The sequence below is a fragment of the Streptomyces sp. NPDC043854 genome (genome assembly GCF_056436005.1).
Map to the genome: position 1 here is coordinate 181,837 of NZ_JBWKDK010000004.1, position 107,002 is coordinate 288,838.

General features: G+C 73.9%; 102 protein-coding genes and 7 tRNA genes (1 of these 109 cut by a window edge). 74 read left to right on the forward strand and 35 right to left on the reverse strand.

The window, feature by feature from the left end:
* Positions 1-290, forward strand: the end of a protein-coding gene (locus tag AC068A_RS05865) for a helix-turn-helix domain-containing protein (RefSeq protein WP_478581235.1). 322 nt of this gene lie to the left of the window's left edge; the window shows 290 of its 612 coding nt (coding positions 323-612); its start codon lies beyond the left edge, outside the window; its stop codon occupies positions 288-290.
* Between the two features lie 6 nt (positions 291-296).
* Positions 297-1,019: a helical backbone metal receptor gene (locus tag AC068A_RS05870; protein WP_478581238.1), complete on the forward strand. Its 723-nt coding sequence runs from the start codon at positions 297-299 to the stop codon at positions 1,017-1,019.
* 22 nt (positions 1,020-1,041) lie between these two features.
* On the opposite strand, the gene AC068A_RS05875 is transcribed toward AC068A_RS05870, so the two are convergent.
* Entirely contained in the window at positions 1,042-2,214 is a 1,173-nt protein-coding gene (locus tag AC068A_RS05875) for a TDT family transporter (protein WP_478581240.1), read from the reverse strand.
* Between the two features lie 70 nt (positions 2,215-2,284).
* On the opposite strand from AC068A_RS05875, the gene AC068A_RS05880 reads away from it, so the two are divergent.
* A complete protein-coding gene (locus AC068A_RS05880) occupies positions 2,285-3,208 on the forward strand; it encodes a LysR family transcriptional regulator (RefSeq protein ID WP_478581243.1) in 924 nt (307 codons plus the stop codon).
* Positions 3,209-3,334: 126 nt separating this feature from the next.
* On the opposite strand, the gene AC068A_RS05885 is transcribed toward AC068A_RS05880, so the two are convergent.
* The 5 genes from AC068A_RS05885 to AC068A_RS05905 all read right to left on the reverse strand — a co-directional run bounded on the left by AC068A_RS05885 (position 3,335) and on the right by AC068A_RS05905 (position 7,082).
* Positions 3,335-3,649: a DUF1876 domain-containing protein gene (locus tag AC068A_RS05885; protein ID WP_385684463.1), complete on the reverse strand. Its 315-nt coding sequence runs from the start codon at positions 3,647-3,649 to the stop codon at positions 3,335-3,337.
* Between the two features lie 11 nt (positions 3,650-3,660).
* Positions 3,661-3,861, reverse strand: a complete 201-nt coding sequence (locus tag AC068A_RS05890; protein WP_478581247.1) for a DUF5988 family protein — start codon at positions 3,859-3,861, stop codon at positions 3,661-3,663.
* Positions 3,862-3,929: 68 nt separating this feature from the next.
* Positions 3,930-4,637, reverse strand: a complete 708-nt coding sequence (locus AC068A_RS05895) for a gamma-glutamyl-gamma-aminobutyrate hydrolase family protein (protein WP_478581249.1) — start codon at positions 4,635-4,637, stop codon at positions 3,930-3,932.
* 60 nt (positions 4,638-4,697) lie between these two features.
* The gene (gene eat / locus AC068A_RS05900; RefSeq protein ID WP_478581251.1) at positions 4,698-6,167 is read right to left on the reverse strand and encodes an ethanolamine permease; all 1,470 of its coding nucleotides are present in this window, start codon (positions 6,165-6,167) and stop codon (positions 4,698-4,700) included.
* 168 nt (positions 6,168-6,335) lie between these two features.
* A complete protein-coding gene (locus AC068A_RS05905; protein WP_478581254.1) occupies positions 6,336-7,082 on the reverse strand; it encodes a FadR/GntR family transcriptional regulator in 747 nt (248 codons plus the stop codon).
* Between the two features lie 77 nt (positions 7,083-7,159).
* Between AC068A_RS05905 and AC068A_RS05910 the strand changes: the two genes are divergently transcribed.
* The 3 genes from AC068A_RS05910 to AC068A_RS05920 all read left to right on the forward strand — a co-directional run bounded on the left by AC068A_RS05910 (position 7,160) and on the right by AC068A_RS05920 (position 10,795).
* Entirely contained in the window at positions 7,160-8,533 is a 1,374-nt protein-coding gene (locus AC068A_RS05910; RefSeq protein ID WP_478581256.1) for a glutamine synthetase family protein, read from the forward strand.
* Between the two features lie 73 nt (positions 8,534-8,606).
* Positions 8,607-9,986, forward strand: coding sequence for an aldehyde dehydrogenase family protein (locus AC068A_RS05915; RefSeq protein ID WP_478581257.1), 1,380 nt, complete (start codon positions 8,607-8,609; stop codon positions 9,984-9,986).
* 5 nt (positions 9,987-9,991) lie between these two features.
* The gene (locus AC068A_RS05920) at positions 9,992-10,795 is read left to right on the forward strand and encodes a 3-oxoacyl-ACP reductase (RefSeq protein WP_478581260.1); all 804 of its coding nucleotides are present in this window, start codon (positions 9,992-9,994) and stop codon (positions 10,793-10,795) included.
* Positions 10,796-10,886: 91 nt separating this feature from the next.
* On the opposite strand, the gene AC068A_RS05925 is transcribed toward AC068A_RS05920, so the two are convergent.
* The gene (locus AC068A_RS05925) at positions 10,887-12,092 is read right to left on the reverse strand and encodes an amino acid deaminase/aldolase (protein WP_478581263.1); all 1,206 of its coding nucleotides are present in this window, start codon (positions 12,090-12,092) and stop codon (positions 10,887-10,889) included.
* 281 nt (positions 12,093-12,373) lie between these two features.
* On the opposite strand from AC068A_RS05925, the gene AC068A_RS05930 reads away from it, so the two are divergent.
* The 3 genes from AC068A_RS05930 (at position 12,374) to AC068A_RS05940 (ending at position 15,201) form a co-directional block, all read left to right on the forward strand.
* The gene (locus AC068A_RS05930) at positions 12,374-13,207 is read left to right on the forward strand and encodes a hypothetical protein (protein WP_478581266.1); all 834 of its coding nucleotides are present in this window, start codon (positions 12,374-12,376) and stop codon (positions 13,205-13,207) included.
* Complete coding sequence (gene mycP / locus AC068A_RS05935) at positions 13,204-14,382, forward strand: type VII secretion-associated serine protease mycosin (RefSeq protein ID WP_478581268.1); 1,179 nt, start codon at positions 13,204-13,206, stop codon at positions 14,380-14,382. The genes AC068A_RS05930 and mycP overlap by 4 nt, the downstream gene beginning before the upstream one ends.
* Positions 14,383-14,460: 78 nt before the next feature.
* Positions 14,461-15,201: an SseB family protein gene (locus AC068A_RS05940; protein WP_478581271.1), complete on the forward strand. Its 741-nt coding sequence runs from the start codon at positions 14,461-14,463 to the stop codon at positions 15,199-15,201.
* 161 nt (positions 15,202-15,362) lie between these two features.
* Here the strand turns inward: AC068A_RS05940 and AC068A_RS05945 are convergent, their stop codons facing one another.
* A complete protein-coding gene (locus tag AC068A_RS05945) occupies positions 15,363-15,740 on the reverse strand; it encodes a DUF1844 domain-containing protein (RefSeq protein WP_478581273.1) in 378 nt (125 codons plus the stop codon).
* Positions 15,741-16,093: 353 nt separating this feature from the next.
* Here AC068A_RS05945 and infC point away from each other — a divergent pair, with 353 nt between their 5' ends.
* The 10 genes from infC to AC068A_RS05995 all read left to right on the forward strand — a co-directional run bounded on the left by infC (position 16,094) and on the right by AC068A_RS05995 (position 27,299).
* Positions 16,094-16,786 (forward strand): translation initiation factor IF-3, encoded by a 693-nt coding sequence (gene infC, locus AC068A_RS05950; protein ID WP_478581496.1) that lies wholly within the window; start codon positions 16,094-16,096, stop codon positions 16,784-16,786.
* A 104-nt stretch (positions 16,787-16,890) separates the two neighbouring features.
* Entirely contained in the window at positions 16,891-17,085 is a 195-nt protein-coding gene (rpmI, locus tag AC068A_RS05955; protein ID WP_114056849.1) for a 50S ribosomal protein L35, read from the forward strand.
* A 99-nt stretch (positions 17,086-17,184) separates the two neighbouring features.
* On the forward strand, positions 17,185-17,577 hold the full coding sequence (rplT, locus tag AC068A_RS05960) for a 50S ribosomal protein L20 (RefSeq protein WP_478581275.1): 393 nt from the start codon (positions 17,185-17,187) through the stop codon (positions 17,575-17,577).
* A 146-nt stretch (positions 17,578-17,723) separates the two neighbouring features.
* Entirely contained in the window at positions 17,724-18,587 is an 864-nt protein-coding gene (locus AC068A_RS05965) for a TrmH family RNA methyltransferase (protein WP_478581278.1), read from the forward strand.
* Between the two features lie 55 nt (positions 18,588-18,642).
* A complete protein-coding gene (locus tag AC068A_RS05970) occupies positions 18,643-19,848 on the forward strand; it encodes a sensor histidine kinase (protein ID WP_478581281.1) in 1,206 nt (401 codons plus the stop codon).
* Between the two features lie 154 nt (positions 19,849-20,002).
* A complete protein-coding gene (gene pheS / locus AC068A_RS05975) occupies positions 20,003-21,133 on the forward strand; it encodes a phenylalanine--tRNA ligase subunit alpha (protein WP_478581284.1) in 1,131 nt (376 codons plus the stop codon).
* Positions 21,133-23,661 carry a phenylalanine--tRNA ligase subunit beta gene (gene pheT / locus AC068A_RS05980; protein ID WP_478581287.1) on the forward strand — a complete coding sequence of 843 codons (2,529 nt, stop codon included), beginning with the start codon at positions 21,133-21,135 and terminating at the stop codon, positions 23,659-23,661. Before pheS ends, pheT begins: the two co-directional genes overlap by 1 nt.
* A gap of 163 nt (positions 23,662-23,824) precedes the next feature.
* A complete protein-coding gene (locus AC068A_RS05985) occupies positions 23,825-24,997 on the forward strand; it encodes a PP2C family protein-serine/threonine phosphatase (RefSeq protein WP_478581290.1) in 1,173 nt (390 codons plus the stop codon).
* Between the two features lie 378 nt (positions 24,998-25,375).
* Positions 25,376-26,716 (forward strand): transcriptional regulator, encoded by a 1,341-nt coding sequence (locus AC068A_RS05990; RefSeq protein WP_478581292.1) that lies wholly within the window; start codon positions 25,376-25,378, stop codon positions 26,714-26,716.
* Positions 26,717-26,768: 52 nt separating this feature from the next.
* Positions 26,769-27,299: an NUDIX hydrolase gene (locus AC068A_RS05995; RefSeq protein ID WP_478581294.1), complete on the forward strand. Its 531-nt coding sequence runs from the start codon at positions 26,769-26,771 to the stop codon at positions 27,297-27,299.
* Here the strand turns inward: AC068A_RS05995 and AC068A_RS06000 are convergent.
* The gene (locus AC068A_RS06000; protein WP_478581498.1) at positions 27,296-28,735 is read right to left on the reverse strand and encodes an acyltransferase family protein; all 1,440 of its coding nucleotides are present in this window, start codon (positions 28,733-28,735) and stop codon (positions 27,296-27,298) included. The two genes, AC068A_RS05995 and AC068A_RS06000, sit on opposite strands and share 4 nt — an antisense overlap.
* Positions 28,736-28,825: 90 nt before the next feature.
* Complete coding sequence (locus AC068A_RS06005) at positions 28,826-29,698, reverse strand: 3-hydroxybutyryl-CoA dehydrogenase (RefSeq protein WP_478581297.1); 873 nt, start codon at positions 29,696-29,698, stop codon at positions 28,826-28,828.
* Positions 29,699-29,873: 175 nt separating this feature from the next.
* Between AC068A_RS06005 and AC068A_RS06010 the strand changes: the two genes are divergently transcribed.
* On the forward strand, positions 29,874-31,196 hold the full coding sequence (locus AC068A_RS06010) for a glycoside hydrolase family 10-like protein (RefSeq protein ID WP_478581300.1): 1,323 nt from the start codon (positions 29,874-29,876) through the stop codon (positions 31,194-31,196).
* 24 nt (positions 31,197-31,220) lie between these two features.
* Here the strand turns inward: AC068A_RS06010 and AC068A_RS06015 are convergent, their stop codons facing one another.
* Together AC068A_RS06015 and AC068A_RS06020 are read right to left on the reverse strand one after the other, a co-directional pair.
* Complete coding sequence (locus tag AC068A_RS06015; RefSeq protein ID WP_385424709.1) at positions 31,221-31,418, reverse strand: DUF1918 domain-containing protein; 198 nt, start codon at positions 31,416-31,418, stop codon at positions 31,221-31,223.
* 62 nt (positions 31,419-31,480) lie between these two features.
* Entirely contained in the window at positions 31,481-32,497 is a 1,017-nt protein-coding gene (locus tag AC068A_RS06020; RefSeq protein WP_478581303.1) for a DMT family transporter, read from the reverse strand.
* Here AC068A_RS06020 and AC068A_RS06025 point away from each other — a divergent pair.
* The 9 genes from AC068A_RS06025 to AC068A_RS06065 all read left to right on the forward strand — a co-directional run bounded on the left by AC068A_RS06025 (position 32,496) and on the right by AC068A_RS06065 (position 41,905).
* The gene (locus AC068A_RS06025) at positions 32,496-33,953 is read left to right on the forward strand and encodes an aminotransferase-like domain-containing protein (protein WP_478581306.1); all 1,458 of its coding nucleotides are present in this window, start codon (positions 32,496-32,498) and stop codon (positions 33,951-33,953) included. The two genes, AC068A_RS06020 and AC068A_RS06025, sit on opposite strands and share 2 nt — an antisense overlap.
* Positions 33,954-33,984: 31 nt before the next feature.
* Positions 33,985-34,560, forward strand: coding sequence for a histidine phosphatase family protein (locus AC068A_RS06030; protein ID WP_478581309.1), 576 nt, complete (start codon positions 33,985-33,987; stop codon positions 34,558-34,560).
* A 40-nt stretch (positions 34,561-34,600) separates the two neighbouring features.
* Positions 34,601-35,350, forward strand: coding sequence for an N-acetyltransferase (locus AC068A_RS06035; RefSeq protein WP_478581312.1), 750 nt, complete (start codon positions 34,601-34,603; stop codon positions 35,348-35,350).
* Positions 35,351-35,421: 71 nt separating this feature from the next.
* Positions 35,422-36,789, forward strand: coding sequence for a pyridoxal phosphate-dependent decarboxylase family protein (locus tag AC068A_RS06040; RefSeq protein ID WP_478581314.1), 1,368 nt, complete (start codon positions 35,422-35,424; stop codon positions 36,787-36,789).
* Positions 36,790-36,916: 127 nt separating this feature from the next.
* Complete coding sequence (gene argC / locus AC068A_RS06045) at positions 36,917-37,945, forward strand: N-acetyl-gamma-glutamyl-phosphate reductase (protein ID WP_478581317.1); 1,029 nt, start codon at positions 36,917-36,919, stop codon at positions 37,943-37,945.
* Between the two features lie 73 nt (positions 37,946-38,018).
* Positions 38,019-39,176: a bifunctional glutamate N-acetyltransferase/amino-acid acetyltransferase ArgJ gene (gene argJ / locus AC068A_RS06050; protein ID WP_478581320.1), complete on the forward strand. Its 1,158-nt coding sequence runs from the start codon at positions 38,019-38,021 to the stop codon at positions 39,174-39,176.
* Complete coding sequence (argB, locus tag AC068A_RS06055; RefSeq protein ID WP_478581322.1) at positions 39,173-40,099, forward strand: acetylglutamate kinase; 927 nt, start codon at positions 39,173-39,175, stop codon at positions 40,097-40,099. Before argJ ends, argB begins: the two co-directional genes overlap by 4 nt.
* Positions 40,096-41,307 carry an acetylornithine transaminase gene (locus tag AC068A_RS06060; protein WP_478581324.1) on the forward strand — a complete coding sequence of 404 codons (1,212 nt, stop codon included), beginning with the start codon at positions 40,096-40,098 and terminating at the stop codon, positions 41,305-41,307. Before argB ends, AC068A_RS06060 begins: the two co-directional genes overlap by 4 nt.
* Positions 41,308-41,314: 7 nt before the next feature.
* On the forward strand, positions 41,315-41,905 hold the full coding sequence (locus AC068A_RS06065) for an arginine repressor (protein ID WP_478581326.1): 591 nt from the start codon (positions 41,315-41,317) through the stop codon (positions 41,903-41,905).
* Between the two features lie 49 nt (positions 41,906-41,954).
* Here AC068A_RS06065 and AC068A_RS06070 read toward each other — a convergent pair whose 3' ends face one another.
* The 3 genes from AC068A_RS06070 to AC068A_RS06080 are packed head-to-tail and all read right to left on the reverse strand — an operon-like array spanning position 41,955 to position 44,820.
* Positions 41,955-42,641, reverse strand: a complete 687-nt coding sequence (locus AC068A_RS06070; RefSeq protein WP_478581501.1) for a L,D-transpeptidase family protein — start codon at positions 42,639-42,641, stop codon at positions 41,955-41,957.
* 6 nt (positions 42,642-42,647) lie between these two features.
* Entirely contained in the window at positions 42,648-43,229 is a 582-nt protein-coding gene (locus AC068A_RS06075) for a pyridoxamine 5'-phosphate oxidase family protein (RefSeq protein ID WP_478581328.1), read from the reverse strand.
* A 43-nt stretch (positions 43,230-43,272) separates the two neighbouring features.
* Complete coding sequence (locus AC068A_RS06080; RefSeq protein ID WP_478581330.1) at positions 43,273-44,820, reverse strand: HEAT repeat domain-containing protein; 1,548 nt, start codon at positions 44,818-44,820, stop codon at positions 43,273-43,275.
* Positions 44,821-44,992: 172 nt separating this feature from the next.
* Here AC068A_RS06080 and AC068A_RS06085 point away from each other — a divergent pair, with 172 nt between their 5' ends.
* Positions 44,993-46,186 (forward strand): argininosuccinate synthase, encoded by a 1,194-nt coding sequence (locus AC068A_RS06085; protein WP_478581332.1) that lies wholly within the window; start codon positions 44,993-44,995, stop codon positions 46,184-46,186.
* Between the two features lie 80 nt (positions 46,187-46,266).
* Entirely contained in the window at positions 46,267-47,694 is a 1,428-nt protein-coding gene (gene argH / locus AC068A_RS06090; protein WP_478581334.1) for an argininosuccinate lyase, read from the forward strand.
* A gap of 173 nt (positions 47,695-47,867) precedes the next feature.
* Here argH and AC068A_RS06095 read toward each other — a convergent pair whose 3' ends face one another.
* Both AC068A_RS06095 and AC068A_RS06100 read right to left on the reverse strand, forming a co-directional pair.
* Positions 47,868-49,043 carry a hypothetical protein gene (locus tag AC068A_RS06095; RefSeq protein WP_478581337.1) on the reverse strand — a complete coding sequence of 392 codons (1,176 nt, stop codon included), beginning with the start codon at positions 49,041-49,043 and terminating at the stop codon, positions 47,868-47,870.
* Positions 49,044-49,132: 89 nt separating this feature from the next.
* On the reverse strand, positions 49,133-49,648 hold the full coding sequence (locus AC068A_RS06100) for an HAD domain-containing protein (protein ID WP_478581339.1): 516 nt from the start codon (positions 49,646-49,648) through the stop codon (positions 49,133-49,135).
* Between the two features lie 82 nt (positions 49,649-49,730).
* Between AC068A_RS06100 and AC068A_RS06105 the strand changes: the two genes are divergently transcribed.
* From AC068A_RS06105 to AC068A_RS06115, 3 genes are all read left to right on the forward strand, one after another.
* Positions 49,731-50,282 carry a TetR/AcrR family transcriptional regulator gene (locus tag AC068A_RS06105; RefSeq protein WP_478581340.1) on the forward strand — a complete coding sequence of 184 codons (552 nt, stop codon included), beginning with the start codon at positions 49,731-49,733 and terminating at the stop codon, positions 50,280-50,282.
* A complete protein-coding gene (locus AC068A_RS06110; protein ID WP_478581343.1) occupies positions 50,279-51,838 on the forward strand; it encodes an MFS transporter in 1,560 nt (519 codons plus the stop codon). The genes AC068A_RS06105 and AC068A_RS06110 overlap by 4 nt, the downstream gene beginning before the upstream one ends.
* A gap of 88 nt (positions 51,839-51,926) precedes the next feature.
* Positions 51,927-53,402, forward strand: coding sequence for a membrane-associated oxidoreductase (locus AC068A_RS06115; protein ID WP_478581346.1), 1,476 nt, complete (start codon positions 51,927-51,929; stop codon positions 53,400-53,402).
* Positions 53,403-53,411: 9 nt separating this feature from the next.
* Here AC068A_RS06115 and AC068A_RS06120 read toward each other — a convergent pair whose 3' ends face one another.
* Positions 53,412-54,041: a lysophospholipid acyltransferase family protein gene (locus tag AC068A_RS06120; protein ID WP_478581503.1), complete on the reverse strand. Its 630-nt coding sequence runs from the start codon at positions 54,039-54,041 to the stop codon at positions 53,412-53,414.
* Between the two features lie 298 nt (positions 54,042-54,339).
* Here AC068A_RS06120 and AC068A_RS06125 point away from each other — a divergent pair, with 298 nt between their 5' ends.
* The 3 genes from AC068A_RS06125 to AC068A_RS06135 all read left to right on the forward strand — a co-directional run bounded on the left by AC068A_RS06125 (position 54,340) and on the right by AC068A_RS06135 (position 56,731).
* On the forward strand, positions 54,340-55,536 hold the full coding sequence (locus AC068A_RS06125) for a glycerophosphodiester phosphodiesterase (RefSeq protein WP_478581349.1): 1,197 nt from the start codon (positions 54,340-54,342) through the stop codon (positions 55,534-55,536).
* Positions 55,537-55,647: 111 nt separating this feature from the next.
* Complete coding sequence (locus AC068A_RS06130; RefSeq protein ID WP_478581352.1) at positions 55,648-56,187, forward strand: sigma-70 family RNA polymerase sigma factor; 540 nt, start codon at positions 55,648-55,650, stop codon at positions 56,185-56,187.
* A 37-nt stretch (positions 56,188-56,224) separates the two neighbouring features.
* Positions 56,225-56,731, forward strand: coding sequence for a GNAT family N-acetyltransferase (locus AC068A_RS06135; protein ID WP_478581355.1), 507 nt, complete (start codon positions 56,225-56,227; stop codon positions 56,729-56,731).
* Here AC068A_RS06135 and AC068A_RS06140 read toward each other — a convergent pair.
* Entirely contained in the window at positions 56,721-57,143 is a 423-nt protein-coding gene (locus AC068A_RS06140; protein ID WP_478581506.1) for a hypothetical protein, read from the reverse strand. The genes AC068A_RS06135 and AC068A_RS06140 overlap by 11 nt on opposite strands.
* Before the next feature lie 7 nt (positions 57,144-57,150).
* Complete coding sequence (locus tag AC068A_RS06145) at positions 57,151-57,519, reverse strand: hypothetical protein (RefSeq protein WP_478581358.1); 369 nt, start codon at positions 57,517-57,519, stop codon at positions 57,151-57,153.
* Positions 57,520-58,119: 600 nt separating this feature from the next.
* Here AC068A_RS06145 and AC068A_RS06150 point away from each other — a divergent pair.
* From AC068A_RS06150 to AC068A_RS06185, 8 genes are all read left to right on the forward strand, one after another.
* Positions 58,120-59,208 (forward strand): methionine ABC transporter ATP-binding protein, encoded by a 1,089-nt coding sequence (locus AC068A_RS06150; RefSeq protein ID WP_478581361.1) that lies wholly within the window; start codon positions 58,120-58,122, stop codon positions 59,206-59,208.
* A complete protein-coding gene (locus AC068A_RS06155) occupies positions 59,205-59,873 on the forward strand; it encodes a methionine ABC transporter permease (protein ID WP_478581364.1) in 669 nt (222 codons plus the stop codon). The genes AC068A_RS06150 and AC068A_RS06155 overlap by 4 nt, the downstream gene beginning before the upstream one ends.
* Positions 59,874-60,023: 150 nt before the next feature.
* A complete protein-coding gene (locus tag AC068A_RS06160) occupies positions 60,024-60,884 on the forward strand; it encodes a MetQ/NlpA family ABC transporter substrate-binding protein (RefSeq protein WP_478581367.1) in 861 nt (286 codons plus the stop codon).
* A gap of 234 nt (positions 60,885-61,118) precedes the next feature.
* A complete protein-coding gene (locus tag AC068A_RS06165; protein WP_478581370.1) occupies positions 61,119-61,793 on the forward strand; it encodes a GNAT family N-acetyltransferase in 675 nt (224 codons plus the stop codon).
* An 81-nt stretch (positions 61,794-61,874) separates the two neighbouring features.
* Positions 61,875-63,077, forward strand: coding sequence for a precorrin-6y C5,15-methyltransferase (decarboxylating) subunit CbiE (gene cbiE, locus AC068A_RS06170; protein WP_478581372.1), 1,203 nt, complete (start codon positions 61,875-61,877; stop codon positions 63,075-63,077).
* Positions 63,078-63,332: 255 nt separating this feature from the next.
* The gene (gene cobT / locus AC068A_RS06175; RefSeq protein ID WP_478581375.1) at positions 63,333-66,947 is read left to right on the forward strand and encodes a nicotinate-nucleotide--dimethylbenzimidazole phosphoribosyltransferase; all 3,615 of its coding nucleotides are present in this window, start codon (positions 63,333-63,335) and stop codon (positions 66,945-66,947) included.
* Between the two features lie 396 nt (positions 66,948-67,343).
* A complete protein-coding gene (cobA, locus tag AC068A_RS06180) occupies positions 67,344-68,591 on the forward strand; it encodes a uroporphyrinogen-III C-methyltransferase (RefSeq protein ID WP_478581378.1) in 1,248 nt (415 codons plus the stop codon).
* 58 nt (positions 68,592-68,649) lie between these two features.
* On the forward strand, positions 68,650-69,468 hold the full coding sequence (locus tag AC068A_RS06185) for a TrmH family RNA methyltransferase (protein ID WP_478581381.1): 819 nt from the start codon (positions 68,650-68,652) through the stop codon (positions 69,466-69,468).
* A 30-nt stretch (positions 69,469-69,498) separates the two neighbouring features.
* Here the strand turns inward: AC068A_RS06185 and AC068A_RS06190 are convergent, their stop codons facing one another.
* Positions 69,499-70,728 (reverse strand): serine/threonine-protein kinase, encoded by a 1,230-nt coding sequence (locus tag AC068A_RS06190; RefSeq protein ID WP_478581383.1) that lies wholly within the window; start codon positions 70,726-70,728, stop codon positions 69,499-69,501.
* A gap of 601 nt (positions 70,729-71,329) precedes the next feature.
* Here AC068A_RS06190 and AC068A_RS06195 point away from each other — a divergent pair.
* Together AC068A_RS06195 and AC068A_RS06200 are read left to right on the forward strand one after the other, a co-directional pair.
* Positions 71,330-71,515, forward strand: a complete 186-nt coding sequence (locus AC068A_RS06195; protein WP_179176631.1) for a hypothetical protein — start codon at positions 71,330-71,332, stop codon at positions 71,513-71,515.
* A 242-nt stretch (positions 71,516-71,757) separates the two neighbouring features.
* Entirely contained in the window at positions 71,758-72,768 is a 1,011-nt protein-coding gene (locus AC068A_RS06200; protein WP_478581388.1) for a phosphotransferase family protein, read from the forward strand.
* Between the two features lie 68 nt (positions 72,769-72,836).
* Here the strand turns inward: AC068A_RS06200 and AC068A_RS06205 are convergent.
* The 5 genes from AC068A_RS06205 to AC068A_RS06225 all read right to left on the reverse strand — a co-directional run bounded on the left by AC068A_RS06205 (position 72,837) and on the right by AC068A_RS06225 (position 73,309).
* Positions 72,837-72,908: transfer RNA gene (locus AC068A_RS06205), tRNA-Val, on the reverse strand.
* A gap of 51 nt (positions 72,909-72,959) precedes the next feature.
* Positions 72,960-73,031 (reverse strand) — tRNA-Val (locus AC068A_RS06210).
* Positions 73,032-73,050: 19 nt separating this feature from the next.
* Positions 73,051-73,122, reverse strand: a tRNA-Val gene (locus AC068A_RS06215).
* A 1-nt stretch (position 73,123) separates the two neighbouring features.
* Positions 73,124-73,197, reverse strand: a tRNA-Cys gene (locus AC068A_RS06220).
* 39 nt (positions 73,198-73,236) lie between these two features.
* A tRNA-Gly gene (locus AC068A_RS06225) sits at positions 73,237-73,309 on the reverse strand.
* A gap of 181 nt (positions 73,310-73,490) precedes the next feature.
* On the opposite strand from AC068A_RS06225, the gene AC068A_RS06230 reads away from it, so the two are divergent.
* From AC068A_RS06230 to AC068A_RS06240, 3 genes are read left to right on the forward strand one after another with little or no spacing between them, the layout of a single operon-like run.
* Positions 73,491-74,546 (forward strand): chorismate-binding protein, encoded by a 1,056-nt coding sequence (locus AC068A_RS06230; RefSeq protein WP_478581391.1) that lies wholly within the window; start codon positions 73,491-73,493, stop codon positions 74,544-74,546.
* Positions 74,547-74,562: 16 nt separating this feature from the next.
* Positions 74,563-75,387, forward strand: coding sequence for an aminotransferase class IV (locus AC068A_RS06235; protein ID WP_478581394.1), 825 nt, complete (start codon positions 74,563-74,565; stop codon positions 75,385-75,387).
* 59 nt (positions 75,388-75,446) lie between these two features.
* Complete coding sequence (locus tag AC068A_RS06240; RefSeq protein WP_478581397.1) at positions 75,447-76,271, forward strand: GNAT family N-acetyltransferase; 825 nt, start codon at positions 75,447-75,449, stop codon at positions 76,269-76,271.
* 64 nt (positions 76,272-76,335) lie between these two features.
* Here the strand turns inward: AC068A_RS06240 and AC068A_RS06245 are convergent, their stop codons facing one another.
* Positions 76,336-76,842: a DsbA family protein gene (locus AC068A_RS06245; protein ID WP_478581400.1), complete on the reverse strand. Its 507-nt coding sequence runs from the start codon at positions 76,840-76,842 to the stop codon at positions 76,336-76,338.
* A 181-nt stretch (positions 76,843-77,023) separates the two neighbouring features.
* Between AC068A_RS06245 and AC068A_RS06250 the strand changes: the two genes are divergently transcribed.
* Complete coding sequence (locus AC068A_RS06250) at positions 77,024-77,488, forward strand: hypothetical protein (RefSeq protein WP_478581403.1); 465 nt, start codon at positions 77,024-77,026, stop codon at positions 77,486-77,488.
* 129 nt (positions 77,489-77,617) lie between these two features.
* On the forward strand, positions 77,618-77,797 hold the full coding sequence (locus AC068A_RS06255; RefSeq protein ID WP_256987697.1) for a hypothetical protein: 180 nt from the start codon (positions 77,618-77,620) through the stop codon (positions 77,795-77,797).
* On the opposite strand, the gene AC068A_RS06260 is transcribed toward AC068A_RS06255, so the two are convergent.
* Both AC068A_RS06260 and AC068A_RS06265 read right to left on the reverse strand, forming a co-directional pair.
* Positions 77,738-78,358 carry a CGNR zinc finger domain-containing protein gene (locus AC068A_RS06260; protein WP_478581406.1) on the reverse strand — a complete coding sequence of 207 codons (621 nt, stop codon included), beginning with the start codon at positions 78,356-78,358 and terminating at the stop codon, positions 77,738-77,740. The genes AC068A_RS06255 and AC068A_RS06260 overlap by 60 nt on opposite strands.
* A gap of 272 nt (positions 78,359-78,630) precedes the next feature.
* Positions 78,631-79,044, reverse strand: a complete 414-nt coding sequence (locus AC068A_RS06265) for an SsgA family sporulation/cell division regulator (RefSeq protein ID WP_030011909.1) — start codon at positions 79,042-79,044, stop codon at positions 78,631-78,633.
* A gap of 177 nt (positions 79,045-79,221) precedes the next feature.
* On the opposite strand from AC068A_RS06265, the gene AC068A_RS06270 reads away from it, so the two are divergent.
* Positions 79,222-79,692: a TIGR02611 family protein gene (locus tag AC068A_RS06270; protein WP_478581410.1), complete on the forward strand. Its 471-nt coding sequence runs from the start codon at positions 79,222-79,224 to the stop codon at positions 79,690-79,692.
* A gap of 46 nt (positions 79,693-79,738) precedes the next feature.
* Positions 79,739-79,810, forward strand: a tRNA-Val gene (locus AC068A_RS06275).
* 53 nt (positions 79,811-79,863) lie between these two features.
* Here AC068A_RS06275 and AC068A_RS06280 read toward each other — a convergent pair.
* On the reverse strand, positions 79,864-82,572 hold the full coding sequence (locus tag AC068A_RS06280) for an SCO7613 C-terminal domain-containing membrane protein (protein WP_478581413.1): 2,709 nt from the start codon (positions 82,570-82,572) through the stop codon (positions 79,864-79,866).
* A 178-nt stretch (positions 82,573-82,750) separates the two neighbouring features.
* Between AC068A_RS06280 and AC068A_RS06285 the strand changes: the two genes are divergently transcribed.
* Together AC068A_RS06285 and AC068A_RS06290 are read left to right on the forward strand one after the other, a co-directional pair.
* Complete coding sequence (locus AC068A_RS06285; protein WP_478581416.1) at positions 82,751-82,882, forward strand: hypothetical protein; 132 nt, start codon at positions 82,751-82,753, stop codon at positions 82,880-82,882.
* A gap of 39 nt (positions 82,883-82,921) precedes the next feature.
* Positions 82,922-82,993: transfer RNA gene (locus AC068A_RS06290), tRNA-Val, on the forward strand.
* A gap of 61 nt (positions 82,994-83,054) precedes the next feature.
* Here AC068A_RS06290 and AC068A_RS06295 read toward each other — a convergent pair.
* Positions 83,055-83,780 carry an exonuclease domain-containing protein gene (locus AC068A_RS06295; protein WP_478581418.1) on the reverse strand — a complete coding sequence of 242 codons (726 nt, stop codon included), beginning with the start codon at positions 83,778-83,780 and terminating at the stop codon, positions 83,055-83,057.
* A gap of 213 nt (positions 83,781-83,993) precedes the next feature.
* Here AC068A_RS06295 and AC068A_RS06300 point away from each other — a divergent pair, with 213 nt between their 5' ends.
* Together AC068A_RS06300 and AC068A_RS06305 are read left to right on the forward strand one after the other, a co-directional pair.
* A complete protein-coding gene (locus AC068A_RS06300; protein WP_478581421.1) occupies positions 83,994-84,584 on the forward strand; it encodes a DUF4365 domain-containing protein in 591 nt (196 codons plus the stop codon).
* Entirely contained in the window at positions 84,584-85,822 is a 1,239-nt protein-coding gene (locus AC068A_RS06305; RefSeq protein WP_478581423.1) for a hypothetical protein, read from the forward strand. The genes AC068A_RS06300 and AC068A_RS06305 overlap by 1 nt, the downstream gene beginning before the upstream one ends.
* On the opposite strand, the gene AC068A_RS06310 is transcribed toward AC068A_RS06305, so the two are convergent.
* Positions 85,819-86,385 carry a GNAT family N-acetyltransferase gene (locus tag AC068A_RS06310; RefSeq protein ID WP_478581426.1) on the reverse strand — a complete coding sequence of 189 codons (567 nt, stop codon included), beginning with the start codon at positions 86,383-86,385 and terminating at the stop codon, positions 85,819-85,821. The genes AC068A_RS06305 and AC068A_RS06310 overlap by 4 nt on opposite strands.
* Positions 86,386-86,557: 172 nt before the next feature.
* Between AC068A_RS06310 and thrS the strand changes: the two genes are divergently transcribed.
* Positions 86,558-88,534, forward strand: coding sequence for a threonine--tRNA ligase (thrS, locus tag AC068A_RS06315; RefSeq protein WP_478581428.1), 1,977 nt, complete (start codon positions 86,558-86,560; stop codon positions 88,532-88,534).
* Between the two features lie 13 nt (positions 88,535-88,547).
* On the opposite strand, the gene AC068A_RS06320 is transcribed toward thrS, so the two are convergent.
* On the reverse strand, positions 88,548-89,234 hold the full coding sequence (locus AC068A_RS06320) for a potassium channel family protein (RefSeq protein ID WP_478581430.1): 687 nt from the start codon (positions 89,232-89,234) through the stop codon (positions 88,548-88,550).
* A 67-nt stretch (positions 89,235-89,301) separates the two neighbouring features.
* Here AC068A_RS06320 and AC068A_RS06325 point away from each other — a divergent pair, with 67 nt between their 5' ends.
* Positions 89,302-89,862: an HIT family protein gene (locus AC068A_RS06325; RefSeq protein WP_478581433.1), complete on the forward strand. Its 561-nt coding sequence runs from the start codon at positions 89,302-89,304 to the stop codon at positions 89,860-89,862.
* 91 nt (positions 89,863-89,953) lie between these two features.
* Here AC068A_RS06325 and AC068A_RS06330 read toward each other — a convergent pair whose 3' ends face one another.
* Positions 89,954-91,618 (reverse strand): hypothetical protein, encoded by a 1,665-nt coding sequence (locus AC068A_RS06330; protein WP_478581434.1) that lies wholly within the window; start codon positions 91,616-91,618, stop codon positions 89,954-89,956.
* Positions 91,619-91,748: 130 nt separating this feature from the next.
* The gene (locus tag AC068A_RS06335; RefSeq protein ID WP_478581436.1) at positions 91,749-93,953 is read right to left on the reverse strand and encodes an elongation factor G-like protein EF-G2; all 2,205 of its coding nucleotides are present in this window, start codon (positions 93,951-93,953) and stop codon (positions 91,749-91,751) included.
* 225 nt (positions 93,954-94,178) lie between these two features.
* Here AC068A_RS06335 and pgsA point away from each other — a divergent pair, with 225 nt between their 5' ends.
* From pgsA to AC068A_RS06405, 14 genes are all read left to right on the forward strand, one after another.
* The gene (gene pgsA / locus AC068A_RS06340; RefSeq protein ID WP_478581438.1) at positions 94,179-94,925 is read left to right on the forward strand and encodes a phosphatidylinositol phosphate synthase; all 747 of its coding nucleotides are present in this window, start codon (positions 94,179-94,181) and stop codon (positions 94,923-94,925) included.
* On the forward strand, positions 94,925-95,830 hold the full coding sequence (locus AC068A_RS06345) for a phosphatidylinositol mannoside acyltransferase (RefSeq protein ID WP_478581439.1): 906 nt from the start codon (positions 94,925-94,927) through the stop codon (positions 95,828-95,830). The genes pgsA and AC068A_RS06345 overlap by 1 nt, the downstream gene beginning before the upstream one ends.
* Positions 95,827-96,996, forward strand: coding sequence for a glycosyltransferase family 4 protein (locus AC068A_RS06350; protein ID WP_478581442.1), 1,170 nt, complete (start codon positions 95,827-95,829; stop codon positions 96,994-96,996). The genes AC068A_RS06345 and AC068A_RS06350 overlap by 4 nt, the downstream gene beginning before the upstream one ends.
* A 132-nt stretch (positions 96,997-97,128) precedes the next feature.
* Positions 97,129-97,668 carry a LemA family protein gene (locus AC068A_RS06355; RefSeq protein ID WP_478581444.1) on the forward strand — a complete coding sequence of 180 codons (540 nt, stop codon included), beginning with the start codon at positions 97,129-97,131 and terminating at the stop codon, positions 97,666-97,668.
* A gap of 130 nt (positions 97,669-97,798) precedes the next feature.
* The gene (pdxS, locus tag AC068A_RS06360) at positions 97,799-98,710 is read left to right on the forward strand and encodes a pyridoxal 5'-phosphate synthase lyase subunit PdxS (protein ID WP_478581447.1); all 912 of its coding nucleotides are present in this window, start codon (positions 97,799-97,801) and stop codon (positions 98,708-98,710) included.
* 13 nt (positions 98,711-98,723) lie between these two features.
* Positions 98,724-99,317 carry a pyridoxal 5'-phosphate synthase glutaminase subunit PdxT gene (gene pdxT, locus AC068A_RS06365; protein WP_478581449.1) on the forward strand — a complete coding sequence of 198 codons (594 nt, stop codon included), beginning with the start codon at positions 98,724-98,726 and terminating at the stop codon, positions 99,315-99,317.
* A 59-nt stretch (positions 99,318-99,376) separates the two neighbouring features.
* Positions 99,377-100,129 (forward strand): YebC/PmpR family DNA-binding transcriptional regulator, encoded by a 753-nt coding sequence (locus AC068A_RS06370; protein ID WP_478581451.1) that lies wholly within the window; start codon positions 99,377-99,379, stop codon positions 100,127-100,129.
* 122 nt (positions 100,130-100,251) lie between these two features.
* Complete coding sequence (gene ruvC, locus AC068A_RS06375) at positions 100,252-100,857, forward strand: crossover junction endodeoxyribonuclease RuvC (RefSeq protein WP_478581454.1); 606 nt, start codon at positions 100,252-100,254, stop codon at positions 100,855-100,857.
* On the forward strand, positions 100,854-101,489 hold the full coding sequence (gene ruvA / locus AC068A_RS06380) for a Holliday junction branch migration protein RuvA (RefSeq protein WP_478581456.1): 636 nt from the start codon (positions 100,854-100,856) through the stop codon (positions 101,487-101,489). Before ruvC ends, ruvA begins: the two co-directional genes overlap by 4 nt.
* A gap of 120 nt (positions 101,490-101,609) precedes the next feature.
* A complete protein-coding gene (gene ruvB / locus AC068A_RS06385; RefSeq protein ID WP_478581457.1) occupies positions 101,610-102,695 on the forward strand; it encodes a Holliday junction branch migration DNA helicase RuvB in 1,086 nt (361 codons plus the stop codon).
* Between the two features lie 166 nt (positions 102,696-102,861).
* Positions 102,862-103,305, forward strand: a complete 444-nt coding sequence (yajC, locus tag AC068A_RS06390; protein ID WP_478581460.1) for a preprotein translocase subunit YajC — start codon at positions 102,862-102,864, stop codon at positions 103,303-103,305.
* A 161-nt stretch (positions 103,306-103,466) separates the two neighbouring features.
* Positions 103,467-105,275 (forward strand): protein translocase subunit SecD, encoded by a 1,809-nt coding sequence (secD, locus tag AC068A_RS06395; protein ID WP_478581462.1) that lies wholly within the window; start codon positions 103,467-103,469, stop codon positions 105,273-105,275.
* 1 nt (position 105,276) lies between these two features.
* Positions 105,277-106,338 (forward strand): protein translocase subunit SecF, encoded by a 1,062-nt coding sequence (secF, locus tag AC068A_RS06400; protein ID WP_478581463.1) that lies wholly within the window; start codon positions 105,277-105,279, stop codon positions 106,336-106,338.
* Positions 106,335-106,886 carry an adenine phosphoribosyltransferase gene (locus AC068A_RS06405; protein ID WP_478581465.1) on the forward strand — a complete coding sequence of 184 codons (552 nt, stop codon included), beginning with the start codon at positions 106,335-106,337 and terminating at the stop codon, positions 106,884-106,886. The genes secF and AC068A_RS06405 overlap by 4 nt, the downstream gene beginning before the upstream one ends.
* Positions 106,887-107,002 lie beyond the last annotated feature (116 nt).

The window sequence follows — 107,002 nt, forward strand, 5'->3', positions numbered from 1 at the left end:
GCCCCCTCGTCCGCGGGCACCACCAGCTGCACGCGCTGGAGTTCACCGGCGACCAGGACGCCGGCCGCGAGTACCAGCACCGCAACGACGAGTTGATGTACGTCGTCTCGGGCGCCTGCCAGGTGGAGGCCGAGGGGCGGGCGTACCGGCTGGAGAGCGGCGACGCCCTGTTCCTCTCCGGCGGGGTGCGCCACCGCTGGCGGGCCGTCACCGAGGACACCCGGCTCCTGGTCGTTGCGGTCGGCGACCACATCCACGCGACCTTCGAGCCGCCCGAGCCGGGGCGCTGACCGGCGGTGCGGGTCGTCTCCCTGGTGCCCTCGCTGACCGAGGCGGTGGCCGTCACCGCCCCCGGCCTGCTGGTCGGCGTCACCGACTGGTGCACCCACCCCGCCGGCCTCGGCCGGCAGGGCGCCGTCCGCGTCGGGGGCACCAAGAACCCCGACGTCGCCGCCGTCACCGCGCTCCGCCCCGACCTGGTCGTCGCCAACGAGGAGGAGAACCGGGCCCCCGACCTGGCGGCGCTGCGCGCGGCCGGGCTGGAGGTGCTGGTCACCGAGGTCCGCGGGCTGCCGCAGGCCTTCGCCGAGCTGGACCGGCTGCTCGTGGGCGCCCTGGGGCTGCCCCGGCCGCGCTGGCTGGACGAGGCCGAGGCCGCCTGGGCCCGCGTGGAACCGGGGGACGGGCTGCGGGCCGTCGTCCCGGTGTGGCGGCGGCCCTGGATGGTGCTCGGCCGGGACACCTTCGCGGGGGACCTGCTGGCGCGGCTCGGCGTGCACAACGTCTACGCCGGGCACCCCGAGCGCTACCCGAAGGTGCCGGTGGCGGAGCTGGCCGCGGCCGACTGCGACCTGGTGGTGCTGCCGGACGAGCCGTACGCCTTCACGCGCGAGGACGGCCCGGAGGCGTTCCCGGGCCGTCCGGCCGCCCTGGTCAGCGGCCGCCACCTGACCTGGTACGGGCCCTCGCTCGCCGAGGCCCCGCAGGTGCTGGCGGCGGCGCTGGCCGCGGCCCGCTAGCCGACCGCTGGCTAAGCGAGGCTTAGCCGGCCGCCGGACGGCGGGGCAGCAGCCGCCCCGCGGCCAGGCCGCGCAGGGTGTGCCAGGCGGCGAGCAGCCAGGCGGCGAGCAGGGCCGCGTACAGGGCGGCGGCGAGCCAGGCGAACGCCGTCAGCCCGGTGTGCCGGGCCAGGCCGGCGGCGCCGGTGACACAGGTGCCGACGGGGAAGGTCAGCGCCCACCAGGTCATCGCGAAGCCCATCCCGGCGCGGGCCGCGCGGACCAGCATCGCGGCGGCCAGCGCCAGCCACAGCAGCGCGAAGCCCATAACCGGGACCCCGTAGACGACCGCGAACGCGCCGAGCGCACCGGCGTACGGGGCTCCCGCGGCGAGCGGGGCCGCGTCGGCGAGCTGGTTGACCGCGGTGGTGGACTGCCCGAGCGGGCCCAGGACCAGGAACAGGGTCGGGGTCAGCGGCAGGGGCAGCGGGCCGGCGGTGAGCAGCCGGCCGAAGACCATCGGGAGCAGCAGCAGGGTCGCCAGCAGGCTCAGCCCGAACATCGCGTAGCAGGCCAGCAGCAGTGCCTCGCGGGCCTGGCCGGCCGGCAGGTGGGGGACCAGCAGGGGGCCGGTGGCCGCGGAGACCATGGGGGCGACCACGGGCAGCAGCCAGACGGGACCGGCCTGGGCGGCGTCGATCTCGTGCCGGACCACCATCAGGTAGGGCACCACCACGGCCGTGAGCAGGCCGACCGCGGTGCCGGCGGCGAACAGCACGGCGTCGGCGGCGACCGCGGCCGGCTCCCCGATCAGGTCCCTGCCGACGACGAGGGTGCCGGCGCCGACGGCCAGCAGGGCCATGGACAGGCAGCCGTAGAAGGGGGCCACCGCCGGGTCGAGGAGGTGGGCACGGGCCTGGCCACGGTGGTGCAGCCAGTGGCCGGCGCGGGCGGCGAGGAGAACGGCGAGGGCGGCGGCGGACAGCGCCCAGACGATCTGGCAGGCCACGCGCTGGCCCGGCAGCTGGTACGGCAGTGCGGCGCCGGCGTTGGCGACGATGGCCGTGCCCATGACGGACGCGTACCAGTTGGGGCCGAGGTGGCGCAGGGCCGGGAAGCGGGCGGGGGTGCGGGTCGGGAGCGCCGTGCCGGCCTTGTGGGCCGCCCGGGCGCTCCGGGAGGGGTCTTCGTGGGGTCGCACGAGGGTGGTGGCCATGGGCCCAGCGTGGTGCCCGGGCGGTCGGGACGGCAGGGGCCGCGCTTCTATAAGGCCATAAACTGACTTTATGGGTAATGAGGAGTGGATTCCGCTGGTGCACCGGGTGCCGGATCTGGGCGCGCTGGAACTGCTGCTCGAGGTCGCCCGGGTCGGCAGCCTCAGCGGGGCGGCCAAGCGGATGGGCATCACCCAGCCCGCGGCGAGCAGTCGCATCCGGGCCATGGAGACCCGGCTCGGCGTCGCGCTCGTCGACCGCTCGCCACGGGGGTCGACCCTCACCGCGCAAGGGGCGCTCGTCACGGACTGGGCGCGGCGGGTCGTCGAGGCCGCCGAGGCCTTCGACGCGGGAGCGCAGGCGCTGCGCGGACAGCGGGACTCCCGGCTGCGGGTCGCCGCCAGCATGACCATCGCCGAGTACCTGCTGCCGGGCTGGCTGATCGCCCTGCGCGGCCAGCGGCCCGGCACGGCCGTGTCCCTGCACGCCGGGAACTCGGCGGTGGTGGCGCAGCGGGTGCTCGCGCACGAGGCGGACCTGGGCTTCGTGGAGGGGCTGACCGTTCCGGACGGGCTGGACTCGGCGGTGATCGCCGAGGACCGGCTGGTGGTGGCCGTGGCCCCCGGGCACCCGTGGGCGCGCCGCGCGGGTGCGGTGGCCGCGGCCGAGCTGGCCTCGACCCCGCTGATCCTGCGGGAGCGGGGGTCGGGGACCCGGCAGGTGCTGGACGGGGCGCTCGCCGGGTGCGGGGGGCTGGCGGCGCCGCTGCTGGAGCTGGCGTCGACCACGGCTGTGAAGGCGGCGGCGGTGAGCGGGGCGGGGCCGTGCGTGCTGTCGGAGCTGGCGGTGGGGGATGAGCTTGCCGCGCGGCGGCTGGTGGAGGTTCCCGTGTCCGGGGCGGCGTTGGGGCGGGCGCTGCGGGCCGTGTGGCCGGCGGGGGCACGGCCGGCCGGGCCGGCCAGGGACCTGCTGTCGCTGACCCGCGTCAGGGCGTAGGCCCCGCCGGGTCTCCGGCTGCCGGTCCGTTGTGCTGTGGCGCGCAGTTCCCCGCGCCCTGGGTGGCGTCCGCCGGTTTTCGCGCAGTTCCCCGCGCCCCTGGTCGGTTTCCCGCGCCCCTGGGGGTCAGCGGCCGCGGCGGGTGGGGTCTTCGGCGTCTTGGGGCCAGCCGTAGGAGGTGCGCGGGGGTTCGGGGAGGGCGCCCATCGCGGCCAGGTCCCGGTCGGCGGCGCGCATCAGCTGGCCGGCGAGGTCGCGCATGGCCCGGCTCGCGGCGAGCTCGTCGCCGATGGCCGGCACTTCCACGTCCTCGGGGTTGCAGCGGGCCGAGCCCCGGCCGACGAGCTGAGTGGTTCCGGTGTCCAGGACGGCCCGGGCGCGGGTGGTGCCGCCTTCCTCGGTCAGCGAGACACCGACCTTCCATTCCGCGGTGTGTGTCATGGCGTGCCTCGTCATTCGGCGATCTCGGTCCGTTCCCACCATTCGAATACGGGCAGCCGGCCCTGCGGACCGTCCTGCTGCCGCGTCGTGGCCCGGAAGTGCTCGTACCCTCCGCGGTGCTGGATCTTCACGTCCTCGCCGGGGGCGGGAGCGTCGACGACCCGCTCGGGCAGGTCGGCCGGTCCGCCCTCCAGGACTGCCTTGTTCGTCATGACTCCAGTCTTCCGACCCGCCGGACGGCCCGCACGTCGGCGTCGCCGTCCGGCGGGCCGGGACGGGGTCAGCGGGCGGGGGCCGGGGTGTACGCGGCCGCCGCGGCGACCAGGGCCTCCAGGACGCGGGTGTCCTTGTCCCGCTCCGGGTGCCACTGGACGCCCACCACCCAGCGGTCGGGGTCGGGCAGCTCGATCGCCTCGACCGTGCCGTCCACCGCGTGGGCGGAGGCGATCAGGCCGCGGCCCAGCCGGTCCACCGCCTGGTGGTGGTACGTCGGCACCTCCGCCTCCTCCGGGACCAGTTCCGCGTACCGGGTGCCGGCGACCGGGCGGACCGGGTGCCAGGACATGACGCCCGGGGTCTCCACGTGGCCGTCGATGTGCTGGACCAGCGTGCCGCCCAGCGCCGTGTTGAGCGCCTGCATGCCCCGGCAGATGCCGAGGAGCGGGCGGCCCGCCGCCAGGGCGGCCTCGATCAGGGCGAGCTCCCACTCGTCCCGCTGGGTGGCCGGCGGGCCCGTACGCGGGTCGCGGGCGGCCCCGTAGCGGACCGGGTCCAGGTCGGGGCCGCCGGCGACGACCAGGCCGTCCACCCGGCTCAGCACCTCCGCCGCGGTTCCGGGTTCGTCCGGCGGGAGCAGCACGGCCGCGCCGCCCGCCGCCTGGACGAGTTCGTAGTACCCGGCGGGCACGAGGGACGCCGGGACGTCCCATACCCGGAAGCGGGTGGATTCCTCCACGTAGGTGGTGATGCCGATGAGCGGCCTGGGCACGAGTGCCACCTCCAGGGGCGGTTCGGGGACGGGGTCGAAGGGTCGGGTCGGCGGGGTCGGTCAGTCCCGGGTCAGCTCCGCCTCGGCTTGGGCCAGCGCGGCGAACTCCTCCTCCGGCGCCGAGGCCACCAGGTGGTGCCGACTGTAGAACGCGAAGTAGCCGAGGGCGACGGCGTACACACCCAGGGCGATGAACGCCGCGTCCTTGTCCACCAGGAAGGTGGCGACCAGCGCCGACAGGGCGAGGAGGAAGGCCGCCGAGGAGGTCGCGATGCCGCCGGGCGTGCGGTACGGGCGCTCCAGCCCCGGTTCGCGGCGGCGCAGCACGATGTGCGACAGGGCCATCAGCGCGTAGGAGATGGTCGCGCCGAACACCGCGATGTTGAGCATGCGCGGGCCGTTCCCGGTGGCCGCGGCGAGGGCGAAGCCGATCGCGCCGGGGATGAGCAGGCCCAGGTACGGGGCCTTGCGGCGCGAGGTCAGGGACAGGAAGCGCGGCAGGTAGCCGGCGCGGGACAGGGCGAACAGCTGGCGCGAGCCGGCGTAGATCAGGGAGAAGAACGAGGCCACGAGTCCGGCGAGGCCCGCATAGTTGACGAAGGTCTTCAGCCAGCCCAGGTCCGGGTCGCCCTCCAGGGCGACGACCAGCGGGTTGCCGGCGTCCTTGATGGCGTCGGCGCCGCGCGCGCCGGTCGAGGCGAGGAAGGTGACGAGGGCCAGCAGCACCAGGACGGCCATGGAGGTCGACAGCGCCCGCGGCATCGACCGGACCGGGTCCTTGGCCTCCTCGGCCGCCAGCGGCACGCCCTCGACGCCGAGGAAGAACCACATGCCGAAGGGGAACGCCGCCCAGATGCCCAGCAGGCCCATCGGCAGCCAGGAGTTGGCGCCGAGGGCGGTGGTGTCGACGGCGATGTCGTCGAGGCGCGCCGGGTCGAACTCGGTGAACGCGCCGATGGCGAAGACGGCCAGCGCGACGACGGCGACGGCGGTGACGACGAGGGAGAAGCGCAGGGCCTCGCCGACGCCCCACAGGTGGATGCCGATGAAGACGGCGAAGCAGGCGAGGTAGACGGGCCAGCCGGAGGTGAGGCCGAAGAGGTTCAGGGACTCGACGTAGTCGCCGATGAAGATGGCGATCGCGGCCGGCGCCAGGATGTACTCGATGAGGATGGCGGTGCCGGTGAGGAAGCCGCCCCAGGGGCCGAGCGCCCGGCGGGCGAAGCCGTAGCCGCCGCCCGCCGTCGGCAGGATCGCCGACAGCTCCGCGAGGGAGAAGACGAGGCAGGCGTACATCGCGCCCATCAGGACGGTGGCCACGGCGAGCCCGCCGAAGCCGCCCTGGGCCAGGCCGACGTTCCAGCCGGAGAAGTCGCCGGAGACGACGTAGGCGACGCCGAGGCCGGTCAGCAGCAGCCAGCCGGCGCTGCCGCGGCGCAACGTGCGGCGCCGGAGGTAGTCGTCGCCGCCCTCGGGGGATCTGGTGGTTTCGGGCACGGCTGTCAGCCGTGCCCCGGTGTCGTCGGCCATGTGCGTCGCTCCTGCCCGGGACAATGGTTGTGCCGCGTACCTTTGCGCCAGTCGAGCGGAGTGCGCAAGTCCCCTGCGTAAATCGAGGGTTACGAAAACCTCTCCGGGTGGCGGGTGCGGCGGCCCGGCGGTGGCCCCGGGCGGCCCGGCAGCGGCGGCTCCCCGGCTTCAGGCCAGGAACCCGCGCAGCAGCGCCGCCGTGCCGCAGCAGTGCTCGCGCATGACCTCGCGGGCCGCGTCGGCGTTGCGCTCCAGCACCGCGTCCACGAGCGCGGTGTGCTGCGCCTGGGAGTGCTCCAGGTTGCGCACCAGCAGCGGAATGCAGTCCAGCAGGTCGTTGACGGTGGCCCGGACGGCGGCGTACTGGGCGGTGAGCGTGGCCGATCCGGCGAGCTCGCACAGGGTGAGGTGGAAGAGGGTGTCCCGGCGCCGGTAGTCGGCCAGGGGGGCGTCGTGGGTGGCGGCCAGCGCGCCGAGCAGCCGCTCGGAGTCCTCCCCGGACAGCCCCTGGGCGGCGCACAGCCCGGCTGCGCCCACCTCCAGGACCTCGCGGAACCGCAGGACGTCCTCCAGGTCGACGCCCGCCACGCGCCGGCGCAGCTCGTCCTCGGTGCCGCCGACCGGGGTGTCGGGGCGGGGCAGCACGAACGTTCCGCCGTACCGACCGCGGCGCGCCTCCACCAGGCCCTGCTCCTGGAGCACCTTGAGCACCTCGCGCAGGGTGACCCGGCTGATGCCCATCGCCTCCGCCAACTCCCGCTCGGGCGGCAGGCGTTCCCCGCCCGGCACCAGGCCCAGCCGGACCACCTGGAGGATCTGCTCGAGCGCCTCCTCGAAACCGTTGCCCGCCCGCACCTGGCGCAGCACGGGATTCAGCCGCGCCATCGCGCCGCCTTCGCCCGCCGTGTCGGTCATCTCCGCTCCTCCCCTTCCCAAGCAATGGTTCTGTTCAATACCTTAGGCCCCCTCGGCTCACCGAAGGAGAGATCCCCGTGGTAGACCGCATGCCGCCGCTCGCGCCCGAGGAGCTCCGCGCCCTCGTTGCCGCCGGCGAGATCGACACAGTCGTCCTGGCCTTCCCCGACATGCAGGGGCGGCTCCAGGGCAAGCGGTTCGCCGCACAGTTCTTCCTCGACGAGGTCATGGAGCACGGCACCGAGGGCTGCAACTACCTCCTCGCCGTCGACACCGACATGAACACCGTCGACGGCTACGAGATGTCCTCCTGGGAGCGGGGCTACGGCGACTTCGCCATGCACCCCGACCTCGGCACCCTGCGCCGGATCCCCTGGCACCCCGGCAGCGCCCTGCTCCTCGCCGACCTCGCCTGGAACGACGGGACGCCCGTCACCGCCGCCCCCCGGCAGATCCTGCGCCGCCAGCTGGAGCGCCTCGCCGGACACGGCTACACGGCCATGGTCGGCACCGAGCTGGAGTTCATGGTCTTCAAGGACACCTACGAGCAGGCCTGGGACACCGGCTACCGCGGACTGACCCCCGCGAACCAGTACAACATCGACTACTCCGTCCTCGGCACCGGCCGCATCGAACCCCTGCTGCGCCGGATCCGCAACGAGATGCAGGGCGCGGGCCTGGTCGTGGAGTCCGCGAAGGGGGAGTGCAACCTCGGCCAGCACGAGATCGCCTTCCGCTACGACGAGGCCCTGACCACCTGCGACCAGCACTCCGTCTACAAGACCGGGGCCAAGGAGATCGCCGCCCAGGAGGGCGTCTCGCTCACCTTCATGGCCAAGTTCGACGAGCGCGAAGGCAACTCCTGCCACATCCACCTCTCGCTCACCGACACCGACGGACGCAACGCGATGGCCGGCGACGGGAACGGCCAGGAACACGGCATGTCACCCGTCATGCGGCACTTCCTGGCGGGCCAGCTCGCCGCGCTGCGCGACTTCTCCCTTCTCTACGCCCCGAACATCAACTCGTACAAGCGTTTCCGGCCGGGATCCTTCGCCCCGACCGCCGTCGCCTGGGGCATGGACAACCGGACCTGCGCCCTCCGTGTGGTCGGCCACGGGCGCTCCATGCGCTTCGAGAACCGGCTTCCCGGCGGCGACGTCAACCCCTACCTGGCCGTCGCGGGCCTGGTCGCGGCCGGCCTCCACGGCATCGAGAACCGCCTCGAACTGCCCGAGGCCTGCCCCGGCAACGCCTACACCGGCGACTACGCCCACGTCCCCGCCACCCTGCGCGAGGCCGCGGAGCTCTGGGAGAACAGCGAGATCGCCAAGGCCGCCTTCGGCCCCGAGGTCGTCGCCCACTACCTGAACATGGCCCGCGTCGAACTGGACGCCTACGACTCCGCCGTCACCGACTGGGAGCGCCGCCGCTCCTTCGAACGCCTCTAGCCCCGCCCTGCCCCGCCGACCCCGTGCAGGGCACCGCACCGCACCCCTGATCCGACCGTCTGAGAGGCACCACGTGTCCGACGCGCTGGCCCCCGACCAACTGCGGGTTCTGAATCCGGCCACCGAGGAAACCGTCGCCATCGTCCCGGCCGCCACACGGGACGATGTCGACGCCGCCGTCGCCCGGGCCGCCGCGGCCCAGCGCGCCTGGGCGGCCGCCGCCCCAGCCGACCGGGCCCGGCTGCTGCGCCGCTTCGCCGCGGTAGTCGACGGGCACATCGAGGAGCTGGCCCTGCTCGAGGTCCGCGAAGCAGGCCACACCATCGGCAACGCCCGCTGGGAGGCCGGCAACGTACGCGACCTGCTCGACTTCGCCGCCGGCGGGGTCGAGCGGCTCTCCGGCCGCCAGATCCCCGTCCCCGGCGGCATCGACGTCACCTTCCTCGAACCCCTCGGCGTCATCGGCGTCATCGCCCCGTGGAACTTCCCCATGCCGATCGCTGCCTGGGGCCTGGCCCCGGCGCTCGCCGCGGGCAACGCCGTCATCCTCAAGCCCGCCGAGACCACCCCGCTCACCGCGCTGCGCCTCGCCGAACTCGCCCTCGAGGCCGGGATCCCCGAGCACCTGTTCCAGGTGCTCCCCGGCCGCGGGGACACCGCCGGCGACGCACTCGTCGAACACCCCGGAGTCGCGAAGATCGTCTTCACCGGCTCCACCCGCGTCGGCAAGCAGATCATGGCCAAGTGCGCCGACCGGGTGAAGCGCGTCACCCTCGAACTCGGCGGCAAGAGCCCCAACATCGTCTTCGCCGACGCGGACCTGGAGGCGGCCGCCGCGTCCGCCCCCATGTCCTTCCTCGACAACACCGGCCAGGACTGCTGCGCCCGCACCCGGATCCTCGTCCAGCGGACCGTGTACGACCGCTTCCTCGACCTGCTCGCACCCGGCATCGAAGGGGTCGTCGTCGGCGACCCCGGCGACGAGAAGACCCAGATGGGCCCGCTGATCTCACGCGCCCAACGGGACCGCGTCCGCTCGTACGTCACCGACGACCTCACGGCGATCCGCGGCACCGCCCCCGACGGCCCCGGCTTCTGGTACCCCCCGACGCTCGTCACGGACGTCGCCCCCACCGCGCCCGTGGCCGCCGAGGAGGTTTTCGGACCCGTCGCCGTCCTCCTGCCCTTCGAGGACGAGGAGGACGCCGTACGCCTGGCCAACGCGACCGAGTACGGCCTCTCCGGCTCCCTCTGGACCCGCGACGTCGGCCGCGCACTGCGCGTGTCCCGCGCCGTCGCCGCGGGCAACCTGTCCGTCAACTCCCACAGCAGCGTCCGCTACTGGACGCCCTTCGGCGGCTACAAGCAGTCCGGACTCGGCCGCGAGCTCGGACCCGACGCCCTCACCGCATTCACCGAGACCAAGAACGTCTTCATCAGCACGGAGGCCTGAACCCCATGACCGCCCAGTCCACCGAAGAGACCGAAGAGATCGTCTGCCGCCGCCTGGTCGGCCGCACCGCCGTCATCACCGGGGCCGGCAGCGGCATCGGCCTCGCCACCGCCCGCCGCCTCGCCTCCGAGGGCGCCAACGTCGTCTGCGCCGACATCGACGAGACCGCCGGCAAGGCCGCCGCCGAGGAGGTCGGCGGCACCTTCGTCAAGGTCGACGTCACCAGCCCCGAGGACGTCGAGGCCCTCTTCAAGACCGCCTTCGACACCTACGGCTCCGTCGACATCGCCTTCAACAACGCCGGCATCTCGCCCCCGGACGACGACTCCATCCTCACCACCGGCCTGGAGGCCTGGAAGCGCGTCCAGGACGTCAACCTCACCTCCGTCTACCTCTGCTGCAAGGCCGCCCTGCCGTACATGCAGCGCCAAGGCCGCGGCTCCATCATCAACACCGCCTCCTTCGTGGCGATCATGGGCGCCGCCACCTCCCAGATTTCCTACACCGCCTCCAAGGGCGGCGTACTCGCCATGTCCCGCGAACTCGGCGTCCAGTTCGCCCGCGAGGGCATCCGCGTCAACGCCCTGTGCCCGGGGCCCGTGAACACCCCGCTGCTCCAGGAGCTGTTCGCCAAGGACCCGGAGCGGGCCGCGCGCCGCCTCGTGCACATCCCGCTCGGCCGGTTCGCCGAGGCGACGGAGATCGCCGCCGCCGTGGCCTTCCTCGCCAGCGACGACTCCTCCTTCATCAACGCCACCGACTTCCTCGTCGACGGCGGCATCTCCGGCGCGTACGTCACCCCCCTGTAGCCCCACCGGACCACCACGGTCCGCCCCGCACCCCCCACCCGGCAGCCGGGCGTCGCACGGCGCCCGGCTGTCCCTCGCTCCCCGAGGCCGCTCAGAGGAAGGTGCGGCCCTCGCCGCGGTACGTGGGCACGACCGCCGTCACGCGGTCGCCCTCGACGAGGTGGAGGGCGTCGAAGCGCTCGCACAGCTCGCCCGCCTTCGCGTGCCGGAACCACACCCGGTCGCCGATCAGCAGGTCGTCGGCCGGGGCGCCGAGCAGCGGCGTCTGCACCTCCCCGGCGCCCTCCTGCGGGTCGTAGCGCAGCCCCGGCGGCAGGTACGGCTCGGGGAGCCGGTCGGCGCCGGCCGCGCCCGAGGCCGGGTACCCGCCGCCGAGCACCGTGACCACGCCCACGCCCGGCCGCCGGACCACCGGCTGCGCGAACAGCGCCGCCGGGCGGCCGCGGAAGGAGGTGTAGTCGTCGAACAGCCGCGGCACGTACAGCCCGGACCCGGCCGCGATCTCCGTGACCGCGTCCTCGGCGGCCGTCTGCTGCACGCTCCCGGTGCCGCCGCCGTTGACGAACTCCAGGTCCGGGACCACCGCCCGAACGGCCCGCACCGCCGCCGCCCGGCGGGCGGCCAGCTCCCGGCGGGCCGCCGCCTGCATCAGCCGGATGGCCCGGGACCTCAGCGGGCGCCCGGCCGGCGCATCGCCGACCCCGGCGACATGGCCCTCGTACCCCATCAGCCCGACCACCCGGAACCCCGGCCGGGCGGCGACCGTACGCGCGAGCGCCGCCAGCTGCGCCGGCTCGCGCAGCGGCGAGCGGCGGGCGCCGATCCGGACCCGGCCGCCGAGCAGGTGCAGCGCGGTGTCCAGCTCCAGGCAGACCCGGATCTCCTGGGTGCCCCCGCCGCGGGACCGGTCGATCAGCTCCAGCTGCGCCGGGTCGTCGAGCATGACGGTGACCGCCGCGGCCAGCTTCGGATCGCCGGCGAGCTCGGCGAAGCCGGCGCGGTCGGCGGACGGGTAGGCCAGCAGCACGTCCTCGAACCCCGACCGGGCCAGCCAGACCGACTCCGCGAGGGTGTACGACATGATCCCGGCGAAGCCCGGCCGGGCCAGGACCCGTTCGAGCAGCGCCCGGCAGCGCACCGACTTGCTCGCGACCCGGACCGGCTTCCCGGCGGCCCGCCGCACCAGATCGTCGGCATTGGCGTCGAACGCGTCGAGGTCCACGATGGCCAAGGGTGCGTCGAGATGCGCGGTGGCCCGGTCGTACCGGGCCCGGTCCCCACCGGCGGCAGCAGTCATGGGCCGCAGCTTGCCACGCAGCCGTACCCTCGGGTAACCCCCGCGTCACAGCCGCCCCGGCGGTCCCGCCCTGCCGTCGCGAGGGGCGGGCCGGGCCCGCGGCTCCCGGAGCCGACCGGCTGGGCGGCGACGGGACGCGGCACGGACGGGGTGCGCCGGCCGGGGCCGCAGGGCCGGGGTGGTCGGGGTGTGCCGGCCGGGGCCGCAGGACGGGGGCGGTCGGGGCGGCCGCGTAAAGTACCCCGGAGGCAGCCGTACGAAACGGGGGGCGGAGCCGCCGGATGAGCACGTCGACACCGCAGACCGCGGCCCACGCCGACCCGGACCCCGACCGCGACGCCGACCCGCGGCCCTCCCGCAGCGCGGCCCGGACCGCGGCCGCCGCCCTCTGCGCCGTGCTCGGGACCGGTCTGCTGGCCACCGCCGCCCTCGCCGGCTGGGCCGAACGGCATGCCGCCGGCCGGCCGCCGACCCCCGAGGCCGCCTACCGCACCGCCGCCTCGCTCTGGCGCGCGACCCCCGCGGACACCCTCTTCCCGCCCGTCCTGGCCGGCCCCGACAGCGGCCCCGGCGGCGCCGACCGCACCTGGACGCGGGTCGCGCTCGCGCCCGACTCCGACTGCGGGCCCGCCCTCGCCCCCGACTGGCAGGCCGCGCTCGCCCCCACCGGCTGCACCCGGGTCCTGCGCGCCACCTACGCCGACGCCACCCGGAGCTCCCTGATCACCGTCGGCATGGTGTTCACCCCCGGCGACGCCACCGCGATGGCCGGTCTGCGGGGCCGGCTCACCGCGCCGCCCGCGTACGGCTTCCCGGACGCCCGCCGCGCCGCCTGGACCGCGTCCGTGCTGCCCGACGCCCCGGTCGTCGTCTACGCCGTCTCCGCGTTCGCCGACGGCCGCACTCTGGAGGCGCCCGTCCCGGCCGAGGAGGCGATGGGGAAGAACGCCACCGGCGCCGTCGCCCAGGCCGGCCTCGGCCACGAGGCCAAGGCGGTCGCGGACCGGATGGAGGGCACCGTCCGCTCCCTCGCCTCCCCGACGGCCCCGCAGGCGCCGCAGGCCCCGAAGACGGCGACGGCCGCGGCCCCCGGCTCCGCGGGGACCGCCCGATGAGCCGCACCCGCTCCGCGGCGGCCCTCGCCCTCGGCGCCGTCCTCGTCGGCGCCACCGCACCCCCGGCCGCCGCCGATGCCGTACGCGACCGCCAGTGGGCCCTGACCGCCCTGCGCGCCGAGGAGGCCTGGGGCACCACCCAGGGCGACGGCGTCACCGTCGCCGTCCTCGACACCGGCGTCGACTCCACCCACCCCGACCTCGCCGGACAGGTCCTCGACGGCACCGACCTGGTCGGCATGGGCGCCGGGCCCGGCGACCGCGTCTGGGCCCGCCACGGCACGGCGATGGCCGGGATCATCGCCGGGCACGGCCACGGCCGCAACCGCCGCCAGGGCGTCCTCGGCGTCGCCCCGCAGGCACGGATCCTGCCGGTCCGGGTGATCCTCGAAGAGGGCGACCCGGGCCGGTCCAAGGCCCGCCAGAACAAGGGCGGCGCCCTCGCCGAGGGCATCCGGTGGGCCGCCGACCACGGCGCGGACGTGATCAACCTGTCGCTCGGCGACGACAGCGACTCCGCCCACCACGAGGCCGCCGAGGACGAGGCCGTGCAGTACGCCCTCGCCAAGGGCGTCGTCGTGGTCGCCTCCGCGGGCAACGGCGGCCGCGAGGGCGACCACGCCTCCTACCCGGCCGCCTACCCCGGGGTCATCGCCGTCACCGCCGTCGACCGCAGCGGCCGCAAGGCCGCCTTCTCCACCCGCAACTGGTACGCCAGCGTCAGCGCCCCCGGCGTCGACGTCGTCATCGCCGACCCCGACCGCGCCTACTACGAGGGCTGGGGCACCAGCGCGGCCGCCGCCTTCGTCTCCGGCACCGTCGCCCTCCTCAAGGCCGCGCACCCGGACCTGTCCCCGGCCCAGATCAAGAAGCTGCTCCAGGACACCGCCGCCGACGCCCCGGCCGGCGGCCGCGACGACTCCCGCGGCCACGGCCTCGTGGACCCCGTCGCCGCCCTCCAGGCCGCGGAGGCCCTGCGCCCCGAGCCGGCGCTCCCCGCGCCCGTCGCGGCCGGGCAGCGGTACTTCGGCCCGGGCCCCGAGCCGGCCCGCCCCGCCGACCGGGAGGAACGGCTCCGCGTCCCGGCGGCCGCGGGGACGGGGCTGGCGCTGCTCGCCCTGGCCGCCGTACTGGCCCGGCGGCCCAGGGCCGCCCGGCACGCTGCCGAGGCCTGACCGCGCCGGAGCCCGACCGGGCCCCGAGGCCCGACCGGGCGTCGGCGCCGGTCCGCTGGGGGATAGGGTCGGGGAACTGTGGCGAACAAAACCATCCCCGATCCCGGTTTCTCCGACGACGACGGCTCCGCCGACCCCCGGCTGAGCGCGGCCCTGGCCGCCTGGTCCGAGGACCGGGCGAAGGAGCCGGAGCTGCTGGCAGCGCTCAAAGAGGCCCGGCTGCTGGTCCCGGTCGTCGCCGTCCTCGGCGAGGTGGAGACCGACCCGGAGACGGGCCTGAAGCGCGAGAAGACCAGCGACATGGCCGTCCCCACCCTTCAGGCGGGGAACCGGCGCGCACTGCCCGCGTTCACCTCGACCGCCTCGCTCGCGCTGTGGGACCCGGCCGCCCGGCCGGTGGCCGTACCGCTGCGCCAGGCGCTGGCCGCCGTCGCGCACGAGAAGGCCGACACCCTGGTCCTCGACATGGCCGGCCCCGTCACCTACCAGCTCACCGGCTCCGCGCTGCTCGCGCTGGCCGAGGGCCGCACCGACGCCGACCCGCTGGCCGACCCGGCCGTGCGGGAGGCCGTACGGGCCGCCGTGGCCGCCGAGCCCGCCGTGCTCCGCGCCCACCTGGTCCCGGCCGGGGCGGACGCCGACGGCATCCTCGCGGTCGTGCCGGCCGCCGGCCCCGAGGCCGGCGCCGCGGTCCGCCGGATCGCCGAGGCGCTGGCCGCCGACGAGACCCTGCGGGCCCGCCTGGTGCGCGGACTGGACCTGGTGCTGCTCCCGGGGACGGCCCCGGCCCCGCCCGGGGAGGCGCTCTTCACCCGCTGACCGGTCAGCAGCCGATCACGAGGCGAGCGCGCTCCCGGCCGCCGGGCCGGTGACCGGAGTGAGAAGAAGCACGAAAACGGGAAGGGCCGGGGCGCACCGCCCCGGCCCTTCCCGGATGCCGTTCCCGGCCCGCCCCGGCCTGCCGCCGGGGTGCCCGTCCGTCAGGCGTAGACGGGTCCGGTGAACTTCTCGCCCGGCCCCTGGCCCGGCTCGTCCTGGACGATCGACGCCTCGCGGAACGCGAGCTGGAGCGACTTCAGGCCGTCGCGCAGCGGGGCCGCGTGGAAGGAGCTGATCTCGGTGGCGCTGGCCGTGACCAGGCCGGCCAGGGCCGTGATCAGCTTGCGGGCCTCGTCGAGGTCCTTGTGCTCGGAGTCCGGCTTGTCCAGGCCCAGGTTGACCGCCGCGGCGCTCAGCAGGTGCACGGCCACCGTGGTGATCACCTCGACGGCGGGCACGTCCGCGATGTCACGCGTCAGGGCGTCGTAGTCGGGGGCCTGGTCGGCCTCGGCGGCGGGGGAGGGGGTCGCGTCAGTCATGCCCCACACGATAAGCCGGGCCGTGCGGGCCCCTGACCTGGCTCCTGGTGAGCGGCTCTGGCGCGGAATGCTATATTGGGCTAACGACCGGCCGGAGACGCATGTACCCGGCCCACAAGTGGAGGCTCCGTTCTCCCACCTGACCGCCCTCCGGGGCGGCGGGTCACCGGTCAGGCGGCATCCATCGTTCCGTACGGACGATGGAAAGCCGCCCGAGTCTGCGCCCCGCGGTTCGCACGCGGCGGTGCTCCGGTTGTCTTGGAGCCCCTGCCTGTGCCCGGCGGGGCATTTTTGTTGCTCCGCCGCGGTTGGTCATGACGACACAGACGTCAGCGGCTGTCTGCCTGACAGCCGTGTGGTGCTACCGAGGAGGATCCATCAGCACCGAGCCCCGCATCAACGATCGGATTCGTGTCCCTGAGGTGCGACTCGTCGGTCCCAGCGGCGAACAGGTGGGCATCGTCCCGCTTGCGAAGGCGCTTGAACTCGCGCAGGAGTACGACCTGGACCTGGTCGAGGTCGCAGCGTCTGCCCGTCCGCCGGTCTGCAAGCTCATGGACTACGGCAAGTTCAAGTACGAGTCGGCGATGAAGGCCCGTGAGGCGCGCAAGAACCAGGCGCACACGGTCATCAAGGAGATGAAGCTCCGGCCGAAGATCGACCCGCACGACTATGACACCAAGAAGGGTCACGTCGTTCGGTTCCTCAAGCAGGGCGACAAGGTCAAGATCACGATCATGTTCCGTGGTCGCGAGCAGTCCCGGCCGGAGCTCGGCTACCGACTGCTGCAGCGTCTGGCGGAGGACGTCCAGGAGCTCGGTTTCGTCGAGTCGAACCCGAAGCAGGACGGCCGCAACATGATCATGGTTCTCGGTCCCCACAAGAAGAAGACCGAGGCGATGGCCGAAGCCCGCGAGGCCCAGGCCGCTCGCAAGGCCGAGCGCCAGGGTGCGGCCGCCGCCAAGGAAGCGGACGCCGCGGAGGGCGACGCGGTCGCCTCTGCCGAGGCTGCCGACGCCTCTGACGAGGCACAGGCCGAGGCCTGATCCCGGGGCATCCGGTCCCGGATCACCGACACACCATGACGTTCCCGCAAGCCGGTCCGGTACCGGACCGGTGGGAACGCCACTGACGAGGAGATAACGGCGCCATGCCGAAGAACAAGACGCACAGCGGTACCAAGAAGCGCTTCAAGGTCACCGGCTCCGGCAAGGTGCTCCGTGAGCGCGCCGGCAAGCGCCACCTGCTCGAGCACAAGTCGTCCAAGCTGACGCGTCGCCTCACCGGCAACGCCGAGATGGCCCCGGGCGACGCCGCGAAGATCAAGAAGCTTCTCGGCATCTGACATCCCGGCCCCTGCCGGGGCGGGATGCCAAGACCGGTACCCCATCGAACTTTCGGGCCGTGTGACCACACCCGCGGCCCCGCTACAAGGAGTTAAAAAGTGGCACGCGTCAAGCGGGCAGTAAACGCCCACAAGAAGCGCCGGGCGATCCTCGAGGCGGCCTCCGGCTACCGCGGTCAGCGTTCGCGCCTGTACCGCAAGGCCAAGGAGCAGGTCACCCACTCGCTGGTCTACAACTACAACGACCGCAAGAAGCGCAAGGGCGACTTCCGTCAGCTGTGGATCCAGCGCATCAACGCCGCTGCCCGCCAGAACGGCATGACGTACAACCGCCTCATCCAGGGTCTGAAGGCCGCCAGCATCGAGGTGGACCGCAAGATCCTCGCGGAGCTGGCCGTCAACGACGCCAACGCGTTCGCCGCGCTGGTCGAGGTCGCCCAGAAGGCGCTCCCGGCCGACGTGAACGCGCCGAAGGCCCCCGCCGCCGCCTAAGCACCGCGCTTACGCAGCCGGCCTTCACTGGCTTCAGCCCGGACCCGCAGGCCCTGTGCCTGCGGGTCCGGTGCGTGTGGGGCCCCGCCCCGCTTTGTCATCACCGCAGTGCACCCGCAGTACGTACGGAAGCGAGCCGACCGACCATGGGTACCCCCGCCCCCGCCGAGCTGATCTCCCCCCGATCCCCGCGGGTGGCCGCCGCCAGGCGGCTGGCACGGCGCAACTTCCGCACCAAGGAGCGCCGCTTCCTCGCCGAGGGCCCGCAGGCCGTCCGCGAGGCCGTCGAGCACCGCGGGGCCGCCGGCCCCACCCTGATCGAGCTGTTCGCCACCGTCGAGGCCGCCGAGCGCTACAGCGGGATCATCACTGCCGCCCGCGCCGCCGGCGTCCGCGTCCACCACGCCTCCGACGAGGTGCTCGCCGAGGTCTCCCAGACCGTCACCCCCCAGGGGATCGTCGGCGTCTGCCACTTCCTCGACTCGCCGTTCGAGGAGATCCTCGCCGCCCGGCCCCGGCTCGTCGCCGTCCTCGCCCACGTCCGCGACCCCGGCAACGCCGGCACCGTGCTCCGCTGCGCCGACGCCGCCGGCGCCGACGCGGTCGTGCTGACCGACGCCTCCGTCGACCTGTACAACCCCAAGTCCGTACGCGCCTCCGTGGGCTCCCTCTTCCACCTGCCCGTCGCCGTCGGCGTGCCCGTCGAACGGGCCGTCGAAGGGCTGCGGGCGGCCGGCGTGCGGATCCTCGCCGCCGACGGGGCCGGCGAGGACGACCTGGACGCCGAGCTCGACGCGGGCACCATGGGCGGCCCCTCCGCCTGGGTCTTCGGCAACGAGGCCTGGGGCCTGCCCGAGGAGACCCGGGCGCTCGCCGACGCCGTCGTACGCGTCCCGATCCACGGCAAGGCCGAAAGCCTGAACCTCGCCACGGCCGCCGCCGTGTGCCTCTATGCTTCCGCGCGTGCACAGCGGGCGCCCGGAGGGTGCCGCTCCGTGACCCCCAGCTAGTAATGTGGCCGCCCGGGGGCCCACTGCGCTACTCGGAGATGTGGGGTACGGGGACATGACCGTCGGTACGAACAGCTCGCCAGCGGCCACGAACACGGCCGGGCCGCCCTCCCCCCCGGGAGCCGTGCCCCCGCAGCACCCGGGCGGCCGCACCGGCCCGGACACCGCCGACCCCGCCGGCCTCGGCATCGACCCCGACGACCTGCCCGACGGGCTCGTCATCGCCGACGACACCGGCCGGGTCATCTGCTTCAACTCCGCCGCCGCCCGCATCACCGCCCTCACCCCCGCCGAAGCCCTCGGCGCCCGCATCGACCGGGCGCTGCCGCTCGAGGACCTCGAAGGCCGCCGCTGGTGGGCCCTCACCGACCCGTACGGCGGCCTCGCCACCCGCCGCGGCCAGCCCGAGCGGAACCTCCTGCTCCCCGGCGGCCGCGAGGTCCTCGTCTCCGCCCGGTACGTGCGGGCCCACCCCACCGGGCCGCTGCGCCGCCTCGTCGTCACCCTGCGCGGAACCGAGGCCCGCCGACGCACCGAGCGCAGCCACGCCGAGCTGATCGCCACCGTCGCCCACGAGCTGCGCTCCCCCCTGACCTCCGTCAAGGGGTTCACGGCGACCCTCCTCGCCAAATGGGAGCGGTTCACCGACGACCAGAAGCGCCTCATGCTGGAGACCGTCGACGCCGACGCCGGCCGCATCACCCGCCTGATCGCCGAACTCCTCGACATCTCCCGCATCGACTCCGGGCGGCTGGAAGTCCGCCGCCAGCCCGTCGACATCGCCACCGCCGTCGGCCGGCACGTCCAGGCCCTCACCGCGAACGGACAGGCCCCCGACCGGTTCCTCGTCCGTGTGAGCCGCTCCCTGCCCGCCCTGTGGGCCGACCCGGACAAGATCGACCAGATCCTCGGCAACCTCCTGGAAAATGCGGTGCGCCACGGCGAGGGAACCGTCACCATCGACGTATCGCCGACCAGTCTGGCGGGCTCCGCGGGAGCCAGTGGCACAGACAAGCCCGAGAAGGGAACCGCCGTCACCGTGACCGATGAGGGCCCCGGAATCCCCGAGGAGTCGATGGGCCGCGTCTTCACCCGCTTCTGGCGGGGCAGCAAGCGCGGCGGCACCGGCCTGGGCCTGTACATCGTCAAGGGCATCGTGGAAGCCCACGGCGGCACCATCACGGTCGGCCGCGGCCCCGGCGGCGGCGCAGAGTTCCGATTTATCCTGCCCGTCGGCGCGCCCGCGTACCTCGCGCAGTAGCAACAGCACTGCGGAGCGTCTCGCCAGGCGGCCCTCGGGCTCCTCACCTCCCCCGCGGCCCGTAGACTCGTCCTTTGGCACCTTTGCGTCCTTGTGTCGAGCTCCTTGTGTCGAGCGGGGACCTCCAGCCACCCCATCGGAAGTACGGGAAGAGATGTCGGCACCCAACAAGTCGTACGACCCTGTCGAGGTCGAGGCACTGAAACCGGAAGAGATCGAGCGCATGCGGGACGAGGCGCTCGCCGCCTTCGCGGCCGCCGGCGACCTCGACGCCCTGGCGCACGCGAAGACCGCCCACGCCGGCGGAACCTCGCCGCTCGCCCTCGCCAACCGCGAGATCGGCGCGCTGCCCCCGCAGGCCAAGGCCGAGGCGGGCAAGCGCGTGGGCCAGGCCCGCGGCGCCGTGAACAAGGCGTACGCGGAGCGCCTCGCCCAGCTGGAGGCCGAGCGCGACGAGCGCGTACTGGTCGAGGAGGCCGTGGACGTCACGCTGCCGTACGACCGCGTCCCCGCCGGCGCCCGCCACCCCCTGACCACGCTGATGGACCGCATCGCGGACGTCTTCGTCGGCATGGGCTACGAGGTTGCCGAGGGCCCCGAGGCCGAGGCGGAGTGGTTCAACTTCGACGCCCTCAACTTCACGCCGGACCACCCGGCACGCCAGATGCAGGACACGTTCTTCGTCCAGGGCCCCGAGGGCGTCCAGGGCGACGAGTCCGGCGTCGTGCTGCGCACCCACACCTCGCCGGTGCAGGCGCGCTCGCTGCTGGAGCGCCGCGAGCCGCCCGTCTACATCGTCTGCCCGGGCCGCGTGTACCGCACCGACGAGCTCGACGCCACGCACACCCCGGTCTTCCACCAGGTCGAGCTGCTGGCCGTGGACAAGGGCCTGACCATGGCCGACCTCAGGGGCACCATCGACCACATGGTCAAGGAGCTCTTCGGCGAGGAGACCACGACCCGCCTGCGCCCGCACTTCTTCCCGTTCACCGAGCCGTCCGCCGAGATGGACATGCAGTGCTACGTGTGCCGCGGCGCCTCGGTGGGCAACCCCGACCGCCCGTGCCGTACCTGCTCCAGCGAGGGCTGGATCGAGCTGGGCGGCTGCGGCATGGTCAACCCGAAGGTGCTCATCGCCTGCGGTGTGGACCCCGAGGAGTACAGCGGGTTCGCCTTCGGCTTCGGCATCGAGCGGATGCTGATGTTCCGGCACAACGTGGAAGACATGCGAGACATGGTCGAGGGTGACGTCCGGTTCACCCGGCCGTTCGGGATGGAGATCTGATGCGGGTCCCGCTTTCTTGGCTGCGGGAGTACGTCGACCTGCCCGCGGGCACCACCGGTCGAGACGTCGCTGCCAAGCTCATCGACGCCGGCCTGGAGGTCGAGACCGTCGAGCAGCTCGGCGCGGACCTGACCGGTCCCCTCGCCGTCGGCCAGGTGCTGACCATCGAGGAGCTGACGGAGTTCAAGAAGCCCATCCGCTTCTGCACCGTCGACGTCGGCCGGGCCAACGGCACCGGCGAGCCCCAGGAGATCGTCTGCGGCGCCCGGAACTTCTCCGTGGGCGACAAGGTCGTCGTGGCGCTGCCCGGCGCGGTCCTGCCCGGCGACTTCGCGATCGCCGCGCGCAAGACGTACGGCAGGAACTCGCACGGCATGATCTGCTCCGGCGACGAGCTGGGCATGGGCGACGACGGCACGCACGGCATCATCGTGCTGCCGCCGGAGCACGAGGCCGGCACCGACGCCATCGAGCTGCTGGAGCTCGTCGACGAGGTCCTGGACATCGACGTCACCCCCGACCGCGGCTACTGCATGTCGATGCGCGGCATCGCCCGCGAGACCGCCACCGCGTTCGGCCTGCCGCTGCGCGACCCGGCGCTGATCGACGTGCCCGCGCCGAACTCGTACGGCTACCTCGTCAAGATCGAGGACCCGGCCGGCTGCGACCGCTTCACCGCGCGCACCGTCACCGGCCTGGACCCCGAGGCCCGCTCCCCGATCTGGCTCAAGCGCCGCCTGCAGAAGGCCGGCATGCGCCCGATCTCCCTCGCCGTGGACGTCACGAACTACGTGATGCTGGAGCTGGGCCAGCCGCTGCACGCCTACGACCGCTCCCGCCTGGACGGCGCCATCGGCGTCCGCCGGGCCGAGCAGGGCGAGAAGTTCACCACCCTCGACGGGGTCAAGCGCACCCTCGACGCCGAGGACCTGGTGATCACCGACAACAGCGGGCCGATCGGCCTCGCCGGCGTCATGGGCGGAGCCAACACGGAGATCGCGGACTCCGTGGCCGACCCGGAGACGGGCGCCGTCACCGGCACCACGGACGTCGTGATCGAGGCCGCGCACTTCGACCCGGTCTCCATCTCGCGCACCGCCCGCCGCCTGAAGCTCTCCTCGGAGTCATCCAAGCGCTTCGAGCGCGGCGTCGACCCGCAGGCCGCCTCCGCGGCCGCGCAGCGGACCGTCGACCTGCTCGTGCTGCTCGCCGGCGGCACCGCCGAGGCCGGCGTGACCGAGCTCGTCGCCCCGGGCGCCCCGCGCACCGTCGCGATGCGCGCGGACCACCCGGACAAGGTCGCGGGCGTGGACTACGGCCGCGAGACCGTCGTCCGCCGCCTCCAGGAGGTCGGCTGCGACGTCTACGGCCAGGACGAGCTCGTCGTCACCGTCCCGTCGTGGCGGTCCGACCTCGCCGAGCCGAACGACCTCGCCGAAGAGGTCATCCGGCTGGAGGGCTACGCCAACCTCCCGTCGACCCTGCCCCAGGTCCCGTCCGGCCGCGGCCTGACCGCCCGCCAGCAGCTGCACCGCCGGGTCGGCCGGGCGCTGGCCGGCGCCGGCTACGTCGAGGCGCTGAACTACCCGTTCATCGGCGAGCAGGTCTTCGACCAGCTCCAGCTGCCCGCGCACGACGCCGCCCGCCGGGTCGTGAAGCTGGTCAACCCGCTCTCCGACGAGGAGCCGGCGCTGCGCACCACGCTGCTGCCGGGCCTGCTCCAGGCACTGCGCCGCAACGACAGCCGCGGCAGCCACGACCTCGCCCTGTTCGAGACCGGTTCGGTCTTCCGGCCCGGCGACCGGCCGGGCCTCGCGGTGCGGCTGCCCGTCGACCGCCGTCCCACGGACGAGGAGATCGCCGCGCTCGACGCCGCCCTGCCGGCCCAGCCGCGGTACGCCGCGGTCGTGCTGGCCGGAGCGCGCGAGCAGGCCGGCTGGTGGGGCAAGGGCCGCCCGGCCGACTGGGCGGACGCGGTCCAGGCCGCCCGCACGCTGGCCGTCGAGGCCGGTGCGCAGCTGGTGGTCCGCCAGGGCCAGTACGGTCCCTGGCACCCGGGCCGCTGCGCCGAGCTCGTCGTCACCCTCGACGGGGTCGAGCACGTCATCGGCCACGCCGGCGAGCTGCACCCGCGCGTCGTGAAGGCGCTGGGCCTGCCGGCCCGCACCAGCGCGATGGAGCTCGACCTCGACCGCCTCGCGGCGGCCGGCGGCAAGGCCGTGGCGGCGCCCCGGATCTCCTCCTTCCCGGTGGCGACCCAGGACGTCGCGCTGATCGTCGACGCGTCCGTCCCGGCGTCCGCCGTCGAGGCGGCGCTGCGCAACGGCGCGGGCGAACTGCTCGAGTCGCTGCGGCTGTTCGACGTCTTCACCGGCGAGCAGGTCGGCGAGGGCAAGAAGTCCCTGGCGTACGCGCTGCGCTTCCGCGCGGCCGACCGCACGCTGACGGTCGAGGAGTCCACGGCCGCCCGCGACGCGGCGGTGGCGCTGGCCGCCGAGCGCACCGGGGCGGTGCTGCGCGGCGCGTAGCGGCTTCCCGCAGGCGTAGGGCCAGGTGAGGGGCGTATCCGGAGCACCGGATGCGCCCCTCACTCATTCGGGTGAGAACACTCCTCGGCCGAATCCCGGGGCGGGCCGGGTCGCCAGAATCGAGGCGGCCGGGTGCCCAGGGCCGGACACGGGAGTCCCAGGGATGATCACGCGTGGGGAGATGCCCCAGCTGCGCCGGGCGGGTGTCCTTGCATGGGGCGGCGCCGCGGTGTCCTGGGAGCTGTCCACGCCCGGGCGGCCGCTGTGGGCCGGCCTCGCCAGCTGCGCCGCCTTCCTGCTCCTCGCCGCCGGGTGCGCCCTGCACGTGCGGCGCGGCCTGAAGGCCCGGCTCAGACGCTCCCAGGAGATCGCGGGCGCCGCCCAGCGGGCGCTGCTGCGGCCCCTGCCGGGCCGGATCGAAGGCCTCGCGGTGGCGGCGGCGCAACTGTCGGCCAGCCGGGGCGCGGCCGTCGGCGGCGACCTGTACGAGGCCGTGCCGACCGCGTACGGGGTGCGGGCCGTCATCGGGGACGTACGCGGACACGGCCTGCCGGCGCTGGCGGCCGCGGCGGCGGTGCTGGGCGCGTTCCGGGAGGCGGCCTACGACGAGGCCTCGCTGGCCGGGGTGCTGCGGCGCATGGAGCGGGCGCTCGGGCGGCACGTACGCGAACGGGCCCGGGCGGAACACCCGTCCGCCTGCCCGGCCGAGCCGGAATCCCCCTCCGCCGAGGAGTTCGTGACGGTGCTGCTGCTGGAGATCGGGCGGGACGGCGCCGTGACCGCCCTCAACTGCGGCCACCCGTGGCCCGTTCTGCTGCGCCGGCCGGACGAGCCGCTGGAGGCCTGCGCAGCCGCCCCGTACGCCGCCGCACCGCCCCGGAAACGGGTGGCACTGCCCGGACCCGCCCCGCACCCGCCGGCGGGGCCGGGCGGGGCCGCACCCCGGACGGGGAGAGGGCGGGCGCCCCGGCCGGCGGTGGGAGGGGAAGCGGCCGGGGCACCCGCCGCGGAGGGGGTGCGGGTGCTCGACGGGGGCGAGCCCCTGCCGCCGCTCGGGGTGGTGCCCGTGCCCGACGGGCTGGTGGCGGGGGACTGCGGCCAACTGCGGCCCGGCGACCTCCTGTTCCTGCACACCGACGGCGCCGAGGACGCCCGCGACGCCGCCGGCCGGTTCTTCCCGCTGCCCCGCGTCCTGGCCGGGATCCTGGCCCGGCATCCGGCGCCCACCCCCGCGCGGCTGGTCGCGGGCGTGCACACCGCACTGCTGCGCCACACCGGCGGGCGGCTCACCGACGATGTCGCCCTGCTGGTCCTCCGCAGCGACCGCTGCGCCTGAACGACCGCTGCACCCGAACCCCGTACCGGGACGGCAACCGGAACCGCACACCGGGCCCCGGTGGGAGGGCCCGGCGCGCGTTCCTCCCGGCCCCTGCCGCGACCCGGTGACCAACCGGGCGCCGGCGGAGCCGAGGCGCGCCGCCCGCCTGCCGTGGAGTGTCGGGCAGACAGCACGACGGGCGGCGCGGTGCGGGTCGTCGCACTGTACGAGGGGGAGCCGACGACCCGGACTGCCTCTTTGGCGAGGCTCTTCAGTGAACCGCTCCCGGGGCCTCCGGCGGCAGAGTGCGTATCGCATTTATGCGCGTACTCGTTTCACACCCCGTGTGAACCCCGCACCCACTAGCCTGAAACCGACGAGCCCTTGGAGGGGCCCATGCAGCCCAACGCCCTGCTCGACGCCCTCCTCGCCGAGGCGGGCATGTCCCACGCCGGACTCGCCGCGCACGTGAACCAGGCGGGCCGGTCCCGCGGGCTGGCCCTGCGCTACGAACACACCGCCGTCACCCGCTGGTTGAAGGGACAGCGGCCCCGCGGCCAGGTCCCCGACCTGATCTGCGAGGTGCTCGGCGGCCGGCTCCGCCGCCCGGTCTCCCTGGACGACGTCGGGTTCGGGGTGCCCGGCCAGCCCGCCGCCCCCCACTCCTCCCCGCTCCAGGGCTTCGTCGACCGGGCCGCCGCCCTGTGGCGCTCCGACCAGCAGGGGCGCTTCCCGCTGCTCACCACCGAGGCGGTCACCGGCACACCCGCGGTGATCCCCGTCTGGGAGTGGGAGAACCCGCCCGAGGACGCCGACGTCTCCCGCGACGGCCCCCTGCGGATCGGGCCGGAGCACATCGAGATCCTGCGGGCCGCCCGCGCCCACTACGAGCTCATGTACCGCCGGGCGGGCGGGGTCGCCACCCGGGCCCGCATCGTCCGCTTCCTCGGCAGCGAGACCGCGCCCATGCTGCGCGGCGGTTACCCCGACGCGCTGGGCCGCGGGCTGCACCGGGCCGCCGGATCCCTGGTCGCCGTCGCGGGGATCTGCGCGTACGACTCGGACGCCCACGGACTCGCCCAGCGCTATTTCCACCAGGCGCTGCGGCTGGCCAAGGCCAGCGGAGACCGGGGCCTCGGCGCGTACGTCATCGCGCTGCTCGTCAACCAGTCCCTGCACCTGCGCGAGCACCGCCAGGCCGTCGCCTTCGCCGAGGCCGCCCTGCGCTCCGCGAGCCGCGACACGACCCCGGCCCTGACCGCCGACCTGTACGCGATGCAGGCCAAGGCGTACGCCCAACTCGGCGACCCGGCCTCCGCGTTGGCCTGCATCCGGCACGCCGAGGCGGCCGCCGAGCGGATCCGGCCCGGCTCGGAGCCGGACGAGACCGGGTACGTCCAGCCCGGGCTGGTCAACGTACAGGTGGCCGAGGCCCTGCTGAGCCTCGGGGACCTCGACGCCGCGCACGAGCAGGCGGCCGCCGCGGTCGGCACCCCCGCCCACGACCGCGGCCGGGTCCACCGGCTGGCGATGCTGTGCGAGATCCAGCTGCGCCAGGGGGAGGCGGACGGGGCGGTGGCGACGGCCGCGGAAATGGCCGAGCGGGCCAAGGGGATGGAGTCGCTGCGGCTGCGGGACCGGCTGCGGGCCGTCCGCGAGCAGCTGCTGAGCAGCGGCTGCCCGGGCGCCGAGGAGACGGCCCGGCTCATCGACGGGGCGCTGCGCGTTCCGCTGTGACCGGTGCGGCTGCTGCCATGTTGCCACCGACGATCCGGAAGGTGGCAGAACCGTGCAGTGGACGAACCTGAGTGAGCAGACCGTGTACAAGAACCGCTGGTTCGACGTGAACCTCGCCGATGTGGAACTTCCCGACGGCCGGCACCTGGACCACTTCGTGATCCGGCAGCGGCCGGTCGCCGCCGCCACCGCCGTCAACGGGGCCGACGAGGTACTGCTGTTGTGGCGGCACCGCTTCATCACCGACAGCTGGGGCTGGGAACTGCCCGCGGGCGTGGTCGAGGACGGCGAGGACCTCGCGGGCGCGGCGGCCCGGGAGATGGAGGAGGAGTCGGGCTGGCGGCCCGGCCCGCTGCGCCACCTGATGACCGTGGAGCCCTCCAATGGGCTGACCGACGCCCGCCACCACCTCTTCTGGGCGGAGGGGGCCACGTACGTCGGCCATCCCGAGGACGACTTCGAATCCTCGCGGCGGGACTGGGTGCCGTTGAAGCTCGTGCCGGAGATGATCGCCCGAGGCGAGGTCCCGGCCGCGAACACGGCGGCCGGGCTGCTCCTCCTGCACCACCTGCGCCTCGGCTAGCCGCCGTCCCGCCCGGCGGCGGCCATCCGGGCCGGCGCGGCCGACTCCTCCCCGGCGGCGGCCACCCGGGCCGGTTCCTCCCCGGCGGCCCGCTGGGGAGGAACCAGTCCGCCCGGCGTGCCGGCCGGGGTGCGCGGCCACCGCCGGTCGGCCGCCCGCTGGACGCGCCGGCCGAGGTTCTGCATCGGCAGCTCGACCAGGCGGTACAGCAGATGGCTCGCAGCCAGCACCACCGCGAGGAAGACCGCGGTCCAGGCGAGGCGGCCGAGCGCCGACGAGGGCTGCGGCGGCACCCCGACCAGGGGGCCGATCGTGCGCAGCAGCGGGAAGTGCAGCAGGTACACCGAGAAGCTGATCGCGCCCAGCCAGGTCAGCACCCGCGGGAAGCGGCGCCCCCGCAGCAGGAACCCGAGCCCGAACACGGCCCACGCCGCCAGGCAGGAGAAGGACCAGGCCCTCCAGCCCGAGGTCCAGGTGTGGTGCTCGTAGCCTCCCCGGTTGTACAGCCATCCGACGAGCACGCCCGCGACGACCACGAATCCGCAGGAGAGCAGCGACAGGGTGCGGGTGCGGCCGGGGCGGCCGTGCTGCGCCCGGTACACCGCCGTGCCGGCGAACATCGTCGCGAAGATCATCCAGGTCTCGAACCACGGGGCCCGGCTGTTCAGCGTGCTCAGCACCAGGCCGGTCCCGGCGAGCAGCGCGGCGCCCGCGCCGGTCGGCCACCGCCTGCCGCTGAGCACCCCGGCGAGGCCGACGAGCGCGATCGGCGTGACGATGAGCAGGAGCAGCCGGGTGGAGACGGGGCCGTCCGTCAGGAGCCGGGAGCCGACGGCCGTGCCGACCGCCAGGGCCGCGGTGGCGCAGGCCACCGCGATCGTGCCGCTGTGCCGGTGCAGCCCGCGGGTGAACAGGGCGGTCACGAAGAAGTAGAAGATCATCTCGTAGCAGAGCGTCCAGGTGACGTTCATGCTGTTGACGACCCCGAGCATGTCCTGGAGCATCAGGCCGTTCGCGACCAGCGAGGCCGGGTCGTCGCCGGTGCGCAGCAGCGCCACCGAGCCGTCGCCCTCCGGCAGCATCATGATCGAGACGGCCAGGGCGGCCACCAGGGCCGGGTAGATCCGGAAGATCCGCCCGATCCAGAAGGCCCGGACGTCGCCGCGGCGCTCCAGCGAGGCCGGAATGATGTAGCCGCTGACGATGAAGAAGAGCATGACGCCGAACAGGCCCAGGTCGACGTTCTGCGTGACGGCCTTCCCGAAGGGGAGCATGCGCAGGACGTCGAAGTGGTGGAGGGCCACGATCAGGGCGGCGACGCCGCGCAGCGCGTCCAGCCAGCCGAGCCGGGGGCCTGGTGCGGCGGCCGGGGCCGGAGCCGCGTCCGCGGGGCGGGCAGCGGCGGACGACCGCCCGGCGCGGTGGGGGAGGGACATCTTCACCGCAGGACCCTAGCGGTACCTCGGCCGCCGCGAGGACGACCGAGGTGCTTCTCACACTGCCGCCGGACCCGGCGGCCGGGCGGCTCAGGCGTAGGCGTAGAAGCCCGAGCCGGTCTTTCGGCCGAGGCGGCCCGCGTCGACCATGCGCTGGAGCAGCGGGGGAGCGGCGTACAGGGGCTCCTTGAACTCCGAGTACATCGAGTCGGCGATCGAGGCGATGGTGTCCAGGCCGATCAGATCGGAGAGCTTGAGCGGGCCCATCGGGTGGGCGCAGCCGAACTCCATGCCGTTGTCGATGTCCTCGCGGCTCGCGATGCCGGACTCGAACATCCGGATCGCGGACAGCAGGTACGGGACCAGCAGGGCGTTGACCACGAAGCCGGACCGGTCCTGGGCGCGGATCGCGTGCTTGCCGAGGACGCTCTGCACCAGGCCCTCGGCCCGCTTGATGGTCTCCTCGCCCGTGGTCAGCGCCGGGATCAGTTCGACGAGCTTCTGCACCGGGGCCGGGTTGAAGAAGTGGATCCCGATGACCTGGTCGGGCCGGGAGGTCGCCACGGCCAGCTTGACCAGCGGGATCGACGAGGTGTTCGAGGCGAGGATGGCGTCCGGGCGGGTGATCACCTGGTCCAGGACCTGGAAGATCTCCGTCTTGACCTGCTCGTTCTCGACGACCGCCTCGATGACGAGGTCGCGGTCGGCGAACTCGCCGAGATCGGTGGTGAAGCTGAGGCGGGCCAGGGTGGCGTCCCGCTCCTCCTCGCTGATCTTGCCGCGGGCGGCGGCCTTGGTCAGGGAGTTCTGCAGCCGGGTCCGCCCGAGTTCCAGGGCCTCGCCCGTGGTCTCGGCGACCTTCACCTCGAGACCGCTGCGGGCGCACACCTCGGCGATGCCGGCACCCATCTGGCCACAGCCCACTACGCCGACCCGTGTGATGTCGGAAGGGAGGTCAGTCACTTCGTGCCTTTCGCTGCTCCGTCGTCGGCGGGTCCCCCGTTGTCGTCAGTTGTCACTGCAATCCGGCGCCCGCCACGCCCCCCGACGTTACCCCCGATCTTGCCGGTGATGACGGGCCGGGGCGGGCATGCTGGGCGCAGACAGGCGATGTCACGCAACGGAACGGAGTCGTCACATGACGTACATCGGACGGCGGGGGCTGCTGGCGGGGGCTGCGGGGGCGTTCGCCGCCGCAGCGGCGGGCCCGGCGCAGGCGGCGGAAGCGGCGGAGCCGGTGCGGGGCCGGCCGCCGGCGGCACGTGCGGCCGCCCGGTCGGAGGGGGCCGGGGCGGCTCCCGGACCGGCGGACCGGCGGGACTCCCGGCGGAAGGGCGCCGCGGAGTTCCGCGGTATGTGGATCGCCTCTGTGGAGAACATCGACTGGCCCTCCGCGGCCGGGCTGGACGCGGGGGAACAGCGCGACGAGCTGACCGCCCTCTTCGACGCCGCCGTCGAGCACCGCCTGAACGCGGTGTTCCTCCAGGTCCGGCCCACCGCCGATGCGATGTGGCCCGCCGCCCGGGAGCCCTGGTCGCAGTGGCTGACGGGCCGGCAGGGCGCCGACCCCGGCTGGGACCCGCTCGGCACCGCCGTCGTCGACGCCCATGCCCGGGGGCTCGAACTGCACGCCTGGTTCAACCCGTACCGGGTCGCCAACAACCACACCGACCCCACGCGTCTCGCGTCCTCGCACCCGGCGCGCCGCAATCCCGGCTGGACGGTCCCGTACGGCGGCAAGCTGTACTACAACCCCGGCCTCCCCGAGGTGCGCGCCTTCGTGCAGCAGGCCATGCTCGACGCCGTCTCCCGCTACGCGCTGGACGGGGTGCACTGGGACGACTACTTCTACCCGTACCCCGTCGCGGGGGAGTACTTCGACGACGACGACGCCTACGCGCGCCACGGCTCGGGCTTCGCCACGCGCGCCGACTGGCGCCGCTACAACATCGACACCCTGGTCCGGGAGATGTCGGAGCGGGTGCGGTCGGTGCGTCCCTCGGCCCGGTTCGGCATCAGCCCGTTCGCGGTCTGGCGCAACCGGGACCGGGATCCGCTCGGCTCGGACACCCGGTCCCTCGCCGCGTACGACGACCTGTACGCCGACACCCGCAAGTGGGTGCGGGAGGGCTGGATCGACTACGTCGTGCCGCAGGTGTACTGGCACATCGGCCATCCGACGGCCGACTACGCGAAGCTCGTCCCGTGGTGGGCGCAGACCGTCGCGGGGACGGACGTCGACCTGTACATCGGGGAGGCGCTGTACCGCTGCGCCGCCGACAGCGCGACCGCCGCCTGGCGCGACCCGGCCGAGCTGTCCCGGCACCTGGCCTTCGCGCGCCGGTACGCCGAGGTCCGCGGCCATGCCTACTTCTCGGCGAAGCAGGTGGCCGCGGACCCCAATGGAGCGATGGCCAGGGTCGTCGCCGACCACTACCCGACGGCGGTGCCGCCCCGCTGAGGCGCCGGGCCGCCGGGTGCCGCGTCAGTGCCGGGGCTCCTCCGGGTGCTTCACCACGCAGTCGGGGCCCGGGGACATCAGGGCTTCGTGGCCGTCGGGGAAACGGACCCGGTAGGGCGGGCTGCCGTTTTCGCCCAGTACCTGAGTGATCTCGCCGACCTTGTCGTGCTGCCCCACGACTCTGCCGTGCTGCACCAGCTGGTCGCCTTCGGTTGCGCGCATAAGCTGACCTCCTCGGAGGCGGTCTGGATCCGGTGACGCCAGTTTACGGCGAATAGTCCGGATTAAGCCCGCTGGGTGAGGGCAATGCAGACCAGCACCGCGCAGGCGGCCGCCGGAGCGGCGGGCGACAGCCGCTCGCCCAGCAGGGCCACCGACCACACCAGCGTCAGCAGCGGCTGGGCCAACTGGAGCTGGCTGGCCCGCGGGGCACCGATCTCCGCCATGCCCCGGTACCAGACGTACAGGCCCAGGAAGGTGGAGCCCGCGGCCGCCCACGCCAGCCCGGCGAGCCCGTGGGCGGTCAGCCGCACCGGCTCGTACGCCAGCCCCAGCGCGGAACCGGCGAGGGTGAGCGGGAGGGCCAGCACCAGCGCCCAGCCGATGACCTGCCACCCCGGCATGGCGCGGGCCAGCCGCCCGCCCTCGGTGTATCCGGCCGCGCAGGCCAGCAGTGCCCCGAACAGGAACCCGTCGCCGGCCGAGAGCGAGCCGCCGCTCTCGGCCAGGGTGAAGGCGAGGACGACGGCGGCCCCGGCGACGGCCGCGGCCCAGAACCGGCGCGAGGGGCGCACGCCGGTGCGCAGGGCCGACAGGACCGCCGTGGTGAGCGGCAGCAGCCCGACCACGACGGCGGCGTGCGAGGTGGTGGAGGTGGTCAGCGCCAGGGTGGTGAGCAGCGGAAAGCCGACGACCACGCCCGCCACGACCACCGCCAGCCCGGCCCAGTGCTCGCGGGCGGGCAGCGGGACCCGCCCGGCCAGCAGGAAGACCCCCGCGATCAGCGCGGCGAGCACGCTGCGCACCGAGACGAAGCTCCAGGGGCCGAAGCCCTCAAGGCCCCAGGCCGTGGCGGGGAAGGTCAGGGAGAAGGCGACGACGCCGAGGGAGGCGAGCGCGGTGCCGACCGCGGTGCCGCCCCTGGGGCTGCCTGCGGTCCCGGTCGTCGGGCGGGCCTGGGTGCCGGTCGTCGGGCGGGCCCGGACGCCCGCCGGAGCGTCGGCCGGAGTCCCTGCCGTGGTGCTGTCCGGCGCTCCGGCCGCTATCGAGTGGGGGGCGGTAGCGCTATTCTGTGCTCTCATGTACGAGCGTAGCAGTGTGGCGGAACTGGCGGACATGCTGCGTTCCGAGCTGGACCGCTACTCGGTGGGTGGAAAGCTGCCGTCGAGCCGGGCCCTGGTGGAGCGCTTCCGGGTCAGCCCTGTCACCGTCTCCCGCGCCCTCGCCCGGCTCGCCGCCGAGGGCCTCGTGGTCACCCGGCCCGGCGCCGGCGCCTACCGGGCCGGCCCCCGTACGGCCGAACCCGTGCCCGGTGACACCTCCTGGCAGGAGGTGGCCCTCAGCGCGGAGGGCGCCGGGGAGGTGGTCCCCCGCTCGGTGGACGCCTCCGGGGTGCTCGCCTCCCTCGCGGCCCCGCCGACCGGGGTCATCGAGCTCAACGGCGGCTACCTGCATCCCTCGCTCCAGCCCGAGCGGGCCATGGCCGCCGCCCTGGCCCGCGCCGGCCGCCGCCCCGGCGCCTGGGGGAGGCCCCCCGTGGAGGGGCTGCCCGAGCTGCGCGACTGGTTCGCCCGCGAGATCGGCGGCTCCGTCGCCGCCGCCGACGTACTGGTCACCGCGGGCGGGCAGAGCGCGCTGACCACCGCCGTGCGGGCGCTGGCCCCGCCGGGTGCGCCGATCCTCGTCGAGTCGCCGACCTACCCCGGGCTGCTGTCCATCGCCCGCGCCTCCGGGTGCAGGCCCGTGCCCGTCCCCGTCGACACCGACGGGGTCCGGACGGAACTGCTGGCCGCCGCCTTCGAAGCCACCGGGGCCCGGGTGTTCGTATGCCAGCCGCTCTTCCAGAACCCCACCGGCGCGGTGCTGGCCCCCGAACGGCGCGCCGAGGTGCTGCGGATCGCGCGGGAGGCCGGGGCGTTCGTCGTGGAGGACGACTACGCCCGCGCCCTCGGCCACGAGGACGCCCCGCCCCTGCCCCCGACCCTGGCCGCCGAGGACCGCGACGGGGCCGTGGTGCACGTCCGGTCGCTGACCAAGATCACCTCGCCGAGCCTGCGGGTGGGCGCGCTCGCCGCCCGCGGCCCCGTCCTGGACCGATTGCGGGCCATCCAGGTCGTGGACAGCTTCTTCGTGCCCCGCCCGCTCCAGGAGGCCGCCCTCGAACTCGTCGGCGCCCCCGCCTGGCCGCGCCACCTGCGCACGGTCGCCGCCGAGCTGCGGCACCGGCGCGACGTGCTGGCCGGCGCGCTGCGCCGCGGACTGCCCGGGCTGAGGCTGGACCGTCTCCCCTCCGGCGGCTTCCAGCTGTGGGCCCGGCCAGGCGGGGAGGGCGACGACTCCGCCTTCACGGCCGCCGCCCTGCGCGCCGGCGTCGCGGTCACGCCCGGACGCCCGTACTTCTGCGCGGAACCGCCGGGTCCGTACGTGCGGTTGAGCTTCGCCGGGGTCTCGGGCGCGGCGGAACTCGGCGAAGCCGTCCAGCGGCTGCGCAGCGGGCTCGGGGAGGAGCGGGCAGCAGCCGTCGGTCCGGACGCTTGACCCCGTGCCGCCCGCGGCCCACCATCGCCGCATGAACGTTCGGGTCTCGCTCGTCGCCGCAGCCCGTGGCTCCTCGCTGCTCGCCGAGCGCTTCGACGACGACCGCCCGCTGGACGACGAGGGCTGGCGCGCCCTGACCGACGCCGCGCACGGGCTGGTGCCCCTGGGCGCCGCCGGACTGCGCTACTGCTCGCCCGGCCCGCGCAGCCGGGCCACCGGCCGGGCCCTCGGGTACGCGCCGCTCGCCCAACCCGCGCTGCGCGAGTGCGACATGGGCCGCTGGCGGGGCCTGACCCTGGCCGAGGTCGCCGCCCGCGAACCCGGCGCCGTGGAACTCTGGCTCACCGACCCGCTCGCCACCCCGCACGGCGGCGAATCCCTCCTCGCCTTCATCTCCCGCATCGGCGGCTGGCTCGACACCCGGCCCGCCGACGACGGGGGTGCGATCGTCGCGGTCGCGGAGCCCTCGGTGGTCCGGGCGGCCCTGGTCTACGCGCTGCGGGCCGCCCCGCAGACGTACTGGAACGTGGACGTCCGCCCGCTGTCCACCGTCACCCTGACCGGCTGGTCGGGGCACTGGCACCTGTCGCTCCAGGCCCCCGCGTAATCCGGTGGAGGCACCGCCGCAACGCCTCTAGCCTGCGCGCATGAACGGAATAGAGATCACCGCGATCGCCGAGCGCCCCGAACTCGCCGAGCGGCTGTACGACATGGAGGACTCGTGGCCCGAGTTCTCGGGCAACGACTCGCTCGCCTGGCTGCTGTACCCCCGGATCGTGTCGGAGCTGCCCGAGTACGTGCTGGTCGCCACGGACGGCGACGCAGTGGTCGCCCGCGGGTTCAGCGTGCCGTTCGCGCTGCACGCGCCGGGCCGGGACGGGGTGCTGCCGGCCCGCGGCTGGGACCAGGTCCTCATGTGGGCCTTCTCCGACCTGCGGCGCGGGATCGCGCCCGACACGGTGAGCGCCATCGAGATCAGCGTCGACACCGGCCGGCAGGGCGAGGGCCTGTCCGGGCGGATGCTGGCCGCGATGCGGGACAACGCCCGGGCGCGCGGCTTCGCCGAGGTGGTGGCCCCGGTCCGGCCCAGCGGCAAGCCGGCCGAGCCCGATACCCCGATCCAGGAGTACGCGTACCGCACCCGCGAGGACGGCCTGCCCCACGACCCGTGGCTGCGCGTCCACGTCCGCGCCGGCGCGGTGATCGACTCGATCGCGCCGCTGTCGATGACCGTCACCGGCTCCCTGGACGAGTGGCGCGCCTGGACGGGCCTGCCCTTCGACACGGCCGGCCCGGTCCACGTGCCCGGGGCCCTCACCCCGGTCCACTGCGACCCGGTCCAGGGCTACGCGGCGTACGTCGAACCGAACGTCTGGGTCCGCCACCCCCTGACCTGACGGCCGGCCCGACCGGCGGCCGGCCCCGGGCGCGGCTTGCAGGCCGGCGGCGGCCGTTCCATAGTCCGACTATGGACGCGCGCGAGGCCGCGCTCCGGCGGGCACACGGCCATGCCGTGCACTGGCTGGCGAGCCTGTCCGAGCGGCGGGTGCCCGCCCGTGCCTCGGTCGACCAGATCGTGCGGGCGCTCGGTGCCGAGCTGCCCGAAGGCCCCGGCGTGCCCGCCGACGTCGTCGACCTGATGGCCGCCGCCTGTGAGCCGGGCCTGACCGCGTTCCCCAGCGGCCGCTTCCACGGCTTCGTGGTGGGCGGCACCGAACCGGCCGCGCTGGCCGCGGACTGGCTGGTCAGCGCCTGGGACCAGAACTGCGTGATGCGTGCCGCCTCGCCCGCCTACGCGGCGGCCGAGGACATCGCGAGCGCGTGGCTGCTCGACCTGCTCGGCCTGCCCGGGCGCAGCGCCGTCGGCTTCACCACCGGCGCCACCACCGCGAACTTCACCTGCCTCGCCGCCGGCCGGGACACGGTGCTGCGGAGCGCCGGCTGGAACGCCGCCCGCGACGGGCTCGCCGGGGGCCCGCCCGTCCGCGTCCTCGCCGGCGCCGACCGCCACATCGCCGTCGACCTGGCGCTGCGCTACCTGGGACTCGGTGAACCCGAAACCGTGCGGGCGGACGACCAGGGGCGCATCGTGCCCGACGCACTGCGCCGCACCCTGGCCGCGGGCGGGCCGGGCCCGACGATCGTGGTCCTCCAGGCCGGGGACATCCACTCCGGCGCCTTCGACCCCTTCCCCGCCGCGATCCGCGCCGCACGCGAGGCGGACGCCTGGGTGCACGTCGACGGCGCCTTCGGGCTGTGGGCGGCGGCTTCACCGGCGCACGCGCACCTGACGGCCGGCTGCGCGTCCGCCGACTCCTGGGCGACGGACGCCCACAAGACCCTGAACGTCCCCTACGACTGCGGGCTCGCCATCGTGCGCGACCCGTCCGCGCTCCGGGCGGCGATGGGCCAGCGCGGCGACTACCTCATCCACGACGAGCAGGGCGACCCCGTCGACAAGGTCCCCGAGCTCTCCCGGCGCGGCCGGGCCTTCCCCGTGTGGGCCGTCCTCAGGTCCCTCGGCCGGTCGGGGGTCGCCGATCTCGTCGACCGGCTGTGCCGGCACGCCCGCGCCTTCGCCGACGGCATCGCCGGGATCGACGGCGCGACCGTCCTCAACGAGGTGGTGTTCACCCAGGTCTGCGCCGGGTTCGGCAGCGACGCCCGCACCGACCGGGTCCTCACCCGGCTGCTCGACGAGGGCGACACCTGGATCAGCGGCTCCACCTGGCACGGCCGGCGGGTCATGCGGATCTCCGTGAGCAACTGGTCGACCACCGAGGAGGACGTGGCGCGCTCGCTCGACGCGATTCGCCGTGCCGTCACCTGCGCCTGACATGCTCCCCGGGCCGCCGCCCCGGGCAGCCGCAGGTCAGCGGGGTGCGGCCAGCGCAGGCGGAACGCGCAGCATTGCATAAAAGTGCGGCGCTACGTATAGTCATGCCATCCAAGAGGAGGGTCCGATGGTGGTACGTGCAGCAGTGGCCGGAGCGAGCGGATACGCGGGCGGTGAGCTCCTGCGCCTGCTCCTGGCCCACCCCGAGGTGGAGATCGGCGCGCTCACCGGCAACTCCAACGCCGGCCAGCGGTTCGGCTCCCTTCAGCCGCACCTGCTCCCGCTCGCCGGACGCACCCTGGAGCCGACCACCCCCGAGGTCCTCGCCGGCCACGACGTCGTTTTCCTGGCCCTGCCCCACGGGCAGTCCGCCGCCGTCGCCGCCGAGCTCGGCCCCGACGTGCTCGTCGTCGACATGGGCGCCGACCACCGGCTGAAGGACTCCGCCGACTGGGACAGGTTCTACGGAGCCCCCCACGCCGGCAGCTGGCCCTACGGGCTGCCCGAGCTGCCCGGCGGCCGCGCCGCGCTGGAGGGCTCCCAGCGCATCGCGGTCCCCGGGTGCTTCCCCACCGCCGTCTCCCTCGCCCTCTACCCGGCCTACGCCGACCGGCTCGCCGAGCCGGAAGCGGTGATCGTCGCCGCCACCGGCACCTCCGGCGCCGGCAAGGCCCTCAAGCCGCACCTGCTCGGCTCCGAGGTCATGGGGTCGGTGAGCCCGTACGGTGTGGGCGGCGTCCACCGGCACACCCCCGAGATGGTGCAGAACCTGTCCCAGGTCGCCGGGCAGCGCGTCTCCGTCTCCTTCACGCCCACCCTCGCGCCCATGTCCCGGGGCATCCTCGCCACCTGCTCGGCGAAGGCCCTTCCCGGCACCACCGCCGAGGCGGTGCGCGCCGCGTACGAGAAGGCGTACGCGGACGAGCCCTTCGTCCACCTGCTGCCCGAGGGCCAGTGGCCGGCCACGGCATCCGTCTACGGTTCCAACGCCGTTCAGATCCAGGTCGCCCACGACGCGGCCGCGCAGCGGATCATCGCGATCAGCGCCATCGACAACCTCACCAAGGGCACCGCCGGCGGCGCCGTCCAGAGCATGAACATCGCCCTCGGGCTCCACGAGAGCCTCGGCCTGTCCACGATCGGAGTCGCACCGTGAGCGCCGTACCGAGCGCCCCATGCGCAGCCCCCGGGCTGCGGACGACGACGGAAGAAGCGAACGAGGAGACGCAGTGACGGTCACGGCAGCACAGGGATTCACCGCGGCGGGCATCGCCGCGGGAATCAAGGAGAACGGCAACCCGGACCTGGCCCTCGTGGTCAACAACGGGCCCCGCCTGGCCGCGGCTGGCGTCTTCACCTCGAACCGCGTCAAGGCCGCCCCCGTCCGGTGGTCCGAGCAGGTCCTGCGCGGCGGCGCCGTCAGCGCGGTCGTCCTCAACTCCGGCGGCGCCAACGCCTGCACCGGCCCCAAGGGCTTCCAGGACACCCACGCCACGGCCGAGAAGGTCGCCCAGGCCCTCGGCGGCGAGCACAACGCCGGCGAGGTGGCCGTCGCCTCCACCGGCCTGATCGGCGTCCTGCTCCCCATGGACCGGCTGCTGCCCGGCGTGGACACCGCCGTCGCGGCCCTCTCCGCGGACGGCGGCGAGGCCGCCGCCATCGCCATCAAGACCACCGACACCGTCCACAAGACCGCCGCCGTGACGCGGGACGGCTGGACCGTCGGCGGCATGGCCAAGGGCGCCGGCATGCTCGCCCCCGGCCTCGCCACCATGCTCGTCGTCCTCACCACCGACGCCGACCTGGACAGCGCCACCCTGGACCGGGCCCTGCGCTCCGCCACCCGCACCACCTTCGACCGGGTCGACTCCGACGGCTGCATGTCCACCAACGACACCGTGCTGCTGCTGGCCTCCGGCGCGTCCGGCGAAGTGCCGGCCTACGAGGACTTCGCGGAGGCCGTGCGGACCGTCTGCGACGACCTCGCCCGCCGGCTCATCGGCGACGCCGAGGGCGCGAGCAAGGACATCCGGATCGAGGTCGTCGGCGCGGCCAGCGAGGCCGACGCCGTCGAGGTCGGCCGGTCCATCGCCCGCAACAACCTCCTCAAGTGCGCCATCCACGGCGAGGACCCCAACTGGGGCCGGGTCCTCTCCGCCATCGGCACCACCGGGGCCGCCTTCGACCCGGACCGCCTGGGCGTTGCCATCAACGGCGTGTGGGTCTGCAGGAACGGCTCCGTCGGCGAGGACCGCGACCTGGTCAGCATGAAGGACCGCGAGGTGCGCATCACCGCGGACCTGTGCAGCGGCAGCGAGTCCGCCGTGATCTGGACCAACGACCTGACCGCCGAGTACGTCCACGAGAACAGCGCGTACAGCTCATGACCGGCACCGCGCGGAAGCACACCGCCCTCCCGAAGGCGCAGATCCTCATCGAAGCGCTGCCCTGGCTGACCCGCCACCACGGCAAGACCGTCGTCATCAAGTTCGGCGGCAACGCCATGGTGAACGACGAGCTCAAAGCCGCCTTCGCGCAGGACGTGGTCTTCCTCCGGCACGCCGGGCTCCGCCCGGTCGTCGTGCACGGCGGCGGCCCCCAGATCAACGCCCAGCTCGACAAGGAAGGCCTGGTCAGCGAGTTCAAGGCCGGCCTGCGCGTGACCACCCCGGAGGCCATGGACGTCGTCCGGATGGTGCTCGCCGGCCGGGTCCAGCGCGAGCTGGTGGGCCTGCTCAACCAGCACGGCCCGTTCGCCGTCGGCATGACCGGCGAGGACGCCCAGACCATCTCCGCGGTCCGGCACATGCCCGAGATCGACGGGGAGCAGGTGGACATCGGCCGGGTCGGCGAGATCACCGCCATCGACACCGGCGCCATCGAGGCCCTGCTCGCCGACGGACGGATCCCCGTGATCTCGTCCATCGCGCGCAGCGCCGACGACGGGCACGTCTACAACATCAACGCCGACACCGCCGCCGCCGCGCTCGCCGCCGCACTCGGAGCCGAGACGCTGATGGTCCTCACCGACGTCGAGGGCCTGTACGCCGACTGGCCCCACAGCGACGAGGTGATCAGCCGGCTCACCGTCAGCCAGCTGGAGAAGCTGCTGCCCGAGCTCTCCAGCGGCATGGTCCCCAAGATGGAGGGCTGCCTGCACGCCGTACGCAACGGGGTGCGCACCGCCAGGGTCATCGACGGGCGCGTCCAGCACTCGATCCTGCTGGAGATCTTCACCGACGAGGGGATCGGCACGATGGTCGTGCCGGACCCGCAGGAGTCCACCACCCGGGGAGGGAAGCAGTCGTGACCGCCAATCAGGAGTACGCGGCCCGCTGGCAGCGCACGCTGACGAACAACTACGGCACGCCCGCCCTGGCCCTCGTACGCGGCGAAGGCGCCCAGGTCTGGGACGCCGAGGGCAAGCAGTACACCGACCTCGTCGGCGGCATCGCCGTCAACGCCCTCGGCCACGCCCACCCCGCGGTCGTCGCCGCCGTGACCGCCCAGGTCTCCACCCTCGGCCACGTCTCCAACCTCTACGCCTCCGAGCCCGTCCTCGCCCTCGGCGAGCGGCTGCTCCAGCTCTTCGGCCGCCCCGGCCGGATTTTCTTCTGCAACTCCGGAGCCGAGGCCATCGAGGCCGCCTTCAAGATCGGCCGGCTGACCGGGCGGACCCACATGGTCGCCACCGGGGGCGGCTTCCACGGCCGGACCATGGGAGCCCTCGCGCTCACCGGGCAGCCCGCGAAGCAGGGCCCGTTCCTGCCGCTGCCCGGCGACGTCACGCACGTCCCGTACGGCGACGCCGAGGCCCTGCGGGCCGCCGTCACCGAGGAGACCGCGCTCGTCGTCATCGAGCCGATCCAGGGCGAGAACGGCGTCGTCGTACCGCCCGCCGGCTACCTCAGGGCCGCCCGGGAGATCACCCGCGCCACCGGCACCCTCCTCGTCCTCGACGAGGTGCAGACCGGCGTCGGTCGGTGCGGCCACTGGTTCGAACACCAGGCCCACGAGGGCGTCGACCCCGACCTCGTCACACTCGCGAAGGGGCTGGGCGGCGGCCTGCCGATCGGTGCCGTGGCCGCCTTCGGGCCGGCCGCGGACCTCCTGCAACCCGGCCAGCACGGCACCACCTTCGGCGGGAACCCCGTCGCCTGCGCCGCCGGCCTCGCCGTCCTCGACACCATCGCCGCCGACGGACTCCTCGACCGGGTCAAGGCCCGGGGCGAGCGGCTGCGCTCCGGAATCGAGGGCCTCGGCGGCGGCGAGGGCCACCCGCTGGTCTGCCATGTCCGTGGCGAGGGCCTTCTCCTGGGTATCGTGCTGACCGGGCCGTACGCACCGCAGGTACAGCAGGCGGCCCAGGACGCCGGCTTCCTGGTCAACGCGCCCGCCCCCGACGTCGTACGGCTCATGCCCCCGTACGTGCTGACCGAGGCCGAGGCGGACGCGTTCGTCGAGGCCCTGCCCGGCATCCTCGATGCAGCGAACGGGGACGGACGAACCGGGGAATGAGACGACGATGAGCCAGGCGCAGGACAACGAGCAGTGGGGGTCCCCCCGGGCGGGGGCACCCCCGTCGGTGGCCGGGGGAGACAGCGGGGGCGGTCCTTCCGTTCCCCAGACCCGCACCGCCCGCCACCGCCGGATCGTGGACATCCTGAACCGGCAGCCGGTCCGCTCCCAGAGCCAGCTGGCCAAACTGCTCGCGGACGACGGGCTGAGCGTCACCCAGGCGACGCTCTCCCGCGACCTCGACGAGCTGGGCGCGGTGAAGATCCGCAACACCGGCGGCGAGCTGATCTACGCGGTGCCCAGCGAGGGCGGCTTCCGCACCCCGCAGGCCCCGCTCGGCGAGTCGGCGAAGGAGGAGCGCATGCGGCGCCTCTCCGGTGAACTGCTGATCTCGGCGGAGGCCTCCGCGAACCTCGTCGTCCTGCGCACCCCGCCGGGTGCCGCGCAGTTCCTCGCCTCGGCGATCGACCAGGCCGAACTGCACGCCGTCCTCGGCACGATCGCCGGCGACGACACGCTGATGCTCATCAGCCGCGACCCGGCGGGCGGCCAGGCCCTCGCCGACCACATGCTCCGCCTGGCCCAGAAGGAGGGCTGACGGGCTCCGGCCCGCGGCAGCGGCCCGGTCCCGCAGGCCGGAACGGCCGTCAGTAGCGGGTGATCGACAGGTCGCCCGCCTGGGTGCCGATCGCGATGTGCGGGTGGCGGCCGGGGTCGGCCCAGCGGAGGATCGCGCGCATCGCCTCCTCCGGGACCGACACGCAACCCGCCGTCGGGCCCTTGCCGTTGACGTGCAGGAAGATGCCCGCTCCCCGGCCGCGGACCGGTCGGTCGTAGTTGAAGGCGATGACCATCCCGTGCGCGTACTGCTGCGCGTACGTCACGAGGTGCTCGGCCTCGCCGGGCGCGCAGTCCGCGGGCAGCGGCTCCACCCAGCGGTTGTAGCCGGCCGACGCGTTGTCCTGGCACCACCAGGAGTGGGCCGTCACCTGCCGGTAGGGGTACTCCGTCCCGGCCGGGGCCCGGCGGATCCCGAAGGCGTACGGGAGTGCGTACAGGCCGGTCGGGGTGGTGTTCGTGCCCTGGACGCGGGTCGCGCCGTCCGTCAGGCCGTTCGCTCCGAACCGGGCCTGGGCGCTGCCCTTCTTGAACCAGCGCCCCGCCACCCGCTCCCACCAGACCACCTGCCCCGTCGTGGAACCGGGTGCGGGCGCGACGGCGGTGATGAGCTGTCTGCCGCCCCCGGTGTCGGCGAGCCGGTCCGGCAGCGGCAGACGGCTCGGGGGGAGGAGGGCGGTGACGATCAGTGAGCCGGTGACGAGAGCGATACTCAGCACACGTCAGACGGTACGCGGAGGGAGGGGCAGGGGCAGCGCAGGCAGGCCGTCGACACTCACCCCGACGTGCTCCTTCCGCTCGCAGTACGCGGCGAACTCTTCGTCCGTCTTGCGGCCGAAGTACTCCGAGTGGAGGGTGCGCTCACCCTGGTACTCCATGAAGGGGACGGCGTATCCGCACACGTCCGCGATCCGCTTGGCGTGCACGACGATGACGGCGCGGGCCCCCGGCCCGTCCGCCCCTTCGAACAGCCCGATCAGCTCGGCCCAGCGGGGGTCGTCGCGGAAGACGGCCTCGGCCTCGCCGTGGATGCGGACGATCTTCGGCGGTCCGCTGAACGCGCACCACATGAGGGTGATCCGGCCGTTCTCGCGGACATGGGCGATCGTTTCCGCGCCGCTGCCGCCGAAGTCGAGGTAGGCGAGGGTCTGCTCGTCGATGACGACGAGCGTCCCCGCGCGGCCCTTGGGGGAGAGGTTCACGTGGCCGTCCGCCGCGAGAGGGGCGGTCGCCGTGAAGAACACCGGCTGCTCCTCGATGAACGTGCGCAGCCTGCCGTCTATGCGTTCGTAGAGATTTCCCATGGTCCGATTATCGGCCCTGAACGGCCTTTTCCGGCCGGTGATTTCAGTCGTCGACGGCCAGGTCGCGCAACCTTCGGCCCAGCTCGTGGTCGTTGAAGTGGTGCGCCGATCGCCGCAGCAGGGTGGCCAGTTCCGCGGTGTCCGCCTCCCCGGTGAGCCGGGCGAGCCGCCAGTCCCAGCCCCGTGCCGACGCCCGCGCCGCCGCGCGCACCTTCGGGTCCCAGTCCTTCGACAGCGCGACGGCGGCCCGCAGCTCGGCGATCCCGCCCCGCTCGCGCAGCAGCCGGAAGGCGGCCCGGCGGGTGTGCAGGCTCTGGCGGGGGGTGGAGCGCGCGGCCAGGAACTCGACGTCCAGGCGGCCCGCCACCGGGAGCAGGCTGAGGCAGGCCTCTCGGGCCACGGAGGGGGCGGGGTCGTCGAGCAGCGCGAGCAGCTCGGCGTCCCCGGTGGTCGAGTCGAGCTGCCGCAGCCCGGCGAGCGCGGCGGCCCTGACCCGGCCGACGGAGTGCTCCAGCAGGCCCCTCAGCAGCGGTATGTCCTCGCGCCTGCCGAATTCGGCGAGTGCGGCCACCGCGTAGGGGGACGGCCCCGCCGGGTCGGCGACGAGCCAGCGGCAGTGCTCGTGCGCGTCGCCGCCGTCCTGACGGACGAGCCACCGGGCGCAGGCCCGGACCAGGCCGGACGGGTCGGCGAGGTACCGCGCGCCCTCGTGTGGGCGCCCGGCCCGGTGCAGGGCGGTCACTCCGGCGGCGCGCACCTGGCCGAGGCGGCCGCCGAGCAGGGCGTCGACGGCCTCGTCGTCCGTGCCCTTGACGGCCAGCTCCCGCATCGCGGCGTCGGTCCACATGCGGCACGTCACCGGGTCGTGCTCGGCAGCGGCCTCCCGGGCGAGGTCCCGTACGGACATGCGGCCCCGGGCGAGGGTGATGCGGGCGGCGAAGCGCCGGGTCGGCAGGTGGGTGCTCCGGCGCAGCCCGGCCAGGATCCCGTCGGCCTGCTTGCGGGTCGGCGGGCCCGCAAGCAGGCCGACGCGCCACCACTGCGCGAGGCGCGGCTCCCGGGCGTGCAGGGCGGCTTCGAACAGCTCCACCGCCCAGGCGCCCTGCTCCCGCCCGCCCAGCCGGAGGACGAGCGGGACGGCGTGGGACAGGGTGTACGAGGGATCCGCGGCCAGGAACCGGACCAGCACCGCCCGGGCCCGGTCGCGTACCGCCGGAACCCAGTCCGCGCAGCGGATCACCACGAGCGGCAGCGGCAGCAGCGGCGGCACCAGCGCGAACGGCGAGCCGAGCGCCGCCTCCCGTACGCGCCCGTCCGGGTGGCACAGGAGCAGCGCCGGGTGAGTGGCGGCGGGCCGGCTGCCGCGGCGCGGCAGTCCGAGCCGGCGGCCGGCCGGACCGCTGCCGTCGTGCACCGCCCGGCCCGGGCCGCCCTGGGCCCGAAGACCGCTCCGTACGTGCTCGTCGAAGGCGATCCAGGCCTCGGGCCGGGCGTCGGGCAGCAGTCCGCCGGCGGGGACCGCCCCTCTCTGCAGCAGTACCCGTGCGGCCGCGCGCCCCGCGTCCGCATCCCACCGGTGTGTGGCCCCCATGCGCCCTCCCGAGCCCTCCCGCGCTGTTCCGGATCCGAGCGTAGCGGCCGGGGCGGTCCGGGCGCCGTCGAGATTCCTGCTGGTCAGGGGAGCGTCGGAGGGGTCGATTGACGAAACATACGGAGCAGTGCATAGTTATGCCCATCGCTGATTGCACCGTAAGGAGAAACCCGTGACCGAGCGCGTCGTACTCGCCTACTCGGGCGGCCTGGACACCTCCGTCGCCATCGGCTGGATCGCCGAGGAGACGGGCGCCGAGGTCATCGCCGTTGCCGTGGACGTCGGCCAGGGCGGCGAGGACCTGGACGTCATCCGCAAGCGCGCGCTCGCCTGCGGTGCCGTCGAGGCCGAGGTCGCGGACGCCAAGGACGAGTTCGCCAACGAGTACTGCCTCCCGGCCATCAAGGCGAACGCCCTCTACATGGACCGCTACCCGCTGGTCTCGGCGCTCTCCCGCCCCACCATCGTCAAGCACCTGGTCGCCGCCGCGAAGAAGCACAACGCCGGCATCGTCGCCCACGGCTGCACCGGCAAGGGCAACGACCAGGTCCGGTTCGAGGCCGGCATCCAGGCGCTCGGCCCCGACCTGAAGTGCATCGCCCCGGTCCGCGACTACGCGATGACCCGGGACAAGGCCATCGCCTTCTGCGAGGCGAAGAACCTGCCGATCGCGACCACCAAGAAGTCCCCGTACTCCATCGACCAGAACGTCTTCGGCCGCGCCGTCGAGACGGGCTTCCTGGAGGACATCTGGAACGCGCCGATCGAGGACATCTACGAGTACACCTCGAACCCGGCCACCCCGCGTGAGCCCGACGAGGTCGTCATCTCCTTCAAGGAGGGTGTCCCGGTCGCCATCGACGGCAAGCCCGTCACCGTGCTCCAGGCCATCCAGCAGCTCAACGAGCGGGCCGGCGCCCAGGGCATCGGCCGGATCGACATGGTCGAGGACCGCCTCGTCGGCATCAAGTCCCGCGAGGTGTACGAGGCCCCGGGCGCGATCGCGCTGATCACCGCCCACCAGGAGCTGGAGAACGTCACCGTCGAGCGCGAGCTGGCCCGCTACAAGCGGCAGGTCGAGCAGCGCTGGGGCGAGCTCGTCTACGACGGCCTGTGGTTCTCCCCCCTCAAGCGGGCCCTGGACGGCTTCATCAACGAGGCCAACCAGCACGTCACCGGTGACATCCGGATGACCCTGCACGGCGGCCGTGCCGTCGTCACCGGCCGGAAGTCGGACGAGTCGCTGTACGACTTCAACCTCGCCACCTACGACACAGGCGACACCTTCGACCAGTCCAAGGCGCAGGGCTTCATCGACATCTTCGCCCTCTCCGCGAAGATCGCCGCCAAGCGCGACCTGGCGTAACAGCCGTACGTTGGAAGCAGCCGCCTCCCGGTTCCTCCGTGGCTGGGAGGCGGTGGCACATCACTTCGAGGAGCACAGCAGTGAGCAGCAACAACGGTGACGTCCGGCTCTGGGGCGGCCGGTTCGCCGACGGCCCCGCCGAGGCCCTGGCGAAGCTGTCCGCGTCGGTCCACTTCGACTGGCGCCTGGCGCCGTACGACATCGCCGGCTCCCGTGCCCACGCCCGCGTGCTCCACAAGGCCGGACTGCTGACCGCCGACGAACTGGACCGCATGATCGCGGGCCTGGACCGGCTGGAGGCGGACGTCGCCGACGGATCCTTCACCGGCACCATCGCCGACGAGGACGTGCACACCGCCCTGGAGCGCGGCCTGCTGGAGCGGCTCGGCGCCGAGCTCGGCGGCAAGCTGCGCGCCGGCCGGTCCCGCAACGACCAGGTGGCCACCCTCTTCCGGATGTACCTGCGCGACCACGCCCGGATCATCGGCGGTCTCATCGCCGACCTCCAGGACGCCCTGGTCGGCCTCGCCGAGACGCACCCGGACGTGGCCATGCCCGGCCGCACCCACCTCCAGCACGCCCAGCCGGTGCTCTTCGCGCACCACGTGCTCGCCCACGTCCAGTCGCTGTCCCGGGACGCCGAGCGGCTGCGCCAGTGGGACACCCGGACCGCGGTCTCCCCGTACGGCTCGGGCGCCCTGGCCGGCTCCTCGCTGGGCCTGGACCCGGAGGCGGTCGCCGCCGACCTCGGCTTCGAGCGCGGCTCGGTCGGCAACTCGATCGACGGCACGGCCTCCCGCGACTTCGTCGCCGAGTTCGCCTTCATCACCGCCATGATCGGGATCAACCTGTCCCGGATCGCGGAGGAGGTCATCATCTGGAACACGAAGGAGTTCTCCTTCGTGACCCTGCACGACGCCTTCTCCACCGGCTCGTCGATCATGCCGCAGAAGAAGAACCCGGACATCGCGGAGCTGGCCCGCGGCAAGTCCGGCCGCCTCATCGGCAACCTGACGGGCCTGCTCGCCACCCTCAAGGCCCTCCCGCTCGCCTACAACCGGGACCTCCAGGAGGACAAGGAGCCGGTCTTCGACTCCTGCGACACCCTCGAGGTCCTGCTCCCGGCCTTCACCGGCATGATGGCCACCCTCACCGTCAACCGGGAGCGCATGGAGGAGCTGGCGCCGGCCGGTTTCTCCCTCGCCACGGACATCGCGGAGTGGCTGGTCAAGCAGGGCGTGCCGTTCCGGGTGGCGCACGAGGTCGCCGGGGAGTGCGTCAAGGAGTGCGAGGCACTCGGCATCGAGCTCGACGAGCTCACCGACGACCAGTTCGCGAAAATCTCCGCGCACCTGACCCCGGAGGTCCGCACCGTGCTGAACGTCCCCGGCGCACTGGCCTCGCGCAGCGGCCGCGGCGGTACGGCCCCCTCGGCGGTGGCGCTCCAGCTCACCGAGCTGAAGGCGGACCTGGTGATCCAGCACGCCTGGGCCGCGCACAAGCAGTAGCCCGCCCGCGGCAGCCGTACGCTGCCGCCCCCGTACACCCGCGGCCCTGCGGCCCCGCACCCCCGTACGCCTCACGGCCCCGGGGCATGTACGTCCGCACGCCCCGGGAAGCCCGGAGGGGCGGCCGGAGCCCCGTGCTCCGTCCGCCCCTCCGCCGCATGTGCGCCGCCCGCTCAGCGCAGCGGGCGGTCCGGCTCGTAGTTGGTCAGGACGCAGCCCTCGACCTGGGACTTCTCCAGCCGGTACCCGGACGGGGCGGAGAAGCCGGGCACGCAGTTCAGGTACAGGAACTGAAGCTGGTACAGGCCGTGCCGGGAGGACGGGCTGTTGGTCTCGACCGCGATGTTCTCGCCGACGAGCAGCAGGCTCCCGGTGGCCTTCAGCCTGCCGTCGTCCTTCAGGTCGGCCTGCTGGGCGGCCTTGGCCTTGGTCTGGAGCTTCTTCATGTCCCCGACGGTGTCGAGCCAGCTCAGGTCGTGGGCGCGCCGCTCGCCGGCCGGCTGCCCGCACAGGGCGCGGCCCGTCACGCCCCACTCGAGCGCGTTGCCCTTGACCACGGGCTGGTAGTCGATCGACTCCACGGCCACCGCCTCGGGATCGGTGGAGAAGTTCTTCTGGCAGTCCAGGCTGTTGCCGACGAGCTTGCGCAGCTCGGCGATGCTGCCCGCGCGCGGGAGGCCGAGGCTGCCGTTCTTCGGCTGGCCGGCCTTCGAGCCGTCGCCGGACGGGTCCTGCGGGGTCTCGAAGTTCGGACTGCCCGAGCCGTCCTCGGCGGAGACGAAGTCCGTGAGGCCGCAGCCCTCCACGAGGGGCTTCTCGCGCTTGTACCCCTCGGGGACCCGGCCGCCCGGGTTGCAGACCAGGACGCGCAGGTCGGAGCGGACCAGCTTCATGGCCGTCTTGGTCGCGGTGGGGAAGGCGACGAAGCCCTTGCCGATCAGCACCCGGCTCTCGTGGCCGTAGCCGCCGTCGCCCCCCTTGATCCGGTCCATGACGTACTGCTTGTAGCCCTCCTGGAACGCCTTCATGTCCTGGGGGACGGCGATGACGATGTCGCCCTTCTCGGCCTTGTCGCTGCACACGCCGACCTCCGTCACCGACCACTGGCCGGTCTTGGGGAAGTCGCCGCCCGGCATCCTCGGGTCGTCCGCCTTCGTGCTCAGGTCGTCGCACGAGGTGAACTGCCGCATGTGGCGCTGCGCCCCGGCGAGGGGCCCTTCCGCGGCGGCTGCGGAGGCGGAGGCGGAGGCCCCGGCCGGTGGGGACGTCTGGCCGCCCCCCTTGCACGCGGCGAGGGTGGCCAGGCAGCTCAGGGCGGCGGTGGTGGCGAGGATCCGCTGGATGCGCATGGGTCGCTTTCGTCGGAGGCAGATCACCAGGGGGTGGCATGTGCATGCTAAGCGTGCCCCGCGCGCGTGATCAAAACCCGGGGTCCGCCTTACGCTGCCCACTCCGCCAGCGCGTCGAAGTCCGGCCAGGTCAGCCCGATCCGCTCGTCGATCCGCATCAACAGGGCCCGGAAGGGGTGGCGTTGGCCGACGTACTCGCGGTCCATGTCCGTGATGTCGTCGTCGATCCAGGCGAACTCGCGCCCGCCCGCGTACTCCAGGACGTACTGCGTCTTCCAGAAGGTTCCGCGCGGCGCCCGGCCGTGCATCTGCGGCCAGTCGATGTACGGCAGCCGCGGCAGGCCGAGGTGCGGGCCTATCCAGTCGTTCGCCTCGTCCTTCCAGGTCGTCGCCCAGACCAGCTCGTACGCGTCCGCCAGCGCGAGCAGCTCCGCGCCGTGGGCCGGATTCAGCCACACGCGCAGGGGCCGCCGGCTCTCGGAGGGCGACCAGCCGGTGGGCCGCATCCGGTGGGTGGTGTACCCCTCGGGGCGGCGCTCGGCCTGCGCGGCGTACGGGTTCAGCGGGCCGTCCACGTCGATCAGGAGCAGGGGCTTCGTCGTCATCTGCGCAGTCTTCCGTTCCCGGTGCCGGGGGGCACCGCAATAAAATGAGACATAGATGTCTCATTTGGTGTATCGTTGTCTCATGGCCATGGATCGTGACCAGGTGCTCCGCGACGCCGCAGCCCTGCTCTCCCGCAAGTCGACCGCCACGATGGACGAGGTCGCCCGCGCCGCCGGCATCGGCCGCGCCACCCTCCATCGGCACTTCGCCGGGCGCGACGCCCTCGTACGGGCCCTGGAGGAACTCGGCATCCGCGAGTTCGAAGACGCCTTCGACCGGGCGCGCCTCGACGAGGGCACCGCCGTGGAGGCGCTGCGCCGGCTCGTCGCCGAAAGCGAGTCCAACGCCCAGCTGCTGGCCTTCCTCGTTACCGAGAACCAGCTGTTCGAAGGCGACCAGGTCAACGAGGGATGGGCCCGGCTCGACGCCCGCGTCGGCGCGCTGTTCCGGCGCGGCCAGGCGGAGGGCGACATCCGGATCGACCTGAGCCCCGCCTGGCTCACCGAGGCCCTCTACGGCCTCATCGGCACCTGCGCCTGGGCCGTCATGGACGGCCGGGTGGCCGCCAAGGACTTCCAACACATGATCATCGAGCTCTTGCTCGGTGGCGCGCAACGGAGTGATAGGACATGACCGCAACCGAGCAGCTGAAGCCCCGGACGGGGGCGGAGACCGGCGGGGGCGGCAGCCGCGGGCGCTGGCTCGCGCTGGCCGTGCTGGTGCTGGCCGTCCTCCTCGTCGCCGTCGACGCCACCGTCCTCGGCCTCGCCACCCCGTCCCTCTCCGAGGACCTCGAGCCGTCCGGCACCCAGCTGCTCTGGATCGGCGACATCTACTCCTTCGTCATCGCCGGCCTGCTCGTCTCCATGGGCTCCCTCGGCGACCGGATCGGCCGCAAGAAGCTCCTGCTGACCGGCGCCACCGCCTTCGGCGCCGTGTCCGTGCTCACCGCCTGCGCCACCAGCCCCGAGCTGATGATCGTGGCCCGGGCCCTGCTCGGCGTGGCCGGCGCGACCCTCATGCCCTCCACCCTCGCGCTGATCCGGAACATCTTCACCGACCCGCGGGAGCGCAGCCTCGCCATCGGCATCTGGGGCGCCACCGCCTCCGCGGGCGCGGCCGTCGGCCCCGTCGTCGGCGGAGCACTGCTCCAGCACTTCTACTGGGGCTCGGTCTTCCTCATCAACCTGCCCGTGATGATCGCCCTGGTCCTCGTCGGCGCCAGGCTGCTGCCCGAGTCCAGGAACCCGGTCGCCGGGCCCTGGGACCTGATCAGCGTCGCCCTCTCCCTCGTCGGTGTCATCGGTGTCGTCTACGCCGTCAAGGAAGCCGCCACCCACGGCCCGACCTGGGACGCTGGCCTCGCCGCCGCGGTCGGCGCCGCCGCCCTGTACGCCTTCGTGCGCCGCCAGTTCGCGCTCCCCGCGCCGCTGCTCGACATGCGGCTCTTCAAGGACCGCGGGTTCTCCGGCGCGGTGGTCGCCGACCTCCTCACCGTCTTCGGCCTCTCCGGCCTGCTGTTCTTCCTCTCCCAGTTCCTCCAGCTCGTCCAGGACCGCGAGCCGCTGGAGGCCGGCCTCGCCGAACTGCCCGCCGCCGTCGGCGCGGTGGTCACCGGCCTGGTCGCGGGCCAGTGGGCCCGCCGGTTCTCCGTCCGGTCCGTCGTGGCCGGCGGCCTCGGCGCCATAGGCCTGGCCCTGGGCGCACTCACCCTGGTCCGGCAGGACAGCGGCTACCCGCTGCTCGGCGCGTCCCTGCTCGTCGTCGGCCTCGGCGCCGGCTTCTCCTTCACCGTCACCGCCGACGTGATCCTCTCCAGCGTCCCCAAGGAGCAGGCCGGCGCCGCCTCGGCCGTCTCCGAGACCGCGTACGAGCTGGGCGCCGCCCTCGGCATCGCCCTCCTCGGGTCCATCGTCACCGGCGTCTACCAGGGCTTCACCGCCCCCGCCGCGGTTCCCGCGCCCCTCGCCGGGGCCGCGCACCAATCCCTCGGCGGCGCGGTCGAAGCCGCCGGGGCACTGGACCCGCAGACCGGGCAGACGCTGCTGGACGCCGCCCGGGAGGCCTTCGTGGACGGCCTGCACCACGCCTCCGGCGTCAGCGCCCTCGTCCTGCTGGCCACCGCCGCGGCCGCCTGGTTCCTGCTCAAGGGGCAGAAGCTCCAGGAGGGCGCCGCCGCCCACCACTGATCCCGCGGTCCGCGGACACCGCGCCGCCCAAGGGGCGGTGTCGCGCCCGGAGTTGACACCATGATCACGGGCGGGACACCATCCCGCGATGGAGATCACCGACCTGACCCCGGCGGAGCGCCGCGTCTGGGATGCCTTCCCGCGCGGCGAGGGCGTCGACTTTCGCGAGAGCCCCGACGAGTCCTCGCAGGACGGCGCCTCCTGGGGCCCCGAGCGCACCGTACGCGCGGAGGTGCTGCGCGCCCTGCTGGTCAGCGGCCCCACCGAGCCCGGCCGGGTCCCCGGCCTCAAGGTGTACGGCGCCCGGATCAGCGGCAAGCTCGACCTCAAGTACGCGGTCGTGGACCACCCCATCCGGATGCGCTCCTGCTGGTTCGAACGCAAGCCCATGATGTACGGCGCCCAGCTGCGTGCCGTCGTCCTCGGCGACTCCACCCTGCCCGGCCTGACGGCCGCCACCGTCCGGTTGGACGTCGTCCTGCGGCTCTCCCGCTGCACGATCAGCGGCCCCGTCCGGCTGGCCGGCGCGCGGATCGCCGGCGGGCTCTTCCTCCAGGAGGCGGTGATCCGGCCCGGCAGCCTCCCCGACGAGGCCGACGAACCCCCGCTCCAGCTCAACCACGCCGAAATAAGCACCGACATCATCGCCGACGGGCTCACCGTCCACGGCCAGCTCCGCATCAACGGCGCCACCGTCGCCGGCCAGATCAGCCTGGACCGGGCCAGGCTGATCCACCCCGGCGGGATCGCCCTGCACGCCGAGACCGTCTCCGTCGGCACCGACTTGCGCGGCCACCGGCTGGAGGCCGAGGGAATGGTCAACCTCACCGGCGCCCGGATACCCGGCCAGCTGATCCTCACCCGCGCACGGCTGGCCAACCCGGACGGGGTGGCCCTGCGCGCCAGCAGCTGCGCGATCGGGGAGTTCTGGCTCCGCAAATGCCCGGCCATCGACGGCATCGTCAACCTGCGCCGCAGCCAGCTGGACATGCTCTACGCCGAACCCGGCACTTGGCCGCCCGTGGTCCGTACCGAGGGCCTCACGTACCGGGTGCTGCACCCGCACCTGCCCGCCGAGGAGCGGCTGCCGCTGCTGGAACGCGAGGAGAACGGCTACCTGCCCTACGCGTACGAGCAGCTCGCCGCCGCCTACCGGACCGTCGGCGACGAGGCGGGCGCCCGTACGGTCCAGCTCGCCAAGTTCCGCCGGCACCGGCACACCCTGCCCCGGCACACCCGGCTGTGGGGCCTGCTCCAGGACGCCACCGTGGGCTACGGGTTCCGGCCGCTGCGCGCGGCGGGCTGGCTGCTGGCCCTGCTGCTGACCGGGTCGATCGCGTACGGGCTGCGGCCGCCCCCGCCGCTGAAGGCGGGCGAGGCCCCCGAGTTCAACCCGGTCTTCTACACGCTCGACCTGATGCTGCCGATCATCGGCTTCGGGCAGGAGCAGGCGTTCGCCCCGCAGGGCTGGTACCAGTGGCTGTCGTACGTGTTGATCGTGACCGGCTGGATCCTCGCCACGACGACCGCGGCGGGCGTCAGCCGGTCACTCCAGCGGCAGTAGGGCCGGGGGTCACGCGGCCTTCGCCTTCGTGGCGTACATGTCCACGTACTCCTGCCCCGACAGCCGCATGACCTCGGCCATCACCGAGTCGGTCACGGCGCGCAGCACGTAGCGGTCGCGGTCCATGCCCTCGTAGCGGGAGAACTCCATCGCCTCGCCGAAGCGGATGGTGACCCGGCCCGGGCGGGGCATGCCCTTGCCGCCGGGCTGGAGCTTGTCCGTGCCGACGATCGCGAACGGGACCACGGGGGCGCCGGTCATCAGGGTCAGGCGGGCGATGCCGGTGCGGCCGCGGTAGAGGCGGCCGTCGGGAGAGCGGGTGCCCTCCGGGTAGATGCCGAAAATCTTGCCCTCCTCCAGGATCCGGCGGCCGGTCATGAGGGCGGCGACGCCGCCGTTGGCGCCGTCCCGGTCCACCGGGATCATGCCGGCGCCGGTGAAGAACCACGCCATGGCGCGGCCCTTGATGCCCTTGCCGGTCACGTACTCGTCCTTGCCGATGAAGTGGACCGTGCGGTCGCACACCAGCGGCAGGATCATGGAGTCGATGAAGGTGAGGTGGTTGCCCGCCAGGATCACCGGGCCGGAGCCGGGGATGTTCTCGATGCCCTCCACACGGGTGCGGAACAACATGCGCATGACCGGTCCGACGGTGGCCTTGATGAGCGCGGTACGGAACAACGTGAGCCCTCCGGCATCGAGAAGCGGCTTCGCACGACACGGCGGCCGTGCAGGTGAGGACGATACTCGTGGGTCAGGCCCGCTCGCACATCGGGTTCACGAAGTCGAAACCTCGTGTTGACGCACGTTTGAGCCATGTTCGGCCGACACCCGCCTGCCCGCCACCGGCTGCTGTCTACCATCGGCAGGCCGATCCGGGCCGCCGGACCCGCCAGACCAGGGGCCGCGGGCCCTTCACACGACGGGAGTGGCACACATGACGCAGGGTGGGGCAGCACGGCGTACGGTCCTGGGGGCGGCCGTCCTGGCGGCGGGCGCCGGCATGGCCGGGCTCAGCGCCGGATCCGCGCAGGCGGCGGAGCCCGCCGAGCCGGCCGGGTCCCCGGCGGCGGGGGAGGCGGAGGCGGCGCGCCACGGCGGCGGCTACCGGGACCTGCCCGTCCCGCTGGTCATCGGCCACCGCGGCGCCAGCGGCTACCGGCCCGAGCACACCCTCGGCTCGTACGCCCTCGCCCTCGACCTGGGCGCCGACGTCGTCGAGCAGGACCTCGTGCCCACCCGGGACGGCCACCTGGTGTGCCGGCACGAGAACGAGATCGGCGGTACCACGGACGTTGCCGACCACCCCGAGTTCGCCTCCCGGCGCACCACCAAGACCGTCGACGGGGTCGCGGTCACCGGCTGGTTCACCGAGGACTTCACCCTCGCCGAGCTGAAGACCCTCCGCGCCAAGGAGCGCATCCCCGCCCTGCGCCAGCGGGGCACCCTCTACGACGGCCGCTGGGAGGTGCCCACCTTCGAGGAGGTGCTGCGCTGGGCCGACCGGGAGGGCAAGCGGCGCGGCAAGCGTGTCTGGCTGCACGTCGAGACCAAGCACCCCAGCCACTTCCGGTCCCTCGGCCTCGGCCTGGAGGAGCCCCTCGCCCGCCTGCTGCGCCGCTACGGCCGCGACGGCCGGGGCGCCCCGGTCTTCCTCCAGTCCTTCGAGCCGTCCAGCCTCCAGCGCCTCGCCCGGCTGGTGGCGGCACCGCGCGTGGTCCTGCTGGGCGCCGCGGGCACCCGCCCCTGGGACTTCGAACAGGCCAATGACCCGCGCACGGTCGCGGACCTGGTCAAGCCCGAGGGCCTGAAGTGGATCGCCGGCTTCGCCCAGGGCATCGGCCCCACCCTGGACCTGATCGTGCCGCGCGACGCGGCCGGCCGGCTCGGCACCCCGACCACCCTGGTCAAGGACGCCCACGCGCAGGGCCTGGTGCTGCACCCCTACACCGCGCGCAACGAGAACAGCTTCCTGCCCGCCGAGTACCGCAAGGGCACCGACCCGGCGGCCTACGGCGACGCCTTCGGCGCCTTCCGGACGTACTTCGAGCAGGGCATCGACGGCATCTTCACCGACAACCCGGACACCGGGCTGCTTGCGGCGGAGGCCTTCCGCCCCGGCCGCGGACGCTAAGCGGCCTCGCCGCGACGGCGGCAGGCGTCAACCAGCGACCGGAACATCGCCTTCGGGTGAGCTGTGCCGGGCGGGGAAACCGCCCGGCACGGCCCGCGCGTCCCGCCCGGCATGGACCTGCTGAAGGACTCCGATCTGCTGAACCAACTGGGGCCGCTGCTCTCCGCCGAGGCGGCCGCAGAGGCCCCCGGCGCCGGCGTGGACGCGGCCGACCTGGAACAGGCCGTCTGGGTCAGGCTGCTGGAACGCGGCCCCGCCCCCGCCGAGCCGGCCCGCTGGCTGCGCCGGGCGGTGCGCGCCGAGGCCCGCGTCGCCCGGCGCCGCGCCCGCCGGGAGATCCCGTACGGCCACCGCCATCACTCCGTGGACGGCTGTCGCCCGGGGAACGCGGGCGCCGCCCCCGAAGAGGCTCTGCTGCACCGGGAGGAGAGGCGGGCACTCCGATCGGCTGTCGCCCGGTTGCCCGGACGCTGTCCGGAGCTCATGCAGGCACTTCTGTCGCCCAGAGACTTGACGTACCGTGAAATCGCAGGGGAGTTGGGTATCTCACAAGGCAGCTTGGGGCCGGTCCGTTCCCGCTGCCTGGGATGTCTGCGCAGAATGCTCGCGTCGGAGGTTGCGGCTCCTCGCCTTCGGGGAAGGGAGCGGTAGACCAACGGGCTACCAGGTGAGCAGGAGGCGTGCGCATATGGGCATGAGCGTGACCATTTCGGCGGCGGTCGAAGAGGACGGCGAGCAGATCCTCAAACTCCAGTACCTGGCCTTCCAGCGCGAGGCCGAGCTGTACGGCAATTACCGCATCCAACCGCTCACCCAGACCCTGGACTCCCTCAAGGCGGAACTCGCGGCCGACACCGTGCTCGTCGCCCGGCTCGGCGACGAGGTGGTCGGCGCCGTACGCGGCAGCATCGACGGGGAGGGCACCGGCCGGATCGCCAAGCTCTGCGTCCACCCGCGGATGCAGGGCCACGGCCTCGGCGCCCGCCTGCTGCGCGCCGTGGAGGAGGCCCTCGCGGCGAACGACGGGGCCCCGGCCCGCTTCCGCCTGCACACCGGCCACAAGAGCGAGTCCAACCTGAGCCTCTACCGCAACGCCGGCTACGTACAGGTCGGCGGACGCACCGCCGGCGACGGCGTGAAGCTGCTCATCCTGGAGAAGGAGGCGGGCGCCGCCGACTTCGCGGTCAGCGCCTGACGCGCAGCCAGAGCATCCCGGTGACCGGCAGGATCACCGGGATGAACAGGTACCCCATCCCGAACTGCGACCACACCGTGGAGTCGGGGAAGGCCTCGGGACGCACCAGCGTCCACGTCCCCACCACCAGCACGCCCGCGAGCTCGGCGGCGCAGCACAGTCGCGCCGCCCTGCGGGCGGTCTCCCCGCCGCGCACCAGCGAGTACGTGATGAAGCAGTAGACCAGTGCGGCCAGGCCGGTCAGCGTGTACGGCAGCGGCGCCCGGTCGAACTCGGTGGACATCTGGTAGACGGAGCGCGAGACCGCGCCGACCGTGATCACGCCGTACACCCAGACCAGCAGCAGCCCGGGACCGGACACCAGCCGCCTGCGCGCCGCGGGGGCGGCCCCGCCGGCCGGCTCGGTGGTCATGTCGGTGTCAGGCACCGGGGGTCCCCCAGATGTCGTAGAGCCGTACTTCGAGCACGGCGAGGACGACTGCGCCGGCGGCCACCGTCACCGAACCCCACTTGGTCCGCTCGGTCAGCGAGAGCAGCCCGGCGGCCGGGACCGCGGCGAAGGCGCCCAGCAGGTACGCCACGAAGATCACCGAACCCTCGTCGGGCTTCCCGCCCCGGGCCAGGCTGACCACGGCGACCACCAGCTGGGCGAGGGCCAGCAGGCTCACCACGCCCATGCCGATGAAGTGCCAGTCCTTGGTCGGCTGGTCCCGCAGCGCGGCGAAGCCGCACCAGGCGGCGAGGGCGAGGGCGGCCGCGCCGAGGGCGACCGTCAGGGCGTCGAGCATGCAGCGAGCGTAGTACGGGCCGCCCTGCCGACTGCCCCCGCCCCCGCGCTCGGCCCGCGTGCCTCGCGCCGGGCCGGGCAGTGGTCTTGACCACAGGACGGCCCCGTCTCGCGCCGGCGCGGCCCCTCGGCGCGCACCCGGCCCGCGGCGCGTCCGCGCAGGTCGGCATGGCCGGACGGGCCCCTCTGGCGGGGATGGGGACAGGCCGGCGGTGTCCGGTATGCGGCCGAAACGTGTCCGCTATCCGGACAACTTTGATCGCACAAGGGACATGTCTGCTTTACTGGGGCCCATGACCACGACGAGCAGCCGCACCCTTGCGACCGAGGCGACGATGACGCCCGGTGCTCGTTGTATGTGTCGAATGTGCGCCTTCTGAGGGCCCCTCTCCTCCCGTCTCGCGCCCCGAAGCGAGACCGGCCGAGCCCGTCCGGCCCGCCGCTGCACGGCAGCGCCAGGAAACGGAACGGATAGCTCCCGCCCCGCGCATGCGTGGAAACCGCCGAAACCTTCCGGTTCGACCCGTATCGCGCCCAGATGTTTGCCCCGTGCCCGGCCGGCACCAGTCTGCGCCGCGCACTCGACAGCGACGGAATTCCTGTGATCACCACATCGGGCCTCACCAAGGTCTACCAGTCCCGCGGCCGCGAGGTCACCGCCCTGGACGGCGTCGACCTCCACGTCCGCGAGGGCGAGGTCTTCGGAGTCATCGGCCAGAGCGGCGCCGGCAAGTCCTCCCTCATCCGCTGCGTCAACCTGCTCGAGCGCCCCACCTCCGGCACCGTGACCGTCGACGGCGTCGACCTCACGGCGCTGGCCGGCCGCGGCCGCCGCGCCGGCCGCGAGCTCCGCGAGGCCCGCAGCCGCATCGGCATGGTCTTCCAGCACTTCAACCTGCTGTCCTCGCGCACCGTCCAGGCCAACATCGAACTCCCCCTGGAGATCCTCGGCCACCCCCGCCGCGAGCGCTCCCGCAGGGCCCTCGAACTCCTCGACCTCGTCGGCCTCGCCGACAAGGCCAAGGCCTACCCCGGCCAGCTCTCCGGCGGCCAGAAGCAGCGCGTCGGCATCGCCCGCGCCCTCGCCGGCGACCCCAAGGTGCTCCTGTCCGACGAGGCCACCAGCGCCCTGGACCCCGAGACCACCCGCTCCATCCTCCAGCTGCTGCGCGACCTCAACCGCCGGCTCGGCCTGACCGTCCTGCTCATCACGCACGAGATGGACGTCGTCAAGACGGTCTGCGACTCCGCCGCCCTGATGAAGAAGGGCCGGATCGTGGAGACCGGCACCGTCGCCGAACTGCTCGCGACCCCGGGCTCCGAACTCGCAGCCGAACTGTTCCCCGTCAGCGGGGACGCCACCGGCCCCGACCGCACCGTCGTCGACGTCACCTTCCACGGCGAGTCCGCCGCCCAGCCGGTCATCTCCCAGCTGTCGCGCACGTACAACATCGACATCTCGATCCTCGGCGCCGCGATGGACACCGTCGCCGGCCGCCAGATCGGCCGCATGCGCATCGAACTCCCCGGCCGCTACGAGGACAACGTCGTCCCGGTGGGCTTCCTGCGCGAACAGGGCCTCCAGGTCGAGCTCGCCGCCGCCGACACCCCCGCAGCGGCAGCCGCAGCCGCAGCCGCCGAAGACGCAGACGCCGAGCTCGCCCAGCTCGTCAAGGATGGTGCCCAGTGACCTGGTCCGAGATGCAGCCCCTGCTCACCCAGGGCACGTACGACACCCTCTACATGGTCCTGTGGTCCACCCTGGTCACCGTCCTCGGCGGACTGCCCCTCGGGATCCTGCTCGTCCTCACGGACAAGGGCGGCCTCCTCCAGAACCGGCCGCTCAACAAGGCCATCGGCGTGATCGTGAACATCGGCCGCTCGCTGCCGTTCATCATCCTGCTGATCGCCCTGATCCCGGTCACCACCGCCGTCGTCGGCACCTTCATCGGCCCCACCGCGATGATCGTCCCGCTCGCCATCGGCGCGATCCCCTTCTTCGCCCGCCTGGTCGAGACGGCCGTCCGCGAGGTGGACCACGGCCTCGTCGAAGCCGTCGAGTCCATGGGCGGCGGCATCCCGACCATCGTCGGCAAGGTGCTCCTCCCGCAGGCCCTGCCCTCGCTGGTCGCCGGCGTCACCACCACCCTCATCACCCTCGTCGGCTACTCCGCCATGGCCGGCGCGGTCGGCGGCGAGGGCCTCGGCTCCAAGGCCGTCACCTACGGCTTCCAGCGCTTCGAGACCGGATTCATGATCGCCACCGTCGTGATCCTGATCGCCATCGTCACGTTGATCCAGCTCATCGGCGACGGCGTGGTCCGCCTCCTCGCCCGCCGGGGCCGCACGGCCTGACCGCCACCCGGACCGGCACACGGACCGGCGCCCGGACCCGCCACCCCCACAGACCCCCCACCCCACAGAGCCCGCACTTGTCGTGCTTGGGCCACCACCCGCAAGACCCGCGCACCCTCGCGCACTTGCACCACATGAAAGGCACTCTTCGTGCGTAAGAACACTAAGCCCACCGCCGTCGCCGCCGCCTCCGCCGCGCTCGCCCTGGGCCTCACCGCCTGCGGCAGCGCCTCGGACCCGTCCTCCGCGAAGGCCGACGGCAAGGCCGACGAGACCAAGCCCCTCGTCGTCGCGGCCTCCCCGAGCCCGCACGCCGACATCCTGAACTTCGTCAGGGACAAGCTCGCCGCCAAGGAAGGCCTCAAGCTGGAGGTCAAGGAGTTCACGGACTACGTCCTGCCGAACACCGCCACCGAGCAGGGCCAGGTCGGCGCGAACTACTTCCAGCACAAGCCGTACCTCGACGACTTCAACAAGAAGAACGGCACCCACATCGTGCCCGTCGTGAACGTGCACCTGGAGCCCCTCGGCCTGTACTCCAAGAAGGTCAAGGCCCTCGCCGACATCAAGCCCGGCCAGACCATCGCCGTCCCCAACGACACCACCAACGAGGGCCGCGCCCTCCAGCTCCTCGCCGCGAACAACCTGATCACCCTCAAGGAAGGCGTCGGCACCAGCGCCAAGCTGTCCGACATCACCGACAAGAAGGGCCTGGAGTTCAAGGAGCTGGAGGCCGCCACCGTCCCGCGCGCCCTGAACGACGTCGACGCCGCCGTCATCAACGGCAACTACGCCCTCGAGGCCAAGCTCTCGCCCGCCAAGGAGGCCCTGGCCCTGGAGAAGGCCGAGGGCAACCCGTACGCCAACTTCCTCGCGGTCAAGGCCGGCAACGAGAAGGACCCGCGGATCGAGAAGCTCGCCCGGCTCCTCGGCTCCGAAGAGGTCAGGAAGTTCATCGAGGAGAAGTACCAGGGCTCGGTGGTCCCCGCCGCCGGAACCCCGGCCTCCTGACCCGCGGTTCCCACCGCACCCACCACACCCGGCGCACCCCGCGCCACCAGCGCACACGGCCCCGCACGCCCTCCCCGGCGCGCGGGGCCGAGGCCTGCCCGCTTCCGGGCAGGGGCGGCCATGCGCATCCGCCGGGCGATGCTGCATGCTGTGGCTGGACGGCCCGCACGACGGCGCCGTCGCACATTCGGTCCCGCACCACGGTCGCCCCACCTCTCAGGCATGGAGCTGCGCATGACTACCACCTTCCCGGACGTCACCATCAGCACGGACCGGCTGGTGCTGCGCCCCTTCGACGTGGAAGACGTCACCGCGCTCGCCGAGATGATGAACGACGAGCAGGTCACGGCCTGGACCTCCCTGCCGCACCCGTACACCCACGCCGACGCCCACGCCTGGGCCACCCGGCACTCCCGCGCCGAACGCACCGAGGGCCGCGGCATCGCCTTCGCCGTCACCGAGTTCCTCACCCAGCGCCTCGTCGGCAGCGTGCACCTGAAGAACACCGACTGGCGCACCCGCACCACCGAGGTCGGCTACGTCACCGCCCCCTGGGCCCGCGGCGAGGGCTACGCCAGCGAGTGCGTCCTCGCCGTCGCCCAGTGGCTCTTCCGCGACCAGCGCTTCGAACGCCTCGAAATCCGCACCGCCGCCGACAACACCGCCTCCCAGCAGGTCGCCCAGAAGATCGGCTGCATCAGCGAAGGCGTCCTGCGCAACGCGTGGATAGTGCGCACCCAGGACGCCGACGGCACCTGGACCGGCACCCGCACCGACCTCATCGTCTGGAGCCTCCTCCCGGAAGACCTGGAGGACGCGGACGAATTCGGCGACCAGGACGGCTACGGACGCGCCGTCGTGAACCGGGCCGACGCAGGCGGCCACCGCGTCTGCGCCGACTGGAACTGAACCGGCGGCCGGGTAGTCTCGACCTGCCCGGCCCCCGAAGAAACCTCGCCCGCCCCCCACCCCAGCAGGAGACAGACGACGATGGCCGACCGGGTCACGGTGATCGGCTGGGACGGCTCCCCCCTGACCGCGGCCGCCCGCTCCGCGCTCTCGGCCGCCACCCTCGTGGCCGGCGCCGCCCACCACCTCGCACTCCCCGAGGTCCCGCCCGCCGCCGAACGCATCCGCCTCGGCAGCCTCGACCTCGCCGCCCGCCGCATCGCCGGCCACCGCGGCAGCGCCGTCGTCTTCGCCGACGGCGACCCCGGCTTCTTCGGCGCCGTCCGCACCCTGCGCGCCCCCGAGCACGGCCTCGAAGTCGAGGTCGTCCCCGCCGTCTCCTCGGTCGCCGCCGCCTTCGCCCGCGCCGGCATGCCCTGGGACGACGCCCAGGTCGTCGTCGCCCACCCCCGCACCCTGCGCCGCGCCGTCAACGTCTGCCGCGCCCACGGCAAGGTCGCCGTCCTCACCTCGCCCGGCGCCGGCCCCGCCGAACTCGCCCTGCTCCTCGGCCCGGTCCACCGCACCTTCGTCATCTGCGAGGAACTCGGCACCGAGCGCGAGCAGGTCACCGTCGTCACCTCCGACAAGGCCCCCGACCACGTCTGGCGCAACCCCAACATCGTCATCGTCATCGGCGGCCGGACCGTCGCCGCCGACCCGCCCTGGCTGCTCGGCCAGAACCCCGCCCGCACCGCCGAACGCGGCTGGGCCCGCCCCCTGCCCCACGCAGCGGAAGGGGAATCCGCCCCACTGCGCGCCGCCCAGCTCGCCCGGCTCGGCCCGCGCACCGGCGACCTCGTCTGGGACATCGGATCCGGCTCCGGGGCCTTCGCCGTGGAAGCCGCCGCCTTCGGCGCCGCCGTCATCGCCGTCGACGCCGACCCGCGCGCCTGCGAACGCGCCACCGCAGCCGCCCGCGCGCGCGGCGTACAGCTCCAAGTCGTCGCCGGGCGCGCCCCCCACGTCCTGGAGGACCTCCCCGAACCGGACGTCGTCCGCGTCGCCGGCGGGGGAGCCGCGGTCGTCGCCGCCGTCGCGGACCGCCGCCCCGAGCGGATCGTCAGCCACGCCTCCACCCGCGACGAAGCGGAAGCCATCGGGCGCGCCCTGGCCGAGGGCGGCTACACCGTCGAATGCGCCCTGCTCCAGTCCGTCGGCCTGGACACCCGCACCTGGACCGAACAGGACCGTTCCGTCGTGTTCCTGCTGGCAGCCGAGCGCCCGGTGATCCGCCAGCCCTGATGCCGCGGTAGGCTGGCCGATCGTCGTACTGCCCTGGTACGTCCTGGGGTGACGGCACAACAAAACGCGCGACGTGGCGCAGTCCACAGCACACCATGGTGGTAATGGCCGCCAGGGTGGCGAACGGGCGCGACAATGCTTACTGGTTGTCGCAGGGGACGTACGCACGCAGCACGCGTCGCACGGCAACCGCGCTCGTTGGGTCATGCGGGCGCCGGGCGATCGAAGAGGCAACACGATGGGCGAGGGGTACGCATGACTGACACCGGCCAGGTACCGGGCGAGGGGCTCCCGGACAACGCGGGCATGGTGGATCAGCAGGGCATTCCGGCTCCGGTCCCGCATCCGGGCTCCGTCCCCGCTCCCGTCCCGGGGGGCTACGCCTTCCAGGACCTCGTGGACAACCCGGCCGAGCCGGAGGACGAGGAACTGCTGCTGATGCCGAGCGGGCACGGCCAGGGCGGTGCCTGGAGCGACCCGCAGATCGTCCCGCCGGCGCCCGTCTTCCCCGTCGAGACCGTCGGGGCCCCGTACGGCGACGCGCCCTACGCCGACTACTCCGACTACGCCGACGCCCAGGCGCAGGCCCAGGCACAGGCGCAGGCCCTCGCCCAGGCGCAGGCCGGGTACGCGGAGCCCGGCCATTCCGCCCCCGGCTTCCCCGACCCGGCCGCGGGCGAGGCCGCGTACACCCTCGGCGCGCACGAGGCCGGCGGCCGCGACTCCGGCGCCCTCGACCTCGGCGGCCTCGTCGTACCGCCGCCCACGGGCGCCCCCGCCTCCCCGCTGGGCCCGGTCCCGCCCGTGGCCCCCGCCCGCCGGCCGCTGCACATGGGCCCGCCCGTCCCCGAGGCCACCGGCGTCGTCCGCTCGCTCGCCGACCGCGGGCCGGCCACCCCGATGGCCCCCGCGGCTCCGACGGCCCCCGCGGCTCCGATGGCCCCGATGCCGGGCGTCCCCGCTCCGGTCGCCACCGCCACGCCCCCGGCCGGCACGCCGGTGGCCCCGATGCCGATGCACCAGGCGGGCCCGCCGACCATCGGCCCCGAGTACCTCGACGTACCGCGCACGGAGGGCGGCGTACCCGCCGGACCGCGGCTCGGCGAGATCCCGCCGCAGGCCGGCGCCCCGTGGGCGGCGGAGCAGGCCCCCGCGGTGGCCCAGCCCGTGGCCGCCGCCGAGGCCGTCGTCCCCGCCCAGGCCGGTCAGCCCGCCCAGCCCCAGGCGGCCCAGGTCCAGCCCGGTCAGCCCGGCGAGCCCGCCCAGCCCACCGAGCCCGGTCAGCCCGCCGAGGCCGCCCAGGGAGGTCAGCCCCCCCAGCCCCAGGCGGCCCAGGTCCAGCCCGGCGAGCCCGCCCAGTCCGCCGAGGCCGCCCAGCCCGGTCAGCCTGCCGAGGCCGCCCAGCCCGTCGCGGCCGTCGTGCCCGAGCAGCCGGCCGCCGCCGAGGCCGCCGCGGCCCAGCCCGAGCAGCCGCAGCCCGTGCCCGCGGAGCAGCCGCAGCCCGCCCCGGTGGCGGAGCCCGCCCCTGCTGCCGAGGCCGTTCCCGCGCCGGAGGCCGTTCCCGCGGCCGAGGCTGCCGGGGCCCAGCCGGAGCAGCCCGCCGCCGCGCCCGAGGCCGTCGAGGTCCCGGCGGCCCCCGAGGGCCCCGAGGCCCCGCAGGCGCAGCCGCAGACCGAGCCCGCCGCGGCGGCCGAGCAGCCCGTGGCCGAGGTCCCGGTCGCGGTCCCGGCGGAGCCCGCCGAGGCCGCCTCCGCCCAGCCCGCCGAGGCCGTGGAGCCCGTTGCCGCCGAAGCCGTGGCCGGGGTCGAAGCCGAAGCCGAAGCCGTGGCCGAGGCCGCGGCGGCCGACGCTGCCCCCGTGGCGGAGCCCGGCGCCCCCGTCCAGACCGAGCCGGAGGCGCAGCCGCAGCCGCAGCCTGCGGAAGCCGTGGCACAGCCGGCCGAGACCGCGCCCGAGGCCGTGGCCGCCGCGGCCGAGGAGCCGGCTGCCGCCGAGGCCACCGCGGCCCGGCCCGAGGCGGCCCCCGCCGCCGGGGCCCCGGCCGGCGAGGGCGCGCCGGCCGAGCAGTCCGCCGGCGACGAGCCCGCCGCCGGGGAGCCGGCCGCCGACGGTCCGGTGGAGCCGGAGCCGTCCCCGGGCGAGGCCGCCCCCGGTTACGCCGAAGCAGAGCGCGAGGCCGTCCTGCGCGTCATGCGCGAGCGCCGCGACATCCGCAACGGCTTCCGCACCGACCCGATCCCGCACGAGGTGCTGCTGCGCGTCCTCGAGGCCGCCCACCACGCGCCCAGCGTCGGCCACTCCCAGCCCTGGGACTTCGTCGTCATCCGCTCCGCCGAGACCCGCCGGACGATGCACGAACTCGCCCAGCGGCAGCGCGAGGCCTACGCCAAGTCGCTGCCCAAGGGCCGGGCCAAGCAGTTCAAGGAACTGAAGATCGAGGCCATCCTCGACACCCCGGTCAACATCGTCGTCACCGCCGACCCCACCCGCGGCGGCCGCCACACCCTCGGCCGGCACACCCAGCCGCAGATGGCCCCGTACTCCTCCGCCCTCGCCGTCGAGAACCTCTGGCTCGCCGCGCGGGCCGAAGGCCTCGGCGTCGGCTGGGTCAGCTTCTTCGACGAGCGCGAGATGGTGCGCGAGCTGGGCCTCCCCGAGCACCTGGAGGTCGTCGCCTACCTGTGCGTCGGCTACGTCGACGAGTTCCCGGACGAGCCCGAGCTGGCGCAGGCCGGCTGGTCCCAGCGCCGACCGCTGGCATGGGTCGTCCACGAGGAGACGTACGGGCGCCGCGCGCTGCCCGGCGAAGAACCGCACGACCTGCTCTCCGAGACCGTCGCCAGCATCCGCCCGCTCGACGCGAAGGCGCTCGGCGAGGCGTGGGAGCGCCAGAAGCGGATGACGAAGCCCGCCGGCGCCCTCGGCATGCTGGAGATCATCTCGGCGCAGCTGGCCGGCCTGTCCCGGGTCTGCCCGCCCCCGATCCCGGAGCCCGCGGCGGTCGCGATCTTCGCCGGCGACCACGGCGTCCACGCCCAAGGCGTCACCCCGTGGCCCCAGGAGGTCACCACGCAGATGGTCGCCAACTTCCTGGGCGGCGGCGCGGTCTGCAACGCGTTCGCCAACCAGGTCGGAGCCGAGGTCTGCGTGATCGACGTCGGCGTCGCCGGCGACGTTCCGGCCACCCCCGGCCTCCTGCCGCGCAAGGTCCGCCCGGGCACGGGCGACCTCACGGCGGGGCCCGCGATGACCCGCGAGGAGGCCGTCGCGGCCATCGAGGTGGGCATCGAGACGGCTCGCGACCTCGTCGCCGCCGGCAACAAGGCCCTCCTGACCGGCGAGATGGGCATCGCCAACACCACGGTGTCCGCCGCCCTCATCTCGGTGTTCACCGGCGCCGACCCGTCGGAGGTCACCGGCCGCGGCACGGGCATCAACGACGAGACGCACGCCCGCAAGGTCGACGTGGTCCGGCGCGCCCTGGAACTCCACCAGCCCGACCCGGCGGACCCGATCGGCGTCCTCGCGGCCATCGGCGGCCTGGAGCACGCGGCGATCGTCGGCATGATCCTCGGCGGCGCCTCCCTGCGCACGCCGGTGATCCTCGACGGCGTCAGCGCCGGCGCGGCCGCGCTGGTGGCCCGGGCCATCGCCCCCGAGGCCCTCTCGGCGTGCATCGCCGGCCACCGCAGCGCGGAGCCCGGGCACGTCGCCGCCCTGAACAAGCTGGGCCTGCGCCCGCTGGTCGACCTGGACCTCCGCCTCGGCGAGGGCACGGGCGCGCTGCTGGCCCTGCCGCTGGTCCAGAGCGCGGCCCGCGCGATGCACGAGGTGGCCACCTTCGACTCGGCCGGCGTCACGGAGAAGTAACCCCGCCCGACGGACCGAGCCCGCCGACCCTGGCCCCCCGACGCCTCGCGCGCCGGCGGGGCCAGGCGCCGTTTTCCCGGCCGCTGCCAGGACCCGTCGGCCCCGCCGGACGGATCCGGCCCCCGCACCATCCGGCCTCGCCGCATCCGGCCCGGCAATCCGGCCCCGCCGGCGCTTGAGGCGCAGGTTCGGGCGGAGCCCGGGTGCCGTCCGGGACGGGTCCGGGGCCGCCGCCCCGGGGTTCGGCGGGGGGCGGGGTCGGCGCGGGGCGCGGGGGCCTTATCGTGGACCCGGACAGCGAAAGTGCACGTCACGCCGACTCAACCGCACGACCAGACAAGCCGCTCCAGCGCAGCAGCGGCCCGCAGACCCGCCGCACCAGGAGCCGCAACCGCCATGGCACACCCGGCACACCCCGCCTACCCCGTAGGACTCCGCCTCGCCGGCCGGCGCGTCGTCGTCATCGGCGGCGGCCAGGTCGCCCAGCGCCGGCTGCCGGCGCTCGTCGCGGCCGGTGCCGACGTCCTCCTCATTTCGCCGTCGGCCACCCCCTCCGTCGACGCGATGGCCGAGACCGGCGAGATCCGCTGGGAGCGCCGCCGCTACCGGGACGGCGACCTCGCCGACGCCTGGTACGTGCTGATCGCCACCCAGCACCGCGAGGTCAACGAGCAGGCCTCCGCCGAGGCCGAGCGCGAGCGGGTCTGGTGCGTCCGCGCCGACGACGCCTCCGCCGCCACCGCCTGGACCCCGGCCACCGGCCGCGTGGAGGGTGTCACGGTGGCCGTGCTCACCGGGAGCGACCCGCGCCGTTCCGCCGCCGTGCGCGATGCGGTGGTCGAGGGGCTGCGCGACGGCAGCCTTGCCGCGCCTGCCCACCGCAGCCGGCCCCAGGGCGCGCCGCGCGTCGCGCTCGTCGGCGGCGGCCCGGGCGACCCGGACCTGATCACCGTCCGCGGGCGCCGGCTGCTCGCCGAGGCCGATGTCGTCATCGCCGACCGGCTTGGGCCGCGTGATCTGCTCGACGAACTACCGCCGCACGTCGAGGTGATCGACGCGGCGAAGATCCCGTACGGGCGCTACATGGCCCAGGAGGCCATCAACAACGCCCTGATCGAGCACGCCAAGGCCGGCAAGGCCGTGGTCCGGCTGAAGGGCGGGGACCCGTACGTCTTCGGACGGGGGATGGAGGAGCTCCAGGCGCTCGCCGAGGCGGGCATCCCCTGCACGGTCGTGCCCGGCATCTCCAGCTCCATTTCCGTGCCCGCCGCCGTCGGCATCCCGGTCACGCACCGGGGCGTCGCCCACGAGTTCACCGTGGTCAGCGGGCATGTCGGTCCCGACGACCCGCGGTCCCTGGTGGACTGGGCCTCGCTGGCCAAGCTCACCGGCACCCTGGTGGTCCTCATGGGCGTCGACAAGATCGGTCTGATCGCCGAGGCCCTGGTCCGCCACGGCCGCCCGGCCGACACCCCGGTCGCCGTCGTCCAGGAGGGCACGACCGCCGCCCAGCGGCGCGTCGACGCCACGCTGGCCACGGTCGGCGAGCGGGTGCGTACCGAGGACGTCCGCCCGCCCGCCGTCATCGTCATCGGCGACGTCGTACGGGTCGCGGAGGCCGGCCCCACGCCCCCGACCCACTGAACCCCCGGCGCCCGGCAGGGACGTTGGCACCGCACCCAGGACAAGGCAGTATCACCCTGTGGCTGATCTCATCACCGTCGAAGACCCCGACGACCCGCGCCTGCGCGACTACACCGGCCTGACCGACGTGGAGCTGCGGCGCCGCCGCGAACCCGAGGAGGGCCTGTTCATCGCCGAGGGCGAGAAGGTCATCAGACGGGCGAAGGACGCCGGGTTCGAGATGCGCTCGATGCTGCTGTCCGCGAAGTGGGTCGACGTCATGCGCGACGTCATGGACGAGCTGCCCGCCCCGGTCTACGCCGTCAGCCCGGAGCTCGCCGAGCGGGTGACCGGCTACCACGTGCACCGCGGCGCCCTCGCCTCGATGCAGCGCAAGCCGCTGCCCGAGGCGTCGGAGCTGCTGGCGGGGGAGGGGACCGGGCAGCGCATCGCGGTGTTCGAGGGGTTCGTCGACCACGCCAACCTGGGTGCCGCGTTCCGCAGCGCCGCCGCCCTCGGCATCAGCGCGATACTCCTGTCCCCGGACTGCGCCGACCCGCTGTACCGGCGGGCCATCAAGGTGTCCATGGGATCGGTGTTCTCGGTGCCGTACGCGCGTCTCGACCAGTGGCCCGCGGACCTGGAGAAGGTCCGGGAGGCGGGCTACCGCATCCTGGCCATGACGCCGAGTCCGAAGGCCACGCCGCTGGACCAGGTCCCGCCGGAGCGCTTCGAACGGTGCGCGATCATGCTGGGCTCGGAGGGGCACGGCCTGTCGACGCACGCACTGCGGGCCGCCGACGAATGGGTGCGGATCCCGATGGCCGAGGGCATCGACTCCCTCAACGTGGCCGCGGCCTCCGCGGTGGCCTTCTACGCGACCCGTCCCAAGGCCTGACCCGACCGGCCCGCCGGGCTGCGGCCGCCTTCAGAGCTTCTGCGCGGCGGCGATGCCCAGGGCCACGATCAGCGTCACCACGACGAACACGATCAGCCGCTGCCGCATGAGCCGCGGGTCCGGCCGTGAGGGCCGGCGCCCCGCCCCCGTCGTACGGGGTGCCGGGCGGCTGCCCGAACGCCCTGCCGTCGGCCGTGACGACGGACCGCCCGGGTTCCGCGGCGAGGAGGGGCGGGAGGACGGGCCGCCTGCCGGAACCCGGCCGGCGGCGGCCTTGCCCGCCGCCTGCGGCGTCGGCGTGCCGCCCGTGCGCCGCTCCCGCCGCTCCTGCCGCTCGGCCCGGTCCGTCCGCTCGTCCGGGTACGGCTGCGGCAGCCGCCCCGTCGGCAGGTCGGTCCGCGGCACCCGCTGCGCCGGAGGACGCCCGTCGGACAGGCCCTGCGCCTCGCGGGCCGCGATCTCCTTCAGCCGCATCGACAGCTGGAGCGTGGTGGGCCGGTCCTCCGGGTCCTTGGCCAGGCAGGCCCGTACGAGCGGCGCGAGCGCGTCGGGGACGCCGACCAGGTGCGGCTCCTCGTGCACCACGCGGTACAGCATCACCTCGGAACTGCCGTGCCCGAAGGGCGAGTCGGCGGTCGCCGCGTACGCGAGGGTGGCGCCCAGCGCGAAGACGTCGGTGGCGGGGGTGACGGCCGCGCCGCGCACCTGCTCGGGCGCGAGGAACCCGGGGGAGCCCACGGCGGTGCCGACGTGGGTGAGGGTGCTGGCGCCGGTGGCCCAGGCGATGCCGAAGTCGATGATCCGCGGCCCCTTGGGCGACAGCAGGATGTTCGAAGGCTTGAGGTCCCGGTGCACGACGCCCGCCTCGTGCACGGCGACCAGCCCCTCCGACAGGGCGGCGCCGATCGCGGCGATCTGGGCGGCGGTGAGGGGGCCGTCCTCGGCCACCTTGTCGTGCAGCGACGGTCCGGGCACGTACTGGGTGGCGAACCACGGCCGCTCGGCCTCCAGGTCGGCGGCAACGAGGCGCGCGGTGCACCCGCCGCGGATCCGCCGGGCCGCGGACACCTCCCGCGCGAACCGGGAGCGGAACTCCTGGTCCTCGGCCAGGTCCGGCCGGATCACCTTGAGGGCGACGCGCTGCCCGCGCCGGTCGGACCCCAGGTAGACCACACCCATGCCGCCGGCGCCGAGCCGCCGGTGCAGCCTGAACGAGCCGACGACACGCGGGTCCTCGCGCCGGAGCCGCATCATCGCCATGTCCACCCCGCTGCCCGGTCGTCCTGCTGACGTGGCACAGCTTACGGACGATCCGGCACGAGCGCTCAGAGGCCGCGCCCTCGCCCCCGCAATCGATTGTCAGTGCGGCGGCGCCCACTTGAGGGTGTCTCAGCCCCGGGGGAGGGCGCGAATGTGCCGGAGGGTGGAATGGTCAAACCGCCCTCGGCGCAAGGGGGTTGGCGTTACCGGGCGCTTGGCGGGGGGCGGTGCCCAGCGGGCGGCGGGCGCGTGCGCGGGGCGTGCGGGCCGGGCGGCCGTACGGGTGCCCGTCGCCGACACGCGTGTGCGGGGAGTGACGGAAGTGAGCGAACTCACTACCCTCCGGTCATCCTCCGCGATCATCCCCGGCCCCGGCCCCGGCGCCGTCCCCTCCGGGACATCCCCCATCCCGGGGGTGGGGTCTCCAACCAGCGGAGTACGCCGTAGGCGCCCCTGTCATCCTCCTGGAGGCCCTCCAATGGGTACGACGGCAGGACGCCGCGCCACCCCCGTCCGCCTAGTGTTGAGGACATGCGGCGGGCGGCACTCTCGTCCCCCGAGGTCCCGGGCCCGCCGCAGCCAGACGACAGGGGAGAGGACCATGGCGGACACGGCACGGCACGGACGCAAGGCCTTCGCGTTCAACGCCCACGAGTCCGGTACGCGCCACCCGCTGGTGGCCGCCGCCATGGTGCTCCCCCTGGCCGCCCTCCTGCTCTTCCTCTTCGGAGGCTTCGACCAGGTGGCGGCACAGGCGTCGTCCGTGGGCGTGATGCTGGGGCGCTGAGCGGCGCCCCGGGTCCGGGAGAGCGGCCCGGGCCGGGACATCGGCCCGTCGAACCCCGTGGGGACGGGGGAGCGGCGGACGGCAGGTGAAGGGTGCTGCCCGTGCGACTGGGGAGTCGCACGGGCAGCACGCTCACGCACACCCATCCGTGGTCACCCGCGCCACCCGTGCCCGCGTCATGCCCGGCCGCCTTTTCGTAACCTGCTCCCGAGAGGGCGAGTGACGACAGTCCGGGAGCCGCGATGAACCAGGAGCACGCCGCCCGGCGCCTCGGGAAGGGCTCCGTGCCCGCCCCCGCGGCGCCGCTGCCCGCCGCGCTGGCCGTGTACGCCACCGGCGAGCCCGCAGCGCCGTACGAGCTCCTCGCCGACCGGGAGGACGGCACCGTCGTCCGCTGCGGCGGGCTCGTGGCCAAGGCGCACGCCGCCGACAGCGACTGCGACGGCCTCGCCGTCCGGATGCGGATCGCCGCCGACCGGGCCCTGGCGGGCGTCCTGCTGCCCCCGCTGCGCCCCGCCGCGGGCCTGCTGCGGGGCCGCCCGGTGTCCCTGTGGCCGTACGGCGTCCCGGTCGACCCCGAGTACCCCGAGGCCGCCCCCTGGGAGGCGGCCGCCCGGCTGCTGGCGGCCCTGCACCAGGTGCCGCTGGACGGCCTCCCGGGCCCGCTGCCGCCGATGCGCGGCCCCGCCAAGCTCTCCCGCGCCCTCGGCCGCCTCTCCCGCGCCGCGTCCGCGGAGCACGCCGGCCACCGCTTCGAGCCGGGCCTGGGCCCCGGGGTGGTGCGGGACGCCGCCGGGGCCCTGCCCGCCTGGGTGCGGGGGGCGGCCCCGGCGCCGCCCGGCGGGGTCCTGTGCCACGGGGACCTGCACCTGGGCCAGCTGGTGCGGGGGAGCGCCGCCGACGGGGGCTGGCGGCTGATCGACGTCGACGACCTCGGCGTCGGGACGCCGGCCTGGGACCTGGCCCGGCCCGCAGCCTGGCACGCGGCGGGGGTCCTCAGCGCCGACGCCTGGGGCCGGTTCCTCGGCGCCTACCGGGCGGCGGGCGGCCCGGCCGCCGGGCCGCCCGGCCGCGATCCCTGGCCGGTACTGGAGCTGGCGGCCCGCGCCCTGACGGTGCAGACCGCCGCCCTCGCCCTGGCGAGATCGGCCGAGAACCGCCGTCGGCTCGACGGCGTGGAACGGCTGATGGTGGAGTCCTGCGCCCGAATCGCCACGCTCCCGCCCGACTTGGCGGCCCGCACCCCGTCCTGAATCCGGGTCCCAGGACAGCAGGAAGCGCGGAAGCCCCGGCCGTCGAGACGGCCGGGGCTTCCGGTCTGTGCGCGATACTGGGATTGAACCAGTGACCTCTTCCGTGTCAGGGAAGCGCTCTCCCGCTGAGCTAATCGCGCGAGCTCCACGGCTCGAAAGCCGCAGGTCAAACAGGTGTTGCAGGTAGTGCGTGCGCGATACTGGGATTGAACCAGTGACCTCTTCCGTGTCAGGGAAGCGCTCTCCCGCTGAGCTAATCGCGCGGGGGATCCGAAGATCCGGTGGACGATACTGGGATTGAACCAGTGACCTCTTCCGTGTCAGGGAAGCGCTCTCCCGCTGAGCTAATCGTCCTTGGAGGTGGAGACGGGATTTGAACCCGTGTAGACGGCTTTGCAGGCCGTTGCCTCGCCTCTCGGCCACTCCACCTCGGAGTTGAGGGGGTTCTCGGGAAGATCCCCCACTCAGAGCGGACGACGAGACTCGAACTCGCGACATCCACCTTGGCAAGGTGGTGCTCTACCAACTGAGCTACGTCCGCAGTGTCACCCTGTTCGCTCCGGGGTTTTCCCCCTTCGCTCCCTGGCGACGTGTTGAACTCTAGCGGATTCCCGGGCCAGCTCAAAAACGCGTTTCCGCAGCGTGCTGCCGCCCGATCACCACCGGTCACCCTTCGGTCACCTCCACGGCGGCTTTCCGCCACCGGTCATAGACTCGCAGCCGTGCACGACCTGCTTCCTCTGGCCCGCTTCGGCGGCCTCCTCGCGACGGATCTCCGCGACGTCACCAGCGACCCCGCGGCCCTGGACTCCTCGGGCTTCTGGGCGGTCGCCGCAGACTTCGAGGGGCGCCTGGTGTGCGCGCGGTTCGGCGACGTACGCCCCGCGCCCGTCCCGGAGCCCGTCCCGGGCGCCTGGCGCGGCCCGGCCGCCGACCGGTGGTCCTCCTCCCTGGACCGGGCCGCGTACACGGCCGGCGTCCGCCGCATCCGCGAGCACATAGCCGCCGGCGAGGTCTACCAGGCCAACCTCTGCCGCGTGATGTCCGCGCCGCTGCCCGAGCCGGACGGCGCCGATGTGGACGCCCTGACCGCGCTGCTCGCCCGCGGCAACCCGGCCCCGTACGCGGGAACGATCCGCCTCCCGGCCCACGGCGTCGAGATCGCCACCGCCTCGCCCGAGCTGTTCCTGCGCCGGGCCGGCCACCACGTGGAGTCCGGCCCGATCAAGGGCACCGGCCGCACCGCCGCGGACCTGCTGCCCAAGGACCACGCCGAGAACGTGATGATCGTGGACCTGGTCCGCAACGACCTGGGTCGGGTCTGCGCCACCGGCTCCGTCACCGTCCCCGAGCTGTGCGCCGTCGAGGAGCACCCGGGCCTGGTCCACCTCGTCTCCACCGTCAGCGGGGAGCTGGCCGACGGCGCCGGCTGGCCGGAACTGTTCGCCGCGACCTTCCCGCCCGGCTCCGTCACCGGCGCCCCCAAGTCCTCCGCCCTGCGGATCATCAAGGCCCTGGAGACCGCCCCGCGCGGCCCCTACTGCGGCGGCATCGGCTGGGTCGACGCCGACCGCGGCACCGCCGAGCTCGCCGTCGGCATCCGCACCTTCTGGATCGACCGGCAGGCCCCCGGCGGCCCGCGCCTGCTCTTCGGCACCGGCGCCGGCATCACCTGGGGCTCCGACCCGGACCGGGAATGGGCCGAGACGGAGTTGAAGGCCGCCCGGTTGCTGCGGGTAGCGTCTGGGGAGCATGCGGTGACTGCCACCCCTGGCTGAGCGGAGGGATCGTACGGTGTGGATCTGGCTCGACGGCGCGCTGCGGGACGCCGACAGCGCGCGGGTGTCCGTGTTCGACCACGGACTGACCGTCGGTGACGGCGTGTTCGAGACGCTGAAGGCGGAGGGTGGCCGGGTCTTCGCGCTCACCCGCCACCTCGAGCGGCTGACCCGCTCGGCCCGCGGCCTCGGCCTGCCCGACCCGGACCCGGACGAGGTCCGCCGGGCCTGCAAGGCCGTCCTCGAAGCCAATCCCCTGCCCCTGGGCCGCCTGCGCATCACGTACACCGGCGGGCTCTCGCCCCTCGGCTCCGACCGCGGCGACTCCGGGACCACCCTGGTCGTCGCCGTCGCCGAGACGACCCGCAGGCCGGACACGACGTCCGTGATCACCGTGCCGTGGGTGCGCAACGAGCGCTCGGCCGTGGCCGGCCTGAAGAGCACCTCCTACGCGGAGAACGTCGTCGCGCTCGCCGCCGCCCACAAGTCCGCGGCCTCCGAGGCCCTGTTCGCCAACACCCGCGGACGGCTGTGCGAGGGCACCGGCTCCAACGTGTTCGTGGTCCTGGACGGGGAACTGCACACCCCGCCCCTGTCCTCCGGCTGCCTCGCCGGCATCACCCGGGCCCTCGTCGTCGAATGGGCCGGGGCCAAGGAGACCGACCTGCCCTTCGACGTGCTGGAGCGGGCCGAGGAGGCCTTCCTGACCTCCTCCCTGCGCGACGTGCAGGCCGTCCGCCGCATCGACGGCCGCCCCCTCGCCCCGGCCGCCCCCGGACCCGTCACGGCGGAGGCGATGCGGATCTTCGACGCGCGCTCCGCCGACGACCTCGACCCGTAGCGGCCGCACGGCCCGGAATCCGCTGTGCACGCGGCCGCGGGGCGGGTAGAACCAGAAGGATGACCACCACCCTGCGGCCCAGCGGGCCGCTCCAGCAGAGCGCCGGCGGCGCCCGGTCGCGTCCCTACGAGATCCGGGTCAACAGCAGGCGCGTCGGCGCGCTGCTCATCGCCTGCGACACCCCCTTCGGCCCGGCGGTCGGCGAGATCCGCGACCTGGCCGTCGACCCGCCCGACCGCGGGCGGGGCCGCGCCACCGTCGCGGCGCTCGCCGCGGAGGAGGTGCTGCGCGGCTGGGGATGCCGCCGGGTCACCGCCTCGGTCCCGACGGCATCGCCGGCCGGCCTGCGCATGGCCGCCGCCCTCGGCTACACCGAGTCCGGCCGCAACATGGCCAAGGACCTCCCGGCCGAGCCGCCCGCGCTCTCCGGCGGGGCGGTCGGCCGCCCGATGTCGCCGGCCGAGTACGAGGTCTGGCTCGCCGAGGCGCTGGAGGGCTACGCCGCCGACTGGGCCGGCCGGGGCATGCCGCCGGAGGCGGCGCGGGCGAAGTCGGAGGCCGACCACGCCCGCCACCTGCCCCGGGGCCTGGACACCCCGGGGGTCGACCTGAGCGTGCTGGAGGCGGCGGGCGTCCCCGTCGGCCACGTGTGGGTGGCGCCCTCCGGGCAGGGCGCGTACGTCTACGACGTGGCGGTCGCCGAGCCGTACCGCGGCCGGGGGCACGGGCGGGACCTGATGCTGCTGGCCGAGCGCACGGCGCTGGCCGGCGGCCACCGCGTGCTCGCACTGCACGTCTTCGCCGGCAACACCCCGGCCCTGCGGCTCTACGAGTCCCTCGGCTACCGGACGACCAACATCAACTTCGCCAAGGACCTGCTCTAGTCCGCTCCGGGCCGCTGTGGACCGTCCCTTCCGGATCCTGCCGATCAGGTCCGGATCCTGCCGGTCAGGCCGTCTCCCCGGCGGCCAGCAGCCGGTCCGCGATCTCCTCGATGCGGGCGCGCAGCCCCTCCTGGCTCTTGCCGCCGTCCAGGCGCTCGCCGCCGATGACGTACGTCGGCGTGCCCGTCACGCCGATGGCCTTGCCCTCGGCGTGGTCGGCGTCGACGATCAGGATGTGCCGCCCGTCGATCAGGGCGGTGTCGAACTCCTCGACGTCGAGGCCGAGTTCACGCGCCACGTCCAGCAGGACGGCCTCGCCCCGCGCGCCCAGCTCCGCGGTGCGGGCGAGGACGGCCTCCGCGTACGGCCAGCCCTGCCCCTGCTCGGCCGCCTCCTCGGCGGCCTGTGCCGCGGCGAAGGCGTGCTTGTGCTTCTCCAGCGGGAAGTGGCGCAGCCGGATGTCCAGCCGGTCGCCGTATTGGGCCCGCAGGGCGCGTACGTCGTCCAGAGCGCTGTGGCAGTCCGAGCACTGCAGCTCGCACCAGACGTCGAGGATCACGGAATCGGTCATGCGGACAGTCTCCCAGCCGCCGGGCCCCGGCCGCGCCGCGCACCCCCTGAGGAGGAGGCGGACCCCGATATGTCCCGGAGATCCACCGCAGGGCCCTCCCGTGCGTGGCCCCGGCGGCGGCGCCCGGTGCAGGATGGAGGGGACGGAGAACCGCCCCGACGGCACTGCCCTGGAGGACCGCATGCTTGCCGAGACCATATGTTCCGCGCTGGCTGCGGCAGGCCTGGGCATCGCCGCGGTGACCGCCTACCGCAAGCGCTTCCTCACAGCCGCGCGGATCGCCGCGTACGCGCTGGTGCCGGCCGGGCTCGTGCTGACGGGCGTGGTGGCGTGGGCCTCCGACATCGTCTTCAAGCCGACCGTGTGGGCGGGCTTCGGCGTGCTCGCCCTGGCCTGGGCGCTGTTCGCCACCACCCGCGCCGTCGAGCGCCGCGCCCTCGGCAAGGCGGAGCAGGCCGGCCAGGCAGCCGGGAAGCCCGGCAAGCCCGGGAAGGCGGCGCGGGCGGCCCGGCGGAGCGCCGCGCGGGACGCCGTCGCGCCCGCCGCGTCCGCACCCTCCCTCGGGCAGCCGGCGGCCAGGCCGAAGCCCGCGTCCGACGACGACTTCTCCGACATCGAGGCGATCCTGAAGAAGCACGGCATCTGAGCCCTGAAGCACGGAATCCGAGCCGCCGCCCCCGGTTTGCCGCGCGGATGACGAGAAGGGGTGAACTCCCGCGCGAACGCTGGCGTGTTGGGGGCGCGGCCCGGCGCACTGCGCCATCATCGCCCCGACATGCTCGAGACATCGCAGGGTGAGCCGACGGTTCCCGCGCCGGCCGCGGCTCCCGCCCCCGTTGCCGAGGAGCCGAGAGGCTGCCTCTTCGCGCTCTCCCAGCCGCCCCTGATGATCTTCCTAGGGGTGATCGGCACCCTGCTGCTGCTCGCCGCCGTGCACGATCTCTTCCTGCTCTGACGCCCCGGCGTCGGCCTCCTTGCGCCGCGCCCGGTACGCCGCCACGTGCAGCCGGTTCCCGCAGGTCCGGCTGTCGCAGTAGCGCCGCGAGCGGTTGCGGGACAGGTCCACGAAGGCCCGCCGGCAGTCGGGGGCCTCGCAGCGGCGCAGCCGCTCCTGCTCGCCGGAGACCACGATGAAGGCCAGCGCCATGCCGCCGTCCGCCGCGAGGTGCTCGCCCAGCGAGGCGCCGGGGGCGAAGTAGTGCACGTGCCAGTCGTAGCCGTCGTGGTTGGTCAGCTGGGGCGTCGTGCCGGCCGTGGCGACCAGATCGTTGATCAGTCCGGCCGCGGCGCGGGCGTTCGGCGCCCCGAAAATCTGGGCGAACTTCGCGCGGATCGCGCGGACGCCCGCCAGGTCGCGGGCCCCCAGGTCGCCGACGTCACTGATCTTGTGCTCGCGGACGAATGCGCGCAGCGAGCCGACGTCCGCGAGTCCGTCGGGCTGGTCCGCCTCGGCCGCGGTGTTCACCAGCGCGACGACGACGTCGAGCGCGCCACGGGTGTCGTGGGGGATCTGCACGGAACTCGCTCCCTGTGGCCGGGCCTGCGGCGACGGGCCGGTGCCGCCGCTTGGGGGCCGACTCTAGCCGCCGCCGGCCGCCGCCGGGAGGTGCCTCTGTGCGGACGGCCGGCGCCGACGAGCGCACCGGCGCCGCTCTCGCGGGCGGCTTCCGCGAGAGCAGCGCCGGCACTGCCGTATGTGGTTTTTCCCCAGCCCGCACCGTCGCCCCGAGTCGGACGGTGCAGAGTGGTCCCCGGCTGCTGCCGGGGGCGCTCCCCGCGGGGGCTGGCTCAGCTCTCGGCCAGGATGTGCGAGAGCTCCTTGTCCAGGTCGAAGTGCCGGTGTTCGGTCCCGGGCGGGACCGCGGCGTCCGTGCGCTTGAGGAATGACTCGAGCGCCCGGGCGGGTGCTTCGAGCAGTGCTTCTCCCTCCGGTGAGCTCAGGGCGATGCAGACGACGCCCTGACCGTGGCTGCGGGACGGCCAGACACGGACGTCCCCGGTTCCGGTGGGCCGGTGGAGGCCCTCCGCGAGGAGGTCGCGGGCGAACACCCATTCGACCGTCTCCTCGGCGCCGGTGTGGAAGGTGGCGTGCACGGCGTAGGGATCGGCCGTGTCATACCGCAGGCCCGCGGGAACAGGCAGTGAGGACTCGCTCGACACAACGAGGCGCAGGTGCAGCTCGCAGCTGACCGTGGTGTTCATAAGCGCCAGGGCCTTTCGCTCAGTGTGCGCTCGGGGATTCGCACGTCGGCGAAATCGACATGCCACCTACGGTGCCGTTGTAAACCCCTCTGACCGTTTTGCGGACCTCTGGGTCCCTCGGACGGCGGATCCCCACCGCCATGCACGTGTGCTTCCGGCTCCGGTAGATTCGGCCCCATGAATACGGGGAGTGACCGCGAGGCCCAAGGGTCCGCAGCCGGGCAGACCGGCAACGAAGCCGGCGTCGAGAGCGCCGCGACCACCACCGAGAAGGCGCCCCACGTGTCGAAGGCGCCCGCGTTCATCCGGCGCAGCCGCTCGCTGCACATCAGCTGGCAGGTCGGCGTCTTCGTCGTCGGCCTCGCCGTGATCGCCGCGGGCGCGGCCATGCTCGTCCTGCCCGGTCCCGGGTGGGTCGCGATCTTCGCGGGTCTGGCGATCTGGGCCACCGAGTTCGCCTGGGCCCACCTCGTCCTGGCCTGGACGAAGCGCAAGGTCACCGCAGCCGCCCAGAAGGCCCTCGATCCGAAGGTCCGCCGCCGCAACATCATCCTGACCACGGCCGGGCTCGTGATCGCCGGCGGGCTGATCGGCTTCTACCTCTGGAAGTACGGCCTCGTCATGCCCTGGGACCTCAAGGACCAGTGACGGTCAAAGAGCACCGCTGACATGGGGTAATGTTTGCGGTGCGCCCGGGCGATTAGCTCAGTGGGAGAGCGCTTCGTTCACACCGAAGAGGTCACTGGTTCGAACCCAGTATCGCCCACCCGGACCGAGGGCCCGGAGACGGAAACCGTCTCCGGGCCCTCGGTGTGTTTCTCACCGGAGGCGGCCCAGCGCCGCCCGGAGCCGGCGCGCGTCCCGCAGCCGCTTCTCGTACGTCGCCCCCACCGCCAGGAGCAGCAGCCCCGCCAGCGCCGGCGGCAGCCAGCGCGGCAGCACCCCGACCACCTGGACCACGTACGGCGCCAGCTCGTGCAGGGCCACCGCGGCCAGGACGCCGCCGCCCAGCAGCAGCGGGGCCTGGAGCCGGCGGTGCGCGCCCGCCAGGGTCACCGCGAGCGCCGCCGCGCCCAGCAGCAGCGGCCGCAGCCAGTACGGGTCCTGCCAGGCCTCCGCCAGGCTCGGCAGCAGCGTCGCCGCCAGCCCGGGCCCGTACGCCGTCCAGGACGAGGCCAGCGGGTCCCGGCGGCGGCGCAGCAGCCCCACCGCCAGGGCCGCCGCCGTCACCGGCAGCGTGTACGCCTCCGTCACCGCCACCCCGGACACCCACAGCCGCAGCCACACCGCCGCGACACCCAGCACCGCCGCCGCCCAGCCCAGCCGGCGCCGCTCCGGCCGGACGGCCGCGCCCGCGCAGACCACCGCGGCCAGCGCACACGCCTGCGACAGCACCGCCGGCTCCCGGCCCGCCGCCGCGAGCGCCACCGCGCCCACCCCGGCCGCCGCCGCCTCCGCCGCCGCGCGCACCCGGCCCAGCCGCGGCCCCGCGGCCGCCGGCGCCGCGGCCACCGCCAGCAGCGGCAGGGCCCACCAGGCCACCGCCAGCCCCGCCAGCGCGCACAGCGCCGCCACCGTGGCCGCCGCGTACCCGACGGCGAGCACCGCCGCACCCGCCCGCACGTCCGCCGGGGCGGCGCGCCGGGCAGCCACCGCCGCGCAGCCCGCACCCAGCAGACCGAACACCGCGAAGGTGGCGAAGCGCCCGTCCAGCGCCGCCAGGGCCACATCCACGGCCGCCACCGCGGCGCACACCGCGGCAGCCCGACCGACCCCGCCCGTCACACCCGCGCCGCCGGTCGTGCCCGTGGCGTCCGCAGCACCGGCCGCGCTCGCCCTGTCTGCGTTGCCCGTGGTGTCTGCGTCGCCGCCGGTGTCTGCGCCGCCCGCCCCACCTGCCGTTCCTGCGGCGCCCTTCGCGGCCCCGGCCGCCGCCGTGCCTGCGGCGCCCGCGGCGCTCGCCCTGGGCGCAGCGCCCGTCGTGCCGGCGCCGGCTGCGCTCCCGGTGCCGGCCGCCGCCCGCAGCGCCACCACCGCGGCCGCCGCCGTCACCGCCAGCTGCACCGCGAGCACCACCGCCACCGGCAGCCCCTGGCCCATCGGCGCCGTGAACAGCCCGGCCCAGCCGCACACCACCGCGACCGCGCCCGCAGCCGCCGCCCCCGAAACACCCGTACCCGGCACGCCCGTGCCCGCTGTGCCCGCGCCCGGCGTGCCCGTCGCCGCAGCACCCGTACCCGGCGCGCCCGGGCCCCGTGGGGTCGCCGGCAGCAGGCGCGCCGCCCACCAGGCGGCGCCCGCCGCGATCAGCAGGGTCGCCACCGCCGGGGCGCCCGGTCCGTACGCCGCCACCCCGGCCGGAACGGCCGGCGTCCACATCTCCCGGACCACCCCCGCCCGTGAGGCGAGCGGCGCCACCGCCGACGCAAGACCCCACAGCGCGGCCCCCGCCGCCACCACGGCCCCGGCCCGGCCCAGGCCGCGCCGCACCGCCCCCGGCAGCGCGGCCGCCGAAGCCGCCCCCAGCAGCGGCAGCGCGAGCAGCAGGCACACCGCCACGGGCCAGCCCGCCGCCAGCTCCGGCCGGACCGGGCCGCCGAGCGCCGCCACCGCCGCCAGGCCCCCCGCCAGCGCGGCGCCCGACGCGGCCGGCACCCGCCAGGCCACCGCCACGCCCAGCGCCGCGCACCCCGCGGCCAGCAGCGCCGGCTCCACCGCGGCGGCCGCCGACTCCGCCGACGCGAGCCCCGGCACACCGCACAGCAGCGCCCCGGCCCCGCACACGGCCGCCAGGACCCACACCGCCGGCGCCGTCCAGGCCGCCCGCGCCCGCAGCCCCGCCGCGAAGCCCCCGGTCACCGCCAGCGCGCAGTCCAGGGCCGTCGTCGCCAGCAGCGCCCACCCGAGCCCCACCGGGCCCTCCGCCGACGCGAGCGCCGCCAGCGGCAGCGGGAGCTGCACCGCGAGCACCGCCCCCGCGGCCGGGACCACCAGCCTCGGCAGCAGTGCCCCGTACGCCGCCCACACCGCCGTCAGCACCGCCGACGCCCCGGCCGCGTACGCCGTGCCGCCGGTCCCCGGCAGGGCCACCGCGTGCACCGCGTACGCGTCCAGCACCGTCAGCAGCAGCCCCACCGCCGCCACCGACTCGGCCGTCGACCGGAGCCCGCGCCGCAGCAGCAGCGCCGGCGCGCCCAGGGCGGCCGCCGTCACCGCAGCCAGCACCGCCGAGCGCCCCCCGATCCCCAGGGAACCCCAGCTGACCAGGGTGAACGCGAGCGCCGCCACGGCCAGCAGCACCGCGCCCAGCGTCAGCAGCACGTTCTGCGCACCCGGGCCCGAGGCCTCCGCCGCCTTCCCGGGCCGCGGCACCGGCCGCCCGCCGGCAGGCGTCCCGGACGCCATCGCGAACTCCAGCAGCCAGGCCCGGCGGGCCAGCAAGTAGCCGCGTCTGGCATCGAGTTGAGCCAGCTCGCGGTCGATCAGCGCCAGCTCCTCGGCGGGCGGCAACGGCAGAGGCATGTCCATGCCCGGAGTGTGGCGCCCGTCACGCCCCGAGGGTATGGGCGCGCGTACTCAGATCCGCACTGAGTACCCCTCCGCCCGCCCCCGCCCCGCGCCCACCGGGCCAGACTGAAGCCATGGACCGCAGCAACCGCGCCCGGGAGGCCGCGGGACCAGGGCGCTGTACGAGCAGGAGGCCGAGGTGCGGCGGCCGCTGCTGCGCCGCCTGTCCCTGCCCGCACGGCCGCTGTTCCGGCTCGGCCGCGCACTGATGATGCGGGCCGGACGGCGCGCCCTGGCCGCCCGGATGGCCGCCGGTGCGGACGCGGTTTGAACCAGACCCCGTGGCTCTTGTATTGTTCAGTGCGTTCCCGGGCGATTAGCTCAGCGGGAGAGCACTTCGTTCACACCGAAGGGGTCACTGGTTCGATCCCAGTATCGCCCACCGGGAGAGGCCGGTCCGTCGTACGACGGACCGGCCTTCCGCATTCCCGGCCCGCACCGCCTCAGGCCGCCGTCGACACCTCCGGCCGCAGCGGCCAGTGCGGATCCACCGCCTCCGGCGTGCCCTGCCGGGCGAACCACGCCTGCAGCCCGCGCGCCTGTGCCGCGTGCCACACCGCCTGGAGCGTGTGCAGTTCGGCCGGCGACAGCCGCTCCAGCCGGCCCGCGAAGCGGCGGCCCACCGCACGTACGACCTCCAGCGAGGCCAGCGCGTCCGCCGCCGCGTCGTGCGCGCCGTCCAGTTCTATCCCGTAGTGCCCGCACAGGTCCGCCAGCGTGCGCCGGCCCTTGCGGTACCGGTCCAGGTGCTTGTCCAGCACCCGCGGATCCAGCACCGTCAGCGGCCGGTTGTCCAGGTACCGGGTCAGCGAGGACGCCCGGTGCCGGCGCAACTCCCGGTCCAGCAGGGTCAGGTCGAACGGCGCGTTCATCACCACCACCGGGCGGCCCGCGACCTGCTGCTCCGCCAGCGCCCGGGCTATCTCCTCCACGACCGGCGCCGGCCACCGGCCGTTGTGCTGGAGGTACTCGTCCGTCAGGCCGTGCACTTGCGTGGCCTCCGGCGGCACCGGCACCCCCGGGTTGACCAGCCAGCGCGTCTGGCGGACCCGGCCGCCCGCGCACTCCTGCACGACGAGAGCGGCGGACACGATCCGGTCCTGCTCCACGTCCACCCCGGTCGTCTCCGTGTCGAATGCGGCCAGCGGGCCCTCGTACCAGCGTGTCATGGCGAACTCCTCGTCCCCGATCGGCAGATGGGGCGTACGTCGAACACGCCACCCATGCCCGAATCCGTGATACCCGGCCCGTTTGCGCCGTACGCCGTTTGCGGCCCGCCCGCTCGGGAGACAACCACCCTGGGGCGACCGCACACATGACCGGCCGTCACCCCCCGTCCGCTCTCATCCGGCAGAGCCGCAAGGCATGGGGAGCATCCGGCCATGGCACTCACACAGCCCGAACCGGGCGGGGTGCTGCAGGGGCGCACGGGTGCGCGCGACGAGGCGCGCCCCGCACCGCTGCGCGGCACACTCGCCACCACCGCCTGCATGGAGACCCTCCAGGTGGGGTACCTGCACGCCGTCGCGGCCGCCGCCGGCTGCTCGCTGTCCCAGCCGTTCCCGGACAACGGCATCGACTGGCAGGTCAGCCACGGCGCGCCCCAGCACGTGGTGGACGACGAGGTCACCATCAAGGTGCAGTTGAAGGCGACCTACCAGATCCCGCCCGAACCGCCCGGGCCCACCTTCGCCTTCACCCTGGACAACGAACACCTCGTGAAGCTGGCCCGGACCCCGGTCGCCGTCCACAAGATCCTCGTCGTGATGCTCGTCCCCCGCGAGCGCGACCGGTGGCTGTCCGCCGGACACGACCGGCTCGACCTGCGGCACTGCTGCTACTGGACCAACCTCGCCGGGCACCCCGTGACCGGCCGGCGCCGCACCACCGTCCGGATCCCCACCACACGGATCTTCGACGACCGCGCGCTGTGCGAGATCATGACCCGCGTCGGGTCGGGAGGGACACCTTGATGCACCGGCCGCCACCGCGCCTCGAACCGCCCGCCGCCCTGCCGGAGTTCGGCGACCGCCCCGGCTCGGGAATCCCCGATCCCGCGCAGGTCGACCCGGCTGTGTTCGGCGTCCTGCTGCGCCGGCACGGCTGGCAGCGCCGCGGCGGCGCGGCCGGCCGCTACGGGCGCTGGACGCCGCCGGCGGCCGAACCGGCGGCCCGGACGGCCGCCAGCCTCCTCGTCCCGGAGTCCCGCGCCTTCCCGGACTGCACCGACCTGCTCGAGGAGGCGCTCGATGCGCTCGCCCGCGGGGCCCTGCCCTGCGCGCGCGAGGTGCTCCACGGGCTGAGCGTCCCCAGTGACGAGATCCGCTGGGAGCGGCAGAACCCGCAGCTCCCGCGGACCCCGGGGCACAGCCCGGGGGCCCCGGACGCGGAGGAGCACCTGCGCTCGGCCGCCCACCGCCTGCTGCTCGCCGGGGCGCTGGCGGCCCGGTCCACCGCCGGGTACTACGGAGCCCGGCACCGCCGGCAGGCCGAACGGGACCTGGACGGGGTGGTGGCCGGGCCGTCCTCCGCCGGGGGCCGGCTCACCGCGTACCTGCCCGTCGCGGGCGGCCGCGGCACCGTGACCCGGCTGCACCACGCCCTGCACGCGGCCCGCGAAGCCGTCGACTACCGGCGCACCGCCGGCGGGATGGAGGCCTTCGACGCGGCGGTCCGGGCCGGCGTCAGCCGGGAGCTCGCCGAAGCCCTGATCGACCTCGTCAGCGGTTCGGAGGGGGCCCGTATCGCGCTGGCCTGGGCGCCGGCGGCCGGGCCGCCCGCCGGATGCGCGGCCAGGCCGGAACCGGTGGAATTCTCCCCGGGGGACCTGCCCGCGCTCCGCGAGGCCTCCGCGCGCTACACCCGGGACGAGCCCTCCGTCCCGGTGCAGATCACGGGAACGGTGGTCCGCATGCGCCGCACCACCCCGGCGGTCGGCGGGGCGGTCCGCCTCCAGGTGCTGTCCGGGGCGGACGTACCGCAGGTGCGGATGGCCCTGGACGAGCAGGCGTACCGGGTGGCCGGGCACGCGCACCTCGCCGGAGTGCCGATCATGGTCACCGGGCTGCTCCAGCGCCGGGGCGGCTTCCGCCGGGTCGCCGGGATCACCGACGTGCGGGCCGTCCCCCTGGACGAGGCCCAGCGCGACCGGCTGATCAAGTCGCTGGACGAGTCCCTCGACCCGTCGGACGTCCTCGCCGCGGACGACTAACCGGCGGCCGGGCCGGCGGCGAGGCCCGCGGCCGGGCCGGGCGCCTCCCCGGCCGCCGGCCCGCTGCGCGGGGCCAGGGTGAAGGACGCCATGACCAGACCGGGCGCGGGGGAGAAGTCCGCCCCCCGGACGAAGCCGAAGCGCTCGTACAGGGCCACCGCCGGGGCGTTCGCCGCGCCCGTCGACACCGTCACCGGCCGGTCGGCCGGGACCTCCGCCAGCAGGGCCCGCAACAGCAGCGAGGCCACGCCCCGCCGGAACCGGGCCGGGTCCACGCACAGCCGGTCCACGCACACCGAGCCGTCCGGCTGCCGCTCCCAGGCCAGGAACCCGGCGACCGGGCCGTCCTCCGCGCCCGCTCCCGCTCCCTTGTCCGCCGCTCCCAGCCAGCGCAGCGGCAGCTCCCGCAGCTCGGCGAGGCTCTCGCGCAGTGCCGGTATGCCGTCGAAGCCGATCAGCTGCGCCTCCACCCCGTACGCCGCCCGGCCGATCCGGTGCACGGCGGCAGCGGTCGCCTCGTGGCCGAGGTCCAGGGGCCGTACCGGCCCGATCGTCGTCTCCATGCCGCCACGCTAGCGAACGGGCGTTCATGCCGGGCGCGGGAAGGAGCACGGGAAGGAGCACGGGAACGGCACGGGAACAGGCATAACCGTTTCGCGGGCGGGCCGCCGCTCTCGGTACGATTCAGTCGCGTCGCAGCGTTCGCTGCGGCATTCCTTCAGTCAGGAGAGACCGGTGTCAGACGTCCGTGTGATCATCCAACGCGATTCCGAGCGGGACGAGCGCGTGGTGGCCACGGGCACTACTGCCGCCGACCTCTTCGCCGACGAGCGCACCGTGATCGCCGCGCGCGTGGCGGGCGAGCTCAAGGACCTCTCCTACGTGGTCCAGGACGGCGAGACCGTCGAGCCCGTGGAGATTTCCTCCCCGGACGGCCTCGACATCCTCCGCCACTCCACCGCGCACGTCATGGCGCAGGCCGTGCAGGAGCTCTTCCCCGAGGCCAAGCTGGGCATCGGCCCGCCGGTCCGGGACGGCTTCTACTACGACTTCGACGTCGCGAAGCCCTTCACCCCCGATGACCTCAAGGCCATCGAGAAGAAGATGCAGGAGATCCAGAAGCGGGGGCAGAAGTTCTCCCGCCGCGTGGTCACCGACGAGGCCGCCCGCGAGGAGCTCGCCGACGAGCCGTACAAGCTGGAGCTCATCGGCATCAAGGGCTCGGCGTCGACCGACGACGGCGCGAACGTCGAGGTGGGCGCCGGCGAGCTCACCATCTACGACAACCTGGACGCCAAGACCGGCGAGCTGTGCTGGAAGGACCTCTGCCGCGGTCCCCACCTGCCCAGCACCCGCAACATCCCGGCGTTCAAGCTGATGCGCAACGCGGCCGCCTACTGGCGCGGCAGCGAGAAGAACCCGATGCTCCAGCGCATCTACGGCACCGCCTGGCCGTCGAAGGACGCGCTGAAGGCCCACCTCGACTTCCTCGCCGAGGCCGAGAAGCGCGACCACCGCAAGCTCGGCAACGAGCTCGACCTCTTCTCCATCCCCGACGAGATCGGCTCCGGCCTCGCCGTCTTCCACCCGCGCGGCGGCATCATCCGCCGGGTCATGGAGGACTACAGCCGCAAGCGGCACGAGGAGGAGGGCTACGAGTTCGTCTACTCGCCGCACGCCACCAAGGGCGCCCTCTTCGAGAAGAGCGGCCACCTGGACTGGTACGCGGAGGGCATGTACCCCCCCATGCAGCTCGACGGTGGTACCGACTACTACCTCAAGCCCATGAACTGCCCGATGCACAACCTGATCTTCGACGCGCGCGGGCGCTCCTACCGTGAGCTGCCGCTGCGCCTGTTCGAGTTCGGCACCGTGTACCGGTACGAGAAGTCCGGCGTGGTCCACGGCCTGACCCGGGCCCGCGGCTTCACCCAGGACGACGCGCACATCTACTGCACCCGCGAGCAGATGGCCGACGAGCTCGACACCACGCTCACCTTCGTGCTGAACCTGCTGCGCGACTACGGCCTGACCGACTTCTACCTGGAGCTGTCCACCAAGGACCCGGAGAAGTTCGTCGGCTCGGACGAGGTCTGGGAGGAGGCCACCGCCACCCTCCAGCAGGTCGCCGAGAAGCAGGGCCTCCCGCTGGTCCCGGACCCGGGCGGCGCCGCCTTCTACGGCCCGAAAATCTCCGTCCAGTGCCGCGACGCCATCGGCCGCACCTGGCAGATGTCGACCGTGCAGCTCGACTTCAACCTGCCCGAGCGCTTCGACCTGGAGTACACCGCGGCCGACGGCTCCCGCCAGCGCCCGGTCATGATCCACCGTGCGCTGTTCGGCTCGATCGAGCGGTTCTTCGCGGTCCTGCTGGAGCACTACGCCGGCGCCATGCCGCCGTGGCTCGCCCCGGTCCAGGCCGTCGGCATCCCGATCGGCGACGCGCACGTGGACTACCTGAAGGAGTTCGCCGCCGAGGCGAAGAAGAAGGGCCTGCGGGTCGAGGTGGACGCCTCCTCCGACCGCATGCAGAAGAAGATCCGCAACCACCAGAAGCTCAAGGTCCCGTTCATGATCATCGTCGGTGACGACGACATGGCCGCGGGCACCGTCTCCTTCCGCTACCGCGACGGTTCGCAGGAGAACGGGATCCCGCGCGACGAGGCCCTCGCCAAGCTGGTGAGGGTCGTCGAGGACCGCGTCCAGGTCTGACCGGCCGCCCTGCTCAACGAGGGGCCCCCGGGGAACGCCCGTTCCCCGGGGGCCTCCTCTCGTCCCGCTCGAAGACCTGGACGAGCCACGACGAGAACGAGCCCGTCACCGCGCCCAGCAGCGCCAAGCCGAACGCCATCATCACGGCGGCGATCGTACGGCCCATCGGCGTCACCGGAACCACGTCCCCGTATCCGATCGTCGTCAGCGTCGCGCACGTCCACCACACCGAGTCCCCGAAGGTGACGATGTTCGCCCCGGGGGCGTACCGCTCCTGCTGGTACACCGCGAGCGCGCCGGAGAAACCCAGCAGCAGGGCCGCGATCCCGGCGTACGCGACCACCCGCGCGTACAGCTCCATCCGGGGCCCGTCCCGCCGGCGCTGCATGGCGTTGTAGATCTGCACCACGCGCAGGGGGCGCAGCAGCGGCAGCACCAGGACCAGGGTGTCGAGCCAGTGCGTGCGCAGGAAGCGCAGCGGACGCAGACCGCTCAGCTGCATCCGGACCAGGTAGTCCACGGCGAAGCACAGCCAGGTGCCGCCGATGACGAAGAGGGCGATGCCGTGCAGCCAGGTGTCCGCAGGCGGGACGAGGACGTGGACGGCGTAGGCGGCGAGGTAGAGCAGCGAGGCGATCAGCAGGGGAACCTCGGTCAGGTCCTCCCAGCGCTGCCTGCGCTCGGCCGATACTTCGTGCATCCGGCCAGGATCCCCGCCCGCGGGGCGATCTCCGCCCCGGCGACACGCCGCGCCGGGACAAGGTCATATGCTGCATCACATGACGACTCAGCCGGAGCAGCAGAACGGCGTCGGGACGCAGGACTCGTTCCAGCGGCTGTGGACGCCCCACCGCATGGCCTACATCCAGGGCGAGAACAAGCCCACCGGCCCGGAGGCCGGGGACGGCTGCCCCTTCTGCGGGATCCCGGAGATGTCCGACCGGGACGGCCTGATCGTCGCCCGGGGCAGGCACGTCTACGCCGTGCTGAACCTCTACCCGTACAACGGCGGCCACCTGATGGTGGTCCCGTACCGCCACGCCGCCGACTACACGGAGCTGGACTCGGCCGAGACGGCCGAGCTGGCCGACCTCACGAAGCGGGCCATGGTCGCACTGCGCAAGGCGTCCGGGGCGCACGGGTTCAACATCGGCATGAACCAGGGCTCGGCGGCGGGCGCGGGCATCGCCGCGCACCTGCACCAGCACATCGTGCCCCGCTGGGGCGGCGACACGAACTTCATGCCCGTCGTCGGCCACACCAAGGTGCTGCCGCAGCTCCTCGCCGACACCCGGCAGATGCTCGCCGACGCCTGGCCGAACGACTGAGCCGGGCGGGCACCCGGCGGTCCGGGGCCGGGCGGTCCCGGACCGAGCGGTCCGGGAGCCGGCAGCGCGCCGCCTCCCGGATCCCCCTCCGCTAGGCGTCGTAGACGTCCGCCTTGCGCGGGGACGCGTCCTGCACCAGGCCGCTGACCACCATCGACCGGTTGCCGAAGCGCTCGGTGTCGACGCCGTTCTCGTCCAGGACCCGCATCGCGGCGGCGTGGACGGCGCGCAGGACCGGCGTCGCGGCGCGCAGCGCGTCGTCGGCCATGAACCGGTTGCCCCACGGCTGGCCCGCCCACACATGGCGGGCGCCGAAGGGCTCGGGCAGCACCAGCTTGCCGCCGAAGTAGTCCAGCAGCGGCGGGTACCAGGTCAGCGGGGCCCGGACGGCGAGCCGGACCACCTCCTGGGCGTCGACCAGGGGCAGCGGGCGCTCCACGGTCTCCCAGAACCTGATCGACTTGGGGACCTCCACCACCGGGGGCTTGGACTTCGTGCCGAACAGGCCGTGGACCGGGCCGAGGGCGTGGCCGGTGACCTCCACCCGCAGCGTCTTGTAGAGCACCGTGACCGTGACCAGCATGGTGATCACGAGCTGCCCGTCCCACAGCGGGTACTGGATGCCCAGGTAGTGCCGGTTGCCGCCGCTGAACTGCTGCTCGTTGCAGATGCGGGTGATCTCGTGCGGCTTGACGAGGAAGGTGTCGACGTCCGCGCCGGACGGGCGGCTCACCTCGGCGGCGCCCTCGCCGACCGGGGCGACGATCCAGTGCTGGACGGACGCGGGCGGGAGCCCGCCGGTGTGCAGGGGGCCGCGCTCCAGCTTGCGCAGTTCGGTGTCGATGGCTCGTATCACGTCCCAGCTGCGGAACGGGTGGATGTCCGCGCCCTCGGTCTTCGGGATCAGCTCCTCGGCCAGCTGCCAGCTGCCCCAGCGGGTGCCCATGCCGAGGATGCCCTTGGCGCCGGCGTAGAAGACGGCGTTGCTGCGGTTCTCGGCGGTGAGCTTGGCCAGGGCGTGGCGCAGGTCCTCGCGGGCCTTCTCGTCGGGGTTGCCGGGCACCGCCTCGGGGATCTTGGCGCCGACGCCGTCGCCCGAGAGCAGGCCGTCCCAGCGGGAGCGCAGGTCGGCGGCGGTGGACTCGCAGATCCGGCGGGCGAGGAACCAGCCGAGGGCCGGCGCGATGATCATGCCGCGCAGGTAGAGGCCGAGGAACCCGTCCAACGGCAGCCGGAACATCATGACGGCCGCGACGACGCCGACGCCGACCAGGACGAGGGTGCTCATCCACGAGGCGTACTTCTCGCTGCCCAGCAGGCTCTTCCGGAGCTGGAACAGGCCCAGCCAGAGCAGCAGACCGGGCAGGAACACCACCCCGGCGACCAGCATGATCAGGCGCAGCCTGCGGTCGCGCTCCTTGCGGATGTGGGAGGCGGCCAGGCAGTGCTCCACCACGGTCTGCGGGTCGGCACCGAAGGACTGGATGATCGGCTTGCGGCCGGCCGGGAGGGTCCGGGCCTCGACGGCGCGGCAGAAGGCCTCGCCGAGGTTCGGCTCGAAGAGGGAGATTCTCGGGGGCTTGACGGTGGAGGAGTGGTACTCGTTGTTGGCGTCGAGTATGGCGGACAGCTTGGTGTCCTTCCCCCCGTCGCGGTAGGCCGCCGAGGCGAGGGCGTTGGTCGCGCCGGTCTGGCCGCCACCGCCCTGGAGTGGGATCTGCGCCCCGGGCCTGAAGTCGAATCCGTCGTCCGCCACCGCTGCCCCCATCGCTGTGCGTCGTGCTGTTGTGCCGCGCGGATGAGCCTATCGGCGTATCTGCCCCCATGGTCATGGGACAGGGAAATGCCGCCCGCCGCAAGCGGGTTGGACGGGCGGCTCCCTGGCGCTACGTCAGAGTGCTTCCCTTCTCCAGCTGTTCGCGCACCTTGTCGGCGATATGCGGGGGCATCGGCTCGTGCCGGGCGTAGGCGCGGGTGAACCGGCCGGTGCCGTGCGAGACCGAGCGCAGGTCGATCGCGTAGCGGCTGATCTCGATCTCGGGGATGTCGGCGCGGACCAGGGTGCGCCCCTGGGCGGCCTGCTCGGTGCCGACGACGCGGCCGCGCCGGCCGGCGAGGTCGCTCATGACGGGACCGACGTAGTCGTCGGGCACGGTGACGGTGAGCTCGGCGACGGGTTCGAGGAGGTGGACGGGGACTTCGGCGGCGGCCTCGCGCAGGGCGAGCGCGCCGGCGGTCTGGAAGGCGGCGTCGGAGGAGTCCACCGAGTGGGCCTTGCCGTCGAGGAGGGTCACCCGGATGTCGACGAGGGGGTACCCGGCGGCGACCCCGCGGGCGGCCTGGCTGCGTACGCCCTTCTCGACGGAGGGGATGAACTGCCGGGGGACGGCGCCGCCGACGACCTTGTCGACGAACTCGATGCCGCTGCCCGGCGGGAGCGGCTCGACCTCGATCTCGCAGATGGCGAACTGGCCGTGGCCGCCGGACTGCTTGACGTGCCGGCCCCGGCCGGCGGCCTTCGCGCCGAAGGTCTCGCGCAGGCTGACCTTGTGGGGGACCGGGTCGACCTGGACGCCGTAGCGGGTGCGCAGGCGTTCGAGGGCGACCTCCTGGTGGGCCTCGCCCAGGCACCACAGGACGAGCTGGTGGGTGTCCGGGTTCTGCTCCAGCCGCATGGTCGGGTCCTCGGCGACGAGGCGGGCCAGTCCCTGGGAGAGCTTGTCCTCGTCGGCCTTGCTGTGGGCCTGGATGGCGACCGGGAGCAGCGGGTCGGGCATCTGCCACGGCTCCATGAGCAGCGGCCGCTCCTTGGCGGACAGGGTGTCGCCGGTCTCGGCGCGGCTCAGCTTGGCCACGCAGGCCAGGTCGCCGGCGATGACCCGGGTGAGGGGGCGCTGCTGTTTGCCGAAGGGGGAGGTGAGGGAGCCGATGCGCTCGTCGACGTCGTGGTCCTCGTGGCCGCGGTCGGTGAGGCCGTGGCCGCTGACGTGGACGGTCTCCTCGGGGCGAAGGGTGCCGGAGAAGACCCGCACCAGGGAGACGCGGCCGACGTAGGGGTCGGAGGAGGTCTTGACGACCTCGGCGACGAGGGGGCCGTCGGGGTCGCAGGTGACGGCCGGGCGCTCGGCGCCGTCGGGGGTGGTGACGGGGACGGGGGCGGTTTCGAGGGGGGTGGGGAAGCCGCCGGTGATCAGTTCGAGGAGTTCGACGGTGCCGAGGCCCTGGCGGGCGCCGTCCGCGGCGGGCGCGGCCATCAGGACCGGGTGGAAGGTCCCGCGGGCGACGGCCCGCTCCAGGTCGTCGACGAGGGTCTTGAGGTCGATGTCCTCGCCGCCGAGGTAGCGGTCCATGAGGGTCTCGTCCTCGCTCTCCGCGATGATGCCCTCGATGAGGCGGGAGCGGGCCTCCGTGATCTGCCCGAGCTCCTCGGGCGTGGGGTCGCGCTCCACTCGGGCGCCGCCGGCGTACTCGTACACCCGCTGGGACAGCAGGCCGAGGAGGCCGGTGACGGGCGCGTGCCCGTCGGGCCCGGCAGGGCCGTACAGCGGGAGGTACAGGGGGATGACGGCATCGGGGTCATCGGCGCCGAAGGCCTCCCCGCAGACCGCGGCCATCTGGGCGTAGTCGGCGCGGGCCGCCTCCAGATGCGTGACGACGATGGCCCGGGGCATGCCGACGGCCTGGCACTCCTCCCAGAGCATGCGGGTGGTGCCGTCGATGCCGTCCGAGGAGGAGACGACGAAAAGGGCCGCGTCCGCGGCGCGCAGACCGGCCCTGAGCTCGCCGACGAAGTCGGCGTATCCGGGGGTGTCCAGGATGTTGACCTTGATCCCGTCCCATTCGACGGGGACGAGGGAGAGCTGTACGGAACGCTGCTGGCGGTGCTCGATCTCGTCGTGGTCGGAGACAGTGGCGCCGTCCTCGACCCGGCCCGCCCTGGTCACGGCTCCGGCGGTGAGGGCGAGGGCTTCGACGAGCGTGGTCTTGCCGGCCCCGCTGTGGCCGACCAGCGCGACGTTCCGTACGGACGAGGGCCGGTCGGCCGTCGGTGCCCTGCCGGCGGCTCCGGCTTGGTGTGATGTGGCTCCCATGGTGCTCGTGCCTCCCGGGGTGACGGTGAGGAGGGTGATCGGCGTCCTTCGAGCTTTGCACCGGCGTCACTCTGCGTCCATATGTAATACGCGCCGCCGTCCGCCGCATGGCGGGAGCGTGGCCGGGACCGTTCCCGGCCACGTTTCCGGCCGGGGCGCGGCGGGGCGCTGCGGGCTCCGGGGGCGCCCCGCCGATTGCCGGCATGAACCGGTGGGTGCGCGGGTATGCCGCCCCGGGCCGCTGGCTACGATGGGCCAGCCGGTGGCCGACGGGGCCGTACGGCCCAGCGACCCTCCGGGAAGGCCATGCTGAACAAGTACGCGCGTGCGTTCTTCACGCGTGTTCTCACGCCATTCGCCGCTTTTCTCCTCCGGCGGGGGGTGAGCCCGGACGCGGTCACGCTCATCGGCACGGCCGGTGTGGTGGCCGGAGCACTGGTCTTCTTCCCCCGGGGCGAGTTCTTCTGGGGCACGATCACCATCACGCTCTTCGTGTTCTCCGACCTGGTGGACGGGAACATGGCCCGCCAGGCCGGGGTCTCCAGCCGCTGGGGCGCCTTCCTCGACTCCACGCTCGACCGGGTCGCCGACGCGGCGATCTTCGGCGGCCTCGCGCTCTGGTACGCGGGCCTGGGCCACGACAACGTGCTGTGCGCGGTCGCGATCTTCTGCCTGGCCAGCGGCCAGGTCGTCTCGTACACCAAGGCCCGCGGCGAGTCGATCGGCCTGCCGGTGGCGGTCAACGGGCTCGTCGAGCGCGCCGAGCGGCTGGTGGTCTCGCTGGTCGCGGCCGGGCTGTCGGGACTCCAGACCTTCGGCGCGCCCTCGTGGCTCGGGGTGCTGCTGCCGGTCGCGCTGTGGGTGGTGGCGGTCGGCTCGCTCGTCACCCTGGTCCAGCGCGTGGTCACCGTACGCCGGGAGGCGGCGGAGGCCGATGCCGCGGCCCCCTCGTCCGAGCCGGGCGCGGCCTGATGGGCGCGGCACAGGACCGCCTGGTCGACGGGCTCTACGGGCTCGGCTGGGCCGGCGTGAAGAAGCTGCCCGAGCCCGCGGCGGTGGCCCTCGGCCGCCGGATCGCCGACTTCGCGTGGCGGCGCCGCGGCAAGGGCGTGCTGCGGCTGGAATCGAACCTCGCCCGGGTCGTGCCCGATGCCGGGCCCGAGCGGCTCCGGGAGCTGTCGCAGGCGGGCATGCGCTCCTACATGCGGTACTGGATGGAGTCCTTCCGGCTGCCGGCGATGGACCCCGCACGGTTCGGCACCGACGTGTCCATCAAGGACGACCACCTCCTCAAGGAGGCCGTGGCCTCCGGCCGCGGGGTCATCGCCGCCCTGCCCCACCTGGCCAACTGGGACCTCGCCGGCGCCTGGGTCACCGGGCACCTGGGCATCCCCTTCACCACCGTCGCCGAACGCCTGAAGCCCGAGTCGCTGTACGACCGCTTCGTCGCCTACCGCGAGAGCCTCGGCATGGAGGTCCTCCCGCACAGCGGCGGCGCCGCCTTCGGGACCCTCGCCCGCCGGCTCCGCGCCGGCGGCCTCGTCTGCCTCGTCGCCGACCGGGACCTGTCCGCGTCCGGCGTCGAGGTGGACTTCTTCGGCGCGACCGCCCGGATGCCGGCCGGACCGGCCCTGCTGGCGCAGCAGACGGGCGCGGCCCTGCTGCCCGTCACCCTGTTCTACGGGGACACGCCCAGGATGTCCGGCCGGATCCACCCCGAGGTGGAGGTCCCCGACACGGGGACCCGGACCGAGAAGACCGCGGCCATGACCCAGGCGGTGGCCGACGCCTTCGCGCAGGGCATCGCCGACCACCCGCAGGACTGGCACATGCTCCAGCGGCTGTGGCTGGACGACCTGGAGGAGCGCTCCTCGTGAAGATCGGCATCGTCTGCCCGTACTCGTGGGACGTGCCCGGCGGCGTGCAGTTCCACATCCGGGACCTCGCCGAACACCTGATCCGCCTCGGCCACGAGGTGTCCGTGCTGGCTCCGGCCGACGACGAGACCCCGCTCCCGCCGTACGTGGTCTCGGCCGGGCGGGCCGTACCCGTCCCCTACAACGGGTCGGTGGCCCGGCTGAACTTCGGATTCCTGTCGGCGGCGCGGGTGCGGCGGTGGCTGCACGAGGGCGTCTTCGACGTCATCCACATCCACGAGCCCGCCTCGCCCTCGCTCGGGCTGCTGTCCTGCTGGGCCGCCCGCGGGCCGATCGTGGCCACCTTCCACACCTCCAACCCGCGGTCGCGGGCGATGATCGCCGCGTACCCGATCCTCCAGCCGGCCCTGGAGAAGATCAGCGCGCGGATCGCGGTGAGCGAGTACGCCCGGCGCACCCTCGTCGAGCACCTGGGCGGGGACGCCGTCGTGATCCCGAACGGCGTCGACGTGGACTTCTTCGCCTCCGCCGAGCCGAAGGCCGAATGGGCCGGGCAGACCCTCGGGTTCATCGGGCGCATCGACGAGCCGCGCAAGGGCCTGCCCGTGCTGATGGCGGCGTTCCCGCGGATCGCCGAGGAGTGCCCCGGCGTTCGGCTGCTCGTCGCGGGCCGCGGTGACGAGGAGGAGGCCGTGGCCTCCCTGCCCGCCGAGCTGCGCTCGCGCGTGGAGTTCCTCGGCATGGTCTCGGACGAGGACAAGGCGCGGCTGCTGCGCAGCGTGGACGTGTACGTCGCCCCCAACACCGGTGGCGAGAGCTTCGGCATCATCCTCGTCGAGGCCCTGTCGGCCGGGGCCGCCGTACTGGCCTCCGATCTGGACGCGTTCGCCCAGGTCCTGGACCAGGGCGCGGCGGGGGAGCTGTTCGCGAACGAGGACGCCGACGCCCTCGCCGCGGCCGCGGTGAAGCTGCTGCGGGACCCCGGGCGGCGGGCGGAGCTCAGCGCGCGCGGCTCCGCGCACGTGCGCCGCTTCGACTGGTCGACCGTCGGGGCGGACATCCTGGCCGTCTACGAGACCGTGACCGACGGCGCGTCGGCCGTGGCCGCCGACGAGCGCGTCCCCCTGCGGACCCGCCTCGGCCTGACCCGCGACCCGACGGCCTGATCCGGCTCCGCGCCCTCCGCTCCCGCCCCCGCCAAGACCGCCGCCCCCGCTCCGGCCGCCGCCCCGGCTCCGGCCGCCGGGCCCGGGGCCGGGGCGGGGCCCGGGCGGGGCCGGACGGTAGAGTCGCGGGCCGTGATCGAAACCCTTGTCTGGACCGCCCTGGTCCTCGCCGTCGTCGGGGTCTACCTCAGCTGGACCGCCGGACGCCTGGACCGGCTCCACACGCGGATGGACGCTGCCCGCGCCGCCCTGGACGCGCAGCTCGTCCGCCGGGCCTCGGTGGTGCTGGAGGTGGCCACCTCCGGTGCGCTCGACCCGGCCTCCTCGATCGTGCTGTACGAGGCCGCGCACGCCGCCCGCCAGGCGGACGAGGAGCACCGCGAGGTCGCCGAGAGCGAGCTCAGCCAGGCGCTGCGCGCGGTGTTCGCCGACGCCGCCCAGGTGGAGGAGCTCAAGGCCGCCCCGGGCGGCGAGGCCGCCGCCGAGGAGCTCGCCGCGGCCGTGCGCCGGGTGCCGATGGCCCGCCGCTTCCACAACGACGCCGTACGGGCGGCGCGGGCGCTGCGCCGGCACCGCAAGGTCCGCTGGTTCAGGCTGGCCGGGCACGCCCCGTTCCCGCTCGCCTTCGAAATGGACGACGAGCCTCCGGCGTACCTCGCGGACCGGCCGTAGCAGTTGTACCCATTGGCCAAGTCGAAAGGAGCCACCGGCTCCTCATTGGCCCTTGCGGTGGACTGATCGGGGAGGGTTTGCTCTGCGGAGCACCATCGCAGCACCGTCTTCCTTCGAGTGAGGTTCACCCGTGAGCACGCTTTCCTCCACCCCGCTGACCCCCGAGACCGGCACCGCGCGCGTCAAGCGCGGCATGGCCGAGCAGCTCAAGGGCGGCGTGATCATGGACGTCGTCAACGCCGAGCAGGCGAAGATCGCCGAGGACGCCGGCGCCGTGGCCGTCATGGCCCTGGAGCGGGTCCCCGCGGACATCCGCAAGGACGGCGGCGTGGCCCGCATGTCGGACCCGAACATGATCGAGGAGATCATCGACGCGGTCTCCATCCCGGTCATGGCCAAGTCCCGCATCGGCCACTTCGTCGAGGCCCAGGTACTGCAGTCCCTCGGCGTCGACTACATCGACGAGTCCGAGGTCCTGACCCCGGCCGACGAGGTCAACCACTCCGACAAGTGGGCGTTCACCACCCCCTTCGTCTGCGGTGCCACCAACCTCGGCGAGGCCCTGCGCCGCATCGCCGAGGGCGCGGCCATGATCCGCTCCAAGGGCGAGGCCGGCACCGGCAACGTCGTCGAGGCCGTCCGCCACCTGCGCCAGATCAAGAACGAGATCGCCAAGCTGCGCGGCTTCGACAACAACGAGCTGTACGCCGCCGCCAAGGAGCTGCGCGCCCCGTACGAGCTCGTCAAGGAGGTCGCCGAGCTCGGCAAGCTCCCGGTCGTGCTGTTCTCCGCCGGCGGTGTCGCCACCCCGGCCGACGCCGCGCTGATGCGCCAGCTCGGCGCCGAGGGCGTCTTCGTCGGCTCCGGCATCTTCAAGTCGGGCGACCCGGCCAAGCGTGCCGCCGCCATCGTGAAGGCCACCACCTTCTACGACGACCCGAAGATCATCGCGGACGCGTCCCGCAACCTGGGCGAGGCCATGGTGGGCATCAACTGCGACACCCTGCCCGAGGCCGAGCGCTACGCCAACCGCGGCTGGTAAGGCACCACCGAAGATGAACAACCCCCCCGTCATCGGCGTCCTGGCCCTCCAGGGCGACGTCCGGGAGCACCTGATCGCCCTGGCCGCGGCGGACGCCGTGGCCAGGCCGGTCCGGCGCCCCGAGGAGCTCGCCGAGGTCGACGCCCTCGTCATCCCCGGCGGCGAGTCCACGACCATGTCGAAGCTCGCCGTCCTGTTCGGCATGCTGGAGCCGCTGCGCGAGCGCGTCCGCGCCGGCATGCCCGTGTACGGCACCTGCGCCGGCATGATCATGCTCGCCGACAAGCTGCTCGACGGCCGCGAGGACCAGGAGACGCTCGGCGGCATCGACATGATCGTCCGCCGCAACGCCTTCGGCCGCCAGAACGAGTCCTTTGAGGCGGCGATCGACTTCGCCGGCATCGAGGGCGGCCCGGTCGAGGGCGTCTTCATCCGCGCCCCGTGGGTGGAGGCGGTCGGCGCCGAGGCCGAGGTCCTGGCCACGTACGACGGCCACACGGTCGCCGTCCGGCAGGGCAAGGTCCTGGCCACGTCCTTCCACCCGGAGCTGACCGGCGACGACCGGGTCCACGCCTACTTCGTCGACATGGTGCGCGCGGGGCTGTGACCGGCTCCCGGTAGGATCAGAGGCGAACACCATGTTGGTTACGCGAAGGAGACAGGCGGATGTCCGGCCACTCTAAATGGGCTACGACGAAGCACAAGAAGGCCGTGATCGATGCCAAGCGCGGCAAGCTCTTCGCGAAGCTGATCAAGAACATCGAGGTCGCGGCCCGGATGGGCGGCCCGGACATCGACGGCAACCCCACTCTGTTCGACGCCGTCCAGAAGGCCAAGAAGCAGTCGGTCCCCAACAAGAACATCGACTCCGCGGTCAAGCGCGGCGGCGGTCTCGAGGCGGGCGGCGCCGACTACGAGACGATCATGTACGAAGGCTACGGCCCCAACGGTGTCGCGGTGCTCATCGAGTGCCTCACCGACAACCGCAACCGTGCCGCCTCCGACGTGCGCGTCGCCATGACCCGCAACGGCGGCTCGATGGCCGACCCGGGCTCGGTCTCGTACCTGTTCAACCGCAAGGGCGTCATCATCCTGCCCAAGGGCGAGCTGACCGAGGACGACGTCCTCGGCGCGGTGCTCGAGGCCGGTGCCGAAGAGGTCAACGACAACGGCGACACCTTCGAGATCGTCAGCGAGGCCACCGACCTGGTCGCGGTCCGCACCGCGCTCCAGGAAGCGGGCATCGACTACGACTCGGCGGACTCCAGCTTCGTCCCGACCATGCAGGTCGAGCTCGACGAGGAGGGCGCGCGGAAGATCTTCAAGCTGATCGACGCGCTCGAGGACAGCGACGACGTCCAGAACGTCTTCGCCAACTTCGACGTCTCGGACGAGGTCATGGAGAAGGTCGACGCCTGACCGGCGTCCGCCGCCCACAGCAGGTGAGACGGGCCGACGGGGAACACACCCCGTCGGCCCGCTGCGTTGTCGGTGCCACCCGATAGCCTGCACGCACAGGCGATCCAAGGAGGGGCGGGGCGGTGCGCGTACTGGGCGTGGACCCGGGGCTGACACGCTGCGGCGTCGGCGTGGTGGAGGGCGTGGCCGGCCGTCCCCTGACCATGCTCGGCGTGGGCGTCGTCCGCACCCCGGTCGCGGCGGAGCTCGGCGACCGGCTCGTCGCCGTCGAGCAGGGCATCGAGCAGTGGCTGGACGAGCACCGGCCGGAGGTCGTCGCCGTCGAGCGGGTCTTCAGCCAGCACAACGTCAGCACGGTCATGGGCACCGCCCAGGCCAGCGCCGTCGCCATGCTGTGCGCCGCCCGCCGCGGCATACCCGTCGCCCTGCACACCCCGAGCGAGGTCAAGGCCGCCGTCACCGGCACCGGCCGGGCCGACAAGGCCCAGGTCGGCGCCATGGTGACCCGGCTGCTGCGGCTCTCCGCCCCGCCCAAGCCCGCCGACGCCGCAGACGCGCTCGCGCTCGCCATCTGCCACATCTGGCGGGCCCCCGCCCAGAACCGCCTCCAGCAGGCGGTCGCCGCACACTCCGCACGCTCCGGCGCCGCGGGCCCGCTGCCGCCGCCCCCGGGACGGACGCCCGCCGCGGCCCGGCACCCGAGAACCGAGAAAGGCCGTACCGCATGATCGCCTTCGTCACCGGCCCTGTGGCCGCCCTGGCGCCGACGACCGCCGTGATCCAGGTCGGCGGCGTGGGCATGGCCGTGCGCTGCACTCCGCGCACCCTCGCCGAGCTGCGCGTGGGGCAGGAGGCACACCTGGCCACCTCCCTGGTGGTGCGCGAGGACTCGCTCACCCTGTACGGCTTCGCCGACGACGACGAGCGACAGGTCTTCGAGGCCCTGATGACCGCCAACCGGGTCGGCCCCAAGATGGCGCAGGACATCCTCGCGGTGCACAGTCCCGAGGCCTTGCGGCTCGCGGTGTCGACGAAGAACGTGAAGGCGCTGACCGCGGTGCCCGGCGTCGGTCCGAAGAGCGCCGAGAAGCTCCTGCTGGAGCTCAAGGACAAGCTGGGCGCTCCCGCGGGCACGCAAGGCCTGGTGGGGGCCCAGCGGGGCGCGGTCGCCGCCGGACCGGCACCCTGGACCGAGCAGCTGCACGCCGCCCTCGTCGGCCTCGGCTACCAGGCCCGGGAGGCCGAGGAGGCCGTCGTGGCGGTGACCCCGCAGGCCGAGGCCGCGATCGCCGACGGCGGATCGGCCCCCGTCCCGCAGCTGCTGCGCGCGGCCCTGCAAACCCTGAACCGCGCACGCTGAGGCAGGAGCGGCGGCGCCGGCCCGCACCGCCACGCCCGACACCCGCCACGCCCGACACCCGCCCGTGACCCCCCGCCCCGTGACCCCCGCTCACCCGCACCGAACCGAGAAGGCACATCCGTGAACTGGGACGACGAGACCGCAGCCGAGACCCCCGGCGCAGCGCCCGAGCGCCTCGTGGGCGCCGCCGCCGACGGGGAGGACAGCACGGTCGAGGCGGCCCTGCGTCCCAAGGACCTCGACGAGTTCGTCGGCCAGGAGAAGGTCCGCCAGCAGCTGGACCTGGTCCTCAAGGCCGCCAAGCAGCGCGGCGCCACCGCCGACCACGTCCTGCTCTCCGGCGCCCCCGGTCTCGGCAAGACCACCCTCTCGATGATCATCGCCGCGGAGATGGGGGCACCCATCCGGATCACCTCCGGCCCCGCCATCCAGCACGCCGGCGACCTCGCCGCGATCCTCTCCTCCCTCCAGGAGGGCGAGGTCCTCTTCCTCGACGAGATCCACCGCATGTCCCGGCCCGCCGAGGAGATGCTCTACATGGCCATGGAGGACTTCCGCGTCGACGTGATCGTCGGCAAGGGCCCCGGCGCCACCGCGATCCCGCTGGAACTGCCCCCGTTCACGCTCGTCGGCGCGACCACCCGGGCCGGCCTGCTGCCGCCGCCGCTGCGCGACCGCTTCGGCTTCACCGGCCACATGGAGTTCTACGCCCCCGAGGAGCTGGAACGCGTCATCCAGCGCTCCGCCCGCCTCCTCGACGTGGAGATCGACACCGGCGGCGCCGCCGAGATCGCCGGCCGCTCCCGCGGCACCCCGCGCATCGCCAACCGCCTCCTGCGCCGCGTACGGGACTACGCCCAGGTCCGCGCCGACGGGGTGATCACCCGCGAGGTGGCGGCCACCGCCCTCCAGGTCTACGAGGTGGACGCGCGCGGCCTCGACCGCCTCGACCGGGCCGTGCTGGAGGCGCTGCTCAAGCTGTTCGGCGGCGGCCCCGTCGGCCTGTCCACCCTCGCGGTCGCCGTCGGCGAGGAACGCGAGACCGTGGAGGAGGTCGCCGAGCCGTTCCTCGTCCGCGAGGGACTGCTCGCCCGCACCCCGCGGGGGCGGATCGCGACCCCCGCGGCGTGGGCCCACCTGGGACTCGTCCCGCCGCAGCAGGGCGGCGGCGGATCCGGCGGCCAGCAGGGCCTGTTCGGGGTGTGACGGTGCGGAGGTTCGCCCGACCGGGAACTGCGGTGCCATGCTGGGCGTTGTTCCATCGGTGCGGACTCGCCTAGACTCCGCCGATGCCGACCCTTCGGGTCGGTGTGCCCACCCCCCGTAGAAAAAAGGCCGTCTCCCCGGCGGTCGTGCGAAGGATCTCCGTCCCGTGAATCTCGTGACACTCCTCCCGTTCATCGTGCTCATCGGGGCGATGTTCCTGATGACCCGCTCCGCGAAGAAGAAGCAGCAGCAGGCCGCGCAGATGCGCGACCAGATGACGCCCGGCACCGGTATCCGCACCATCGGCGGCATGTACGCCACGGTCAAGGAGATCGGTGACGACACCGTCACCCTCGAGGTGGCCCCCGGCGTCCACGCGATCTACGCGAAGATGGCTGTCGCCGCCGTGCTGGAAGACGCGGAGTACAACCGCATCGTGCACGGCTCCGAGAACCCGGCCGACCACGACGACACGCCCGTCGTCCCCGACGACATCTCCTCCCTGACCAAGGACGAGACCGAGCCCAAGCCCGACCTCGGCAAGAAGGACGCCCCCCGGGGCGACGAGCCGAAGGACGGCAAGGCCGACGGCGAGGCCGGCGCGAAGTAACGCGTGCGCGGGGACCGCGACGGCGCCCGACCGGCGGCCGCGCGGTCCCTGCCAGTGATACTTCTTCTGCGGGGGGCAGGGGTCCCCACCACACATTTTCGTGGCCGTCCGCGCGCTGACCGAAGCGCCGCCCGGACGGTTGGACAGGGAGATACGACAAGGTGGCAGCACCGAAGAAGGGCCGGCGGCCCACGGGGGCTCAGGGGAGGCCGGGGCGCGCCCTGGCCGTCATCCTGATCGCGATGGTGGCGCTCACCGCGGGCATGTTCCTCTCGAAGCAGACGACCCCCCGCCTGGGCATCGACCTCGCGGGCGGTACGACCATCACGCTCAAGGCGAAGAGCGAGCCGGGCAAGCCGGATGCGGTCAACGAGACCAACATGAACACGGCCGTCGGCATCATCGACCGCCGCGTCAACGGTCTCGGCGTCTCCGAGGCCGAGGTCCAGACCCAGGGCCGCGACCACATCATCGTGAACATCCCCAAGGGGGTGAACGAGCAGCAGGCCCGCGAGCAGGTCGGCACCACCGCCCAGCTCTACTTCCGCCCGGTCCTGACGTTCGCCGACGGTGCCCCGGCCGCCCCCGCGGCCACGCCGAGCCCGTCCGCGAGCACCTCCGGAGCCCCCAAGGCCGAGGGCAGCGCCAAGCCCGGTGCGACGGCCACCCCGTCGTCCAGCGCCAAGCCCGGTGCGGCGGCCACCCCGTCGTCCAGCGCCACTTCCCAGGGCCGCGCGGTCAGTGAGGCCCTCAAGGCCCCCGCCGCCACGGCCACTCCCTCGCCCTCGGCGAGCGAGTCGAAGAAGGCAGACGACAACAAGGCCGCCCCGTCCCCCGCCCCGACCCCGTCGGGCACGGACGCGGCCGCCGACCTCCAGGCCAGGTTCGCCGCCCTGGACTGCACCAACGAGCAGCAGCGCGCCGCCGCCGGCAAGGGCGTCAAGCCCGAGGAGCCGACGCTCGCCTGCGGCCAGCGCGGCACCGCCTGGGGCAAGTGGATCCTCGGCCCGGCCGCTGTCGCCGGTACGGACGTGAAGGAAGCCAAGGGCGTCATCGACCCGCAGCGCGGCCAGTGGATCGTCACGATGCAGTTCACCGACAAGGGCGCCGACAAGTTCGCCAAGATCACCGGTGAGCTGGCCACCAAGCAGGCCCCGCAGAACCAGTTCGCGATCGTCCTCGACGGCAAGGTCATCTCCGACCCCTCCGTCAGCCAGGCCCTGACCGGCGGCAACGCCGAGATTTCCGGCGGCTTCACCCAGCAGTCCGCGCAGGACCTGGGCAACATGCTCTCGTACGGCGCCCTGCCGCTCTCCTTCAGCGAGGACAGCGTCACCACCGTCACCGCCGCCCTCGGCGGCGAGCAGCTCAAGGCCGGCCTGATCGCGGGCGCCATCGGCCTCGCGCTCGTCGTGATCTACCTGCTCGTGTACTACCGGGGCCTGTCGTTCATCGCCATCCTCAGCCTCATGGTCTCGGCGATCCTCACGTACACGCTCATGGCGCTGCTCGGCAAGGGCATCGGCTTCGCCCTGAACCTGCCGGCCGTGTGCGGTGCCATCGTCGCGATCGGCATCACCGCGGACTCGTTCATCGTGTACTTCGAGCGCATCCGCGACGAGATCCGCGAGGGCCGCACCCTGCGCCCCGCGGTCGAGCGGGCCTGGCCGCGCGCCCGGCGCACCATCCTGGTCTCCGACTTCGTGTCGTTCCTGGCCGCCGCGGTGCTGTTCATCGTCACCGTCGGCAAGGTGCAGGGCTTCGCCTTCACCCTCGGCCTGACCACCCTGCTCGACGTGGTCGTGGTGTTCCTCTTCACCAAGCCGATCATGACGCTGATGGCCCGTACGAAGTTCTTCTCCAGCGGACACCCGTGGTCCGGCCTGGACCCGAAGCGCCTGGGCGCCCGCCCGCCGCTGCGGAGCTCCCGCCGCCCCGCCCCCGCCCCCGTCGAAGCAAAGGAGGCGTGAGATGTCGAAGCTCGGAGATCTCGGCGCCAAGCTGTACCGCGGCGAGGTCGGGTACGACTTCGTCGGCAAGCGCTTCATCTGGTACGGCGTCTCGATCCTGATCACCATCACGGCGATCGTGGGCCTGGCCGTCCAGGGCCTCAACATGGGCATCGAGTTCAAGGGCGGTGCCGTCTTCACGACCAGCAAGACGACCGTCTCGGACGTCAAGGCCCGGGAGATCGCCAAGGAGGCCTCCGGCCACGCGGCGATCGTCCAGAAGCTCGGCAACGGCACCCTGCGCATCCAGATCGCCAGCCTGGACACCAACTCCGCCAACGACGTCAAGAAGGAGCTGGCGGCCGGCCTGAAGATGCCGGAGCAGGACATCAACGCGGATCTGGTCGGCCCCAGCTGGGGTGAGCAGATCGCGAACAAGGCCTGGACCGGCCTCGGCATCTTCATGATCCTCGTGGTGATCTACCTCGCGATCGCCTTCGAATGGCGCATGGCGGTCGCCGCGCTGATCGCCCTGGTCCACGACCTCACCATCACCGTCGGCGTGTACGCGCTGGTCGGCTTCGAGGTCACCCCGGGCACCGTGATCGGTCTGCTGACGATCCTCGGCTACTCCCTCTACGACACGGTCGTCGTCTTCGACGGCCTGAAGGAGGGCTCGAAGGACATCACGAAGCAGACCCGCTACACCTTCGGCGAGATCGCCAACCGCAGCATCAACGGCACCCTGGTCCGTTCGATCAACACCACGGTCGTGGCGCTGCTCCCGGTCGCCGGCCTGCTGTTCATCGGCGGCGGCTTCCTGGGCGCGGGCATGCTGAACGACATCTCGCTGTCGCTGTTCGTCGGCCTCGCGGCCGGTGCGTACTCCTCGATCTTCATCGCGACCCCGCTGGTCGTGGACCTCAAGGAGCGCGAGCCGGCGATGAAGGCCCTGCGCAAGCGGGTCCTCGCCAAGCGGGCCGCCGCGGCCGCCAAGGGCGAGACCGTGGACGACGAGGCGTACGGCGCCGAGGAGACGCCGCAGATCGTGGCGCAGGGCCGGGCAGCGGGGCGCCGGCGATGACCGCACTGCCCCCCGAGGTCCGCGAGCTGCTCCTCAGCCGCATCAAGGACGTGCCGGATTACCCGAAGCCGGGCGTGATGTTCAAGGACATCACCCCGCTGCTGGCCGATCCGGCGGCCTTCGCCGCGCTGACGGACACCCTCGCCGGGCTGGCCGCCAGCTACGGCGCGACGAAGATCGTCGGCCTGGAGGCGCGCGGGTTCATCCTCGCCGCCCCCGTGGCCGTCCAGGCGGGCATCGGCTTCGTGCCGGTCCGCAAGGCCGGCAAGCTGCCCGGGGCGACCCTCGCCCAGGCGTACGAGCTGGAGTACGGCACCGCCGAGATCGAGGTCCACGCCGAGGACCTCCGGGCCGGCGACCGGGTCATGGTCATCGACGACGTCCTGGCCACGGGCGGCACCGCCCACGCCTCGCTGTCGCTGATCCGCCGGGCCGGCGCCGAGGTCGCCGGTGTGGCCGTGCTGATGGAGCTGTCGTTCCTGCCGGGACGGGAGCGGCTCGCCGAAGCCCTCGCGGGCGCACCGCTGGACGCGCTGATCATCGTCTGACGACCGAACGGCCCACCGGAGCGGGGGGGGGGGGGGGGGGGGGGGGGGGGGGGGGGGGGAGGGGGGGAGGGGGGGGGGGGGGGGCGGGGGGGGGGGGTGGGGGGGAGAGGGGGGCG

Excerpts from the sequence above, each read along its gene's own strand:
- AC068A_RS05875 (WP_478581240.1), bottom strand. The coding sequence starts at position 2,214 with ATGGCCACCACCCTCGTGCGACCCCACGAAGACCCCTCCCGGAGCGCC.
- AC068A_RS05880 (WP_478581243.1), top strand. The coding sequence starts at position 2,285 with ATGGGTAATGAGGAGTGGATTCCGCTGGTGCACCGGGTGCCGGATCTG.
- AC068A_RS05885 (WP_385684463.1), bottom strand. The coding sequence starts at position 3,649 with ATGACACACACCGCGGAATGGAAGGTCGGTGTCTCGCTGACCGAGGAA.
- AC068A_RS05890 (WP_478581247.1), bottom strand. The coding sequence starts at position 3,861 with ATGACGAACAAGGCAGTCCTGGAGGGCGGACCGGCCGACCTGCCCGAG.
- eat (WP_478581251.1), bottom strand. The coding sequence starts at position 6,167 with ATGGCCGACGACACCGGGGCACGGCTGACAGCCGTGCCCGAAACCACC.
- AC068A_RS05905 (WP_478581254.1), bottom strand. The coding sequence starts at position 7,082 with ATGACCGACACGGCGGGCGAAGGCGGCGCGATGGCGCGGCTGAATCCC.
- AC068A_RS05920 (WP_478581260.1), top strand. The coding sequence starts at position 9,992 with ATGACCGCCCAGTCCACCGAAGAGACCGAAGAGATCGTCTGCCGCCGC.
- AC068A_RS05925 (WP_478581263.1), bottom strand. The coding sequence starts at position 12,092 with ATGACTGCTGCCGCCGGTGGGGACCGGGCCCGGTACGACCGGGCCACC.
- AC068A_RS05930 (WP_478581266.1), top strand. The coding sequence starts at position 12,374 with ATGAGCACGTCGACACCGCAGACCGCGGCCCACGCCGACCCGGACCCC.
- mycP (WP_478581268.1), top strand. The coding sequence starts at position 13,204 with ATGAGCCGCACCCGCTCCGCGGCGGCCCTCGCCCTCGGCGCCGTCCTC.
- AC068A_RS05945 (WP_478581273.1), bottom strand. The coding sequence starts at position 15,740 with ATGACTGACGCGACCCCCTCCCCCGCCGCCGAGGCCGACCAGGCCCCC.
- rpmI (WP_114056849.1), top strand. The coding sequence starts at position 16,891 with ATGCCGAAGAACAAGACGCACAGCGGTACCAAGAAGCGCTTCAAGGTC.
- AC068A_RS05965 (WP_478581278.1), top strand. The coding sequence starts at position 17,724 with ATGGGTACCCCCGCCCCCGCCGAGCTGATCTCCCCCCGATCCCCGCGG.
- AC068A_RS05970 (WP_478581281.1), top strand. The coding sequence starts at position 18,643 with ATGACCGTCGGTACGAACAGCTCGCCAGCGGCCACGAACACGGCCGGG.
- pheS (WP_478581284.1), top strand. The coding sequence starts at position 20,003 with ATGTCGGCACCCAACAAGTCGTACGACCCTGTCGAGGTCGAGGCACTG.
- pheT (WP_478581287.1), top strand. The coding sequence starts at position 21,133 with ATGCGGGTCCCGCTTTCTTGGCTGCGGGAGTACGTCGACCTGCCCGCG.
- AC068A_RS05985 (WP_478581290.1), top strand. The coding sequence starts at position 23,825 with ATGATCACGCGTGGGGAGATGCCCCAGCTGCGCCGGGCGGGTGTCCTT.
- AC068A_RS05990 (WP_478581292.1), top strand. The coding sequence starts at position 25,376 with ATGCAGCCCAACGCCCTGCTCGACGCCCTCCTCGCCGAGGCGGGCATG.
- AC068A_RS06000 (WP_478581498.1), bottom strand. The coding sequence starts at position 28,735 with ATGTCCCTCCCCCACCGCGCCGGGCGGTCGTCCGCCGCTGCCCGCCCC.
- AC068A_RS06010 (WP_478581300.1), top strand. The coding sequence starts at position 29,874 with ATGACGTACATCGGACGGCGGGGGCTGCTGGCGGGGGCTGCGGGGGCG.
- AC068A_RS06015 (WP_385424709.1), bottom strand. The coding sequence starts at position 31,418 with ATGCGCGCAACCGAAGGCGACCAGCTGGTGCAGCACGGCAGAGTCGTG.
- AC068A_RS06025 (WP_478581306.1), top strand. The coding sequence starts at position 32,496 with ATGTACGAGCGTAGCAGTGTGGCGGAACTGGCGGACATGCTGCGTTCC.
- AC068A_RS06020 (WP_478581303.1), bottom strand. The coding sequence starts at position 32,497 with ATGAGAGCACAGAATAGCGCTACCGCCCCCCACTCGATAGCGGCCGGA.
- AC068A_RS06030 (WP_478581309.1), top strand. The coding sequence starts at position 33,985 with ATGAACGTTCGGGTCTCGCTCGTCGCCGCAGCCCGTGGCTCCTCGCTG.
- AC068A_RS06035 (WP_478581312.1), top strand. The coding sequence starts at position 34,601 with ATGAACGGAATAGAGATCACCGCGATCGCCGAGCGCCCCGAACTCGCC.
- AC068A_RS06040 (WP_478581314.1), top strand. The coding sequence starts at position 35,422 with ATGGACGCGCGCGAGGCCGCGCTCCGGCGGGCACACGGCCATGCCGTG.
- argC (WP_478581317.1), top strand. The coding sequence starts at position 36,917 with ATGGTGGTACGTGCAGCAGTGGCCGGAGCGAGCGGATACGCGGGCGGT.
- argB (WP_478581322.1), top strand. The coding sequence starts at position 39,173 with ATGACCGGCACCGCGCGGAAGCACACCGCCCTCCCGAAGGCGCAGATC.
- AC068A_RS06065 (WP_478581326.1), top strand. The coding sequence starts at position 41,315 with ATGAGCCAGGCGCAGGACAACGAGCAGTGGGGGTCCCCCCGGGCGGGG.
- AC068A_RS06075 (WP_478581328.1), bottom strand. The coding sequence starts at position 43,229 with ATGGGAAATCTCTACGAACGCATAGACGGCAGGCTGCGCACGTTCATC.
- AC068A_RS06080 (WP_478581330.1), bottom strand. The coding sequence starts at position 44,820 with ATGGGGGCCACACACCGGTGGGATGCGGACGCGGGGCGCGCGGCCGCA.
- AC068A_RS06095 (WP_478581337.1), bottom strand. The coding sequence starts at position 49,043 with ATGCGCATCCAGCGGATCCTCGCCACCACCGCCGCCCTGAGCTGCCTG.
- AC068A_RS06100 (WP_478581339.1), bottom strand. The coding sequence starts at position 49,648 with ATGACGACGAAGCCCCTGCTCCTGATCGACGTGGACGGCCCGCTGAAC.
- AC068A_RS06105 (WP_478581340.1), top strand. The coding sequence starts at position 49,731 with ATGGCCATGGATCGTGACCAGGTGCTCCGCGACGCCGCAGCCCTGCTC.
- AC068A_RS06110 (WP_478581343.1), top strand. The coding sequence starts at position 50,279 with ATGACCGCAACCGAGCAGCTGAAGCCCCGGACGGGGGCGGAGACCGGC.
- AC068A_RS06115 (WP_478581346.1), top strand. The coding sequence starts at position 51,927 with ATGGAGATCACCGACCTGACCCCGGCGGAGCGCCGCGTCTGGGATGCC.
- AC068A_RS06120 (WP_478581503.1), bottom strand. The coding sequence starts at position 54,041 with ATGCGCATGTTGTTCCGCACCCGTGTGGAGGGCATCGAGAACATCCCC.
- AC068A_RS06125 (WP_478581349.1), top strand. The coding sequence starts at position 54,340 with ATGACGCAGGGTGGGGCAGCACGGCGTACGGTCCTGGGGGCGGCCGTC.
- AC068A_RS06130 (WP_478581352.1), top strand. The coding sequence starts at position 55,648 with ATGGACCTGCTGAAGGACTCCGATCTGCTGAACCAACTGGGGCCGCTG.
- AC068A_RS06135 (WP_478581355.1), top strand. The coding sequence starts at position 56,225 with ATGGGCATGAGCGTGACCATTTCGGCGGCGGTCGAAGAGGACGGCGAG.
- AC068A_RS06140 (WP_478581506.1), bottom strand. The coding sequence starts at position 57,143 with ATGACCACCGAGCCGGCCGGCGGGGCCGCCCCCGCGGCGCGCAGGCGG.
- AC068A_RS06145 (WP_478581358.1), bottom strand. The coding sequence starts at position 57,519 with ATGCTCGACGCCCTGACGGTCGCCCTCGGCGCGGCCGCCCTCGCCCTC.
- AC068A_RS06165 (WP_478581370.1), top strand. The coding sequence starts at position 61,119 with ATGACTACCACCTTCCCGGACGTCACCATCAGCACGGACCGGCTGGTG.
- cbiE (WP_478581372.1), top strand. The coding sequence starts at position 61,875 with ATGGCCGACCGGGTCACGGTGATCGGCTGGGACGGCTCCCCCCTGACC.
- cobT (WP_478581375.1), top strand. The coding sequence starts at position 63,333 with ATGACTGACACCGGCCAGGTACCGGGCGAGGGGCTCCCGGACAACGCG.
- cobA (WP_478581378.1), top strand. The coding sequence starts at position 67,344 with ATGGCACACCCGGCACACCCCGCCTACCCCGTAGGACTCCGCCTCGCC.
- AC068A_RS06190 (WP_478581383.1), bottom strand. The coding sequence starts at position 70,728 with ATGGCGATGATGCGGCTCCGGCGCGAGGACCCGCGTGTCGTCGGCTCG.
- AC068A_RS06195 (WP_179176631.1), top strand. The coding sequence starts at position 71,330 with ATGGCGGACACGGCACGGCACGGACGCAAGGCCTTCGCGTTCAACGCC.
- AC068A_RS06200 (WP_478581388.1), top strand. The coding sequence starts at position 71,758 with ATGAACCAGGAGCACGCCGCCCGGCGCCTCGGGAAGGGCTCCGTGCCC.
- AC068A_RS06240 (WP_478581397.1), top strand. The coding sequence starts at position 75,447 with ATGACCACCACCCTGCGGCCCAGCGGGCCGCTCCAGCAGAGCGCCGGC.
- AC068A_RS06245 (WP_478581400.1), bottom strand. The coding sequence starts at position 76,842 with ATGACCGATTCCGTGATCCTCGACGTCTGGTGCGAGCTGCAGTGCTCG.
- AC068A_RS06250 (WP_478581403.1), top strand. The coding sequence starts at position 77,024 with ATGCTTGCCGAGACCATATGTTCCGCGCTGGCTGCGGCAGGCCTGGGC.
- AC068A_RS06255 (WP_256987697.1), top strand. The coding sequence starts at position 77,618 with ATGCTCGAGACATCGCAGGGTGAGCCGACGGTTCCCGCGCCGGCCGCG.
- AC068A_RS06265 (WP_030011909.1), bottom strand. The coding sequence starts at position 79,044 with ATGAACACCACGGTCAGCTGCGAGCTGCACCTGCGCCTCGTTGTGTCG.
- AC068A_RS06270 (WP_478581410.1), top strand. The coding sequence starts at position 79,222 with ATGAATACGGGGAGTGACCGCGAGGCCCAAGGGTCCGCAGCCGGGCAG.
- AC068A_RS06280 (WP_478581413.1), bottom strand. The coding sequence starts at position 82,572 with ATGGACATGCCTCTGCCGTTGCCGCCCGCCGAGGAGCTGGCGCTGATC.
- AC068A_RS06295 (WP_478581418.1), bottom strand. The coding sequence starts at position 83,780 with ATGACACGCTGGTACGAGGGCCCGCTGGCCGCATTCGACACGGAGACG.
- AC068A_RS06300 (WP_478581421.1), top strand. The coding sequence starts at position 83,994 with ATGGCACTCACACAGCCCGAACCGGGCGGGGTGCTGCAGGGGCGCACG.
- AC068A_RS06305 (WP_478581423.1), top strand. The coding sequence starts at position 84,584 with ATGCACCGGCCGCCACCGCGCCTCGAACCGCCCGCCGCCCTGCCGGAG.
- AC068A_RS06310 (WP_478581426.1), bottom strand. The coding sequence starts at position 86,385 with ATGGAGACGACGATCGGGCCGGTACGGCCCCTGGACCTCGGCCACGAG.
- AC068A_RS06320 (WP_478581430.1), bottom strand. The coding sequence starts at position 89,234 with ATGCACGAAGTATCGGCCGAGCGCAGGCAGCGCTGGGAGGACCTGACC.
- AC068A_RS06325 (WP_478581433.1), top strand. The coding sequence starts at position 89,302 with ATGCTGCATCACATGACGACTCAGCCGGAGCAGCAGAACGGCGTCGGG.
- AC068A_RS06335 (WP_478581436.1), bottom strand. The coding sequence starts at position 93,953 with ATGGGAGCCACATCACACCAAGCCGGAGCCGCCGGCAGGGCACCGACG.
- pgsA (WP_478581438.1), top strand. The coding sequence starts at position 94,179 with ATGCCGCCCCGGGCCGCTGGCTACGATGGGCCAGCCGGTGGCCGACGG.
- AC068A_RS06345 (WP_478581439.1), top strand. The coding sequence starts at position 94,925 with ATGGGCGCGGCACAGGACCGCCTGGTCGACGGGCTCTACGGGCTCGGC.
- pdxT (WP_478581449.1), top strand. The coding sequence starts at position 98,724 with ATGAACAACCCCCCCGTCATCGGCGTCCTGGCCCTCCAGGGCGACGTC.
- AC068A_RS06370 (WP_478581451.1), top strand. The coding sequence starts at position 99,377 with ATGTCCGGCCACTCTAAATGGGCTACGACGAAGCACAAGAAGGCCGTG.
- ruvA (WP_478581456.1), top strand. The coding sequence starts at position 100,854 with ATGATCGCCTTCGTCACCGGCCCTGTGGCCGCCCTGGCGCCGACGACC.
- secF (WP_478581463.1), top strand. The coding sequence starts at position 105,277 with ATGTCGAAGCTCGGAGATCTCGGCGCCAAGCTGTACCGCGGCGAGGTC.
- AC068A_RS06405 (WP_478581465.1), top strand. The coding sequence starts at position 106,335 with ATGACCGCACTGCCCCCCGAGGTCCGCGAGCTGCTCCTCAGCCGCATC.